General features: G+C 74.8%; 91 protein-coding genes, 5 tRNA genes and 3 pseudogenes (1 of these 99 cut by a window edge). 54 read left to right on the forward strand and 45 right to left on the reverse strand.

Annotation, left to right across the window (positions count from 1 at the left end):
• Positions 1-373: 373 nt before the first annotated feature.
• The 4 genes from ACFYUY_RS17235 to ACFYUY_RS17250 form a co-directional block, all read right to left on the reverse strand.
• Complete coding sequence (locus ACFYUY_RS17235; RefSeq protein ID WP_360209239.1) at positions 374-1,054, reverse strand: nucleoside/nucleotide kinase family protein; 681 nt, start codon at positions 1,052-1,054, stop codon at positions 374-376.
• A gap of 51 nt (positions 1,055-1,105) precedes the next feature.
• A complete protein-coding gene (locus tag ACFYUY_RS17240; RefSeq protein ID WP_387901329.1) occupies positions 1,106-2,065 on the reverse strand; it encodes an LD-carboxypeptidase in 960 nt (319 codons plus the stop codon).
• Between the two features lie 98 nt (positions 2,066-2,163).
• The gene (gene trpS / locus ACFYUY_RS17245; protein ID WP_387901331.1) at positions 2,164-3,222 is read right to left on the reverse strand and encodes a tryptophan--tRNA ligase; all 1,059 of its coding nucleotides are present in this window, start codon (positions 3,220-3,222) and stop codon (positions 2,164-2,166) included.
• A 250-nt stretch (positions 3,223-3,472) separates the two neighbouring features.
• The gene (locus tag ACFYUY_RS17250) at positions 3,473-5,044 is read right to left on the reverse strand and encodes an APC family permease (RefSeq protein WP_387901588.1); all 1,572 of its coding nucleotides are present in this window, start codon (positions 5,042-5,044) and stop codon (positions 3,473-3,475) included.
• A 280-nt stretch (positions 5,045-5,324) separates the two neighbouring features.
• Here ACFYUY_RS17250 and ACFYUY_RS17255 point away from each other — a divergent pair, with 280 nt between their 5' ends.
• On the forward strand, positions 5,325-6,380 hold the full coding sequence (locus tag ACFYUY_RS17255) for an ABC transporter substrate-binding protein (RefSeq protein WP_387901591.1): 1,056 nt from the start codon (positions 5,325-5,327) through the stop codon (positions 6,378-6,380).
• 118 nt (positions 6,381-6,498) lie between these two features.
• The gene (locus ACFYUY_RS17260; RefSeq protein WP_387901333.1) at positions 6,499-7,791 is read left to right on the forward strand and encodes a hypothetical protein; all 1,293 of its coding nucleotides are present in this window, start codon (positions 6,499-6,501) and stop codon (positions 7,789-7,791) included.
• 173 nt (positions 7,792-7,964) lie between these two features.
• Here ACFYUY_RS17260 and ACFYUY_RS17265 read toward each other — a convergent pair whose 3' ends face one another.
• Entirely contained in the window at positions 7,965-8,498 is a 534-nt protein-coding gene (locus tag ACFYUY_RS17265) for an NUDIX domain-containing protein (protein WP_360209251.1), read from the reverse strand.
• 97 nt (positions 8,499-8,595) lie between these two features.
• On the opposite strand from ACFYUY_RS17265, the gene ACFYUY_RS17270 reads away from it, so the two are divergent.
• Positions 8,596-9,582 carry an ATP-grasp domain-containing protein gene (locus ACFYUY_RS17270; RefSeq protein WP_387901336.1) on the forward strand — a complete coding sequence of 329 codons (987 nt, stop codon included), beginning with the start codon at positions 8,596-8,598 and terminating at the stop codon, positions 9,580-9,582.
• Between the two features lie 151 nt (positions 9,583-9,733).
• Here ACFYUY_RS17270 and ACFYUY_RS17275 read toward each other — a convergent pair whose 3' ends face one another.
• Both ACFYUY_RS17275 and ACFYUY_RS17280 read right to left on the reverse strand, forming a co-directional pair.
• Positions 9,734-13,840 (reverse strand): ABC transporter transmembrane domain-containing protein, encoded by a 4,107-nt coding sequence (locus tag ACFYUY_RS17275; protein WP_387901339.1) that lies wholly within the window; start codon positions 13,838-13,840, stop codon positions 9,734-9,736.
• Between the two features lie 337 nt (positions 13,841-14,177).
• Positions 14,178-14,843, reverse strand: a complete 666-nt coding sequence (locus ACFYUY_RS17280; RefSeq protein WP_360209258.1) for a TetR/AcrR family transcriptional regulator — start codon at positions 14,841-14,843, stop codon at positions 14,178-14,180.
• Between the two features lie 132 nt (positions 14,844-14,975).
• On the opposite strand from ACFYUY_RS17280, the gene ACFYUY_RS17285 reads away from it, so the two are divergent.
• From ACFYUY_RS17285 to ACFYUY_RS17300, 4 genes are all read left to right on the forward strand, one after another.
• Entirely contained in the window at positions 14,976-16,685 is a 1,710-nt protein-coding gene (locus tag ACFYUY_RS17285; RefSeq protein ID WP_360209261.1) for a carboxyl transferase domain-containing protein, read from the forward strand.
• 155 nt (positions 16,686-16,840) lie between these two features.
• Positions 16,841-19,141 carry a biotin carboxylase N-terminal domain-containing protein gene (locus ACFYUY_RS17290; RefSeq protein ID WP_360209263.1) on the forward strand — a complete coding sequence of 767 codons (2,301 nt, stop codon included), beginning with the start codon at positions 16,841-16,843 and terminating at the stop codon, positions 19,139-19,141.
• A complete protein-coding gene (locus tag ACFYUY_RS17295) occupies positions 19,138-20,124 on the forward strand; it encodes a hydroxymethylglutaryl-CoA lyase (RefSeq protein ID WP_360209266.1) in 987 nt (328 codons plus the stop codon). The genes ACFYUY_RS17290 and ACFYUY_RS17295 overlap by 4 nt, the downstream gene beginning before the upstream one ends.
• A gap of 164 nt (positions 20,125-20,288) precedes the next feature.
• A complete protein-coding gene (locus ACFYUY_RS17300) occupies positions 20,289-21,479 on the forward strand; it encodes an acyl-CoA dehydrogenase family protein (RefSeq protein ID WP_360209269.1) in 1,191 nt (396 codons plus the stop codon).
• Positions 21,480-21,604: 125 nt separating this feature from the next.
• Here ACFYUY_RS17300 and ACFYUY_RS17305 read toward each other — a convergent pair.
• Positions 21,605-22,066, reverse strand: a pseudogene (locus tag ACFYUY_RS17305) (universal stress protein); the annotation flags it as partial.
• Between the two features lie 946 nt (positions 22,067-23,012).
• Here ACFYUY_RS17305 and ACFYUY_RS17310 point away from each other — a divergent pair.
• Positions 23,013-24,083 (forward strand): HAD family hydrolase, encoded by a 1,071-nt coding sequence (locus tag ACFYUY_RS17310; protein ID WP_360209274.1) that lies wholly within the window; start codon positions 23,013-23,015, stop codon positions 24,081-24,083.
• 132 nt (positions 24,084-24,215) lie between these two features.
• On the opposite strand, the gene ACFYUY_RS17315 is transcribed toward ACFYUY_RS17310, so the two are convergent.
• The gene (locus ACFYUY_RS17315; RefSeq protein ID WP_387901346.1) at positions 24,216-25,016 is read right to left on the reverse strand and encodes a GNAT family N-acetyltransferase; all 801 of its coding nucleotides are present in this window, start codon (positions 25,014-25,016) and stop codon (positions 24,216-24,218) included.
• A 925-nt stretch (positions 25,017-25,941) separates the two neighbouring features.
• Here ACFYUY_RS17315 and ACFYUY_RS17320 point away from each other — a divergent pair.
• From ACFYUY_RS17320 to ACFYUY_RS17340, 5 genes and pseudogenes are all read left to right on the forward strand, one after another.
• A pseudogene (locus tag ACFYUY_RS17320) lies at positions 25,942-26,944 on the forward strand (helix-turn-helix domain-containing protein); the annotation flags it as partial.
• 898 nt (positions 26,945-27,842) lie between these two features.
• Positions 27,843-28,445: an oligoribonuclease gene (gene orn, locus ACFYUY_RS17325; protein ID WP_360209279.1), complete on the forward strand. Its 603-nt coding sequence runs from the start codon at positions 27,843-27,845 to the stop codon at positions 28,443-28,445.
• Between the two features lie 209 nt (positions 28,446-28,654).
• Positions 28,655-28,730 (forward strand) — tRNA-His (locus tag ACFYUY_RS17330).
• 133 nt (positions 28,731-28,863) lie between these two features.
• Positions 28,864-29,310: a DUF4442 domain-containing protein gene (locus ACFYUY_RS17335; protein ID WP_387901349.1), complete on the forward strand. Its 447-nt coding sequence runs from the start codon at positions 28,864-28,866 to the stop codon at positions 29,308-29,310.
• A 110-nt stretch (positions 29,311-29,420) separates the two neighbouring features.
• Complete coding sequence (locus ACFYUY_RS17340; protein ID WP_387901351.1) at positions 29,421-30,356, forward strand: hypothetical protein; 936 nt, start codon at positions 29,421-29,423, stop codon at positions 30,354-30,356.
• A gap of 187 nt (positions 30,357-30,543) precedes the next feature.
• Here the strand turns inward: ACFYUY_RS17340 and ACFYUY_RS17345 are convergent, their stop codons facing one another.
• Both ACFYUY_RS17345 and ACFYUY_RS17350 read right to left on the reverse strand, forming a co-directional pair.
• Positions 30,544-31,467, reverse strand: a complete 924-nt coding sequence (locus ACFYUY_RS17345) for a spermidine synthase (protein ID WP_387901353.1) — start codon at positions 31,465-31,467, stop codon at positions 30,544-30,546.
• 141 nt (positions 31,468-31,608) lie between these two features.
• Positions 31,609-32,109, reverse strand: a complete 501-nt coding sequence (locus ACFYUY_RS17350; protein WP_360209288.1) for a hypothetical protein — start codon at positions 32,107-32,109, stop codon at positions 31,609-31,611.
• Positions 32,110-32,373: 264 nt separating this feature from the next.
• Between ACFYUY_RS17350 and ACFYUY_RS17355 the strand changes: the two genes are divergently transcribed.
• Positions 32,374-33,972 (forward strand): tetratricopeptide repeat protein, encoded by a 1,599-nt coding sequence (locus ACFYUY_RS17355; protein ID WP_387901355.1) that lies wholly within the window; start codon positions 32,374-32,376, stop codon positions 33,970-33,972.
• A 79-nt stretch (positions 33,973-34,051) separates the two neighbouring features.
• On the opposite strand, the gene ACFYUY_RS17360 is transcribed toward ACFYUY_RS17355, so the two are convergent.
• Positions 34,052-34,708 carry a histidine phosphatase family protein gene (locus tag ACFYUY_RS17360; protein WP_360209294.1) on the reverse strand — a complete coding sequence of 219 codons (657 nt, stop codon included), beginning with the start codon at positions 34,706-34,708 and terminating at the stop codon, positions 34,052-34,054.
• A gap of 188 nt (positions 34,709-34,896) precedes the next feature.
• Here ACFYUY_RS17360 and ACFYUY_RS17365 point away from each other — a divergent pair, with 188 nt between their 5' ends.
• Genes ACFYUY_RS17365 through ACFYUY_RS17375 form a run of 3 tightly spaced genes read left to right on the forward strand, consistent with a single transcriptional unit; the run spans position 34,897 to position 39,144 of the window.
• Positions 34,897-36,105 carry a hypothetical protein gene (locus ACFYUY_RS17365; RefSeq protein ID WP_360209297.1) on the forward strand — a complete coding sequence of 403 codons (1,209 nt, stop codon included), beginning with the start codon at positions 34,897-34,899 and terminating at the stop codon, positions 36,103-36,105.
• A gap of 46 nt (positions 36,106-36,151) precedes the next feature.
• A complete protein-coding gene (locus tag ACFYUY_RS17370; protein WP_387901358.1) occupies positions 36,152-37,783 on the forward strand; it encodes a hypothetical protein in 1,632 nt (543 codons plus the stop codon).
• 8 nt (positions 37,784-37,791) lie between these two features.
• Entirely contained in the window at positions 37,792-39,144 is a 1,353-nt protein-coding gene (locus ACFYUY_RS17375) for an AAA family ATPase (protein ID WP_387901593.1), read from the forward strand.
• A gap of 73 nt (positions 39,145-39,217) precedes the next feature.
• On the opposite strand, the gene ACFYUY_RS17380 is transcribed toward ACFYUY_RS17375, so the two are convergent.
• Positions 39,218-39,535, reverse strand: coding sequence for a hypothetical protein (locus ACFYUY_RS17380; RefSeq protein ID WP_360209303.1), 318 nt, complete (start codon positions 39,533-39,535; stop codon positions 39,218-39,220).
• 311 nt (positions 39,536-39,846) lie between these two features.
• Here ACFYUY_RS17380 and ACFYUY_RS17385 point away from each other — a divergent pair, with 311 nt between their 5' ends.
• The 3 genes from ACFYUY_RS17385 to ACFYUY_RS17395 all read left to right on the forward strand — a co-directional run bounded on the left by ACFYUY_RS17385 (position 39,847) and on the right by ACFYUY_RS17395 (position 41,076).
• On the forward strand, positions 39,847-40,221 hold the full coding sequence (locus tag ACFYUY_RS17385; protein ID WP_360209305.1) for a hypothetical protein: 375 nt from the start codon (positions 39,847-39,849) through the stop codon (positions 40,219-40,221).
• A gap of 155 nt (positions 40,222-40,376) precedes the next feature.
• Positions 40,377-40,934, forward strand: a complete 558-nt coding sequence (locus ACFYUY_RS17390) for a bifunctional DNA primase/polymerase (protein WP_387901361.1) — start codon at positions 40,377-40,379, stop codon at positions 40,932-40,934.
• 68 nt (positions 40,935-41,002) lie between these two features.
• A tRNA-Lys gene (locus tag ACFYUY_RS17395) sits at positions 41,003-41,076 on the forward strand.
• A 115-nt stretch (positions 41,077-41,191) separates the two neighbouring features.
• Here the strand turns inward: ACFYUY_RS17395 and pgi are convergent.
• Positions 41,192-42,853, reverse strand: a complete 1,662-nt coding sequence (gene pgi / locus ACFYUY_RS17400) for a glucose-6-phosphate isomerase (protein ID WP_360209310.1) — start codon at positions 42,851-42,853, stop codon at positions 41,192-41,194.
• A 224-nt stretch (positions 42,854-43,077) separates the two neighbouring features.
• Positions 43,078-44,661, reverse strand: coding sequence for a Na+/H+ antiporter (locus ACFYUY_RS17405; RefSeq protein WP_387901364.1), 1,584 nt, complete (start codon positions 44,659-44,661; stop codon positions 43,078-43,080).
• A 217-nt stretch (positions 44,662-44,878) separates the two neighbouring features.
• On the opposite strand from ACFYUY_RS17405, the gene ACFYUY_RS17410 reads away from it, so the two are divergent.
• From ACFYUY_RS17410 to ACFYUY_RS17425, 4 genes are all read left to right on the forward strand, one after another.
• Positions 44,879-45,787 carry an NADP-dependent oxidoreductase gene (locus tag ACFYUY_RS17410; RefSeq protein ID WP_360209315.1) on the forward strand — a complete coding sequence of 303 codons (909 nt, stop codon included), beginning with the start codon at positions 44,879-44,881 and terminating at the stop codon, positions 45,785-45,787.
• 107 nt (positions 45,788-45,894) lie between these two features.
• Positions 45,895-45,968 (forward strand) — tRNA-Lys (locus tag ACFYUY_RS17415).
• A 205-nt stretch (positions 45,969-46,173) separates the two neighbouring features.
• A complete protein-coding gene (locus ACFYUY_RS17420; RefSeq protein WP_387901367.1) occupies positions 46,174-47,160 on the forward strand; it encodes a GlxA family transcriptional regulator in 987 nt (328 codons plus the stop codon).
• Positions 47,160-47,792 (forward strand): DJ-1/PfpI family protein, encoded by a 633-nt coding sequence (locus ACFYUY_RS17425; protein ID WP_387901370.1) that lies wholly within the window; start codon positions 47,160-47,162, stop codon positions 47,790-47,792. Before ACFYUY_RS17420 ends, ACFYUY_RS17425 begins: the two co-directional genes overlap by 1 nt.
• Positions 47,793-47,839: 47 nt before the next feature.
• Here the strand turns inward: ACFYUY_RS17425 and ACFYUY_RS17430 are convergent, their stop codons facing one another.
• Together ACFYUY_RS17430 and ACFYUY_RS17435 are read right to left on the reverse strand one after the other, a co-directional pair.
• The gene (locus ACFYUY_RS17430) at positions 47,840-49,036 is read right to left on the reverse strand and encodes an MFS transporter (RefSeq protein ID WP_387901373.1); all 1,197 of its coding nucleotides are present in this window, start codon (positions 49,034-49,036) and stop codon (positions 47,840-47,842) included.
• A 173-nt stretch (positions 49,037-49,209) separates the two neighbouring features.
• Positions 49,210-50,907: a chitinase gene (locus ACFYUY_RS17435; protein WP_387901376.1), complete on the reverse strand. Its 1,698-nt coding sequence runs from the start codon at positions 50,905-50,907 to the stop codon at positions 49,210-49,212.
• A 232-nt stretch (positions 50,908-51,139) separates the two neighbouring features.
• Between ACFYUY_RS17435 and ACFYUY_RS17440 the strand changes: the two genes are divergently transcribed.
• Positions 51,140-54,394: a S41 family peptidase gene (locus ACFYUY_RS17440; RefSeq protein ID WP_387901378.1), complete on the forward strand. Its 3,255-nt coding sequence runs from the start codon at positions 51,140-51,142 to the stop codon at positions 54,392-54,394.
• A 45-nt stretch (positions 54,395-54,439) separates the two neighbouring features.
• On the opposite strand, the gene ACFYUY_RS17445 is transcribed toward ACFYUY_RS17440, so the two are convergent.
• The gene (locus ACFYUY_RS17445; protein ID WP_387901380.1) at positions 54,440-54,667 is read right to left on the reverse strand and encodes a hypothetical protein; all 228 of its coding nucleotides are present in this window, start codon (positions 54,665-54,667) and stop codon (positions 54,440-54,442) included.
• Between the two features lie 174 nt (positions 54,668-54,841).
• Between ACFYUY_RS17445 and ACFYUY_RS17450 the strand changes: the two genes are divergently transcribed.
• Positions 54,842-55,645, forward strand: a complete 804-nt coding sequence (locus ACFYUY_RS17450; protein WP_360209331.1) for a phosphoribosyl-dephospho-CoA transferase MdcG domain-containing protein — start codon at positions 54,842-54,844, stop codon at positions 55,643-55,645.
• A gap of 9 nt (positions 55,646-55,654) precedes the next feature.
• Here the strand turns inward: ACFYUY_RS17450 and ACFYUY_RS17455 are convergent, their stop codons facing one another.
• The 4 genes from ACFYUY_RS17455 to snpA (ACFYUY_RS17470) form a co-directional block, all read right to left on the reverse strand.
• Complete coding sequence (locus ACFYUY_RS17455; protein WP_387901382.1) at positions 55,655-57,760, reverse strand: phosphocholine-specific phospholipase C; 2,106 nt, start codon at positions 57,758-57,760, stop codon at positions 55,655-55,657.
• Between the two features lie 221 nt (positions 57,761-57,981).
• Entirely contained in the window at positions 57,982-58,641 is a 660-nt protein-coding gene (locus ACFYUY_RS17460) for a pentapeptide repeat-containing protein (RefSeq protein ID WP_360209337.1), read from the reverse strand.
• Between the two features lie 270 nt (positions 58,642-58,911).
• On the reverse strand, positions 58,912-59,535 hold the full coding sequence (gene snpA, locus ACFYUY_RS17465) for a snapalysin (RefSeq protein ID WP_360209339.1): 624 nt from the start codon (positions 59,533-59,535) through the stop codon (positions 58,912-58,914).
• Between the two features lie 343 nt (positions 59,536-59,878).
• Positions 59,879-60,529, reverse strand: coding sequence for a snapalysin (gene snpA / locus ACFYUY_RS17470; RefSeq protein ID WP_360209342.1), 651 nt, complete (start codon positions 60,527-60,529; stop codon positions 59,879-59,881).
• Between the two features lie 245 nt (positions 60,530-60,774).
• Here snpA (ACFYUY_RS17470) and ACFYUY_RS17475 point away from each other — a divergent pair, with 245 nt between their 5' ends.
• A complete protein-coding gene (locus ACFYUY_RS17475; protein ID WP_360209345.1) occupies positions 60,775-61,749 on the forward strand; it encodes a LysR family transcriptional regulator in 975 nt (324 codons plus the stop codon).
• A gap of 92 nt (positions 61,750-61,841) precedes the next feature.
• Here the strand turns inward: ACFYUY_RS17475 and ACFYUY_RS17480 are convergent, their stop codons facing one another.
• Entirely contained in the window at positions 61,842-63,032 is a 1,191-nt protein-coding gene (locus ACFYUY_RS17480; RefSeq protein ID WP_387901386.1) for a low temperature requirement protein A, read from the reverse strand.
• A 449-nt stretch (positions 63,033-63,481) separates the two neighbouring features.
• Entirely contained in the window at positions 63,482-65,185 is a 1,704-nt protein-coding gene (locus ACFYUY_RS17485; RefSeq protein WP_387901388.1) for an ABC transporter family substrate-binding protein, read from the reverse strand.
• Between the two features lie 325 nt (positions 65,186-65,510).
• Between ACFYUY_RS17485 and ACFYUY_RS17490 the strand changes: the two genes are divergently transcribed.
• The 4 genes from ACFYUY_RS17490 to ACFYUY_RS17505 all read left to right on the forward strand — a co-directional run bounded on the left by ACFYUY_RS17490 (position 65,511) and on the right by ACFYUY_RS17505 (position 69,741).
• Positions 65,511-66,491, forward strand: a complete 981-nt coding sequence (locus tag ACFYUY_RS17490) for an ABC transporter permease (protein ID WP_387901391.1) — start codon at positions 65,511-65,513, stop codon at positions 66,489-66,491.
• Positions 66,492-66,507: 16 nt separating this feature from the next.
• Positions 66,508-67,443, forward strand: coding sequence for an ABC transporter permease (locus ACFYUY_RS17495; protein WP_387901394.1), 936 nt, complete (start codon positions 66,508-66,510; stop codon positions 67,441-67,443).
• Positions 67,440-69,569: a dipeptide ABC transporter ATP-binding protein gene (locus tag ACFYUY_RS17500; protein WP_387901397.1), complete on the forward strand. Its 2,130-nt coding sequence runs from the start codon at positions 67,440-67,442 to the stop codon at positions 69,567-69,569. The genes ACFYUY_RS17495 and ACFYUY_RS17500 overlap by 4 nt, the downstream gene beginning before the upstream one ends.
• 98 nt (positions 69,570-69,667) lie before the next feature.
• Positions 69,668-69,741, forward strand: a tRNA-Lys gene (locus tag ACFYUY_RS17505).
• A 90-nt stretch (positions 69,742-69,831) separates the two neighbouring features.
• On the opposite strand, the gene ACFYUY_RS17510 is transcribed toward ACFYUY_RS17505, so the two are convergent.
• Together ACFYUY_RS17510 and ACFYUY_RS17515 are read right to left on the reverse strand one after the other, a co-directional pair.
• Entirely contained in the window at positions 69,832-70,713 is an 882-nt protein-coding gene (locus tag ACFYUY_RS17510; RefSeq protein ID WP_387901399.1) for an alpha/beta fold hydrolase, read from the reverse strand.
• Complete coding sequence (locus ACFYUY_RS17515; protein WP_387901402.1) at positions 70,710-71,558, reverse strand: DUF998 domain-containing protein; 849 nt, start codon at positions 71,556-71,558, stop codon at positions 70,710-70,712. The genes ACFYUY_RS17510 and ACFYUY_RS17515 overlap by 4 nt, the downstream gene beginning before the upstream one ends.
• A 145-nt stretch (positions 71,559-71,703) precedes the next feature.
• Here ACFYUY_RS17515 and ACFYUY_RS17520 point away from each other — a divergent pair.
• From ACFYUY_RS17520 to ACFYUY_RS17530, 3 genes are all read left to right on the forward strand, one after another.
• A tRNA-Lys gene (locus ACFYUY_RS17520) sits at positions 71,704-71,777 on the forward strand.
• A 222-nt stretch (positions 71,778-71,999) separates the two neighbouring features.
• On the forward strand, positions 72,000-74,444 hold the full coding sequence (locus tag ACFYUY_RS17525) for a transglycosylase domain-containing protein (RefSeq protein WP_387901404.1): 2,445 nt from the start codon (positions 72,000-72,002) through the stop codon (positions 74,442-74,444).
• Positions 74,445-74,719: 275 nt separating this feature from the next.
• Complete coding sequence (locus tag ACFYUY_RS17530; protein WP_387901596.1) at positions 74,720-75,823, forward strand: DMT family transporter; 1,104 nt, start codon at positions 74,720-74,722, stop codon at positions 75,821-75,823.
• On the opposite strand, the gene lepB is transcribed toward ACFYUY_RS17530, so the two are convergent.
• Both lepB and ACFYUY_RS17540 read right to left on the reverse strand, forming a co-directional pair.
• Positions 75,786-76,586 carry a signal peptidase I gene (gene lepB, locus ACFYUY_RS17535; RefSeq protein ID WP_387901406.1) on the reverse strand — a complete coding sequence of 267 codons (801 nt, stop codon included), beginning with the start codon at positions 76,584-76,586 and terminating at the stop codon, positions 75,786-75,788. The genes ACFYUY_RS17530 and lepB overlap by 38 nt on opposite strands.
• A gap of 162 nt (positions 76,587-76,748) precedes the next feature.
• Positions 76,749-77,084 carry a chorismate mutase gene (locus ACFYUY_RS17540; protein WP_360209370.1) on the reverse strand — a complete coding sequence of 112 codons (336 nt, stop codon included), beginning with the start codon at positions 77,082-77,084 and terminating at the stop codon, positions 76,749-76,751.
• Positions 77,085-77,426: 342 nt separating this feature from the next.
• Here ACFYUY_RS17540 and ACFYUY_RS17545 point away from each other — a divergent pair, with 342 nt between their 5' ends.
• Positions 77,427-77,852, forward strand: a complete 426-nt coding sequence (locus ACFYUY_RS17545; protein ID WP_360209373.1) for an OsmC family protein — start codon at positions 77,427-77,429, stop codon at positions 77,850-77,852.
• 375 nt (positions 77,853-78,227) lie between these two features.
• Positions 78,228-80,405 (forward strand): putative bifunctional diguanylate cyclase/phosphodiesterase, encoded by a 2,178-nt coding sequence (locus ACFYUY_RS17550; RefSeq protein WP_387901409.1) that lies wholly within the window; start codon positions 78,228-78,230, stop codon positions 80,403-80,405.
• A 75-nt stretch (positions 80,406-80,480) separates the two neighbouring features.
• Here ACFYUY_RS17550 and ACFYUY_RS17555 read toward each other — a convergent pair whose 3' ends face one another.
• Positions 80,481-81,572, reverse strand: coding sequence for an LLM class flavin-dependent oxidoreductase (locus ACFYUY_RS17555; protein WP_387901412.1), 1,092 nt, complete (start codon positions 81,570-81,572; stop codon positions 80,481-80,483).
• A 546-nt stretch (positions 81,573-82,118) separates the two neighbouring features.
• Here ACFYUY_RS17555 and ACFYUY_RS17560 point away from each other — a divergent pair.
• Both ACFYUY_RS17560 and ACFYUY_RS17565 read left to right on the forward strand, forming a co-directional pair.
• Complete coding sequence (locus tag ACFYUY_RS17560) at positions 82,119-82,706, forward strand: VTT domain-containing protein (protein WP_360209521.1); 588 nt, start codon at positions 82,119-82,121, stop codon at positions 82,704-82,706.
• Positions 82,707-83,084: 378 nt separating this feature from the next.
• Positions 83,085-84,368 (forward strand): hypothetical protein, encoded by a 1,284-nt coding sequence (locus ACFYUY_RS17565; RefSeq protein WP_360209382.1) that lies wholly within the window; start codon positions 83,085-83,087, stop codon positions 84,366-84,368.
• An 85-nt stretch (positions 84,369-84,453) separates the two neighbouring features.
• Here the strand turns inward: ACFYUY_RS17565 and ACFYUY_RS17570 are convergent, their stop codons facing one another.
• Positions 84,454-85,356, reverse strand: a complete 903-nt coding sequence (locus ACFYUY_RS17570) for an alpha/beta fold hydrolase (RefSeq protein WP_387901415.1) — start codon at positions 85,354-85,356, stop codon at positions 84,454-84,456.
• A gap of 498 nt (positions 85,357-85,854) precedes the next feature.
• On the opposite strand from ACFYUY_RS17570, the pseudogene ACFYUY_RS17575 reads away from it, so the two are divergent.
• The 4 genes and pseudogenes from ACFYUY_RS17575 to ACFYUY_RS17590 form a co-directional block, all read left to right on the forward strand.
• Positions 85,855-86,610, forward strand: a pseudogene (locus tag ACFYUY_RS17575) (CoA transferase subunit A); the annotation flags it as partial.
• A gap of 69 nt (positions 86,611-86,679) precedes the next feature.
• Entirely contained in the window at positions 86,680-87,294 is a 615-nt protein-coding gene (locus tag ACFYUY_RS17580; protein ID WP_360209523.1) for a 3-oxoacid CoA-transferase subunit B, read from the forward strand.
• A 719-nt stretch (positions 87,295-88,013) separates the two neighbouring features.
• The gene (locus ACFYUY_RS17585) at positions 88,014-90,161 is read left to right on the forward strand and encodes a glycosyltransferase family 2 protein (RefSeq protein WP_387901418.1); all 2,148 of its coding nucleotides are present in this window, start codon (positions 88,014-88,016) and stop codon (positions 90,159-90,161) included.
• Between the two features lie 139 nt (positions 90,162-90,300).
• On the forward strand, positions 90,301-92,232 hold the full coding sequence (locus tag ACFYUY_RS17590; protein WP_387901421.1) for a galactose oxidase-like domain-containing protein: 1,932 nt from the start codon (positions 90,301-90,303) through the stop codon (positions 92,230-92,232).
• Positions 92,233-92,370: 138 nt separating this feature from the next.
• Here the strand turns inward: ACFYUY_RS17590 and ACFYUY_RS17595 are convergent, their stop codons facing one another.
• From ACFYUY_RS17595 to ACFYUY_RS17610, 4 genes are all read right to left on the reverse strand, one after another.
• Positions 92,371-93,228: a glycoside hydrolase family 6 protein gene (locus ACFYUY_RS17595; protein WP_360209391.1), complete on the reverse strand. Its 858-nt coding sequence runs from the start codon at positions 93,226-93,228 to the stop codon at positions 92,371-92,373.
• 506 nt (positions 93,229-93,734) lie between these two features.
• Positions 93,735-94,463, reverse strand: coding sequence for a uracil-DNA glycosylase (locus tag ACFYUY_RS17600; RefSeq protein WP_387901423.1), 729 nt, complete (start codon positions 94,461-94,463; stop codon positions 93,735-93,737).
• A gap of 78 nt (positions 94,464-94,541) precedes the next feature.
• A complete protein-coding gene (locus ACFYUY_RS17605; RefSeq protein ID WP_387901426.1) occupies positions 94,542-95,759 on the reverse strand; it encodes a low temperature requirement protein A in 1,218 nt (405 codons plus the stop codon).
• Positions 95,760-95,893: 134 nt separating this feature from the next.
• Entirely contained in the window at positions 95,894-96,673 is a 780-nt protein-coding gene (locus ACFYUY_RS17610) for an HAD-IIA family hydrolase (protein ID WP_360209399.1), read from the reverse strand.
• Positions 96,674-96,889: 216 nt separating this feature from the next.
• On the opposite strand from ACFYUY_RS17610, the gene ACFYUY_RS17615 reads away from it, so the two are divergent.
• On the forward strand, positions 96,890-97,963 hold the full coding sequence (locus ACFYUY_RS17615; protein ID WP_360209402.1) for a Gfo/Idh/MocA family oxidoreductase: 1,074 nt from the start codon (positions 96,890-96,892) through the stop codon (positions 97,961-97,963).
• A gap of 75 nt (positions 97,964-98,038) precedes the next feature.
• Positions 98,039-98,635, forward strand: a complete 597-nt coding sequence (locus ACFYUY_RS17620) for a hypothetical protein (RefSeq protein WP_387901430.1) — start codon at positions 98,039-98,041, stop codon at positions 98,633-98,635.
• Here the strand turns inward: ACFYUY_RS17620 and ACFYUY_RS17625 are convergent.
• Together ACFYUY_RS17625 and ACFYUY_RS17630 are read right to left on the reverse strand one after the other, a co-directional pair.
• Positions 98,622-99,044: a type II toxin-antitoxin system VapC family toxin gene (locus ACFYUY_RS17625; RefSeq protein ID WP_033333624.1), complete on the reverse strand. Its 423-nt coding sequence runs from the start codon at positions 99,042-99,044 to the stop codon at positions 98,622-98,624. The two genes, ACFYUY_RS17620 and ACFYUY_RS17625, sit on opposite strands and share 14 nt — an antisense overlap.
• Complete coding sequence (locus tag ACFYUY_RS17630) at positions 99,037-99,321, reverse strand: type II toxin-antitoxin system Phd/YefM family antitoxin (protein ID WP_387901433.1); 285 nt, start codon at positions 99,319-99,321, stop codon at positions 99,037-99,039. The genes ACFYUY_RS17625 and ACFYUY_RS17630 overlap by 8 nt, the downstream gene beginning before the upstream one ends.
• Positions 99,322-99,521: 200 nt before the next feature.
• On the opposite strand from ACFYUY_RS17630, the gene ACFYUY_RS17635 reads away from it, so the two are divergent.
• Positions 99,522-99,815 (forward strand): DUF6412 domain-containing protein, encoded by a 294-nt coding sequence (locus ACFYUY_RS17635; protein WP_360209408.1) that lies wholly within the window; start codon positions 99,522-99,524, stop codon positions 99,813-99,815.
• A 78-nt stretch (positions 99,816-99,893) separates the two neighbouring features.
• Positions 99,894-100,586: a YidC/Oxa1 family membrane protein insertase gene (locus ACFYUY_RS17640; protein WP_387901436.1), complete on the forward strand. Its 693-nt coding sequence runs from the start codon at positions 99,894-99,896 to the stop codon at positions 100,584-100,586.
• 181 nt (positions 100,587-100,767) lie between these two features.
• Here the strand turns inward: ACFYUY_RS17640 and ACFYUY_RS17645 are convergent, their stop codons facing one another.
• Together ACFYUY_RS17645 and ACFYUY_RS17650 are read right to left on the reverse strand one after the other, a co-directional pair.
• Positions 100,768-101,454, reverse strand: a complete 687-nt coding sequence (locus tag ACFYUY_RS17645; protein WP_387901439.1) for an HAD family hydrolase — start codon at positions 101,452-101,454, stop codon at positions 100,768-100,770.
• Positions 101,455-101,578: 124 nt separating this feature from the next.
• Positions 101,579-102,229 carry an NUDIX hydrolase gene (locus ACFYUY_RS17650; protein WP_387901442.1) on the reverse strand — a complete coding sequence of 217 codons (651 nt, stop codon included), beginning with the start codon at positions 102,227-102,229 and terminating at the stop codon, positions 101,579-101,581.
• Between the two features lie 240 nt (positions 102,230-102,469).
• On the opposite strand from ACFYUY_RS17650, the gene ACFYUY_RS17655 reads away from it, so the two are divergent.
• On the forward strand, positions 102,470-103,237 hold the full coding sequence (locus ACFYUY_RS17655) for a CDP-alcohol phosphatidyltransferase family protein (RefSeq protein WP_360209418.1): 768 nt from the start codon (positions 102,470-102,472) through the stop codon (positions 103,235-103,237).
• Positions 103,238-103,607: 370 nt separating this feature from the next.
• On the opposite strand, the gene ACFYUY_RS17660 is transcribed toward ACFYUY_RS17655, so the two are convergent.
• Both ACFYUY_RS17660 and ACFYUY_RS17665 read right to left on the reverse strand, forming a co-directional pair.
• A complete protein-coding gene (locus ACFYUY_RS17660) occupies positions 103,608-103,862 on the reverse strand; it encodes a hypothetical protein (RefSeq protein ID WP_387901444.1) in 255 nt (84 codons plus the stop codon).
• A gap of 296 nt (positions 103,863-104,158) precedes the next feature.
• Positions 104,159-104,500: a metalloregulator ArsR/SmtB family transcription factor gene (locus tag ACFYUY_RS17665; RefSeq protein WP_360209423.1), complete on the reverse strand. Its 342-nt coding sequence runs from the start codon at positions 104,498-104,500 to the stop codon at positions 104,159-104,161.
• Between the two features lie 109 nt (positions 104,501-104,609).
• On the opposite strand from ACFYUY_RS17665, the gene ACFYUY_RS17670 reads away from it, so the two are divergent.
• The 3 genes from ACFYUY_RS17670 to ACFYUY_RS17680 all read left to right on the forward strand — a co-directional run bounded on the left by ACFYUY_RS17670 (position 104,610) and on the right by ACFYUY_RS17680 (position 107,223).
• Complete coding sequence (locus tag ACFYUY_RS17670) at positions 104,610-105,596, forward strand: zinc-binding alcohol dehydrogenase family protein (RefSeq protein ID WP_387901447.1); 987 nt, start codon at positions 104,610-104,612, stop codon at positions 105,594-105,596.
• 111 nt (positions 105,597-105,707) lie between these two features.
• Positions 105,708-106,220, forward strand: a complete 513-nt coding sequence (locus tag ACFYUY_RS17675; protein ID WP_387901449.1) for a hypothetical protein — start codon at positions 105,708-105,710, stop codon at positions 106,218-106,220.
• Positions 106,221-106,389: 169 nt separating this feature from the next.
• Positions 106,390-107,223: an NAD(P)H-binding protein gene (locus ACFYUY_RS17680; protein WP_387901451.1), complete on the forward strand. Its 834-nt coding sequence runs from the start codon at positions 106,390-106,392 to the stop codon at positions 107,221-107,223.
• Positions 107,224-107,317: 94 nt separating this feature from the next.
• Here ACFYUY_RS17680 and ACFYUY_RS17685 read toward each other — a convergent pair whose 3' ends face one another.
• Positions 107,318-107,572, reverse strand: coding sequence for a hypothetical protein (locus ACFYUY_RS17685; protein WP_360209435.1), 255 nt, complete (start codon positions 107,570-107,572; stop codon positions 107,318-107,320).
• Positions 107,569-107,931: an ATP-binding protein gene (locus tag ACFYUY_RS17690; protein WP_387901454.1), complete on the reverse strand. Its 363-nt coding sequence runs from the start codon at positions 107,929-107,931 to the stop codon at positions 107,569-107,571. The genes ACFYUY_RS17685 and ACFYUY_RS17690 overlap by 4 nt, the downstream gene beginning before the upstream one ends.
• A gap of 209 nt (positions 107,932-108,140) precedes the next feature.
• Between ACFYUY_RS17690 and ACFYUY_RS17695 the strand changes: the two genes are divergently transcribed.
• From ACFYUY_RS17695 to ACFYUY_RS17710, 4 genes are all read left to right on the forward strand, one after another.
• Positions 108,141-109,013: a DUF5753 domain-containing protein gene (locus ACFYUY_RS17695; RefSeq protein ID WP_387901457.1), complete on the forward strand. Its 873-nt coding sequence runs from the start codon at positions 108,141-108,143 to the stop codon at positions 109,011-109,013.
• A gap of 4 nt (positions 109,014-109,017) precedes the next feature.
• Positions 109,018-109,203 (forward strand): DUF397 domain-containing protein, encoded by a 186-nt coding sequence (locus ACFYUY_RS17700; RefSeq protein ID WP_387901459.1) that lies wholly within the window; start codon positions 109,018-109,020, stop codon positions 109,201-109,203.
• A gap of 121 nt (positions 109,204-109,324) precedes the next feature.
• Positions 109,325-110,341 (forward strand): hypothetical protein, encoded by a 1,017-nt coding sequence (locus tag ACFYUY_RS17705; protein ID WP_360209446.1) that lies wholly within the window; start codon positions 109,325-109,327, stop codon positions 110,339-110,341.
• A 10-nt stretch (positions 110,342-110,351) separates the two neighbouring features.
• Positions 110,352-110,921, forward strand: coding sequence for a hypothetical protein (locus ACFYUY_RS17710; RefSeq protein ID WP_387901462.1), 570 nt, complete (start codon positions 110,352-110,354; stop codon positions 110,919-110,921).
• A 139-nt stretch (positions 110,922-111,060) separates the two neighbouring features.
• On the opposite strand, the gene ACFYUY_RS17715 is transcribed toward ACFYUY_RS17710, so the two are convergent.
• The 3 genes in view from ACFYUY_RS17715 to ACFYUY_RS17725 are tightly spaced (each overlapping or abutting the next) and all read right to left on the reverse strand, a layout consistent with a single transcriptional unit that may run on beyond the window.
• Entirely contained in the window at positions 111,061-111,831 is a 771-nt protein-coding gene (locus tag ACFYUY_RS17715; RefSeq protein WP_387901465.1) for an ABC transporter permease, read from the reverse strand.
• Complete coding sequence (locus ACFYUY_RS17720; RefSeq protein WP_387901468.1) at positions 111,828-112,754, reverse strand: ATP-binding cassette domain-containing protein; 927 nt, start codon at positions 112,752-112,754, stop codon at positions 111,828-111,830. Before ACFYUY_RS17720 ends, ACFYUY_RS17715 begins: the two co-directional genes overlap by 4 nt.
• On the reverse strand, positions 112,754-113,230 hold the 3' portion of the coding sequence (locus ACFYUY_RS17725) for a DUF4097 family beta strand repeat-containing protein (RefSeq protein ID WP_360209458.1). The gene runs 363 nt beyond the window's last position; 477 of the gene's 840 nt are visible here — the last part of the coding sequence; its start codon lies beyond the right edge, outside the window; its stop codon occupies positions 112,754-112,756. The genes ACFYUY_RS17720 and ACFYUY_RS17725 overlap by 1 nt, the downstream gene beginning before the upstream one ends.

A 113,230-nucleotide genomic window follows, 5' to 3' on the forward strand; every position in this document is an offset into this window, starting at 1 on the left:
GTTGACTTTTGGCACGCTGTTGAGTTCTCAAGGAACGGACACTTCCTTCGGTCTGCCTTCCAGCAGGCCCTCCGGGCGCTTCGTTCTTTCGTGTTTCCAGCTTATCAGATGTTTTCCGCTCCGTTTTCCGGGGCTTCGTCATCCAACTCGCCGGTGTCTTCCGGGGTTTGACGCCCCGTCCGACGTTTCAAACTCTAGCCGATCCCCGCTCCGAAAAGCGAATCCGACCGCAATCCGATAAAACGAGCACGCCGAATACGCACCGAGCCGCGACAAAGCGCGACCCAGCCCGAGCCGGGAAGTGGTGTTTCGAAGGATTGGCCGCCCCGGGACCGTCCGCGCCGATGCGTGTCCGGTGCTCCCTGCCGAGCGACTAGAGAACACTACCCCTGTTCGGCGCCGCGGGCAAACCACTGCCGGTGACCGTCCGGGTGCAGCGCGGGCGCCCCGTCTTCACGTACTCGCCGTTGGGGTGGTCGTTGCCGGTGACCCAGTCGCGGGCGGTGGCCTCGTCGCGCCCGATGTCCCGGTGGCGGCGGAGCAGACGTTCCTCGCGCAGGGCGTCGTCGGTGTCGACGTACCAGAGCTCGCGCAGCAGGCGGCGGGCCTCCGGCCACGGGTTGTCGGTGGAGGCGAGGTAGTTGCCCTCGGTGATGACGAGGCGGGTGTGCGGGCGGACGACGTGCCGGGCGGCGACGGGTTCGTCGAGGGTGCGGTCGAAGTCGGGGACGTAGACGTCCCGGAAGCGGTCCCCGGCGATGCGGTGCAGCAGGGCGACGTAGCCGTGGGCGTCGAAGGTCTCCGGCGCGCCCTTGCGGTGCGTCAGGCCGAGGCGCCGCAGTTGGGCGCCGGAGAGGTGGAAGCCGTCGAGCGGGACGTACGCGGCGCTGCCGGGGCCTTCGACGCGTTCGACCTCGGCGACCAGGTGCCGGGCCAGCGTGGACTTGCCGGCCGCGGGCGGGCCGACGAGCCCGAGGATCGTCCGGGCGTTGCTGCCCGGGCCCCGCAGGAGGCCGAGGGCGAGGGCGGTGAGGCTGTCCCCGTTCACACTCATGCGCGCACCCTACTCACCCCGGCTCACCGGGTCACCGCCTCGCGGTCCGCCTCAGGCCCGGCCGGCGAGCGCGGGAACGGCCATGGTCAGCGTGCCGGCGTCGGCGTCCAGGACGGCGGGGACTCCGAGCGGCACGGTCAGCGAGGACGGGCAGTGGCCGAATCCGAGTTCCCACAGGACGGGGACGCCGAGCGGGCCGAGCCGGTCGAGCATGACGGAGCGGACCCGGTCCGGTCGGCCGCAGCCCTCCCAGGAGCCGAGCGCGATGCCGGCGACGCCGTCGAGCGCGCCGGAGCGCAGGAACTGGGTGAGGATCCGGTCGAGCTGGTAGGGGTGCTCGTTGACGTCCTCCAGGATCAGGATGGTGCCGGCGAAGGACGGCCGCGCTCCCGGGGTGCCGCGTTCCGCCGCCAGCACGTGCGTGCAGCCGCCGGCGGTGACGCCCCGGGCCACGCCCGGGACGAGGGCGGTGGCGGTGGCGGAGGTGAGCAGCGTGGTCGAGTCGGGTTCGAAGAGGGTGCGGCGCAGGTGTTCGGCGGTCGGTCCGTCGGTCACGAAGGCGGAGCCGGAGGCCAGCGGACCGTAGAGGGTGGCGAGCCCGAGGCGCTGGGCGAAGGCCTCGTGCAGCGAGGAGACGTCGCTGAAGCCGATGAACGCCTTGGGCGGGACGCGGCGCATGGCGTCCCAGTCGAGCAGGTCGACCATGCGGTGGACGCCGTAGCCGCCGCGGGCGCACATGACGGCGTCGACGGTGGGGTCGAGCCAGGCCTGCTGGAGGTCGGCGGCGCGGTCGGCGTCGGCGCCGGCGAGGTACCCGAGGGAGGGGTGGGTGTCGAGGACGTGCGGGGCGACCGTCACCCGCAGCCCCCAGGAGCGCAGGATCCCGGCCCCGGCGGCGAGCCGCTCGGGGTCGATCGGCCCGCTGGGGGCGACCACGGCGACGTGGTCCCCGGGGCGCAGGTGGGGCGGTCGGGTCAGCCCTCGTGCGGGCGAGGTCGGCTGCTGGTCCATGACCGGAATCCTTCCAGGGGCGCGGGGCGACGCGGTCGGCGGGGTGATGCGGCCTCAGTTCCGGCCGGGTCCGCCGGAACTGGTATGCCCCGTCCGCGTCACACCGATCCCATCACCGACCTGACCTCGGCGAGGGTGGCGTCGGCGATTGCGTTGGCGCGCTCGGCGCCGTCCCGCAGGACCCGGCGCAGGTGGGCGCGGTCGGCGGCGAGTTCGGCGCGGCGGGCCCGGAGCGGGCGGAGGTACTCGTTGACGGAGTCGGTGACGGTGCCCTTGAGGGCGGCGGCTCCGCCGTCGCCGATCTCGGCGGCGATCTCCTCGGGTGCGCGGTCCTGGCAGAGGGCGGCGAGCAGGACGAGGCCGGAGACCTCGGGGCGTGCGGCCGGGTCGTAGGAGATCCGCCGGTCGGCGTCGGTCCTGGCGGCCCGGACGATGCGGGCGGTCTCGTCCTCGGTGGCGCCGAGGGCGACGGAGTTGCCGCGGCTCTTGCTCATCTTGCCGCCGTCGGTGCCGAGCAGCAGCGGGGCGTCGGAGAGCAGCGCCCGGGGCTGGGGGAAGACGGGTTCGCCGCCGCTGTGCGGGTAGCGCTCGTTGAAGCGCCGGGCGACGGTGCGGGCGACCTCGAGGTGCGGCAGCTGGTCCTGGCCGACCGGCACGAGGTTCGCCTTGCAGAAGAGGATGTCGGCGGCCTGGTGGACCGGGTAGGTGAACATCAGCCCGTTGACGGCGGACTGGCGGGAGTGGGCGATCTCCTCCTTGACGGTGGGGTTGCGGTTGAGTTCGGCGACGCTGACCAGGCTGAGGAAGGGGAGCAGCAGCTGGTTGAGGGCGGGGACGGCGCTGTGCGCGAAGATCGTGGCGCGGTCCGGGTCGAGGCCGGCCGCGAGGTAGTCGAGGACGAGGTCCTCGGTGTGCTCGGCGAGCCGGTCGGCGACGTCCCGGTCGGTGATGACCTGGTAGTCGGCGACCACGACGAACATCTCGACGCCCTGTTCCTGGAGCCGGACGCGGTTGCGCAGGGTGCCGAAGTAGTGGCCGAGGTGGAGCGGGCCGGTGGGGCGGTCGCCGGTGAGGACCCGGTCGGTGCCCGGGTCGGCGGTGAAGGTCGCGGTGGTGGCGGCGCCGGCGGGGCCGGTCGCGGTCGCGGTGGTGGTCATCGGGTTTCTCCTCGGTGCGGCGGTGGTGGCGGCCGTCCGGGGGCGGGAGCCCGTCCCGTGGGGAAACACGACAGGGCCGTCCGATCCGGACGGCCCTGGGTCAGGTGTGAGGGGTGGCCGTCCTAGGACGGCCACCAGCTCAGGCCCGCGTGAAGCTTCATGTGCTCGAGGATAGCGCCGACGGTCCGCCGGCGTGGCCGGTCGGTCGATCCGGCGATCGACCGCCGGCCACCGGCGCCCGGCGCCCGTTTCAGTCCTCGACGACCAGCGCGGGGGTGTCCCGGCGCAGCGTCTCGCCGCGGAAGAACTCCGGCCGGACCAGGCCGTAGCCGGTCATCAGCGCCGCGCCGAGCAGCAGGATGCCGACGCCGATGACGAACACCGAGCCGATGCCGAGGACGGCTCCGCTGCCGTACTCCGGGTCCCAGGCGTCGGTGAGGGTCTGCAGGAAGACCCCGCTCAGCAGCACGCCGCCGAGCAGTGGGGCGACGCCCTTGAGGAAGAGGTCGCGCGGGCCGTTGCGCAGCGAGCGGCGGAAGTACCAGACGCAGGCGAATGCGGTCAGCGCGTAGTAGAAGCAGATCATCAGACCGAGCGCCAGGATGGTGTCCTCGACCACGTCCTCGCTGATCAGGCTCATGCCGACGTAGAAGACGGCGGTGGCGGCGCCGGCCGCGGCGGTGGCGTAGCCGGGGGTGCGGAAGCGCGGGTGGACGGCGCCGAAGCGCGGCGGCACGGCGCGGTAGGCGCTCATCGCGAGCAGCGTGCGGGCCACCGGGATGAAGGTGGTCTGCAGGCTGGCGGCGGCGCTCGCGACCACGGCCAGGAAGAGCAGGACGCTCCAGGGCGACCCGAGCACCGGGCGGGCGAGCGCGGCGAAGACGTTGTCGGAGGTCTCCGGATTGCCCAGGCCCGGGCCGGTGGAGCCGACGCCCGCGAACATCTGGGCGGCGATCGCCACCAGCAGGTAGGAGCCGACCAGGGTGACCATGGAGGTCATCGCCGCACGGCCCGGCGTCCTGGAGCTGCCGAGGGTCTCCTCGTTCATGGTGAGGCAGGTGTCCCAGCCCCAGTACATGAAGATCGACAGGGACAGGCCGGCGGTGAAGGCGCTGAAGGAGCCGACCTCCAGTGGGTTGAGCCAGGAGGCCGAGAAGCCGATCGAGTCGGGGAGCTCGCCCGCGGCGGCCTTGCCGATGGCGATGACCGAGAAGAGCACCAGCACGGCGAGCTGGAGCCCGACCAGGCCGTACTGGAACCACCGGGTGGCCGTCATCCCCCGGTAGCTCATCGCGGTGGCGCCGCCGATCAGCAGGACCACGGTGAGCAGGTGGACGGCCTGGTTCTGGTCGAGGTCGGCGACCCGGCTGCTGCCGGTCATCTCGCCGAGCATCAGGTAGAGGAAGTCGGTGGCGACCCCGGCCAGGTTGGAGAGCACGATGATCGTCGCGACGGTCAGGCCCCAGCCGGCCATCCAGCCGACCCGGGGGCCGAAGGCCTTGACCGTCCAGGTGAAGGACGTGCCGCAGTCCGGGAAGTCCTTGTTCAGCTCCTTGTAGGCGAACGCGACGAGCAGCATCGGCAGGAAACCGGCCAGGAACACCGCGGGCATCTGGACGCCGACCGCGGTGACGGTCGGCCCGAGCGTCGCGGTCAGGCAGTAGACCGGGGCGACCGTCGAGACGCCCAGGACCACGCTGCTCAACAGGCCCACCGAGTTGCCCGACAGGCCCTTGTCCCCCGCTCCCCCCGCCGGCCCCCGGTCGGGGACTCCACCACTGGCACCACTGACCGGGGTGCCCTGCGGAGCGCCGGGCGCCATTGCCCGGCCGCTGCTTCCGTGCTCTGAGAGCTGCTGATCACGCACCAGCGCACTCTAGTGCGGATGCAGAAGGTTGAGCAGACCAACTCTTGGTGATTTTATGCACGTACGTTGAGATTTGGCGCGCGTAGTAGGTTTGCCTAACCTAACCTCGATCTCGAAGGAGCGTCGCGTGGCCCCCACCTCCGGCGACCCCACCTCCGGCGACCCTGCACCCGGCGACCCGGCCCGCGTCGGCCCCGCCCCGGTCGGCCCCCGCACCCCGTCCCGCCGCCGGTTCCTGTCCACCGCCGTCGCCGGCGGAGCGGTGCTCGGCCTCGGCGGACTCCTCACCGCCTGCGGCGGACCCGGCGGCAGCGGCGGCCCCGGCGCCTCCGGGGGGTCGACCCCGGGCACCGGCGGCTCCTCGCCCGACCAGAAGTCGGTGAAGCAGGGCGGCGACGACTACGCCACCGTGATCGAGAAGATGAAGGGCTTCGGCACCGACGCCGCCCCCGGCGTCTACCCGCGCACCGTCCGGCACGCGATGGGCGAGACCGTCGTCCCCGCCCGGCCCACCCGGGTGGTCGTTCTGGACACCGGCGAGCTCGACAACGTCGTCTCGCTCGGCATCCAGCCGGTCGGCGTCGTCCACACCGACGGTTCCAAGTCGCTGCCCTCCTACCTCAGGGACAGGGCCGGCGCCCCCGCCGCGGTCGGCACCATCAACAGCCTCAACCTGGAGGCGATCGCCGCGCTCAAGCCCGACCTGATCCTCGGCAGCCGGCTGCGCGCCCAGGACCAGTACGCGCAGCTGTCCAAGATCGCGCCGACCGTCTTCTCCCTGCGCCCGGGCTACCCCTGGAAGCAGAACTTCCGGCTCAACGCCAGCCCCTTCGGTCTGGAGGCGGAGGCCGGTGCGCAGCTCGACGCCTACCAGGCGGCCGCCACCGCGGTCGGCGCCGGACTCGACGGCAAGCGGCCGACCGTCACCCCGCTGCGCTTCATGCCGGGCCGCACGCGGCTGTACGCCGGGCTGTCCTTCATCGGCACCGTCCTCGCCGACGTGCCGCTGCCGCAGCCCCCGATCGAACAGGTCGAGGAACTCGCGGTGGAGGTCAGCCCGGAGCAGATCGACAAGGCCCACGCCGACTGGATCTTCTACGGCGTCTACGGCACCCCCACCGCCACCAACCAGGACACGGTGCTCGGCGGCGCGCTCTGGAAGACCCTCGGTGCGGTCAAGTCCGGTCAGGCCCGACCGGTTTCGGACGAGACCTGGTTCCTGGGGCTCGGCGTCCTGGCGGCGAACGCGGTGCTCAGCGACCTCAAGGGGTTCGTCGCGCCCGGCACTTGAGCCGACACACCGGGTAGGGGCGGGCCCGGTCCGCGCGCACGACCGCGGAAATGACGCTTGGAGCTGATCGCGCGGTGCGGGAGGATCGTCGGGACCGTCCGCCGAAGGGCCCGTGCCGATGACCTCGCTCCACCCCACCGCAACCGATCCGACGCCGCCCGGCCCGCCCGCGGACGGCGCCGGAACGCCGGCACCGCACGCCGGGCGCTGCGCCGTCACGACGGCCGCCGAGGCCGGCCCGGCCGGCGCCCCGGGGGCCTCCCCCAGCGGCCCGGCCGGCGACCCGCGCCACCCCGGCGGCGCGCGCCCCGACTCGGTGCCCCGGCCCCGCGGCTCGCAGGACGCCCTGCCGGACGGCCGCCCCGCCGACGAGGACGCCGCGACGGACGATCCGACCACGTCACGGCTGCGGGCGGCGCTCGCCGAACGGCTGCGGGCCGCGCACGCGCAGGGGCGCTCGGTCTCCGAACTGGCGGCCGCGTGCCGTCGGCCGGTCGCGGAGGTGCGGGCCCTGCTCGGCGGGGACGGCGCGGGCCGGGCCGCGGAGTCCGACGGCGTCGGCCGGGGGCGCCCCGCGGGCGGCTCGGGCGGCGTGGACGGCGTGGACGGCGTGGACGGTCCGGACGGTCCGGACGGTCTGGTCCGTGCCGCGGGCGGCCCCGGCGGTCGGGACCGGACGGACGGTGTGCACGGCGGCCTCGGCGCGGCCGACCCGGGGAGCGCGGCGGTCCCCGCGGGTCCGGAGCGCGCGAGCGGCACCGGAACCACCGGGTACACCCGGTTCCCCCTCACGACCGGCCCGACGGCGGACGAGACCGACGTGCCCGTCCTACGGGCCGCCCGCGAGGACCTGCGGGGCTTCGGGTCGCGGCGGCCCTCCCCGTCGCGCCGGCTGCGGCGGATGCACCCGGAGAGCGCCCCGGCCGGACCGGCCGCCGTCGGCCCGGCCGAACCGGCGGCCCCGGCCGGCCTCCAGGACGGGGACGGACGGGTGGTCCTGCCCCGTACGGGTGAACCCGCCGACGCCGGCCGGACCGTGGAGCAGTGGCCGGCCGCCGACCCCGGGGCGACGCGCGGCGAGACCCCGCTGGGCATCCTGATCAGTGGCAGCCCCCTCCAACCCGAGGCCGTCGGTCGCCCCGAGGAGCGGGCTCCGGTCCGGGTGGCGGCCGACACCGTCCGGCTCGGCCGCGGCACCAGCCTCGTCGTGCTGCCGTCCTGGCGGCCCGCCATCGCCGTCTCGGTGCCGACCGACCGGCTGCTGGCCGCCACCGGGCTCACCTTCGAGCAACTGGCCGGCGCGCAGCTGACGGTGCTGATGAACCCCGCCGCGCTGCACGACCGGGAGTTGGACCTGCACGGCTGGGAGGCCGGACCGGGCGGGCGGGCCCGGCGCGGCGGGCGGCCGTAGGGCCGAGGAGCCGTCGAGCCGCGGGCCGACGGGCCGACGGGACGCCCGCACGGGAGCCCGGCGGGCGGCGGGTGATGTGCGGCGGGGTCGTGCGTGGCGGATCGCGGCCGGCCCTCGGTGGCTGAGCGTCAGCGGGCGGTCGTCAGCATGCGGCCGTCAGCATCCGGGCGTCGTCAGCGGACGTCCGGGGCGTTCGGCACGTAGCCGAGGTCGACGGGCACCGGGGGCCGACCGTCCACCGCCCAGCCCGAACGGACGGCGTCCAACAGCTCCGGCAGCCGGGGCGGCCAGAGCGCGTCGGCGTTCTCGTCGGCCAGGTCGGCCGGGGTCCACCAGCGCCAGTCCAGGATCCGGTCCTCGGCGTGCACGGCGCTGACGTCGCCGACCGGCCCGCGGTGCGGACCGGTGGTCAGGTAGATGTGCTCGTGCTGGCGGACCGGGGTGCCGTGCCAGGTGAAGTCGTGCTCCCAGGTGCAGAGCAACGGGCCGGGTTCGAGGTCGGTCCAGCCGGTCTCCTCCCAGAGCTCGCGCCGCGCGCCGGTCCACGGGCTCTCGCCGGTGTCCAGTCCGCCGCCGGGCATCGTCCAGTGCACGCCCACCTCGTCGTTGTCCGAACGCAGCAGGAAGACCGAACCTCCCTCGTCCAGGACGACGGTGCGGGCGGCCTGTCGGGGAACGCGCTTGCGGGATCGCAGCAGATTTCGCATCGGATCACTCTGGCAGCGCAGCCCCGGGCCGTCGAGCCGAATTCACCGGAGTGAAAGCCGCCGACACGGGCCCGACTTCGGCCGTACCCTGACGGCCATGCCCGTACCCGCGATCCTCCTCCCCGCCGACCCGCTCAACCCGCGCCGACCCGACCCGCACTTCGCCTGGGAGGCGCGGCTGTTGCGGGAGTCGGGCGGCGAGCACCACCTGGTCGACCACGACGCGCTGCTCGCCGGACGGGCCGAGGAGGCCGTCCTACGGGTGCCGCGCGGCAGCGGCCCGCTCTGGTACCGGGGCTGGATGCTGCCCTCGGCCCGCTACGCCGAGTTCTCCGCCGCGCTCACCGCACGCGGCGGACACCTGCTGACCAGCGCGGCCGGCTACGCGACGGCCCACGAACTGCCCGGCTGGTACGGCGTGTTCGAGGGGGCGACCCCGCCCAGTACGTGGATCCCGACCGCCGGGGCGGCGCCAGCGGCGGAGGAGCTGGCGGCCGCGGCGGCCCGGCTCGGCGGCAGCGGGCCGGCGATCGTCAAGGACTACGTGAAGTCCCGCAAGCACGAGTGGCACGAGGCCTGCTACGTCCCGGAGTTGGCCGACCTGGCGGCCGTCGGCCGGGTGGTGGCCCGGTTCGTCGAGCTGCAGGGCGAGTTCCTGGCCGGCGGGGTGGTGCTGCGGCGGTTCGAGCGGTTCGCCGGCCTCCCGGACGCCGGGCGCGGGGTCGGCGGCCCCGGGGCGGCCGCGCCGGGCGGTGCCGGAACGGGGGCCGACGGAACCGGCGATGGCGCCCACGGCCTGGGCGACGGGGCCGGCCGGGCCGCGGAGGCGCGGGTGTGGTGGCTGGACGGCGAGCCCGTCCTGGTCGGACCGCACCCCGACGGGCCCCGCCACACCGTCGAACCCGACCTCGACGGCGTCCAGGCGCTGGTCCGGACGCTCGGCTGCCGCTTCGTCACCACCGACCTCGCCTACCGGGCCGACGGCTCCGGCTGGCGGGTGGTCGAGGTCGGGGACGGGCAGGTGAGCGAGCTTCCGCACGGCATCGACGCCTCGGGCCTGTTGACCTCGCTGATCGCCGCCTGACGCCGGGGCGGCCGTCGCCCTTCGCAGGCACCGCCGCTCCGAACGCCCCGGCCGGGGGCCGCCCGGTCGGGGAGGGTGGCCGGACGGGGAGGGTGGCCGGAGTCCGGTCGGACTCCGGCCCACGCTGCCCCGGGCGACCCGGCCCGGGGACCTACCCGGCCGGGACGGCCTCGGCCACCGGGTGGCCGTCGGCGATGAAGGCCTCCCACAGCCGGGCGTAGGTGCCGCCCCTGGCCAGCAGTTCGGCGTGGGTCCCGTCCTCGACCACCCGGCCGTGGTCCAGCACGACGACCCGGTCGGCGCGCTCGGCGGCGGTCAGCCGGTGGGCGATCACCAGGGTGGTGCGGCCGCCGCTGAGCCGGTCGGCGGCGTGGTTGACCACCGCCTCGGTGGCCAGGTCCAGGGCCGCGGTCGCCTCGTCCAGCAGGAGGATGTCCGGGTCCACCAGTTCGGCTCTCGCCAGCGCGATCAGCTGGCGCTGGCCCGCCGAGAGGTTGCGCCCGCGGCCCGCGACCTCGTGGTCGTAGCCGCCGGACAGCTTGAGGATCATGTCGTGCGCGCCGACCGCCCGGGCCGCCGTCTCCACCTCGGCCGGCGAGGCCTGCGGCCGGCCGTACGCGATGGCCTCGCGCACCGTGCCGGCGAACAGGTACGCCTCCTGCGGCACCACGCCGAGCCGGTGCCGGTACTGCGCCAGGTCGTAGCGGGTGAGGTCGACCCCGTCGACCCGGACGGTGCCGGCCGTCGCGTCGTAGAACCGGGCGACCAGCTTCACCAGCGTCGACTTCCCGGCGCCGGTCTCACCCACCAGCGCCACCGTCTGCCCGGCCGGGATGTGCAGGTCCACACCGGTCAGCACGTCCGGCGCGCCGTCCGCCCCGCCGTTGTAGGCGAAGCTGACGCCCTCGAAGGAGATCTCCCCGCGCAGCCCCTCGGGGACCGGGACCGGGTCGGCGGACTGCACGGTGGTGGTCGGGGTGCGCAGCAGCTCCCGGATCCGGCCGAGCCCCACCGAGGCCTGCTGGTAGCCGTCGAACACCTGGGACAGCTGGTTGACCGGCGCGAAGAACAGGTCGATGTACAGCAGGTACGCGACCAGCGCGCCGACCGTCAGCGTCCCGGCGTCGACCCGGGCGGCGCCCACGATCAGCACCAGCGCGGCGGCCACGCTGGAGAGGAACTGGACGAACGGGAAGTACAGCGAGATGTAGAGCTGCGCACGGACCCGGGCCTCGCGGTAGGCCTCCCCCCGGGCGACGAAGCGGTCGGTGTTGGCGTCCAGGCGGCGGAAGGCCTGGACGATCCGCATGCCGGCCACGTTCTCCTGCAGGTCGGCGTTGACGGTGCTGATGAGGTCCCGGGAGAGCTCGTACTGGTCCTTGGACTTCTTGCGGAACACCAGCGTGGCGATCACCAGCAGCGGCAGCACCGCGAAGACCACCAGGGCCAGGCCGGCGTCGATGATCAGCAGCGCGGCGAAGATCCCGGCGAAGGTGAGCAGGCTGACCACGGCGGTGACGACGCCGGTCTGCAGGAACGAGGTCAGCGAGTCCAGGTCGGTGGTCATCCGGGTCATGATCCGACCGGACAGCTCGCGCTCGTAGTAGTCCAGGCCGAGCCGGTTCAGGTGGGCGAAGATCTTGAGCCGGAGCGAGTAGAGCACCCGCTCGCCGGTCCGTCCGCTGACCCGGTTCTCGGCGCTCTGCACCAGCCAGTCCAGCAGCACCACGACGAGCGCGGCGAGCGCGGCGACGGCGACCCCGGACATCAGGGCCTTGCTGACGCCCTGGTCGATGCCGTGCCGGATCAGCACCGGCAGCACCAGGGCCGCGCCGGCGTCCAGCGCGACGAGCAGCAGGGCGAGGGCCAGCGGGGCCCGGAAGGGGCGCAGCATCCGGCGGAGGGTGAAGTCCGGGTCGCCGGCCTCGGCCTCGGACCGGGGGATGGCCGGGGTGTCGGTGGCCGGCGGGAGCGCGGCGACCGTGGCCAGCAGGTCGGGGTTGGCGGTGCGGGCCGCCTTGACCAGGGCGGGGGTGGGGAGGGCGGGGACCGCCGGTTCGCGCTCCGGCGCGGCGGTCTGGCCTGCCGTCCGCCCGGGGGACCCGTCGAGGGCCTGGCCGGTGGCCTGGTCAGGGGCGTGGTCGGGGGCCCGGTCCGCGGTCGGGTCCGTCGCGTCGTCGGGAGCCTGCTGCCCGGAATGCTGCTCGGCGTGCTGCCCGGCGTGCTGTTCGGACGGCTGCCCGGGTGCGGGCTCCGCCTGCGGCCGCCGGGAGGCGCGGCCCGCCTCGTGGTCGGTGATCAGCGCCCGGTACTGGGGACATCGGGCGTCGAGCTCCTCGTGCGTGCCGATGTCCAGGAGCCGGCCGTGGTCCAGGACGGCGATCCGGTCGGCGAGCTGGAGCGTCGACCGCCGGTGCGCGATCAGCAGCGTCGTGCGGCCGGTCATCACCGAGCGCAGCGCGTCGTGGATCTCGGCCTCGATCTGCGGGTCCACCGCCGAGGTGGCGTCGTCCAGCAGCAGGATCCGAGGGTCGGTGAGGATCGCCCGGGCCAGTGCGATGCGCTGGCGCTGGCCGCCGGAGAGGGTCAGACCCTGCTCGCCGACCCTGGTCTCGTAACCGTCCGGCAGCGCGCGGACGAACTCGTCGGCCTGGGCGGCGCGCGCGGCCGCGACGACCTGCTCGTCGGTGGCGTCCGGGCGGCCGTAGGCGATGTTGGTGCGGACCGACTCGGAGAAGAGGAAGCTCTCCTCGGGGACGATCCCGACCGCCGCACGGACCGAGTCCAGGGTGAGGTCGCGCAGGTCGTGCCCGTAGATCCGGACGGCGCCGGCCGCCGGGTCGTAGAAGCGGGGCACCAGCTGCGCCACCGTCGACTTGCCGGAGCCCGAGGCGCCGACCAGTGCGAGGGTCTCGCCCGGGGCCAGCCGCAGGCTGAGGCCGTGCAGCACGGGGGCGGGGTGCTCCGGGTCGTAGCGGAACTCGACCTGGTCGAACTCCAGGGCGACGTCCGGCGTGCGGGGGCCGGCGGAGCCGGCCGGGGAACCGGAGGTGACGGCGGCGTCGGGCGAGGCCTCTGCGGCCCCGCCGTCCCGGCCGGAACGGGTGAGGTCGAGGGTCAGCGCGTCCGGGCGCTCCTGCACCAGCGGACGGTCGTCGATCAGCTGCAGCACGCGCTCCACGCCGGCCCTGGCCTGCTGGCCGATCGTGATGACCGCGGTGAGCATCCGCACCGGACCGGTCATCTGCGCGACGTAGGCCGAGAAGGCGACGAAGGTGCCGAGCGAGACCCGGCCGTCGACGGCCAGCCAGCCGCCGAAGGCCAGCACCGCGACCTGCGCGAGCGCCGGGATCGCCTGCATCGCCGGGTTGTAGCGGGCGTTGAGCCGGATCGACCGGAGGCGGGCGGCGAACAGGTTGCGGGACGCCAGCTCCAGTTTGTCGAGCTCCTGGGCCTCCTGGCCGAAGCCCTTGACCACCCGGACGCCGCCGATGGCGCCGTCCACCACGCCCGCCACGGCCGCCGCCTCCTGCTGGGCGGCCCAGGTGGCGGGGAACAGCCGCTTGCGGCTGAGGGAGGAGACCCACCACAGCGCGGGCGCCATCACCAGGGCGATCAGGGTGAGCGGCGGGGAGAGCCAGACCATCACGGCCAGCGACATGACGAACATCAGCAGGTAGCCGGTCATCATCGGCAGCATCGAGAGCAGGCCGTTGATCAGCTGGAGGTCCGAGGTCGCGCGCCCGATGACCTGGCCGGTGTCCAGGCGGTCCTGGCGGTGGCCGTCGAGTCGGCCGAGCGAGCGGAAGAGGTCGCTGCGCATGTCGTGCTGGACGTCGAGGGCGAGCTGACCGCCGTAGTAGCGACGGACCTGGGTGCAGCCGAAGACCACGACCGCGGCGAGCAGCAGCACCAGGGCCCAGGGGGCCAGCGAGCGGGTGTGCGTGGTGATGACGTCGTCGATGATCAGCTTGGTGACCAGCGGCACCAGCGAGGTGACGGCCATGCCCACCAGCGAGGCGCCGAACGCGAGCAGCACGCTCCGGCGGGAGTGCCAGCAGTAGCCGACCAGCCGGCGCAGCCAGCCGGTCGTCTCCGGGCTCCCGCCGCCCTGCGGGGCCGCGGCGTTCTGCGGGGCCTGGGCGTTCTGCGGGCCCCGACCGGTCTGCGGGCCGGCGCCGGTGTCCTGCCGGCCGGCGCCGGGAACCGGTGGGCCGCTCGGGGACTGCTCCACCGTGGATCCGTGAGTCTCAGGCATATTTAGGGATGCTAACCATTTCGTCGGGTGGCCGCCACGGCGTTCTCCCACCGGGGTGGGGTGGGAGTGGGCCGGGACGGCCCGGATCGTCCGGTCCGGCGGTCTGGCAAACAGCCCGCGCCCTGCGGTGATTCCCGATCGGACCCGCACGGCACGCCGCCCCCGCCTGCCTCCAGGGTCGCGGACGGCCCGGCGGACGCCCAGCGGCCGCGGGCCGGTGGGCGCCGTCCTTTGGACCTAGGACCCGGGCCGGGGGTGCCGGGCGGGGCCGGGGCACGGATCAGGGGCGCGGACCAGGGGTGCGGGTCGGGGTCCGCGGGGCGTGCCGGTGCCGGCCTCAGGCGTCCGGAGCCGCGTCCGGAGCCGCGTCGGCCGCGACGGAGCCGGCCGCCGCGGCGAAGGCGCCGTGGGCCAGGGCGTGCAGCAGGGCGGCCATGCCGTCGCGCTGGAGGCCGACCCGCTCGCCCTGGGCCGGGTTCGGGGCGAGGCTGTGCGGGGTCGAGTTGATCAGTCCGAAGACGGCGTGGACGGCGGCCCGGGCCACCGGCTCGGCGCTCGGGCCCGCCAGCTGCGGATACGCCTGCCGGACCACGTCCACCCAGAGCTCGACGTAGCCGCGCTGGAGGCGGCGGACGCTGCGCCGGTCCTCCTCCTTGAGGTTCAGCAGCTCGCGGTCGTGCAGGGTGATCAGGTCGCGGTCGTCGAGGGCGAACTCGACGTGGCCGCCGATCAGGGCGTCGAGTGCGGCGGCCGGACCGTCACCGCCCCCGGCCCGGCGGCGCCCCTCCTCCAGCAGGCGCTCACTGATGCCGATCAGCAGGTCGGCCAGCATCGCGTCCTTCCCGGCGAAGTGGCGGTAGAGCCCGGGGCCGCTGATGCCGACCGCCTTGCCGATCTCGTCCACGCCCACTCCGAGGAAGCCCCGGGCGGCGAACAGCCGCGCGGCCTCCCGGCGGATCTGGTCGCGGCGTGGGAGCGCGGAGGCTGCGGGGACGTTCGGCATGCTGCCCATCGTAGACAGTCGGGTTATCGGCCGTTAACCTGGGCGCGTAAGTTAACGTTAATTAACGTGTGACTCATGGGCGTACCGCACCCGGCCGCCCACCAGGCGCCGAGGGCAAGGGAGCTCTTGGGAATGGTCATCTCCACCGCCGGCACACCCGCCGGAGTCCAGCTCAGCGCGGCGAACGGCACCGCGGCGCCGTCCGCCGCACCGCCGGGGGCCGCGGCCCCCGCACCCCGGCTCGGCACCTCCGCCGACCCGGGCTCCGCGGCCTACCTGGCCAACACCGAGGCGCACCGGGCCCTCGTCGCCGAGCTGCGCGACAAGCTCGACACGGCCGCCCTCGGCGGCGGCGCCAAGGCCCGCGCCCGGCACACCTCCCGGGGCAAGCTCCTCCCCCGCGACCGGGTGGACACCCTGCTCGACCCGGCCTCGCCCTTCCTGGAGCTGGCCCCGCTGGCCGCCGACGGCATGTACGACGGGGCGGCGCCCGCGGCCGGGGTGATCGCCGGCATCGGCCGGGTCGCCGGACGCGAGGTGGTGGTGGTCGCCAACGACGCCACGGTCAAGGGCGGCACCTACTACCCGATGACGGTGAAGAAGCACCTGCGCGCCCAGGAGGTCGCGCTGGAGAACCGGCTGCCCTGCGTCTACCTGGTGGACTCGGGCGGCGCCTTCCTCCCCATGCAGGACGAGGTCTTCCCGGACCGCGACCACTTCGGCCGGATCTTCTACAACCAGGCCCGGCTCTCCGCCGCGGGCATCCCGCAGATCGCCGCCGTGCTCGGCTCCTGCACGGCCGGCGGCGCGTACGTCCCGGCGATGAGCGACCAGGCCGTGATCGTCCGCAACCAGGGCACCATCTTCCTGGGCGGGCCCCCGCTGGTGAAGGCCGCCACCGGCGAGGTGGTCACCGCCGAGGAGCTGGGCGGCGGCGAGCTCCACTCCCGCACCTCCGGCGTCACGGACCACCTCGCCGAGGACGACGCCCACGCGCTCTCCATCGTCCGCACGATCGTGGCCGGGCTCGGCCCGCGCTCGGCCGCGCCGTGGCCGCTCGCCCCCGTCGAGCCGCCGACCGTCGACCCGGCCGGGCTGTACGGGGCCGTCCCGGTCGACCCGCGCACCCCCTACGACGTGCGCGAGGTGATCGCCCGCCTGGTCGACGGCAGCCGGTTCGCCGAGTTCAAGGCCGAGTACGGATCGACCCTGGTCACCGGCTTCGCCCGGATCCACGGCCACCCCGTCGGCATCGTCGCCAACAACGGCGTGCTGTTCTCCGAGTCGGCCGTCAAGGGCGCCCACTTCATCGAGCTGTGCGACCAGCGCGGCATCCCCCTCCTCTTCCTGCAGAACATCACCGGGTTCATGGTCGGCCGGCAGTACGAGGCGGGCGGCATCGCCAAGCACGGCGCCAAGATGGTCAACGCCGTCGCCTGCACCCGCGTCCCGAAGCTGACGGTGGTGATCGGCGGCTCGTACGGAGCCGGCAACTACTCGATGTGCGGACGGGCCTACTCACCCCGCTTCCTGTGGATGTGGCCGGGCGCCAAGATCTCCGTGATGGGCGGCGAGCAGGCGGCGTCCGTCCTCGCCACCGTCCGCCGCGACCAGCTGGAGGCGCACGGCGAGCAGTGGCCGACCGAGGCGGAGGAGGAGTTCAAGCGCCCCGTCCGCGAGCAGTACGAGCGCCAGGGCAGCGCCTACTACGCCACCGCCCGGCTCTGGGACGACGGCGTGATCGACCCGATGGACACCCGCACCGTCGTCGGCCTCGCGCTCACCGCCTGCGCCAACGCCCCGCTCCCGCAGCCCGGCCCGTACGGCGTCTTCCGGATGTGACCCCGCCCCCGCGGGCTCCGACCCCTCCCGTCCGACCGTGACCCCGCTTCCGCGGGCGTGACCGGGCGGTGCCGACGCACCGCCCGGGCCGGGGCGCCCGCCCCGCCCGCCACCCCCTCTTCGTACGGCCCCCTCGACCCGGAGGAACGCCTCCCATGTTCGACACAGTTCTGGTCGCCAACCGCGGTGAGATCGCCCTCCGGGTGATCCGCACCCTGCGGCGGCTCGGCGTGCGCTCGGTCGCCGTGTTCAGCGACGCCGACGCCGACGCCCCGCACGTCCGCGAGGCGGACGTCGCGGTGCGGCTCGGCCCCGCCGACCGCAGCGACAGCTCCGCGGCCGAGACCTACCTGCGCACCGACCAGATCCTCGCCGCCGCCCGCCGCACCGGCGCCCAGGCCGTCCACCCCGGCTACGGCTTCCTCGCCGAGAACGCCGGCTTCGCCCGCGCCTGCGCCGACGCCGGCCTCGTCTTCATCGGACCTCCTCCCGGTGCGGTGGAACTGATGGGCGACAAGATCAACGCCAAGGAGGCCGTCCGCGCCGCCGGCGTCCCGGTGGTCCCCGGCAGCGAGGCCACCGCGCCCACCGACGACGAGCTCGTCGCCGCCGCCGACGGGATCGGCTACCCCGTCCTGCTCAAGCCGTCCGCCGGCGGCGGCGGCAAGGGCATGCGCCTGGTGCGGGACCCCGCCGACCTGCCCACCGAGATCGCCGCCGCCCGCCGCGTCGCCCGGACGGCCTTCGGTGACGACACCCTGCTGCTGGAGCGCTGGGTCGACCGGCCGCGCCACATCGAGGTGCAGGTGCTGGCCGACGCCCACGGCACCACCGTCCACCTCGGCGAGCGCGAGTGCAGCCTCCAGCGCCGCCACCAGAAGCTGATCGAAGAGGCTCCCTCCGTCCTGCTCAACGCCGAGACGCGTGCCGCGATGGGCGCTGCGGCCGTCCGCGCCGCGGAGTCCTGCGGCTACACCGGGGCCGGCACCGTGGAGTTCATCGTCCCCGGCATCGACCCGGCCGACCCCGCCTCCGCCGCCACCGACGGGGTGCGGGACTTCTTCTTCATGGAGATGAACACCCGTCTCCAGGTGGAACACCCCGTCACCGAGCTCGCCGTCGCCGTCGGCGAGGACGCGGCCCGACTCGACCTGGTCGAGTGGCAGCTGCGGATCGCCGCCGGAGAGCGGCTCTCCTTCGGTCAGTCCGACGTCTCCTTCCTGGGCCACGCCATCGAGGCCCGGATCTGCGCCGAGGACCCGGAGCGGGACTTCCTGCCCACCGGCGGCCGCATCCTCGTCCTGGACGAGCCCCGCGGCGAGGGCGTCCGCGTCGACTCCGGGGTCGCCCCCGGATCCGTCGTCACCAGCGCCTACGACCCCATGCTCGCCAAGGTCATCGCGTACGGGCCCGACCGCCCGACCGCGCTGCGCCGGCTGCGCGCCGCGCTGGCCGACACCCGGATCCTGGGCGTCACCACCAACACGGGCTTCCTGCGCCGACTGCTCGCCCACCCCGACGTCGCCGCCGGCCGACTGGACACCGGACTGGTGGAGCAGACGGCCCGGCAGCAGCCCGGACTGCTCGCCTCGCCGTACTCGCCGGCGAACGCGGCCGACCCCGGGCACCCGGCCGAGGAGGCCGGCACCGGCGACGGCACGGGGGCGACCGGCCCGCTCCCCTCCGGCGCTCCGACATCCGCCCACCTCCTCTACTACGCGGCCGCGCTGGCGCGGCACCTCGACCTCACCCCCGCCGCCGACCCCGGCGGCTGGACCGACCCGTTCTCCCTCCCCTCCGGCTGGCGCCTGGGCGGCACCCCCGCCTGGACCACCCACCGACTCCGCACCCCCGGCCAGGACCCGGTGTCGGTGTGCATCCGTCCGATCACTGCGGGCAACGTAGCCGATGCCACTGACAATCCCGCCGAGGTCACCCGCGAGGTGGAGCTCCGGCTCGACGCCGGCCCCGTCCACCGCGCCCGCGCGACCCTGACCGGCGACCGGCTGCACCTGACCGTCGACGGCCTGCGGACCGCGTTCGCGCTGGCCGTCGACGCCTCCCCCGGCCTCGCCGCCGGTCCGGTGACCTGGCTCGGTGCGGAGGGCGACGCCTGGCCGCTGCACCCGCACGACCCGGTCGCCGAGAACGCCGCCGGGGCCGCCGCCCACCACGGCGCCCTGACCGCCCCGATGCCCGGGACCGTCACCGTCGTCAAGACCACGGCGGGCGAGACGGTCCGCAAGGGCCAGCCCCTGCTCGTGCTGGAGGCCATGAAGATGGAACACGTGATCGCCGCCCCGCACGACGGCGTGGTGGCCGACCTTCGGGTCGCCGCCGGCGCCACCGTCGCGATGGAGGACCTGCTGGTCGTGGTCGCCCCGGCCGAGGACCACGCCGACGGCCGGGACGCCGGCGGGCAGGCCGCCCCCGCGCCCGCCGGGGTGCGGTCGTGACCGCCCCCGGCCGCGAGCCCGACGCGCTCGACCTGGGGCTGCCCGACCCCGTCCGCGCCCCCGGCCTGCCCGAGGAGGTCCGGATCCACGAGGTCGGACCGCGCGACGGACTGCAGAACGAGGGCACCCTGGTGCCCGTCGAGGTCAAGGCGGAGTTCATCGCCCGGCTCGCGGCCGCCGGGCTGCGCACCGTCGAGGCCACCAGCTTCGTGCACCCGAAGTGGGTGCCGCAGCTGGCCGACGCCGAGGAGCTGGTGCCCCGGCTGGCCGGCCTGCCCGGGCGCCACCCCGGCCTGCGGCTGCCCGTCCTGGTGCCCAACGAGCGCGGGCTGGACCGCGCGCTCGCCCACCACGCCGCCGACATCGCCGTGTTCGCCAGCGCCACCGAGACCTTCGCCCGCCGCAACCTCAACCGCTCGGCGGACGAGGCCATGGCGATGTTCCGCCCCGTCGTGGCACGGGCCGCCGAGGCCGGCGTGGCCGTCCGCGGCTACCTCTCGATGTGCTTCGGCGACCCGTGGGAGGGCCCCGTCCCGGTCGACCAGGTGGTCCGCTTCGGGGTGCAGCTGCTGGAGATGGGCTGCGCCGAGCTGAGCCTCGGCGACACCATCGGCGTGGCCACCCCGGGGCAGGTCGGCGCCCTGCTGGCCGGCTTCGCCCGCGCCGGGGTGCCGGTCGGGCGGCTCGCCGTGCACTTCCACGACACCTACGGCCAGGCCCTCAGCAACACCCTGGCGGCACTGCGCGAGGGCGTCACCACGGTGGACGCCTCGGCCGGCGGACTGGGCGGCTGCCCGTACGCCAAGAGCGCCACCGGCAACCTGGCCACCGAGGACCTGGTGTGGATGCTGCACGGGCTCGGCGTCCGGACCGGCGTCGACCTGCGCGCGCTGGTCGCCACCAGCGGCTGGATGGCCGAGCGGCTCGGCCGGCCCAGCCCCTCCCGCACCGTCCAGGCGCTGCTCGGCGCCGCCCGGGGCTGACCCGCCCCCCGCCCGGGGCCGGCCACGCGGCCACCCGACCGCCGGCCGGCCCCGGTTCCCCGCTCGTCACCCAATCCCACCGTGCGACCGTCACACCGTCCGACGGACGCCGGTCGTCCCGCTCACGCCCGCGGCCACCCCGGCCGGGCCCCAGGAGGATCACCGTGTTCGACCACCGACTCAGCAGCGAGTACGAGGAACTGCGGCGCACCGTCGCCGAGTTCGCCCAGGACGTGGTGGCGCCGAAGATCGGCGAGTTCTACGAGCGGGAGGAGTTCCCCTACGAGATCGTCCGCGAGATGGGGCGGATGGGCCTGTTCGGCCTGCCGTTCCCCGAGGAGCACGGCGGCATGGGCGGCGACTACTTCGCGCTCGGCATCGCCCTGGAGGAGCTCGCCCGGGTCGACTCCTCGGTGGCGATCACCCTGGAGGCGGCCGTCTCGCTCGGCGCGATGCCGATCCACCGCTTCGGGACGGAGGAGCAGAAGCGCGAGTGGCTGCCCCGCCTGACCTCGGGCGAACTCCTCGGCGCCTTCGGCCTGACCGAGCCCGAGGGCGGCTCGGACGCCGGCGCGACCCGCACCACGGCGCGCTACGACGAGACCACCGACGAGTGGGTCATCAACGGCACCAAGTGCTTCATCACCAACTCCGGGACGGACATCACCGGTCTGGTCACCGTCACCGCGCTCACCGAACCGATCGCTCGTTCGAGTGAAGAAGGCGAATTCGGCTCGCCCACCCGCGAGATCTCCTCCATCATCGTGCCCACCGGGACCCCGGGGTTCCAGGTGTCCAAGAAGTACTCGAAGGTCGGGTGGAACGCATCCGACACCCGCGAACTGTCCTTCACCGACTGCCGCGTCCCCGCGGCCAACCTGCTGGGCGAGCGTGGCCGAGGCTACGCCCAGTTCCTGCGGATCCTCGACGAGGGCCGCATCGCGATCGCCGCCCTGGCCACCGGCCTGGCCCAGGGATGCGTCGACGAGTCCGTCAAGTACGCCGGCACCCGCCGGGCCTTCGGTCGCCCGATCGGTGCCAACCAGGCCATCCAGTTCAAGCTCGCCGACATGGAGCTGCGCGCCCACACCTCCCGCCTGGCCTGGCGGGACGCCGCCTCCCGGCTGCTGCACGGCGAACCCTTCAAGAAGGAGGCCGCGATCGCGAAGCTGTACTCGTCCGAGGCCGCCGTCGACAACGCCCGCGAGGCGACCCAGATCCACGGCGGGTACGGCTTCATGAACGAGTTCCCGGTCGCCCGGTTCTGGCGCGACTGCAAGATCCTGGAGATCGGGGAGGGCACGTCGGAGGTCCAGCGGATGCTCATCGCGCGGGAGATCGGCGCCACGTTCTGAGCCGGTCCCACCGGAACGACACCCCCCTCCTCACACGGCGTTGAGGAGCGGCCGGCACCACGAAGCCGGCGGCATCGCGAGGCCGCCGGCGCGGGGAGCGCCGGGCCGGGCGCCGTGAGAGGGCGTCAGGGGATCACGATCACCGGACGGTTGGCCCGCCGGGCCAGCCGTCCGGAGACGGAGCCGAAGAGCTTGCCGAGCAGGCCGTGCGTCGTGCCGACGACGATCGCGTCGGCGGCGTACTCACGGCCGACCTCCTCGATCTCGTGGCAGATGTCGCCGCCCCGCTCGATCAGGATCCACGGCACGCCGGCGAGGAAGTCCGCACAGGCGAGCTCCAAGCCCAGGACCTCGGTCCGGTGGTCGGGGAGGTCGACGAAGACGGGAGGTTCACACCCCGCCCACACCGTGGCGGGCAGGCGGTTGGCGACGTGCACGATCACCAGGCCGCACTGCGAGCGACGTGCCATGCCCACCGCGTAGGCGAGCGCGCGCTCGCTCGACAGGGAGCCGTCGAAGCCGACGACCACGCCGTGCTGGAAGACCGGGTCGAGGGGGCGCGCGGGCGCGTCCTGGGCCGTGGGCTCGACGTACGCACCGGACGGATCGGACGCCTTCGGACGCTCGGCGCCCGGGCCGAGGCGGCCCGTCACCGGGGGCTCCGGAGAGCCTGCCGGACGCTCGCCACGGCGCTGCCGCGGGCCGGACCGGCCGCGGCGGACGATGCCGCCCCGCCGGGCGGCGTCGCGCAGTGCGCGTACGAGGCCCGGGCCGCCGGTACGACCGTCGGCGGACGCGTCGGCGTGCCCGTTGCCGCGGGCTTCGGCGTGCCCGTCGGCCGGATCGTGGCCGACAGCGGGCGGAATGCGGCCCCCGGGCGCAGGAACGCGCTCTGCCGGGGCCGGAACGCGGTCCGCGGGGCCCGGGCCGTCGGCTGCGGGGCCGTGGCCGTCCCCGGTCGCTGCGCCCGCGCTGCGGGGCGCGTCCGGTTCCAGCGGTCGGGAGGACTCAAAACCAGCCATGGCTCACGGCTCTTCGAGGGAGAGGGGCCGACAGGAGAGGACAACGCTGCCCGGGCAGCAGGCCCGCCCACGGCATGACGTCGGTCTGCGCCGCGCAGCACCGTATGTGACCTGTTCCTTTCAGAGTACGACGGGCGGGAGTCCCAGCCCAGCGGTGAAGCCTCGGAGCGCCTTTGTTCCCGCAAAAGGAGGATGCGCCCGCCGACGGCAGTGCGCCCCGCCCGCCGGCGACGCGCCCCTCCGGAAAGGAGGTTCCCTGGAGCTTGACTGAGCGGACCGGGTGACGCAACAGGCCCACCGGACACCGTGACCGGACTGTCATGGATCGGCGACGATCCGTTGCGACATGTCGCCAACCGTCACGCCCCACCGGTCCCACCAGCCCCGACGGGCCCGCCCCGCCCCGTCCGCCACCCGGGCCGGGATGCCGATTCAGCCAGTGTGCACGGCTTCACGACGCGCTCTGGCATTTGCCAGGTGCATAGGCACGGCCGCTGGCACCATGCGACACATGCCCCTGCTCCTGTTCGACCTCGACAACACGCTGCTCCCCAGGGACGCCGCTTTCCGGGCCTGGGCTCAGGATTTTCTGTCCGAACGAGACCTACCGCCCGGAGACGTCGACTGGTTCGTCACCCTGGACGGTGGCGGCTACGTACCGCGCAGCACCGTACTGTCCGCCGTCCGGCGCCGCTACGGCCTGGACGTCTCCGCCGAGTTCCTGCTCGCCCACTACCGACGCGGCATCAACTCGCACATCCACTGCCCGTCCGGTCACATCGACGCGCTGCGGACGGCGCGGGCGGCCGGGTGGACGCTGGGCATCGTGAGCAACGGCGGCACGCGGCCGCAGCTGGAGAAGATCCGGCGGACCGGACTGGGGCCGATGGTCGACGGCTGGGTCATCTCCGAGGAGGCGGACTGCGTCAAGCCCGATCCGCTGATCTTCGAGATCGCCGCCCAGCGGTGCGGTGTCGCGCCGACCGGCGACTGGGCGTCGCACTCCTGGATGGTCGGGGACCACGCCCCCGCGGACATCGCCGGTGCCGAACTGACCGGCCTGCGCAGCGTCTGGCTGCACCACGGCCGCCCCTGGGCCGAGACCGGCTACCGGCCGACGCTGAAGGCGGCCGGTCTGCCGGAGGCGGTCGGCCAGGTGCTCGCGGCGCGCAACGCGCCCTCGCCGCGGCCGGGCATCCGGGCGGGCGGTCCGGTGCGGCGCCGGGCGGCCGGAGCGGCGGTGCGCACGACGGCGCTCCTCGGCGCTCGGCCCGGCGCACACCCGGCGACGACCGCCCCGGCGAGCCCGTTTGCGCCTGTTGCCGTGGGTGGCGGGACGGCCGGTGCTTCCGGTGCGCCAGTGGGGCCGTCGGATGTCCGAAACCGCACCGGCGAGCTTGCCCTGCTCACCGAGAGCCCTTCGGAGGGCCTCGCCGGCTCAGCCCAGGGCACTGCTCCGGGGGCGGACGGCCGCCGCGCGACCACCGGCGCCCGCCCAACACCCCTGCGCGGGAGGCCCGATGGGGTGGCCGGGCCCGGACCGACCGCCTTCGTCGCGGCCCCGGCCGCGGCCGCCCCGTAGCGCCTCCGCGCGCCCACCGCCGGCAGCCCACCCACCCGCTGCCGGCCGGCCGCCCGTCCGCGCACCGCCAGCCGTCCGTCCGGTCACCCGTCGAGGGCCTGCAACCGGCCGGCGGCCCGTCCACCCCGGCCCTCAGGAGTCGGCCGGGGTGCGGATCCACCAGCTGGTCCGGGCCTGTTCGGTGAACCCGAGCCGGCGGTAGAGCGGTTCGCCGAGCGACGTCGCCACGAGGCTCGCCGGGCGGTCGGGGTGCGCGTGGGCGAGGGCGGTCCGCAGCACGGCGCCGGCCACGCCCCGACCGCGGTGCGCGGGCAGCGTGGCCACCCAGTAGACGCCCGTGACCCGCCCGTCGTCGTAGGTCAGGCAGGCTCCCGCCACGGCGGCGTCGACCCGGCCCAGCCAGGCCCGGCACCCCGCTTCGCCCAGGAGGTTCTCCGGGAGGGCCCCGCCACGGGTCCAGGGCTGCCGGGCCGGCAGCGGGAAGCCGTCCACGACGGCGCGCTCGACCAGCGCGAACGTGTCGCCGTCCAGTGCCTCATCGACCGTCAGGACGCCACCGCCGCGCGCCTCCGCGCGGGCGGGGAGGGCGGCGGAGGCGCCCTCGACCGGGCCCGGCTCACGGGTCATCACCGGCATGGCGGGCATCCTGGCGGCCCCGAGGCCGGTCAGGTCGAGCCCGCCGTACGGGTCCTCCACGGTGAACCGGACGGCCTCCCACTCCTCGATGAGCTCGGCCAACTCCGCTTCCAGGGGCTTCGGTTCGGCGTACCGGCGGGTCACCAGGAGGCGGGGCGGGTCATCGGGGGTGCGGGCGCAGCGGACCGCCGTCCAGTCGGGGCGGATCCGGTACCGCCAGCCGTGCGCGCGGGCTTGGGCGAGCCAGAAGGCGGCGGCGTTGTCGTTGGCCTGTTCGAGCCGGCTGAGGGTGTTCACAGCAGGACGGTAACCCGGCGTCCCGGCCCCGGCCGGGCCGTCGCCGCCTTGGCCGGATGAGGCCTGGGAGGCGCACGGAGGAGTTGCGTGCGCCCTCTTGTGCACCGGCTATTTTCGGTCAATTTCGGGCCGGTCCCTCCCGCTTGGGCAAATCCGCAGCCCAGACCCGCCGGCCGGGTGCGCGGAACCCGGGCACCCCGGGAGCGGCCCCTCGACAACCAGCCACCGTTGCACGGGCCCTCTTCCCAGAAGGGTCGACGGGTGCCACGCTTCGTGATCGAATGCATCACGCCAAATTGCCATGTCGACATAGCGTCGGATGGTGAACTTGTCACAACGGCAACGGTCCACCCGATAGATTTCGATCTTGGCGAGCAGTGCCGCACCACCCACACCACACCACCGAGGGGGCTTGAGCGCCTTGAGCAGGGTGAGCAGGAGCGACGCGGGTCCTGACAGCGGCCAGGCGGTGGCCGGTATCGCGGCCAGGTCCGCGAGAAGCACTGGCACCTCCGCGATCGCCGCCGGCACCCGCATCTCCGGCGCCCCGGGCGCAGCCCACCACCTCTCGTACTCCTCGGCGCCGGGGCCCGGCACCGCGACCGGCCCCTCCTCGGCGCCCGCGGAGCACGGCGGCCTCCACGCGGGCACCCCGCACGCGGGACTCCTGCACGGCGGAGCACCGCACGGCGGGCCGCTCGCGAGCCGAGGGGCCGTCAACCCCGCCCAGGCCTACGGCGCCGACCACTCCGGCCACCCCGCCCAGGTCGGCTACCCCGCGCAGGCCGGCTACCCAGGGCTGAACGGCGGGCCCGGCGCGAACGGCTCCCCCGCCGGCCCGCTCGGGACCCTCGCCCTCGGAGCCGCACCGGGCCACGGCCAGACCGGCCACGGCGGTCCCGGCCCGAACGGCTCCCCCACTCCGATGACCGGCTCCGCCCCACGCAAGCTCTCCGGCCGGCGCCGCCGGGAGACCGTCGCGGTGCTGATCTTCGGCGGGGCCCCGATCTTCGAGAGCTCGATCCCGCTCTCCGTCTTCGGCGTCGACCGCCAGGACGCCGGGGTGCCGCGCTACCGCCTGCTGGTCTGCGCCGGCGAGGAGGGCCCGCTCGCCACCACCGGCGGTCTCACCCTCTCCGCGCCCTACGGACTGGAGGCGCTCGCCCGCGCCGGCACCATCGTCGTGCCGGCCTGGCGTTCGATCTCGCAGCCCCCGCCCGTCGAGGCGATCACCGCCCTGCGCAAGGCCCACCACGAGGGCGCGCGGATCATCGGACTCTGCACCGGCGCCTTCGTGCTCGCCGCCGCCGGCCTGCTCGACGGCCGCCCGGCGACCACCCACTGGATGTACGCGCCGACGCTGGCCAAGCGCTACCCGCGGGTCCACGTCGACCCGCGCGAGCTGTTCGTCGACGACGGCGACGTGCTCACCTCGGCCGGTACCGCCGCCGGCATCGACCTGTGCCTGCACGTGGTCCGCAGCGACCACGGCGCCGAGGCCGCCAACGCGCTGGCCCGCCGCCTGGTGGTGCCGAGCCGCCGCAGCGGTGGCGGACAGGCCCAGTACATCGACCAGTCATTACCGGAGGAGATCGGCAACGACCCCCTGGCCGAGGTGGTCACCTGGGCGCTCGAGAACCTCAACCAGCAGTTCGACGTCGAGGTCCTGGCGGCGCGCGCCTACATGAGCCGACGCACCTTCGACCGCCGGTTCCGCACGCTCACCGGCAGTGCGCCGCTGCAGTGGCTGATCACCCAGCGGGTGCTCCAGGCGCAGCGGCTGCTGGAGACCTCGGAGCTGTCGGTGGACGACGTCGCGCGCCGGTGCGGGTTCCGTTCGCCGGTGGCGCTGCGCGGGCACTTCCGCCGCCAGCTCGGGGTCTCCCCTGCCGCGTACCGGACCAGCTACCGGGCCCGCCGCCCCGGTCCGGCGTCCGCCCTGCCGGGTGGAGCGCAGGGCGGCGACCTCCGGCTGCCCGGCGCCCTGCCGCACGCGGCCGCGGCCGCCGCGGCGGGCGGGGCCCTGTTCGGCGGCGCGCACGGCGGGCAACCGGGGCAGCCGTTCCCGGGCGGCCCCGGGTCGCCGGTGCCGGTCGGCCCGCACGGCCAGCCCGTGCCGCACGGCGCGCAGCCGGTCGGCCCCGGTCAGCTGGGCCCGCACGGCCAGCCCGGTCCGTTCGGTCCGGGGCAGGCCGGGACGCCGACCGCCCAGGCCTTCCACGCCCGGGCCGGACAGCCGTACCCGTACCAGCAGGCCGCACAGCCCCCGCACCCCGGGCAGCAGGGTGCGGGGCGCGGTCCGGCGCGGCCGCCGATGGTGCCGCCGCAGGCCGGGCCCGGGGCCGGGGCGGGGCGTCCGCCGCGCACCGCCGAGCACGCGGCCGCGGAGGACGGACTCCCCCAGCCGGGGGCACGCGGTCAGGGCCAGGGGCACCGGAGCGCGGTCGAGCGGCCCGCGGACGACGCAGGCGCGACCGGGGCGGGCCAGGCCGGCCGCGGTCACGCCACCGGCGGCGGCCGGGTGCCTGCGCCCGCCCCCGCCGGGCAGCCGGCGGCCGGGGCGGGCGAGCTCCGGGGCCGGCAGGCGCGGGCGCCGCAGGTCCGTCCGCAGGCCGGCCGGACGGGTGCCGAGGGCGCCCGGACGGCTCGTGAGGCGCGCCCGGCCCGGGAGGGCCACGCGGTCCGCACCGGCCGGGACGGCGAGCGCCCGGAGGGCCACGGCCCGCACGCCGGCGCGGAGGAGCACCAGGCCGAGGGCTGCGCCCCGGAGCCCCGGTCGGCGCCACCGGTCCCCGCGGCGCGTGATCGCGCCGTAGGGTGAGCTGCGTGAATGACCGTTTGGTATGGATCGACTGTGAGATGACCGGCCTCGACCTCGACCAGGACGCCCTGGTCGAGGTCGCGGCGCTGGTGACGGACTCCGAGCTGAACATCCTCGGCGAGGGCGTGGACGTCGTCATCCGCCCGCCGGCGGAGGCGCTGGCGAACATGCCCGAGGTGGTGCGCGCCATGCACACCTCCTCCGGCCTGCTGGAGGAGCTGGAGCACGGCGTGACGCTGGCCGAGGCCGAGGAGCGGGTGCTCGCGTACATCCGCGAGCACGTGCCGGAGGCCGGCCGGACGCCGCTGTGCGGGAACTCGGTGGCCACCGACCGCGGCTTCCTGGCCCGGGACATGCCGGCGCTGGAGAAGCACCTGCACTACCGGATCGTGGACGTCTCCTCGATCAAGGAGCTGGCCCGCCGCTGGTACCCGAAGGCCTACTACAACAGCCCGCAGAAGGGCGGGAACCACCGGGCGCTCGCCGACATCCGCGAGAGCATCGACGAACTGCGCTACTACCGCGAGGCGGTGTTCGTCCCGCAGCCCGGCCCGGACACCGACACCGCGCGCGCCATCGCCGAGAAGTACCAGGCTCCGACGGCCTGACCGGCGGACCGTCCCCGGTGGCGGGGCCCCGGCCGACCCGGACCCCGCCACCGACGGCCGCCACCCGACCCCGCCGCCGCGGGCCCGCAGGGGTGCGCGGAGTGCCCGCGTCCGCCCGAACGAAACCCTGGCGCGAGCACCCTCTCGGATCCTGTAGAGTTCTTCCTGTCGGAACGGGAACGCGAGAGCGGGAACGGACCGGACAGATGGTGGGTGTAGCTCAGTTGGTAGAGCACCTGGTTGTGGTCCAGGTGGCCGCGGGTTCGAGTCCCGTCACTCACCCCAGAGCCCGAGGGGCCGATCTCTTCAAGAGGTCGGCCCCTCGGGCGTTTTCGCGCTCCCTCAGTTCTCCCCGGCGGTTCGGGTTTTCCCGGCGCAGACCTGCCGCCAGAAGCTACCGACAAGTAACATTGCCGCCATGACGACTCCTTCGATCGGCCAGCTGCTCGACTCCACCGTGCCGATGGCGCACACCCTCAAGCTCGAGTACCTGGAGACCACCCCGGAGCGCGCGGTGCTCCGGCTGCCCGACCAGCCCGCGTACCACAACCACGTCGGCGGCCCGCACGCCGGCGCGATGTTCACCCTCGCCGAGTCCGCCAGCGGCTGCATCGTGCTCGCCGCCTTCGGCGACCAGCTCTCCCGGGCCGTGCCGCTCGCCGTGAACGCCGAGATCGCCTACAAGAAGCTCGCCATGGGCGAGGTCACCGCCACCGCCCTGCTCGGCCGCCCGGCCGCCGAGGTCGTCGCCGAGCTGGACGCCGGTGGCCGCCCCGAGTTCCCGGTCACCGTCGAGATCACCCGCGCCGACGGCGCCGTCACCGGTGTGATGACGGTCACCTGGACCCTGCGCCCCAACTCCTGACGACCCCGCGGCCGGTGGCCCCGGGGGTCCGACCCCCCGGGCCACTCGCGCGATGACCGTCCGTGACGGCCGGCGTGACCTCACGCCCCGTCCGCTCGTTCTCGACTCACGTGCGAGCCAATCACGCGACCAGGCCCCAGGAGCCCGCCCCCCGCGGCGTCACCGGAGCGCGGCGCTCGATCCGACGGTGGCTGCCGCACCCCCGCGCGGTCGCGGCCGGCGGCGCCCTCCTCGCCCAGCTCTGGGGGATCGGCGCACCCGGAGCGTACGCGGCCTCCGCCGAACCCCCGCCGGAGGGGACCCGGCCCGCCGTCCGACGGACCGCGCCGCACGACGGCGGCGCGCACGGCGGACCGGCCCCGCGCGGGGCGCCCCGGAGCCGCCCCGCGACCGGCGGATCCCCGCCCGACGGGACATCAGCCGGACCGCCCCCCGAGGCCGGGCACCAACCGGGCGGGGAGACCGCCCGGCCCTCCGGGCCCGTCGGCGAACCGCCCGGCACCGGACTCGCCGGGACCACCGGTGCCGTCGGCGGCCTCCTCCAGGACCGGATCCGGGCCGGCGGGCTCCCCCTCCCCGGCCAACGGGCCGCCGTCCCCGACGCTTTCGCGATCGCCTCCGGCCTGCTCGACACCGCCCCCGCGCAGGGCCGCCGCGTCGAGGCCCGCGCGCCCCGCGAGGGCGAACCGTCCGCACCGCCCACCGCCGCCCGGCCCGGCAGCGGCCCCGGCCGCACCGCGGCCACCGCCCACGCGCCCCACCAGCCCCGGGCGGCCGCCACGCCCCCGCCCGCCCGGGAGACCGTCGCCCCGGACCCGCGGAGCACGGCCGACCGGGGCGTCGCCGGCACCGCCACCGCCGCGCCGGTGAGCACCGTCACGCCTGACGGTCCGGCCGCGCCGATCGCCCTCGCCGACACCGCCCCGGTCACGGCCGTCGGCGACGACTCCGCCACGGTGACTGCCGTCCTCGCCCCGATCGCCGCCGGACTGCTGCTGACCGGCGCGGCCATGTGCAAGCACCGCGGCCTGCCGCGCGGACACTGACGGGCCCGGCCCGGGAGGACGGCAACGGAGCCCACCCGCCGGAGGCGCGGCGGGAGTTCGCACGCGAGCCGGACCGGACGGCGGCCGGACGGCAGGCCGGTCAGGCCCGGTCAGGTCGGGTCGGGGCGGGCCAGGTCAGGTCGGGCCCGTCAGGGTGGCGCCCAGGCGGACGGGACGGCCGGACCTGTCAGCGGAAGACGCCCGGCGGCGGGGCCGGCGAAGGGGCGGCGGTGGCGTCGGTGGCCGGGACGGCGCCGGCCGTGAAGTCGGTGAGCCCGGGCCCGTGTTCGACCCGGCCGAGCGCCGCGTCGGAGGCGACCCGGCGGGTGAGGTCGGCCAGCGGCAGCGGGTCGTGGCCGGCCGCGAGGACGAGGTTGCCGAAGCGCTTGCCGCGCAGCACGGCCGGGTCGGCGATCAGGCACAGCTCGGGGAAGACGGCACCGAGGGTGGCCACCTGGGAGCGGGCGAAGCGCAGGGCCGAGCCGTCGGCGATGTTCGCCGCGTACCGCCCGCCGGGGGCGAGGGCGCGGGCGGCGAGGGCGGTGAACTCGACGGTCGTGCAGTGGGCCGGGGTGCGGGCGCCGGAGAAGACGTCCGTGATGACCAGGTCGACGCTGCCCTCGGGGGTGCGCTCCAGCACGCTGCGGGCGTCGGCGCCGCGCACCTTGATCTGCCAGCCGCGCTCCAACGGGAGTTCCGTGCGGACGAGTTCGGTGAGCGCGGTGTCGATCTCGGCGACCTGCTGGCGGGAGCGGGGCCGGGTGGCGGCGACGTAGCGGGCCAGGGTGAGGGCGCCGCCGCCGAGGTGCAGGACGGTGAGCGGTCGGCCCGGCGGGGCGGCCAGGTCGATCAGGTGGCCGAGCCGGCGCTGGTACTCGAAGCCCAGGTGGGTGGGGTCGGCGAGGTCGACCAGGGACTGCGGGGCGCCGTCGATCAGCAGCGACCAGGCGTCGGGCCGGTCGCGGTCGGGGCGCAGCTCGGCGAGGCCGGAGCCGACGGGGCGGGTGAGCGGGCCCTGGGCGTGGGTGCGGCCGCCGGGGCCGGTGGCGGCCGGTCCGGTGTCGCGCTCGGTGTCGCGGCCCGTGCCGCGGGCGGCTCTGCTTCGTCCCATGCCGGCCATTATCGCCGCCGGACGGGGCGGCGTCACAGGCCGGTCGTCACAGGTCAGGGGCGTCGAGGGGCGTACCGGGTGGATCCGGCCGGAGGGGCGGATCGGGCTCGCGGGCCCGGCGGGATCCGCACGGCACGCACGCTAGAACGGGCCGAGTCCGCCGGCGGTGAGCGTGCAGGCGGCCTCGCACAGGGCGGAACGGAGCACCCAGGCGTCGGTGGGGCGCGCGACGCCGGCCGGGGGGATCACCCAGCGCGGGTCGGTGGCGCCGGGCAGCAGGGCGCCGGCCGTGCAGGAGCTGCCGGGCAGGTGCCAGGTGTCGCAGGTGCCGGCGGGGACGAGGAAGACGACGGTGCTGCCGTTGCGGCTCTGCAGGACGGCGCCGCAGGCACGGCGCAGGCGCAGGATGTCGACCGCCTCCAGGCCGTGCCGCAGCGCGACGGTCACGGTGTCGTAGGAGGTGGCGGGGGTGTCCTCGGCGGCTCCGGTGCGGTTCCGCGCGCCGCAGGGGGCCCGGCCGCCCTCGACCGGCCCGCGACCGGGGATCCGTTCGTCGGCGGGTTCGGGGAGCAGGGCGGGGGCGGCGCCGGCGAGCGCCCCTCCGACGACGGGTCGGTACTGCGGCAGTCCGGTGGCCATCATGGGCCCTCCTGTACCTCGTCGGGTCGGAAGCCGCCGCCGTCCGGGAGGTGGGGGCCGCGGGGCGGGCGACGGGCCGGGGCGGGGCCCGGGCTTCCACGTATCAGGACAACGCGGTGGACGCCCGGCAGGCCACGGGGCGCCTTACAGCAAGCCATGGCATTTCATGGCGGATACCCGCAACAAAGCCCGGTATGTACCGGATTGACAGCACATCTCCCGTGAACCCGCCGTGGTCGACCGGTCACGCCCGGTACTGTCGGCGGCATGGCAGCCACCCCACCGGCCGAGCCGAACCGCCCGTCCCCCAACTCCGTGATGCGCGCGCTGCGCGGCGATCGCTCTCCCGGCGAGTTCGCCACGGCGGTGCGCCGGGCCGCCCGCGAGATCGGCGAGCACGTGTCCTGCGACGCGCGCTACGTCGGGCGGGTCGAGTCCGGTGAGATCCGCTGTCCCAACTACGCCTACGAGCGGGTGTTCCGGCACATGTGGCCGGACCGCACGCTCACCGACCTCGGCTTCTCCCCCCGCACCGCCGTCCGGGGCCGCACGGCGACCCCCGGCGGCCTGCGGGCCGAACCCCCCACGTGCCACCCCCCGTTCCCGCCCCTGCCCGCCCCGCGCTCACCGCTCTCCACCCAACTCCCGTACGCTGCCTCGCCGTACGCGGATCCAACCGCTCCGGACGGGCCCCCGTGGCCGGGGGCCGGCGCGGTGCCCCGGGGGTCCGACGGATCGCCCTATCTCGACGAGGAGAACGACGACGTGCGTCGCCGTACGTTCCTGGCCGGCGGCTCGACCGCGCTGGCCGCCGTGATCGGCATCGAGCGGTCGGCCGCGGCCGCCGCCGGCCGCGCCACCGCTGCCGGCGGCCCCGCCACCGACCCCGCCGTGCCGCGACTGTTCGACCCCGGACCCGGCCCCCTGGTGCCGGGCCGCCCGGGACCGGTGCCGCCGCTGCGCAAGGTCGGCGTCGCCGAGGTGCTCGGCGTCGAACAGGCCGTCCGGGACATCCGGCTGGCCGACGACGCGCACGGCGGCGACACCCTGTTCGAACGCGCCGGGCAGTCGCTGCGCACCGCCTACGTGCTGCTCAACGAGGGTGAGTACAGCGCGGAGACCGAACGCAGGCTCCAGGCCGGGGCCGGCGAACTCGCCATCTCGGTGGGCTGGTTGGCCCACGACTCGAACCGGCTCGCGGACGCCCGCTCGCTCTACGCGGAAGCGCTCGCCACCGCCCGGATGGCCGGCGACGCCGCCCTGGAGGCGCACGTCTTCTGCAACAGCGCCTTCCTCGCCCGCGACGCCGGCCGGCCCCGCGAGGCGCTGCGCGCCGCCCAGGCCGGCCAGGTCGCCGCCCGCCGGCTCGGCTCCGACCGGCTGCTCGCCCTGCTGGCCATGCGCGAGGCCGGCGGCTGGGCCGTGCTGCAGGACCGCACCGCCTGCGAACGCGCCCTCACCCGGGCCCGCACGCTCTTCGACCACGGCCCCGTCGACGCCGACCCGGAGTGGATGTCCTTCTTCGGCGAGGCGGAGCTCGCCGGTCTGCAGTCGCAGTGCTGGTCGGCGCTCGGCGACTGGGACCGCGCCAGCGAGCAGGCCGCGCTGGCCATAGCGCTTCAGGAGCCGCACTTCGTGCGCAACCGGGTCCTCTACACCGCCGAACTCGCCCACGACCGGCTCGGCCGGGGCGACCTGGTGGGCGCGGCGCACCACGGCTCGGCCGCCGTGGCGCTGTTCGGCGAGGTCCGTTCGGCGCGGATCCGCGGCATGCTGGCGGACACCGCCGGACGGCTGCGCGGCCACGCCGCCGTGCCCGAGGTGCGCCGCTTCCTGGTCCGGTACGACCGGGCGGCGGCCGCCTGAGGCACGGCGGTCAACGGCGCGCCGTGAGCGAAGCGTCGGTGGGCGGTGCGCCAGTGGGCGGCGCGCCGTGAACGACGCGTCAGTGGGCGGCGCCCGTCCCCTCCAGGTGGGAGAGGTCGTTCCAGACCTCGACGGCCGGGGCGCCGTACTCCCAGGACAGCACGCAGAGCGCGGCGGTGCCGAGCTTGAACCGCTGGGCGAACTCGGGCGGCAGGCCCAGCCAGCGGGCGGTCAGGATGCGCAGCAGGTGGCCGTGCGCGAAGAGCACGACGTCGCGGTCCGCGCAGTGCATGACGGTGGTGTCCTCGTCGGGGACGCCGTGTTCCTCGTTGAGGTCGGCGAGCAGGGCGTCCACCCGGGCGGCCACCTCGGAGAGCTTCTCGCCGCCGGGCACGCCGTCGCGCCAGATCAGCCAGCCGGGGTGGTCGGCGGCGCGGATGTCCGCACCGGTGCGGCCCTCGTACTGGCCGTAGTCCCACTCCAGGAGCTCCGGGCGGTCGACCGCGCGGTCGCCGAGGCCGGCCAGCTCGCAGGTCTCCCTGGCGCGGCCGAGCGGGCTGGTGTAGACGAGCGCGTCCGAGAGCCCGTTCCAGGGGGCCCTGGCGAGGCGGGCGCCGAGCGCCCGGGCCATCGCGCGGCCCTCCTCGGTCAACGGGATGTCGGTGCGGCCGGTGTGGCGGCCGGTGGCCGACCATTCGGTCTCGCCGTGGCGGACCAGCACGATTCGGGCGGGCATGGGGGGCTCCTCGCAGCGGGGCGGTGGCAACGTTCGGTCTCACCGTTGAGCACCGGGTTCCATGATCCCTCACCCGGACGGCGGACACGATCCCGGGCGGGGGGAGTTGGCGGGGGCGGGCGGCCGCAGGCCGGAACGGGCCGGGCCGCACCGCGTTGTCGGACCCGGATGCGACACTGGGCCGCACCATGAACGTCTCGACGAACGTCCCGTCCAGCGGGCACGCTGAGCCGCTCGCCCAGCGGCTCGCCGAGCTGCGCGGACCGGCACCGCAGCGCAGTCTGAACGCCCGCTCCCTCGCCGCGCTCGCCGCCAATCCGGGCTGCCACCGCCGCGCCGTGCTCGACGCGGCCGGGGTGGACAAGTCGGCACTGGCCGCCCGGCTCGGCCGCCCCGCCCCCTTCGGGCAGTCCCCGTTCGCGATCTCCCGCGGCGTGATCTTCGAGGCCCGGCTGAAGGCGGACGACTACGCCGCGCTGCTGGAGCCGCTGCGGGCCCGCCTCGGCGTCCCGGTGGACGGCGGCGGCGCCCCGCTGCTGGTCCCGGACCTGCTGCACCGCTCCGGCCCCGCCGTCCGGGCCGACCGGACGGCCGAGGCGCTCGCCCGGGCCGCCGCCGAGCCGGAGGCCTGGACGCTGCTGGACCACCCGATGCTGCGGCTGGACGTGGCCGGCGGCACCGCCTACCTGGAGCCGGACGCCGTCGTGGTGCACGGCGGGCGGTGCACCGTGGTCGAGATCAAGTCCTTCCCGGTGCTGGACGGCGGTGCCGACCCGGCCAAGGTCGGTGCCGCCGCCCGCCAGGCCGCGGTCTACGTGCTGGCGCTCCAGCACGCCGCCGCCGCACGGGCCGGCCGGCCGCTCGCCGAGGACCCGTACACCGAGCAGGCGCTGCCGGGCAGCCCCCGGTCGAGCGTGCTGCTGGTCTGCCCGAAGGACTTCGGCAACCGGCCGACGGCCGTCGCCGTCGACGTCCGCCGGGAGCTCGCCACCACCCGCCGCCAGCTGAGCCGGCTGACCGGCATCGGCCGGCTGCTCGCGGAGCTGCCCGCCGGGGCCGACTTCGACCTGGCCACCCGCGAGGACGGCGACCCCGCCCGCTCCGCCGAGGAGCTGACCGCCTCGGTGGAGGCGGTGCCGGCCGCGTACAGCCCGGACTGCCTCTCCACCTGCGAGCTCGGCTTCCACTGCCGTGCCCGGGCCCGCTGCGACGACCGGGTCGAGCAGCTGGGCCGCGGCGTGCGCGGCGAGCTGGGCAGCATCCGGACGGTGGCGCAGGCGCTGGCCGCCGCCGAGGAGACGGGTGCCGACACCGACGAGGCCGCCGAACGGCTGGCCTACGCGGCCGCCCTGCGCGCCGAGGCGCTGGGCCGGGCACTGGTCGGAGCCGCACGGTGAGCGGGCGCGGCGACGGGCCGGTGCCCGGCCGCGGCGGGGCGGGCGCATGAGCCTGCTGACCACCCTCGCCCGGCTGGAGGCCGTCCGCAGCGGCCGGGCCGAGCCGCTGGCCACCGTCCGGCACCGGCACCTGTCGGACCGCCCGATGGTGCTGGTGCCGCTGACCGCGGCCGGCGAGTCCGGCGCGCCGCTGGCGGTGATGCTGGGCACCGACCGGGAACGGCCCCGGGTGCACCTGGTGCCGCAGCCGCTCAACCGGACCCTGCGCTTCGACTTCCTGGCCGGCCTGGCCGCCGACCTGCTGCCCTACCTGGAGTCCTTCGCCGAGGACGTGGAGCAGATCGAGGGCTCCGAGAAGGACCCGGAGACGGGCGAGAAGACCCAGGTGTTCCGGGAGCTGTGCTCCGACGCGCCGCAGCTGATCGTGCCGAACGGCGCCGGCGTGCAGCACCTCGCCCTGCTCGGACGCTCGACCCGGTTCCGCCGCACGGCCGAGGACGCCGAACCGGGCCCCTACCCGGCGCCGGTGCGGGTGCCGCTGCTCGGCCGCTGGCTGACCCACCTCACCGACCGCGCCCAGGTGCCCGGCACCTGCCTGCTGCTGTCGATGACCGGCCTGCTGGCCCGGCACTGGGCCACCGGCCAGAGCCACCTCGAGGACCAGCACCTGGCCGCCCGGCTGGCCTGGCACGCACCGCCGGACGGGCTGACCGGCGCCGAGGCCGCCGAGCGCGCCGAGTCGGCCCGGGACGACCGCGGGCAGCTGCTGCACCCGCCGGCCGGTCCGGCCACGGACCCGCAGTTCGACGAGGCCGTGCTCGCCCCGGCGATCGCCCGCTACGACGCCGCCGCGGCCGCCCTGCGGCACGCCGCCGAGCAGGGGGACGAGCCCGCCGCCGAACGGGCCCGGGACGCCGTCCGGGCGGCCGTCGGGCAGCTGCGCGAGGCGCTGACGGCAGTACTGCTGCCCACCTGGCGGGACGTCTGGCACGGCCTGGACCTGCTGCGGGCGCTGCCGCCGGCCGGGCACCTGGCGGAGCGCTGGACGGGCGACCGCTGGTCCTACACCGGCCACCGGGACCGGCTGGCCGCCGGCGAGCCGCCGCAGCCCCGGCAGGACGACGCGGTGACGGCCGCCCGCAAGCTCGCCCAGCGCGAGCGCGAGCAGGCCCGGCTGGACGTCCAGGAGGCGCTGGACGATCCGTTGGCGATGGCCGAACACCGTCTGGCGGGAGAGGCGTTCACCGGCGTGGTGACGGAGGTGGTGCCGGACTACGACACCTCCGGCCGCTCCCCCAAGCCGCGCCCGCTGGTCACCCTGCGGACGACCGACCGCCCGCACGCCGACCTCGGGCGGGAGGCGCACCGGGTCCGGGAGTTCCCCCGGCAGGAGGGCGGCGCAGGGCCGTCCGCACAGAAGGCCGAGATCGCCGCGGTCGACCAGGCCGCGGGGACGATCACCCTGCGCGTGCTGTCCGGCATGGGCCGCAGGAAGGAGCCGGAGCCGGGCAGCCTGCCGGAGCCCGGCGAACCGGTGACCTTCACGCTCTTCGAGCTGACGGTCCGCCAGTCCGCCCCGCTGCCCGATCCGGACGAGACCCCGTGGACGCACGGCGGCCCGCCCGGCGCCGCGCCCGCGGCCGGGCCGTCCGCCGCCGCCGCCGAGGAGTGGGAGTGATGGGCGGGATGAGCACCGAGCAGGCGCCCGGCGAGGCCGCCGACGCCGCCGTGGCCCGGATCCTGGCGGCGACGGTCCACCCGCCGGCCGGCGCCCCGCGCGGGGTGGTCGTGGACTCCCCGCCCGGGGCCGGGAAGTCGACGCTGGTGGTGCGCGCCGCCCGCGAACTGGTCGGGGCCGGCGAGCGGTTGATGATCGTCGCCCAGACCAACGGCCAGGTGGACGACCTCGTCGGCCGACTGGCCGAGAAGGCGCCGGAGCTGACGATCGGCCGGCTGCACGCCGCGGACGCCCGGCCCGGCCCGGAGGTGCTGCGGCACGCCAACGTCACGCCCTCCGACAAGGTGGCCGACCTGGTCGAGCAGGACGTGGTGATCTCCACCTCGGCGAAGTGGCAGTGGGTGCGGGCCGAGGCGCCGTGGCGGCACGCGATCGTCGACGAGGCGTACCAGATGCGCTCGGACGCGCTGCTCGCGGTGGCCCGGCTGTTCGAGCGGGCGCTGTTCGTCGGCGACCCCGGCCAGCTGGACCCGTTCACCGTGGTCGGCACCGAGCAGTGGGCGGGCCTGTCCTACGACCCGTCGAGCAGCGCCGTGGTCACCATGCTGGCGCACAACCCGCAGATCGAGCCGCACCGGCTGCCGGTCTCCTGGCGGCTGCCGGCCAGCGCGGCGCCGCTGATCTCGCGGGCCTTCTACCCGTACACGCCGTTCCGCTCCGGCACCGGGCCGGACGACCGCCGGCTCACGGCCGCGGTACGGCCGGACGGCTCGGCGCTGGACGCCGCGATCGACCGGGCCGCCGAGCACGGCTGGGCCCTGCTGGAGCTGCCCGCCCGGCACACCGTGCGCACCGACCCGCAGGCGGTGGCGGCCGTCGCGGCCACCGTCCGCCGACTGCTGGACCGTGGGCTGACCGCCCACTCCGAGCAGGGCTCCGCCCCGCTCACCGCGGGCCGGATCGCGGTCGGGACCGCCCACCGGGACCAGGCCGCGGCCGTCCGGGCGGCCCTGCTCAGGGCGGGCGTCCCGGTGGACGTGGCGGCCGGCCCGGCCGTCACGGTGGACACCGCCAACCGGCTGCAGGGCCGCGAGTACGACGCCACCGTGGTGCTGCACCCGCTCTCCGGGCGGCCGGACGCGACGGCCTTCCACCTGGAGACGGGCCGGCTGTGCGTGCTCGCCTCCCGGCACCGGCACGCCTGCATCGTGGTGGCCCGGGCCGGGATCGGCGAGCTGCTGGACGAGCACCCGTCGACCGAGCCGGTGCAGCTGGGCGCCCCGGTGAGCTTCCCGGACGGCTGGGAGGCCAATCACGAGGTGCTGCACCACCTCGGCGGCCACCGGGTCCGGCTGCGCTGACCGCCGGGGCGGCCGTGGGCGGCCCGGCGGTCGCTCCCGGGCCGGTCCGGCGTCGGTCCTCGGCCGGTGCCGGTCAGTCCTCGGTCTCGCAGAGCGCGTAGGCCCGGACGACGCCGCGGGCCGCCCGGGCCGCCCAGGTGGCCGGGGCGTCCGGGACGGGGGCGCTGACCAGGACGGCGTCGGCGGGATCGGCCGGCGTGAGGGTGTAGCCGCCGCCGGTGAGGTGGCTGCGGGCCGGGCAGGTCGCCGTCGACCAGCCGCCGGGTGCGCTCTGCCCGCCGGTCACCACGACGGTGGTCTCGGCGGCGACGGCGTCGGGGGCCGTGGCGGCGATCGGCAGGGCGAGCGGCAGGGCGAGGGACAGGGTCGCGAGGGTCTTCCCGGTGCGCATGGTCCTCCTTGGACGGCGGTCGGACGGCGGTCGGTCGGCACGTCGGCCGGCGTCGGCACGTCGGCCGGTGCCGGTTCACCCGGGACAACGCCGCAGGCCGGGCCGCGATGACGGCACGGCGCCGGGACCACCCGAAGGGGTACCCGGGCCGCGGGGGCGCGCCCCCGGCGCGTGCGGGGGAATAGCGCCCGCACGCGCACCGTTCCGTTACCGGCCGCCGCCGCGCGACAATGGACGACGGCCACAACCGGGCGGCGCGGCCCGGAGCAGCCGCCGCCCACCCCCTCATCGAGCCCCGGAGGTGTCCGTCCATGCCCGACTCCCACACGAAGGCGTCCGACCACGGTGGTCCGTCCGACCCCGCGCGACGCCAGCGTCCGGCGCAGCTGCTGTTCGAGCCGCAGTCCGCCGAGCCGGAGCCGGAACGGTTCTTCGACCTGGAGTCCATCGACGACCCCGCGGAGCTGCTGCGCCGCTCCACCGAGCTGGCCCTGGCCTTCCGGGCCGCCGCGGAGCGGGCCACCGACTTCCAGGCCGTCGCCGCCGCGCAGCTGGCCGACCCGCGCCGGTTCGACGCGCTGCCGGACACCGAGATCGCCCGACGCGCGGACTGGACCCCGGACTACGCGGCCAAGATGATCGAGTACGGCCGCGGGCTGCTCCAGCCCCGCCGCCACGAGGACTGAGCCCCGGCGCCGCATCCGCCCCGTCCGCCACACGGGCCCCGGACACGCGCCGCTGGCATATGCGCGGCGGGAAGGGTACGCCGTGCCGCGCCGCCCTGTCCGACGAACGGCGCTTTCCCTCCCGTCCGGCCCGCCGAGCGCGCAGGCTGCTGTGCGTGGACATCTGGACCTATCAGTCGGTGGAGTACGTCACCGTCGCCGGGGAGGCCTGGCTCGCCTCCGCCAGCGAGTACCCGCGCAGCATGCGCGCCCTCTGGGAGGCCCGCCCGTGGGCGCCCTCGGTGCTGCCCTGCGGTCGCGCCTTCGACGTGATCAGCATGCCGTCGCTGTTCGGCCGCCGGGTGCTGGACGAGCTGTGGGCCTCCGGCCCCGGCTGCGGCCCGGTGGCCTCCTACCGGGGGCGGACCCTGCTGTTCGTGCGGCCCGGCGCGGCGCCCAGGCTGCGCCGGCTGCTGGCCTGGGAGGAGTGGGCCCGGGACGTGCCGCCGCTGCTCTGTCACGGGCGGGGCGACACGGTGACGGTGCCGCCGGTGCAGCGGATGGTGAACGGCCCGGACTCCCCGGGGCTGGGCTCCGGCCGGTGGATCGTCGCGCCGGAGGACCGCGAGCCGTGGCTGCCCGGTGCCTCGGTGGTGCTGTGGGCCTGCGTGCGGGCGGCCCGGGAGCCCGGTGCGGCGGTGCCGGTCGGCGCGGCGGTGGTGACCGGCGGGTGAACCCCGGACGGACGGTATTCGATTTTGGCGCGGCCCGGGGCCGCTGCTAGAGTCTTCTCTGTCAGCAGGCGCCGCTAGCTCAGTTGGTTAGAGCAGCTGACTCTTAATCAGCGGGTCCGGGGTTCGAGTCCCTGGCGGCGCACAGACGGCCGAAGGGCCCCTCGCGAGAGCGAGGGGCCCTTCGGCGTTTCCGCGTGCGGGGCCCGGGAGCGCCCGGGCGGCGGGCCGCCCGCGGGAGCGGACGGCCCGGCCGGGGCTCAGCGGCCGCGCAGTGCGCGGTAGCGGGCCACCAGCTCCGCGGTGGAGCCGTCCAGCTGGTCGGCGCCCTCGCCGGTGAGCAGCACGGGTTCGATCCGCTTGGCCAGCACCTTGCCCAGCTCGACGCCCCACTGGTCGAAGGAGTCGATGTTCCAGATCGCGCCCTGGACGAACACCTTGTGCTCGTAGAGCGCGACCAGCTGGCCGAGCACCGAGGGGGTCAGCTCGGCGGCCAGGATGGTGGTGGTCGGGTGGTTGCCCCGGAACGTCTTGTGCGGGACGAGCTCGGCGGGCACGCCCTCGGCCGCGACCTCCTCCGGGGTCCGGCCGAAGGCCAGCGCCTGGGTCTGCGCGAAGAAGTTGGCCAGCAGCAGGTCGTGCTGGGCGACCAGGCCCGGGAGCAGGTCGGCGACGGGCCGGGCGAAGCCGATGAAGTCGGCCGGGATCACCTTGGTGCCCTGGTGCAGCAGCTGGTAGTAGGCGTGCTGCCCGTTGGTGCCGGGGGTGCCCCAGACCACCGGCCCGGTCTGCCAGTTCACCGGCGTGCCGTCCCTGGTCACCGACTTGCCGTTGGACTCCATGTCCAGCTGCTGCAGGTAGGCGGTGAACTTGGAGAGGTAGTGCGAGTACGGCAGCACGGCGTGCGCCTGGGCGTCGAAGAACGCGCCGTACCAGACGCCCAGCAGGCCGAGCAGCAGCGGGACGTTCTGCTCCGGCGGGGCGGTGCGGAAGTGCTCGTCGACCAGGTGGAAGCCGTCCAGCATCTCGCGGAAGGCGTCCGGGCCGATGGCGATCATCAGCGAGAGGCCGATCGCCGAGTCGTAGGAGTAGCGGCCGCCGACCCAGTCCCAGAACTCGAACATGTTGGCGGTGTCGATGCCGAAGTCGTGCACGCCCTGCGCGTTGGTGGACAGCGCGACGAAGTGCTTGGCCACGGCCTCGGTGCCGGCGCCCAGCCCGGCGAGCAGCCAGTCCCGGGCGGAGACCGCGTTGGTGATGGTCTCGATGGTGGTGAAGGTCTTCGAGGCGACGATGAACAGCGTCTCGGCCGGGTCGAGGTCGCGCACCGCCTCGTGCAGGTCGGCGCCGTCCACGTTGGAGACGAAGCGGACGTCCAGGTCGCGCTCGGCGTAGGAGCGGAGCACCTCGTAGGCCATCGCGGGGCCGAGGTCGGAGCCGCCGATGCCGATGTTGACGACGGTGCGGATCGCCTTGCCGGTGTGGCCGCGCCACTCGCCGCCGCGGACCCGGTCGGCGAAGCCGGCCATCTTGTCCAGGACGGCGTGCACGGCGGGCACGACGTTCTCGCCGTCGACCTCGACCACGGCACCGCGCGGGGCGCGCAGCGCGGTGTGCAGGACGGCGCGCTGCTCGGTGTTGTTGATCTTCTCGCCGCGGAACATCGCGTCCCGCAGCCCGGCGACCCCGGTGGCCGCGGCGAGCTCGCGCAGCAGTTCCAGCGTCTCGTCGGTGACCAGGTGCTTGGCGTAGTCCACGTGCAGGTCGCCGACCTGGAGGGTGTAGCGGCGGCCGCGCTCCGGGTCGGCGGCGAACAGCTCGCGCAGGTGCGTCTCGCCCAGCTCGGCGCGGTGCTTGCCGAGGGCCGCCCACTGCGGGGTCCGGTCGAGCGGGGTGCGGGCGTCGGCGCGGGTCTCCGACATCGGTGGTTCCTCGATTCATCTGGGTGCAGATACCGGCAGGGCCAGGCGGTGAGGGTTTCGCGAGGTCGTGCGGGTACTGGTGGTGCGCCGACTCCGTTGACGGCCTGCCCGGGCTCAGCCTATGCAACGTCCGGCGGGGCCGCGCACATTCCGTTCGGTCACGTCCCGAGGCGGGTCGGCCGCCCGGTGACGGGGAGGTTTCAGCGGGGTGGACCGACGGTGCGTCACTTCCTCTCGGAGCGCAGGTCGAGCCCGCGCAGCACCTGGTCGACCAGCTCCGGATCGGTGCCCGCCTCGCTGCGGGCGACCAGCATCTCGCGCCGGGACGCGGCGATCATCTCCTGCTCGACCTCCCGGGCAGCCCGCCACTGGGAGAGCCGCAGCTTCGCCTCGGCGGCCTCCTCCTCCGCGTAGTTCTCCGGGCAGAGCCGGGCCAGCCGGTCGTGCTGACGGTCCCGCAGGCGGTCGGCGACCTCGGCGGGCAGCCGGTCCTGCTCCTCCAGCTCGCCGAGCCGCAGCAGCCCGGCCTTGGCGGCCCGCCACCAGAGCCGGCGGACGGCCTGCTCGTGGCGGTCCTGGTCGATGTCCAGCTGCAGCCGCTTGGCCAGCCAGGGCAGGGTCAGGCCCTGGACCAGCAGGGTGAAGAGCACCACGCTGAAGGCGATGAAGACCAGTCGGCCGCGCTCGGGGAAGTCCGCGCCGGAGTGCACGGTCAGCGGGATGGCGAGGGCCAGAGCGACGGTGGCCACGCCGCGCATGCCGGACCACCAGAGCACCACGCTCTCCCGCCAGCTGAACGGCGTGTCCTCCTCCTCGCCCGAGCGCAGCCGCCGGGAGACCCAGCCGGCCGGCAGCAGCCAGAGCAGCCGGACCAGGACGACGACGGCGATCACCACCCCGGCGTCGCCGAGCATGCCGGTCCAGCCGGTGCCGGCCTCCTTGAGCACGGTGGCGAGCTCCAGCCCGATCAGGCCGAAGGCGACGCCGGTGATCAGGATCTCGACGACCTCCCAGAAGGCGTTGCCGACGAGCCGGTAGGAGACGGCGTCGGCGTCGGCGGCCCGCTCGGCGAGGTAGAGCGCGCAGATCACCACGGCGAGGACGCCGGAGCCGTGGATCTCCTCGGCGATGGTGTAGGCGGCGAAGGGCACCAGCAGGTTGAGCGCGACCTGCTGGGTCGGGTCGTCCAGCAGTTCGGCGAGCTTGCTGTTCACCCAGCCGAGGACGATCCCGACCACCACGGCGAGCACCGCGGAGAGCACGAAGCGCAGGATCGCGTGGCCGGCCGAGAAGTCGTCGCTCACCACGGCGTCGATGGCCAGCGAGTAGATGACGATCGCGGTGACGTCGTTGAACAGGCCCTCGCTCTCCAGGATCGCCACCAGGCGGCGGGGCAGTCCCACGCTGCCGGCCACCGCGACGGCGGCGACCGGGTCGGGCGGGGAGACCAGCGCGCCGACCGCGATCGCGGCGGCCAGCGGCAGCGCGGGCAGGAGCCAGTGCACGGTGCCGGCCACGGCGACGGTGGTGACCACGACCAGGGCGACGGCGAGCAGCAGGATCGAGCGGACGTTGGCCTTGAAGTAGCGGACCGAGGAGCGCCGGGCGACCGCGAAGATCAGCGGCGGCAGGACCAGCGGCAGGATCAGTTCGGGCTCGATGGTGATGTCCGGGATCTGCGGGACGAGCGCCATGACGATGCCGAGCAGGGTCATCAGCACCGGCTGCGGCACCCCGGTCCGGCGGGCCAGCGGCATGGTCACCACGGAGGCGAGCAGCACCAGGAACAGCAGGGGCAGCTGACCCACGGGGAGGTTCCTCTCGACGGCGGACGGCTGAGCGCCGCCAGGATAAATCTGACAATGCGCCTATCCCGGGGGACACGCCGGGAGGTGCTTGACCTCAAGCGCGCTTCAGGTTCGAGGATCGGCGCGCGGCCCGCGGCGGACACTCCCCCGCGGACGCGGACACGCCGGCGCGGACCCGCCGCGGCACGCGCGCACGACCGAGAGGGCAGGAGCACCCATGAAGGCAGTCACCGTTCCCGGGTTCGGCGGACCGGAGGTCCTGCGGGCGGCCGAGACGCCCGACCCGCTGCCCGGGCCGGGCGAGGTGCGGGTCCGGGTCCGCGCGGCCGGGGTCCAGCCGGTCGACCTCGCCGTCCGCGAGGGCTTCTCCCCGCCCGGGGCGCGGATCGAGCCGCCGTTCGTCCTCGGCAACGAGTTCGCCGGGGTGGTCGACCGGCTCGGCCCCGGCAGCCACGGCTGGCAGGTCGGCGACGAGGTCCTGGGCTTCCGGCTCCTGAACTGCCACGCCGAGTTCGTCACCGTGGACACCGCCCAGCTGGTCGCCAAGCCCGCCGCGATGCCCTGGGAGCAGGCCGGCTCGCTCTCCGCCTCCGGCCAGACCGCGCACATGGCCCTCCGCCTGCTGGGCGTCGGCCCCGGCGACACCGTCCTGGTGCACGGTGCGTCCGGCGGAGTCGGCACCGTCGCCGTCCAGCTCGCCCGGGCCTGGGGCGCCACCGTGATCGGCACGGCCGGCGAGCGCAACCACGCGTACCTGCGCGGGCTGGGCGCCGTTCCCGTCGCCTACGGCGAGGGGCTGGTCGAGCGGGTCCGGGCGGTGGCGCCGCAGGGCGTGGACGCCGCCTTCGACGCCGCCGGGCGGGGCGCGCTGGAGGCCTCGGTCGAGCTGGTCGCGGACCGGGCGCGGATCGGCACCGTGGTCGACTACCCGGGCGCCGAACGGCTCGGGGTGCGCGGGCTGCGGGCGGAGCGGACCGCCGCCCGGCTGGCCGAGCTGGTCGGGCTCTGGGAGGCCGGCGGCCTGCGGCTGGAGGTGGCCGAGGCCTTCCCGCTGGAGCGCGCCGCGGACGCGCACCGGATGGTCGGCACCGGGCACGTCCGGGGCAAGGTCGTCCTGGTCCCCTGACGGCCGCCGGCCGACCCCGGCCCGGGCGCCGGCCGCTCCGACTGCCGCCCGTCCGGGCCGATTGTGTGTTTCTGCTGCTGACCAGGTAATGTTCTCCACGTCAGCAGGCGCCGCTAGCTCAGTTGGTTAGAGCAGCTGACTCTTAATCAGCGGGTCCGGGGTTCGAGTCCCTGGCGGCGCACAGACAGCCGGAAGGCCCTTCGCGAGAGCGAGGGGCCTTCCGGCGTTTCCGGCTCCGCTCCCCCGCCCAGGGGCTTCCGCCGCTCCCCCGTCCAGGGGCCCTTCCGTCTCCGGCACGCCTGCCGCCGCGGCCGGGCGCCCGCGGTGGCAGGAAAGGTGGGAAACAGGTCATTGCCGCCATCGGAGCCCGCTGACAGGCTGGCCGGATGAGAGCACGCAGCGTGCTCGTCGTCCTCTACGACGGCGTGCAGAGCCTGGACGTGACCGGCCCCCTGGAGGTGTTCGCGGGGGCGGGCGCCGCCGCCGGGCGGCCCGGCGCCTACCGGCTGACCACCGCCTCGCCCGGCGGCGCCCCGGTGCGCAGCCGCAGCGGCCTGCGGCTGCTGCCGGACGCGGACCTGGCCGGGGCCGGCCCGGCGGACACCCTGCTGGTCCCCGGCGGGGCGGAGGCCGACGACCCGGGCCGGGCGGCACTGGTGGCGCGGATCCGGGAGCTGGCCGAGGGGGCCGAGCGGGTGGCGTCGGTGTGCACCGGGGCGTTCCTGCTCGCCGAGGCCGGACTGCTGGCCGGCCGCCGGGTCACCACCCACTGGGCGTACTGCGACACGCTGGCCCGGCGCTTCCCGGACGTCCGGGTCGACCCCGAGCCGATCCACGTCCGGGACGGGCCGGTGGCCACCTCCGCCGGGGTGACCGCCGGGATCGACCTGGCCCTCGCCCTGGTCGAGGAGGACCTCGGGCGCGACGCCGCGCTGCTGATCGCCCGTCACCTGGTGGTCTTCCTGCGCCGGCCGGGCAACCAGGCGCAGTTCAGCACCCAGCTGGCCGCCCAGGTCGCGGCCCGCGACCCGCTGCGCGAGGTCCAGCGCTGGATCGCCGAACACCCGGAGGACGACCTCTCGGTCGAGGCACTGGCCCGCCGCTCGGCGCTGTCCCCGCGGCACTTCGCCCGCGCCTTCGCCGCCGAGGTCGGGGTCACCCCCGGCCGGTACGTGGACCGCGTGCGGCTGGAGGCGGCCAGGCGCCGGCTGGAGGACACCGCGGACGGGATCGAGGAGGTCGCCCGCTCCTGCGGCTACGGCACCCCGGAGGCGATGCGGCGCGCCTTCGTCCGGGCCCTGGCCGTCGCCCCCACCGAGTACCGGCGCCGCTTCCACCCCGGCCCCACCACCCACCGAACCGGAGGAACCTGATGCGCATCGCCGTCCTGCTGTACGACCAGTTCACCGCCCTGGACGCCGTCGGCCCCTACGAGGTGCTGTCCCGGATCCCGGGCGCCGAGGTGGTGTTCACCGCCGCCCGGCGCGGGCCGGTGCGCACCGACATGGCGAGCCTGGCGCTCACCGCCGACGCCGCCCTGGACGAGGTGGACGCGGCCGACGTGCTGCTCGTCCCCGGCGGGCCCGGGACGCAGGAGCGGCTCGCGGACGCGGCCCTGCTGGAGTGGGTCCGCGCGGTGGACGCCACCACGCGCTGGACGACCTCGGTCTGCTCGGGCTCCCTGCTGCTCGGCGCCGCCGGACTGCTGACCGGGCGCCGGGCCACCTCGCACTGGTGCTGCCTGGACCAGCTGCCTCGGTACGGCGCCGAGCCGGCGGCCGCCGAGCGGGTCGTGATCGACGGCAAGTACGCCACCGCGGCCGGGGTCTCGGCCGGGATCGACCTGGCGCTGTCGCTGACCGGCCGGCTCGCCGGGGACTCCGTCGCGGAGGCGATCCAGCTGGTCATCGAGTACGACCCGCAGCCGCCCTACTCGACGGGCTCCACCGCGAGCGCGCCGGCCGGGATGGTCGAGGACCTGCTGGCGAAGGGGCTGCTGCTCTAGGACGTGTCCGGGGTCCTCTGTCGGCCCCGGGGCTTCCCGGCCGGGCGTCAGGTGCGCCGGGCCGGGAAGCCGTGGGCCCGGGCGCCGAGCACCACCGCGAGGACCGGTACCAGCAGGAGCAGGACGGTCCACGGCAGCGCCCCGGTGCCGAACCGGCCCAGCACCAGGCCGCCGGCCACGCCGCCGCCCGCCATCGCGACGTTCCACAGGGTGACCAGCGCGGCCTGGGCGGCGTCCGCCTGCGCGCCGCCCGCGTCGCCGGCGGCGGTCTGCAGCAGGGCCGGCGCGCCGCCCCAGCCCAGGCCCCAGAGCAGCGCCGCGAGGTGGACCAGCGGCGAGCCGTCGGGCCACAGGCCCAGCAGGGCCGCCGCCGCCGCGATCAGCAGGACGCCGCCCGCGGTCAGCCACCGCAGCCGGCGGTGGATGTGCACGCCGGTGAACCAGATCGCCACCAGCGAGGCCACCCCGAAGACCAGCAGCACCGAGTCGGTCGCGGTCCCGAGGCCGGCCCGGTCGAGGAACGGTGCGACGTAGGTGAACAGGACGGTGTGGGCGAGGACGAGGAGCACCGTCACGGCGAGCACCGGCCGGACTCCGGGCAGGGCGAGCGCGCGCCGTACCGGGGTCCGGTCGCCGTCCGCCCGGCCGGGCTGGTCCGGCAGGGCCGCCGCGATCCAGCCGATCACGCCGACCGCCAGTGCCGTCATGGCCAGGAACGGCACCCACCAGGCCAGCACCCGGCCGAGGAAGGTGCCGACCGGTACTCCCAGCGAGAGCGCCACCGGCACGCCCGCCATGGCGACGGCCATGGCCCGGCCCTGCTGCCCGGCCGGCACCAGACGGCGGGCGTAGCCGGCCAGCAGCGCCCAGGCGAGGCCGGCCGCGACCCCGGCGAGGAAGCGGGCGGCGATGGTGAGCGGGTAGTTCGTGGAGGCCGCGGTCACCGTGTTGGCCACGGCGAAGCCGGCCATCGCACCGAGCAGCAGCCGCTTGCGGCTCCAGCCGGCGGTGGCCGCGGTCAGCGGGATCGCGGTGGCGGCGGTGCCGAGTGCGTAGACGGTGACGGTCTGCCCGGCCGCCGACTCGCCGACGCCGAGGGCCCCGCCCATTCCTGGCAGGACGCCGGCGGGCAGGGTCTCGGTCAGTGCGGTGACGAAGACGGCGGTGGCCAGTGCGAGCAGGGACGGGAGCGGGAACGGGGACCGCCCGCGCGCCGCGGGGGTCGGGAGCTGTGTGGTCGCCATGGGGACCATGCTCGAACCTCACACCGGTGTCAGGTTCAAGTGCGTTCCGGCGCGGTTCACGTGCGGTCACGTGTGTTCAGGCGCGTTGGCATGCGTTCGCGTGCCGTTCGCGTGCGTTCGCGTGCTCCGGTGCGGTGCCCGGCCCCCGCACGGCGCGGGGGCCGGGCGGCCGGTCAGCGGTGGAAGTACCCGTCGAAGTTCCTGGAGAACTCCCGGCCGCCGAACTGGTCCCAGTTGACGGACCAGGTCATCAGCCCGCGCAGGTTCGGCTGGGCGCCCGAACGCGGCACGTAGGAGCCGCAGTTGGCGAGCCGGGTGAGGCAGTCCAGGGCCTTGTCCACCTCGGCCGGGGAGACGTAGCCGTTGCCGGCGTTGGTGGTGGCGGGCATGCCGACGGCCACCTTGGAGGCGGGCAGCGGCGGGAACACGTTGGCGGTGTTGCCCGCCACCGGGAAGCCGGTGAGCAGCAGGTCGGTCATCGCGACGTGGAAGTCCGCGCCGCCCATCGAGTGGTACTGGTTGTCCAGGCCCATGACGGAGCCGGAGTTGTAGTCCTGGACGTGCAGCAGGGTGAGGTCGTCGCGCAGCGCGTGGATGACCGGGAGGTAGGCGCCGGCCCGCGGGTCCTGACCGCCCCAGGGGCCGGATCCGTAGTACTGGTAGCCGAGTTGGACGAAGAACGTCTCCGGCGCCATGGTCAGCACGAAGCCCTGGCCGTACTTGGCCTTCAGGGTCCTCAGCGCCGAGATCAGGTTGACGATGACCGGGGTGGTCGGGTTCCTGAAGTCGGTGTCGCCGGTGTTGAGGGAGAGCGAGTGGCCCTCGAAGTCGATGTCGAGGCCGTCCAGGCCCCACTTGTCGATGATCGCCGAGACCGAGCTGACGAAGGTGTCCCGGGCCGCGGCGGTGGTCAGCTGGACCTGGCCGTTCTGGCCGCCGATCGAGATCAGCACCTTCTTGCCCTGGGCGCGCTTGGCGGCGATGGCGGCCTTGAAGTCGGCGTCGGACTCCACGCCCGGGCAGTCGGCGGCGGAGCAGCGGTTGAAGCGGATGTCGCCGGAGGTGACGGAGGTGGGCTCGCCGAAGGAGAGGTCGATGAAGTCCCAGGAGTTCGGGACGTCGGCCATCCGGGTGTAGCCGGCGCCGTTGGCGAAGCTGGCGTGCAGGTAGCCGACCAGGGTGTGGCCGCCGGCGGGCGGGGTGGTCGGGGTGCCGGTGGCGGTCGGGCTGCTCGTCGCGGTGGGCGAGCCGGTGGCGGTGGGCGAGGCCGTGGCGGTGGGGCTGGCGGTCGCGGTCGGCGAGGCGGTGGCCGTCGGCGAGGCGGTCGCGGTCGGCGTGGGCGTGGGCGTGGGGGCGCCCGGGCCGTCCAGCGAGACGTCGTCCGCGTAGTAGGTGCCCTGGCCGTACCAGCCGTGGGTGTAGACGGTGGCGCTGGTCTGGTTGGCGCCGGTGGTGAAGCTGAGGCTGAGCTTCTGGTAGCCGCCGCCGGTGCCGGGGGTCCAGGTGCTGGGGCCGCCGCCGTCGACGCCCAGGTAGACGTACGAGCCGTTGACGTACGCGCTGAGCGTGTAGGTGGTGCCGGGGGCGACGGCCACGGTCTGGGCGCACTGCGCGGTGTCGCCCGCGGTGGCGGCGCCGGCCAGCGCACGGGTGCCGCCGTGCACGGGGGCGGTGACGACGCTGCCGGTGCCGCCGCTGCAGCTCCAGGGGCCGAGCGAGCCGGACTCGAAGCCGCCGTTGACCAGGAACTCGCCGGCCGAGGCGGCGGGCGCCAGGCCCAGGGTGAGGCCGACCAGGGTGGCAGCGGCGACGGCGGAGGCGGTGCCGGCGGCGATCAGGGCGCGGGGACGCGGGGGTGAGCTTCTGGGCATGGGGGCTCCTGCGGTGACACGGTCGTGGGGGACGTCCGAGGGCACGCCGGAGCACGCGCCAGTGGGGGGAACGGCCCGGCCTGGCACCCTAGTTGGACTAGACCACTGAAGTGGATCCGACGCTTCGGTGTCAATGGTCCAGACCGGTTGCGGGGCGCCGGGGGCCGGCGGGGGCGTCGGCGGGGGAACCGCCCCGGTTGCCGGGTGTGACACCCCGTCGAAGGATGGAGGGGTGACCCCGCCCGGCTACCTCCGCTACCCGCACCTGCACGGCGACCTGCTCGCCTTCACCGCCGAGGACGACGTGTGGATCGCCCCGCTGGACGGCGCCGGCGGCACCGGCCGGGCCTGGCGGATCGGCTGCGACCGCACCCGGGTCAGCCACCCCCGCCTCTCCCCCGACGGCCGCTCCCTCGCCTGGACCAGCTGGCTCAGCCTCACCCCCGAGGTGTGGACCGCCCCCGTCGAGGGCGGCGGCGCCCGCCGGCTCAGCTACTGGGGCAGCCAGGACACCCGGGTGCGCGGCTGGCTGCCCGACGGCGAGGTCCTGGCCGTCACCTCGTACCACGAACCGTTCGGCCACTACACCTGGGCGCACGCCCTGCCGCCCGACGGCTCCCCCGGCCGCCGGATGCCCTGGGGCCCGGTCGGCGACGCGCAGATGAGCCGCCGGCGCACCGTCCTGCTCACCGGCGCCGCCCCGCACGAACCCGCCGCCTGGAAGCGCTACCGCGGCGGGGCCACCGGCCGGCTCTGGGTCGACGGCGAGCAGGTCCTGGCCGGCCACCCCGGCCACCTCGCCTCGCCGATGCCCGTCGGCGACCGGATCGCCTTCCTCTCCGACCACGAGGGCATCGGCAACCTCTACTCCTGCCGCCCCGACGGCACCGACCTGCGCCGGCACACCGACCACGCCTCCTACTACGCCCGCGAGGCCGCCACCGACGGCACCAGGATCGTCTACCAGCACGCCGGCGACCTCTGGCTGCTGGACGGCCTGGACGCCCCCGCCCCCCGCCGGCTGGCCGTCCCGCTCGGCGGCGCCCGCGCCGGCCGCCGCCCGTACCAGGTCAGCGCCGCCTCCCAGGTCAAGGACCTGGCCTGCGACCAGAGCGGCCGGGCCGGGGTGATCACCGTCCGCGGCAGCCAGTACTGGCTCACCCACAAGGACGGCCCGGCCCGCGCCCTCGCCGACACCCCGGGCGTGCGGACCCGGCTGCCGGTCATGCTCGGGCACACCGGCGAGGCCGCCTGGATCACCGACGCCGAGGGCGCCGACGCCGTCGAGGTGGTGCCGCTGCCCGGCCACGAGGGCGCTCCCGGACACGGCGACCCGGCGACCCCGGACCCCGGGCACGACGGGGGCGGCCGGCACCGGCACCGGGTGCTCGCCGCCGGCCGGCTGGGGCGGGTCCTGGAGCTCACCGCCTCCCCCGACGGCGCGCACCTGGCGGCCACCTCCTCGGACGGGCGGCTGCTGCTGGTCTCCGCCGCGGACGGGGCCGTCCGCGAGATCGCCGCGTCCGGCTACGGGCCGGTCTCCAGCGCCCGGTTCTCCCCCGACTCGCTCTGGCTCGCCTGGTCCCAACCGGTGGCCGGGCGCTCGCTGCGCCGGATCCGGCTCACCCGGACCGACGCCCCCGCGCCGATCACCGAGGTCACCGACGGCCGGTTCGAGGACGAGCAGCCGGTGTTCACCCGGGACGGCCGCTACCTGGCCTTCCTGTCCTGGCGCGGCTTCGACCCGGTGCACGACGTGCACACCGGCGACCTCTCCTTCCCGGTGGGCTGCCGCCCCTACCTCGTGCCGCTCACCGCCGACACGCCGTCCCCGTTCGCCGCCCCCGCCGGGGACGGCGCCCCGCGCGGGGACGGCGGCGGCGACGGCACCGTCCGGGTCGAGCCGCAGGGCATCGGCGAACGGCTGGTGCAGTTCCCGGTGATCGCCTCCAAGTACTCGGCCACCGACGCGGTGCGCGGCGGCCTGGTCTGGCTGCGCTGGCCGATCTCCGGCACCCTCGGCCAGACCTTCGCCAGCCCCGACGACACCTCGGGGCGCCCCTCCCTGGAGTACTTCGACCTGGCCCGCGGCACCCGGAGCACCCTGGTCGACAAGCTGGACGGCTACGCGGTCTCCGGCGACGGCGGCTCGGTCGCGGTGTACTCGGCGGGATCCCTGCGGATCGTCCCGGTCGGGGCCCCCTCCGCCGGCACCACCGTCGACCTGCGCCGGATCACCCACACCGTGCACCCGGCCGCCGAGTGGCACCAGGCCTACCACGAGGCGGCCCGGATCGTCCGGGACCAGTTCTGGGACGAGCGGATGTCCGGCCTGGACTGGCCGGCGCTGGTCGCCCAGTACGAGCCGCTGCTGGAGCGGATCTGCTCCCCGGACGACTTCGCCGACCTGCTGCGCGAACTCCTCGGCGAGCTCGGCACCTCGCACGCCTACGTCACGCCGTCCCGGCGGGGCGAGGGGCCCTCGCTCGCCCAGCAGCCGCTCGGCCTGCTCGGCGCCAACGCGCACCGCTCCCCCGACGGGCGCTGGCTGGTCAGCCGGGTGCTGCCCGGCGAGTCCTCCGACCCGCGCGCCCGGGCCCCGCTGGCCGCCCAGGGCGTGCGGGACGGCGACGAGCTGCTGACCGTCGGCGGCCGCCCGGTCGACCCGGTCCGCGGACCGCTGCCGCTGCTGGCCGGCACCGGCGGGACCACCGTGGAGCTGGCGCTGCGCAGCGCCCCGGACGGGCCGGTGCGGCGGATCACCGTCACCCCGCTGACCGACGAGCGGGCCATCCGCTACCAGGACTGGGTGGCCAGACGCCGTTCCCTGGTCCGGGAGTTCAGCGACGGCCGGTGCGGCTACCTGCACATCCCGGACCTCGGAGGCTCCGGCTGGGCCCAGTTCAACCGCGACCTGCGCCGCGAGCTGGACAAGCCGGCCCTGGTGCTGGACGTGCGCGGCAACGCCGGCGGCAACGTCTCCGAACTGGTGCTGGAGAAACTCACCCGGCACGTCCTCGCCTGGGACTTCAGCCGGGACCGCCAACCGGTCCGCTGGCCCCGGGACGCGCTGCGCGGCCCGATGGTGGCCCTCGCCGACGAGGCGACCAGCTCGGACGGCGACGTGGTCATCGCCGCGATCAAGCTGCTCGGCCTCGGCCCGGTGATCGGCAACCGGACCTGGGGCGGGGTGGTCGGGATGACCGGGCGGCACACCCTCGGCGACGGCACCCAGATCTCGGTGCCGAAGAACGCCTCCTGGTTCGGCGGCGGCCTCGGCTGGTCGATCGAGAACCGCGGCGTCGAACCGGACGTGCACGTGCTGCGCACCCCGCAGGACTGGGCCCGCGGGCGCCACCCCGAACTGGTCGCCGCCGTCCAGCTCGCCCTGGATCTGCTGGAGGACCTGCCCGCGGCGGCGCCCCCGCCGGAGTCCACCCCCCGGCCGGACCTGCGGCGCCCGCCGCTGCCGCCGCGCACGCGCTGATCCCCCCGGGCGCGGGACCCGGGGGGCGCGGGGGTCACGGCCCGGTCAGTCCCAGGGGTCGCCCTCGGCCGTCATGTTCTCGGCGGCGCGCCGGTCGGCCTCCTCCTGCGCGGACTGCGCGGAGAGCCGCTCAGACTCGCGGGTCCCCCTCGCCCGCTCGACCTCGTCGCTGTACGCGTCGGCGGCCTCGTCGTGGGCCAGGGCGGCGCGCTCGGTGGCGTCCTGCCCGGCGGTGTCGTGCGCCTTGTGGCGGAACCTGTCGAAGATGCCCATGACTCCTCCTCCGGACGGATACCGGGCTGCCCCCACTCTCACACCGGTGCCGGACCGCCGCACCTTGAGTCCTTGGTCCCGGTCGGACGCGTCCAAGGGCCGTAGCGGGGCAGCCCGCGGCGGGCGCAGGGTGGAGCCGTCGGCCGATCTGACGTCCACCGTCTGGAGCCCGCTGTGACCGTCGCCCACCCCGAACGCCCCACCCGGCGCCCCGCCGAGGACCTGCACGACGGACCGCGCCGCCGGGTCGGCCCGCTGGCCGCACTGGACGGACGGCTGCCCGGACCGCACGACCTGCTGCTGATGCAGTGCCCGGGCTCGCTGCGGCCGCTCGCCGGTGGCGCACTGCCGCCCTGGGCCCGGGCGGTGCTGCGCGCGCACCCGTGGGTCACCGTCGGGCGGGCGCCCGTGCTGCTCGCGGCGCCGACCGCGCCGGGCCCGCAGCGCTGCGCCCGGGACGACGCCCCGGCGCCCGACCAGTGGATCCCGGTGACGGTGCGCGGCGCGCGGCCCGGTCAGCGCCTGGACGCGCTGGCGCCCTGGGCGGCCGTCGCCCGGACCCTGCGGCCGGAGCAGCTGGTGGCCCGGCGGGCCCGGCTGGCCCCCGGACGGCTCGCCGACGTCCCGGCCCTGGCGCTGCTGCCGGAGGTCGACCGGCTGGTCGCCGACCACCGGCTGGCCTGGGGCCCGATCGGCGCGGTCGGCTACGAGCTGGGCAGCGGGGTGCCGGTCGCCGGGCCGCTGAGCCCGCTGCGGCTGGTGCTGCGGGCCCCGCACCCGGTCAGCCGGCGGGACGCGCTCCAGCTGCGGCGCGCGCTGAGCAAGCTGCCGGTGCCGGTGCAGGCCGAACTGGAGACCCGCTACGGCGCGGTGCTGCTGGCGGAGTACGCGGCGGGGCCGCAGGCGCTCACCCTGCTGACGCCGTACGGGCCCCGGGAGGTCCACGATCCGTGGTTCCCCCGGGGCCCGTTGTACTGAGGGGTGCGGTCAGCCGCTGACGCTGGGCGCGCCGGTCTCCAGGTGCCCGGTGAACCGCTGCGACCAGGTGGCGTCCGCGTCCACCGTGACGGTGAAGTCGTACCAGCCGTTGCCGTAGGCCACCGCGTTGAAGTAGTCGCTCACGCTGCCGCCGGCCGGCACCTGGTACGTCCAGGGGCCGTCGGTGCGGTAGTTGTTCGACGCGATGGTGAAGGTGAGCGGGGTGCTGCCGGAGTTGGCGAGCCGGAAGTAGAGCGCCAGCTTGCCGGTGCCCGGCTCGACCGCGTACGAGGCGGTGACGGCCGCGTTCTTGCCCGCCTTCGTGGCGTCGCCCTTGAAGCGGCGCAGGAAGCGGTTGGGGCCCACCACCGTGAGGTCGTACGGGCCGCCGCCGAAGCCGGTGCCGCAGTTGAAGAAGTCGCTGGTGCTGCCGCCCGGGTCGACGGTGTACTGCCAGGGGCCGCCGCTGCGGTAGGCGTTGGCGTAGGCCGCGAAGTGCGCGGACTTGGTGGCGGCCGCGCCCTGGTTGGCCATCGCGATCCAGACCTTCATCACCCCGCCGGAGCCGAACTCCAGGTGGTCCAGGTTGGCGTTCGGCTGGTACGGCAGGGCGCGGGCCTGCCGGGTGCCGGACTCCTGGAGCGGCAGCTGGTTGTTCACCGGCGCCGGGTTGGGCAGCGGGCCGCAGGCGGACAGGCCGATGGTCTGCGAGGTGTCCGGCAGCGCGGGCAGGCCGTAGACCGGGTTGGCGAAGTCGAAGGCGCTGGTGAGGTCGCCGCAGACGCGGCGGCGCCAGTCGCTGATGTTCGGACAGGTGGCCGGGGTGCCGAGGGCGGTGGTCCAGGCCTCCAGGAAGCGCAGCACCGAGGTGTGGTCGAAGGTCTCGGAGTTGACCCAGCCGCCGCGGGTCCACGGCGAGACCGCGATCAGCGGGACGCGGAAGCCGAGGCCGATGTTGGTGCCGCTGTAGAACTCGCCGGGCGTGCCGGCCGGGGCGACCGGCGGCGGGACGTGGTCGAAGAAGCCGTCGTTCTCGTCGTAGTTGACGAACAGGACGGTGGAGTTGAAGACGTCCGGGTTCGCGTTCAGCGCGTCGACCACGTTGTGGACGAAGTGCGCGCCGTCGGCCGGGGTGGCGTAGGGGTGCTCGGAGGAGGCCTGGTCCGGGACGATCCAGGAGACCTGCGGCAGGGTGCCGTTGAGCACGTCGGCCCTGATCGCGGCGACGATGTCGTCCGGGGTGCGGCCGGTGACCTTGGGCACCGAGCCCATGCCCTTGACGGCCAGCGGGCTGCCGGCCGGGGCGTTCGCGAACTGGGTGAAGTAGGCCAGCGCGTTGTCGCCGTAGTTGTCGGCGGCGTTCTGGTAGACCTTCCAGCTCACGCCGGCGTTCTCCAGCGCCTCGGCGTAGGTCTGCCAGCGCAGGCCCTTCTCGTCGCCGCCGTCGTAGGCCGGACCGCCGGCGGCGCCGGCCGGGTCGATCTGGCCCGACCAGTGGTAGGTGCGGTTGGGGCCGGTCGCGCTCAGCACCGAGCAGTGGTAAGCGTCGCAGATGGTCCAGTTCTCGGCCAGCGCGTAGTGGAACGGGATGTCCTGGCGGGTGAGGAACCCGAGGGTGCGGACGTTGCCCTTGGCGGCGACCCAGGAGTCGAGCTTGCCGCCGTTCCAGGCCTTGTGCTGGTCGCTCCAGCCGTGCGCGAGGTCGCCGTTGCACTGGGCGAGGCGCTCGGGGTCGGCCCCGCCGGCCGGCTTGGTCTGGCTGAACTGCCACGGGTACTGGCGGCCGAGCCCGTTGGGCTGGTTGAAGACGCTGTAGCCGCCGGAGATCTGGATGGCGCTGCGGTCGGCGAAGCCGCGCACGCCGCGCAGGGTGCCGAAGTAGTGGTCGAAGCTGCGGTTCTCCTGCATCAGGATCACCACGTGCTGCGCGTCGGCGATGGTGCCGCTCTGCCGGAGGCCGGCGGTGGCGGCGGTGGCGGCGGTGGCGGTGGCGGTGGTGGCGGTGGTTCCCGCGGTGCTCGGGGCGGCCCCCGCCGCCCCGCTGCCGGCCACGGCGAGGCCCGCCGCCGCGGCTCCGGACAGCGTGACGAACTTCCTACGACTCAGCTCGGCCATCAGTCCGGCCCGTCCCTTCGCTGGCGATGTTGTGTACACAAGTCGGGGCTCATCGATCGCGCAGCATCTTCCACCGCGGCCCGAGCGGCCCACCAGATGCCCGCGGCAGGATTGGTGGACTGTTCGTCCGGCCGTCACCGAACGACGGCGGGCTGAACGGGCGGCGGAAACCCCGGGGAGGGACGGCGGGGGCCTGGCCCGGAGGGACGGCGGGGCCGGGGTCAGCGGTCCCGCACCGTGATCCCCAGGGCGTGGGCGAACTGCGGCGCCAGCTCCAGCAGCTGGGTGGAACTGATGACCGCCCCGCGCAGCCCCTCGTGGCCGTCCGCCAGGCCGAGCCGGGCGGCGTCGCGCAGGTCGGCCCCGCTCAGGGTGGCGCCGCGCAGCCGGACCTCCTCCAGCGTCGAGCCGGGGAAGGAGACCTCCGTCAGCCTGGCCCCGCCGAAGTCCACGTCGCGCAGCAGGCAGTCCTCGAAGACGACGTCCCGCAGGACCGCGGCCCGCAGGTTGACCGCCTCCAGCTTGCAGCCCCGGAACACCACCCGGCGCAGCGCCGAGCCGTGCGCGGCCACCCCGGCGAGCACGCCGCCCAGGACGGCGGTGTCCTGCCACTCGGAGTCGCTCAGGTCGCAGGCCACCCAGCGGCCGGCCTGCACCCAGACCTCGTTGAACCGGGCCTGGCGCAGCTTGACCCCGCTGAGCGCGACCCCGGTGAAGGCGCACTCCAGGAAGGCCGCCCCGGCGGCCGACTCGTCGGTGTGCTCGCCACCGTCGAAGTGCACGGTGTCGTAGTGCTCGTCACTGCGCAGCGCCCCCGTGTGCGGGCTGAGCAGCTCCGCGTAGGGCAGGTCGGCGAGCTGGTCGGGGACGGAGCGCGGCATGGCGGGCACCTCACGGTCGGGCGGCACGGACGACCGGAGCGGTCGGCGCCGGCCGGAGCCGTCGCGGCGGTCGGACGGGTCTCGCCCGCATGCTCGCACGCGGTACCGACAACGCCCCGGAGCACGCCGGGCGCCCGCCCGGGCGACGCGCGGGGCCGCGACACCGGCCGCGTCGTCGGGCAGGAGACGGGCAGGAGACGGCCCGTGACGCGCGGGCGCCCCGGCCCGGCCGCTGCGGACGGCGGCCGGGCCGGGGCGGTCACCGGGGGATCAGCCGCGCGCCCAGAGGGAGTTGACGCGGCTGCGCTCGGTGCTGTTCGGGTAGGGGTTGGTGCAGGAGGTGCCGGGGCCGCCACCGGACATCAGCTCGCTGCACGGGCCCGAGTAGTGGTCCGGCAGGCCGAGCACGTGACCGGTCTCGTGCGCGGTCACCCGCACCGAGTTGTACTGCCGGTTCTGCTGGTAGTCGAGGAAGATGTAGCCGCGCCCGTGGCCGTCGGTGCTGGCGTAGGAGCCGCGGCTGTCGTTGCCCTCGTAGTAGCGGAAGTCGGCGGCCGAGCCGGAGCGCAGCTGGACGTTGCTGACCGAGCTGTTCCAGATCTGTGCGGCCTGGGAGATCTGGTTGCGGAAGCTCGGCGCCGAGCTGGCGTCGTAGGTGACGACCACGGTGGCCAGGTTCGGGTTGGCGGCCTGCTTGGCCTTGGCGGAGGCCATCACGGCCTGGAAGAACGCCTGGTTGTCCGCGGTCTCGGCGGCCGAGCCGGCGTACGTCGAGGCGGTGTAGCCCTGGACGGCCGCGGCGGGGGTGGCGGCGGCCGCGGCGGTGGTGGGCAGCACGGCGAGGCCGGCGGCGAGGGCGAGGCCCAGGGTGGCGGACAGCACGGATCGCTTCATGTGGGGGCTCCGATTCCGGTGGTGTCCGGCCGGGTTGGGGGCCGGCTTGGGGGGACACCTGGTCAGCGGGTGATGTCCCAGAGCTTCGGGCAGCCCGGCGGGCGGGCGGATGATGTCAACCGGTGATAGCCCGACCCAATACCCCTTCGGGCGGCGGGATTTGGAACGTCCTTTTCCTCGCCTTGACCCGCGCGTGCCCCTGGCTTTCGGTTCCGCCGGGGGCTAGGCTCGGCGCGGGGAAGTAACCGAAGCGGCGGGCCGCCCGATTCCGGCCGGGCGGCCCGCTGCTCCCGAGGACGGCACCGACTCGGCTGCCGGGGCGGGTGTTCGCGGGAGGTGGCGGTCAGTTCGCGGGCGCGACACCGTTCGCCCAGAGGGCGTCGACCTGGCCGCGCTCGTTGCCGTCGGGGTAGGGATTGGTGCAGGACGGGCCGGGGCCGCCGCCGGACATCAACTCGCTGCACGGGCCCGAGTAGTCGTCGGGCAGGCCGAGCACGTGACCGGTCTCGTGCGCGGTGACGCGGAGCGAGTCGTACTCCTGGTTCTGCTGGTAGTCGAGGAAGACGTAGCCGTGGCCGTGGCCGTCGGTGCTGGCGTAGGAGCCACGGCTGTCGCTGCCCTCGTAGTAGGAGAAGTCGCCGCCACCGCCGGTCTCCTGGAGCTGGACGTTGCGCACCGAGCTGTTCCAGATCTGCGCGGCCTGGGCTATCTGGCCGGTGAAGGAGGGCGCGTTGGCGGTGTCGTAGGTGACGGTGACGGTCTGCAGCCACGGGTTCGCGGCTCGCTTGGCCCGGACGGAGGCCGTCACGGCCCGGAAGAACGCCTGGTTGTCCGCGGCCTCGGCGGCCGAACCGGCGTACGCCGGGGCGGTGTAGCCCTGGACGGCCGCGGCGGGCGGGGCGGTGGCGGGTGCGGCGACGGCGGTGGCGGGCAGGCCGGCGAGGCCCGCGGCGAGGACCAGGCCGAGGGCGGCGGACAGCACGGATCGATTCATGTGGGGGCTCCGGATTCGCGGTGCGCCGACCGCCGGACCGGTGGGGGCCGGACGCGGCGGCGGCGGACGGTGGGGCGCCCCGACCGGGGGCCGGGGCGGATTCGCTGCACCCGAGCTTCGACCCGTCCGCGCCCGGCGCGGATGATGTCAACCGGCGATAGCGCGGCCGCATACCGGCGGTCCCCGCCGCTTGACCCTCTGTCATGTCCTTGGCGAGAAAGGCCGTCGACGTCTATGCTCCCCGGGTGGAGCTCGACGTGAGACACCTCCGGGTGCTGTGCGCGGTCGCCGACGCCGGCAGCCTCCGCAAGGCCGCGCTCCAACTCGGCATGACCCAGCCCTCCCTCACCACCCAGCTGCACCGCATCGAACGGGCCGTCGGCGGTGCCCTGTTCACCCGCGAGCAGACCGGCAGCCGGCCCACCGCGCTCGGCCACTCGGTGCTGTCCCGGGCCCGGCCGGTGATCGCCGAGATGGCCGCCCTGGTCGCCGCCGCCCGCCAGGAGGCCCGCGACGCGGCCGGCCCCGGTCGGCAGCGGCGGCTGCGCATCGGCAGCGTGGGCAGCCGGGCGGTCGCCGCCTGGCTGCGCCGGGTCCACGAACGGCTTCCGGAGACCGACACCACCATCCACGTCGACGTCTCCGCCAGCGCGCTGCTGCGGCTGGTCGCCGCCGACCAGCTGGACGTGGCCTTCGTGAACGAGAGCGAGGGCTTCCCGCTGCGGGTGCCGCCGGACGCCGAGCACCGGGTGCTGATGGCCCGGGAGCCGCAGTTCGTCGCGCTCGCCACCGGCCACCCGGCCGCCGCCCGGACGGTCGTCCACCTCGCCGACCTCGCCGAGGACACCTGGATGGTCGACCCGACCGCCGACCACGAGTACGCGGCGATGCGCCGGGTGTTCAGCGAGGCCGGGCTCAACCCCCGGGTCGTCCAGGTCCGGGACAACGCGACCGCCGCCGAACTGGTCGCCTCCGGCGAGGCCGTCCGGCCGTGCCAGCCGACGTCCGCCCCCGGGCCGGGCACCGTGGTGCGCCCCGTGCACGGGGACCCGCTGGCCGTCCGGCTGCTGTTCACCTGGCGGGCGCGCTCGCTCAGCCCGCCCGCCCTGGACACGCTGTACGACGAACTGCGCGCCGCCTACCTGGACCTGGCCAGGGTCAACCCGGCGTACCTGGACTGGCTGGCCCGGCACGAGCCGGTCCTGCTGGAGTGCGCCTGACCGGACCGGCCGGGTCCCGCCAGAGCGCCCGACCCGGCCGGTCCCGCCCCGGCCCGGCCCGGCCCGGTGCGGCCGGCCTCCCGGCGGCGCGGTCAGCCCTCGCGGGTGTGCAGCACCACCCCGACCGCCACGGTCAGCGCGCAGACCAGGCCCGCCGCGAGCACCCCGGAGCCGCCGAGCGCGGTGCAGGCCAGCACCAGCACCGCCCCCGCCGGGGCGAGCGCCTGCGCCAGACCGGTCTTGGTGTGCCGGGAGTGCAGCAGCCAGACGGTGAACAGGTAGAGCGCGGTGGGCACGGTGACGGTCGCGGTGGCCGCCGTCGCCGAGATCTCCGCCTTGTGCACGGCCGACTCCACCGCCACCTCCAGCCCGGTGCCGATCGCGGCGGCCGCGCCGAACACCAGGTAGTGGCCGTAGCCCCAGGCGAAGGCCTGCCGGTTGGAGCGCAGGTGCTCGTGCACCGACCGGGCGAAGTAGATCCACCAGGCGGAGAAGCAGATCAGCAGGCCGCCGGCCGCCACCGGCAGCAGCCGGCCCAGCCCCTCGTGCTCGTCCACCGCCGACTGCACCGCGATGGTCGCCGCCGCCACCGTCTCGCCGAGCACGATCAGGGTGAACAGCCCGTACCGCTCGGCGATGTGGTGCGGGTGCCAGGTGGTCTGCATCCGCAGCTCGGCCACCACCGGCACGGCCAGTTCGGCCAGCACGCCGATCGGGATGACGTACGGCCGGGCGGCGTCCGGCAGGAAGAGCAGCACCACCCAGGCGATCTGGCACAGCGTGATCCCCAGCGCGTACCTCAGTGCGACCCGCCTCGCCTCGCCCTGCTCGCTGGCCGCCGCGCGCAGCCACTGGGTGACCATCGCCAGGCGCATCACCACGTACCCGGTGACCGCCAGCGTCAGGTCCTGGGTGGCGAACAGGCGCGGCACCCCGGCCGCGAGGATCAGCACGCCGGCGATCTGCACCAGCGTGGTGATCCGGTACGGCACGTCGTCGCAGTCGTACGCGGAGGCGAACCAGGTGAAGTTCATCCAGGCCCACCAGATCGCGAAGAAGGCGAGGACGTATCCGCGCAGGCCCTCGCCGTAGTGGCCGGCCGCCAGGTCGTGGGCGAGCTCGCGCCCGGCCTGCCCGACCGCGACCACGAAGCAGAGGTCGAAGAAGAGCTCCAGCGGGGTGGCGACCCGGTGCGGCTCGTTGCGGTCGCGCGGGACCATCCGGCGCACCGGGCGCGGATCGGCGGGACGCGGGTGGGGGGCTGCGGCGGAATCGCTGGCCATCGGTGCTGCTCCGGGGTGGGAGGGGCGGGCTCTCCCGCGCATCCTGGCAGCGGCCCGGGCCCGGCGCACGCACCGGCGCGACGGGTCCGGCCGTTCGTACACCCGGGCACGATGTGCCGGTTCGCCCCTTTTTTCCTTGCCGTCAGCCGTAGTTGACGTCCGGGTGCGCGAACCGGGTGACAGCGCGACGGGTTTCCGGGCGCGCCCGCGCGCTGCGCGCGCGACCCGCCGGACCATCCGGCTAGATTCGTCCCCGGTTGGAAGAGCGCGGGCCCTGCGGGGCCCCACGACACGGGCGGCCTGCGGGCAACGCGGAAGGTCAAGGCCGGTGGCAGGACAGCGGGGGCGGCGCAGCCGACCCAGCCGTGTCCGCACCACCGGCCTCGTGATCACCGCGCTGCTCGCCAGCGCCTGCCGTGCGGCCGGTGCCGCCGCACCCGCGACGGGGGCTACTTCTCCCAGCCGACCTTGGCGTAGTCCTCCCCCGCGAGCCCGAAGGCGCCGTAGTTGGCGAGGCCCTTGCGCGTCGCCAGCACCACCGGCCGCTGGTAGAGCTCGACGGTGTGGCCGAGCTCCCAGATCTTCGCGTCCGCCTGGTTGTAGAGCTTCGCGGCCTCCGCCGCGTCGACCGTCCCGGCCGCCTTCTTCAGCAGGTCGTCGATCTCCTGACTGCCCAGCCGGGACGGGTTGTTGAAGGTGTTGTCGCCCACCGGCAGGCGGAAGTTGGGCAGGCTCTTGGAGAGCGGGAAGGAATCGGTGTTGCGCCAGCTCGCGATCTCGAACTTGCCCGGGTTCACGTACTTGGTGAAGAAGTCGTTGGACGGCACCTTGTCCAGGTCGACCTTGACGCCGGCCGCCTGCCACATCGCCGCCGCCGCGGTGGCCAGGTCGATCTGGGCCTGCGGGGTGGCGTCGTTGACCACCCAGTGCAGCTCCAGCGGCTTGCCGTCCCGGGTGCGCGGCTGACCGCTGCCGGCGTCCTTCCAGCCGGCCTCGTCCAGCAGCTTCCTGGCCGCGGCGAGGTCGAACCTGGCCCACTCGCCGGAGTTGTCCTGGTAGCCGGCCTGGTTGGGCATGAGGATGTGGTTGCCGAGCGGCTTGAACTCCACCGGCACCCCGTTGTTGGCGATCTTGATCAACGCGGACCGGTCGAGCGCCTTGCCGAGCGCCTGGCGGACCTTCTGGTCGGCCAGCGCGCCGCCGCCGCCGAAGGATATGTGCACCTCGTCCCACGGGCTCGCGCTGCGGATCACGGTGTCCTTGGCGTCCTTGAGCTGCCCGTACGCGGTCGCGGTGCCAGCCGTGGCGAGGTCGATCTCGTTGTTGAGGTACGCCTGGGTGGTCGCCGACTGGGACATCACCCGGAAGGTGATCCGGTCGAGCTTGGCCCGGGTGCCCCACCAGGCCGGGTCCGGGACGAGGGTGAGGGTCTGCGCGGTCTTGTCCGCCGACCCGACCTTCAGCGCGCCGGCGGTGATCGGGATCCTGTCCACCCAGCCCTTGTTGAAGTCGTCCGGGGTGGCGATGCCGGCCGCCGGGATCAGCGGGCGGAACAGGTTCTGCCAGTCCGCGTACGGCTCCGAGAAGGTCACCTTCACCTCGGACGGGTCCGCGCCCTGCTCGACGGCGGAGATCTGCTCGTAGCCGGAGGGGTCGGAGATGTTGTACGCCGGGTCCTTGCCGTTGCTGGTCTGCCAGTCCGCCTTGAAGTCCAGGTAGCTCAGCGGCTTCCCGTCCGACCACTTGGCCTTGGGGTTGAGCTTGTAGGTGATCACCTGCGGCGAGGTCGAGGTGACCTTGGCCTCCAACAGGTAGTCGGTGTTCGGCAGGAAGCTGCCGGAGGGGTCGGTGTTGAACAGCGACGGCTCCAGCGCGCGCATGATCGAGACCGCGTCGCCGTAGGTGCCGTCCACCTGGAACGGGTTCCACTGGCTGATCCACTGGTAGAGCGGCAGGCGCAGCTCGCCGCCGTCCTTCACCTGGTCCAGCGGCTTGGCGTTGATGTCCTGGGAGTCCTGTCTCGGCGGCTCGCTCTTGGCCACGGTGTCGGCCGACCCGCCCCCGCCCGAGGTGCACGCGGTGACCGCCAGCGCGACGGCGGCCGCGAGGGCGGTGGCCCGGCCGAGTCGGCGGGCCGTGGTGGAAGCGTCCATGGGAGTCCCCCTGGTGAGTTCTTCTGAGTTCTTCAGAGCGGGAGTTGGGCCGCGCGAGGTGTGGCGGGGCTTGAGCGTGGGCAGCCAATTCGGCACCGGGCCAGCAGAACGTAACAGCGGATCAGATCCGCCACCAGGGGGAGGAACGCACACCTGATCCAGACGTCACACGCGGCAACACCACCGCAACACCCCGGCCGTGCGCCGGTGCAAGACTCTGACCTGCTGTTTCCCAGAGGGCCCGGACCGGGCCTCCGACCGAAGGCCACCACCCGATGCCCACCAGACGCGTCGGCCCCGCCCCCGCCACCCCGGGCGGACGCTGATGCCCCGTTACCTGGCGAAGCGGCTGAGCTACTACGCCGTGCTCCTGATCGCCGCCGTGTTCCTGGCGTACGCGATATCCGCGACCGCCCTGCAACCGCGCACCTACTTCGACGCCAAGGTCCCGCGCCCCGCCGCCGAGTCGGTGGAGCGCCAGCTCACCGCGCTCAACCTGAACGACCGCACGCCGGTCGTCGAACGCTTCGGCCACTGGGCCGGCGGCCTGCTCCGGGGCGACCTCGGCCAGACCATCCACGACACCCCGGTCACCGACGACTTCGGTCGCCGGGTCTGGGTCTCGCTGCGCCTGCTGCTGGTCGGCAGCCTGCTCGGCATGCTCCTCGGCGTCGCCGTCGGGGCGTGGGGCGCCGTCCGGCAGTACCGGTTCTCCGACCGGCTGCTCACCGTGACCTCCTTCGTCCTGCTCTCGACCCCCGTCTTCCTGGTCGCCCTGTTCCTCAAGAACGGCGCCATCGCCGCCAAGGACGCGGCCGGCCACGACGTCGTCCCGTTCACCGGCTACGAGACCCCCGGGCTGACCGGCGGACTCGGCGCCCACCTCGCCGACTGGGCGCTGCACCTGCTGCTGCCCACCGTCTCGCTCGCCCTCGGCGGCCTCGCCACCTACAGCCGCTACCAGCGCGGCACCATGCTCGACGTGCTCGGCTCCGACTACCTGCGCACCGCCGAGGCCAAGGGCCTCACCCGGCGCCGGGCGCTGCTCAAGCACGGGCTGCGGACCGCCGTGATCCCGATGTCGACGATGTTCGCCTACAGCTTCCTGGGCGTCTTCACCGGCGCGATCTTCACCGAGACCATCTTCGGCTGGCACGGCATGGGCGAATGGCTGATCCAGTCCATCAACGAACAGGACGTCAACTCCGTGGTGGCGGTCAACCTGTTCACCGCCGTGGTCGTCCTCGCCTCCGGCTTCCTCGCCGACACCCTGCACGCCGCCCTCGACCCGCGCGTGCGGTCCTGACCGGAGGTGACCTGACGTGACCACCATCGCCGCGGAGCCGGCCGCGCCCGCCCCCACCCCCGCGCCGCGGACCGCCGGCCGCGGGCGGCTCGTCCTCGCCCGGCTGCTCGCCGCCCGCGGAGCCCTCGCCGGAGCCGTCGTCGTCCTGCTGCTGTTCGTGCTCGCCTTCGGCGGGCCGTACCTCACGCCCTGGGACTACGCCACCCCCGACTTCACCGCGCTGCACCGACCCCCCTCCGCCGAGCACTGGTTCGGCACCAACGGGATCGGCCAGGACGTGTTCGCGCAGACCGTCCGGGGCCTGCAGAAGTCCCTGGTGATCGGCCTGCTGGTGGCGCTGTTCTCCACCGTGCTGGCCTCCCTGGTCGGCGCCTGCGCCGGCTACTTCGGCGGCTGGACCGACCGGGTGCTGATGTTCCTGGTGGACCTCCTGCTGGTCTTCCCGAGCTTCCTGATCATCACCGTCGTCTCGCCCCGGCTGCGCAGCGCCGGCTGGATCGCCTTCGTGCTGCTGCTCGCCCTGTTCAACTGGATGATCACCGCCCGGGTGGTCCGCTCGATGACCATCTCCCTGCGCGAGCGCGAGTTCGTCCGCGCCGCACGGTTCATGGGCGTCCGGCCGCTGCGGATCATCACCCGGCACGTCCTGCCGAACGTCGCCTCCTTCCTCATCATCGACGCGACCATCGCCGTCGGCGGCGCCGTGATGAGCGAGACCGCGCTCTCCTACTTCGGGTTCGGCGTCAAACCGCCGGACGTCTCGCTCGGCACCCTGCTCGCCGCCGGCACCAGCGAGGCCCCGGTCTTCCCCTGGATGTTCTACTTCGCCGCCGGACTGCTGGTGCTGTTCGTCCTCGCCGTCAACCTGATCGGCGACGGGCTGCGCGACGCCCTCGACCCCACCGCCGGGAGCGCGCCCCGCCGCCGCTCCGCCCGTAGGAAGCGCCCGTGACCACCACCGTCGACACCCCCCTGCTCGCCGTCCGGGACCTCCGGGTGGACTTCGCCGGGCCGCACGGTCCGGTCCCCGCCGTCCGCGGGGTGGACCTCACGCTGCGGCGCGGCGAGACCCTCGGCATCGTCGGCGAGTCCGGCTCCGGCAAGTCCGTCACCGCGCTGTCCGTGCTCGGCCTGCTGCCCGGTACCGCCGAACTCCGCGGCTCGGTGCGCCTGGACGGGCGGGAGCTGGTCGGACTGCCCGGCCGCGAGCTCGCCGCGATCCGCGGCCGCCGGGTCGCGATGGTCTTCCAGGACCCGCTGTCCGCCTTCACCCCGGTCTACCGGATCGGCGACCAGATCGCCGAGGCGGTCCGCATCCACCAGCGGGTCGACCGGGCCGCCGCCCGCCGCCGGGCCGCCGAACTCCTCGAGCTGGTGGGGATCCCCGACCCCGGACGGGCCCTGGACAGCTTCCCGCACGAGTTCTCCGGCGGCATGCGCCAGCGCGCCATGATCGCCATGGCGATCGCCAACGACCCCGACGTCCTGCTCGCCGACGAACCCACCACCGCCCTGGACGTCACCATCCAGGCCCAGGTGCTGGACGTGCTGCGCACCGCGCGGCGGGAGACCGGCGCGGCCCTGGTCCTGGTCAGCCACGACCTCGGGGTGATCGCCGGCATGGCCGACCGGGTCGCGGTGATGTACGCGGGCCGGGTGGTCGAGTCGGCCGGGGTGGACGAGCTGTTCACGGCCCCTCAGCACCCCTACACCCTCGGGCTGATCGGTGCGGTGCCCCGGCTGGACGGGCGCGGCGTCGCCCTCGTGCCGATCCCCGGCACCCCCGCGCCGATGGCCGACCTGCCGCCGGGCTGCCCGTTCGCCGCCCGCTGCCCGATGGCCGAGGAGCGCTGCACGACGGCGGAGCCGCCGCTGACCGGGGGCGGAGCCGGGAACGGGGACGGGAGCGGAGCCGGGGACGGGGAGCACCTGGCGGCCTGCGTGCGCTCGGCGGAGCTGGCCGGGCGCCGGCCCGCACCCGCCGAGGTCTACCCGGTGCCGGCGCTGCCGCCGGCCGCCGCCGCCCCGGCGGACCGCGGCTCGCGGGCCCCGGTGCTCTCGGTCAGCGGCCTCGGAAAGACCTTTCCCCTCCTCAAGGGGACGGTGTTCAAGCGCCGGGTCGGCGAGGTCTACGCGGTCGACGGCGTCGACCTCGACCTGCGGGAGGGCGAGACCCTCGGCCTGGTCGGCGAGTCCGGCTCCGGCAAGTCCACCACCCTGTTCGAACTGCTGAACCTCGCCGCCCCGGAGACCGGCCGGATCGAGGTGCTCGGCCGCGACACGGCCGAGCTCACCCGGGCCGAGGCCCACCGGCTCCGCGCCGAACTGCAGATCGTCTTCCAGGACCCGATGGCCAGCCTCGACCCCCGGATGCCGATCGGCGACATCGTCGCCGAGCCGCTGCGCGCCCAGCACGCCGCCGCCGGCGAGATCGCCCGCCGGGTGCCCGAGCTGCTGCGCCAGGTCGGCCTCGACCCGGCGCACGCCGTCCGCTACCCGCACCAGTTCTCCGGCGGGCAGCGCCAACGCGTCTCCATCGCCCGGGCCCTGGCCGTCCGGCCGAAGCTCCTGGTGCTGGACGAACCGGTCTCCGCACTGGACGTCTCCATCCAGGCCGGGGTGCTCAACCTCCTCCAGTCGCTCAAGGCCGAGCTCGGCCTCTCCTACCTGTTCGTCTCCCACGACCTCTCGGTGATCCGGCACCTCGCCGACCGGGTCAGCGTCATGTACCTCGGACGGACCGTCGAACAGGGCGAGGTCTCCGCCGTCTTCGAACGCCCCCGGCACCCCTACACCCGGGCCCTGCTCTCCGCCGTCCCGCTGCCCGACCCGGCCGCCGAACGCGCCCGGGAGCGCATCCTGCTCGCCGGGGACCCTCCTTCCCCCACCGAGCGCCGCACGGGCTGCGCCTTCCGGACCCGCTGCCCGGTGTACGCCGGGCTCACCGGCTCCGCCGAGCGGGCGCGGTGCGAGCAGGAGCGGCCGGGCCTCGGGGACGGGCCGGGCCTCGGGGAGCGGCCGGGGGCTGCGGCCGGGGCGTCGGACCACCAGGCGGCGTGCCACTTCCCGGCGGCGTAGGCCGGCCGGGCCGACCGGCGGATCGTCACGGTGGGTGACCACTCGAAAGCGATTCGGCGGATCGGCCCGGCGCCGTGTAATGTTCTCCAGGTCAGCAGGCGCCGCTAGCTCAGTTGGTTAGAGCAGCTGACTCTTAATCAGCGGGTCCGGGGTTCGAGTCCCTGGCGGCGCACATGGCAAGGTCTCAGGCCGTCCACTCCGGTGGGCGGCCTGAGGCGTTTCCGGGCTGGGTGCCCGGGTGGCACCGGCGCCCCCGGGGGCGTCAGCCGGTGTCGAGGACGGCCGAGGCCACCGCGTCCGGGCGGTCGAACATCACCAGGTGTCCGGCGGGGGCGGTGGGGCGGTAGTCGGCCCCGAGCAGCGCGGCCAGCTCCCGCTGCCCGGCCAGCCAGGCCTCCGTCCGGCGGGTCCGGCACCCGTCGTCGGCGGCCAGCACCGTGACCGGCAGCCCCTCGGGCAACGGCCGGGCGGCGCGCAGCACGTCCAGTTCGGCGGCCATGTCGAGGTAGCTCGTGTTCTCCCGGAGCAGGGCACGCAGCGACCGGCCCGTGCGGTAGCAGCGCCGGACCAGCGGCGGCGGGGCGAGGTCCTCGCGGCGGACGGTGCAGAGCCGGGCCACCGCCCGGCGGGCGGCCGGACCGAACAGGTACGGCACGGCCACGGCGGTGGCGGCCCCGGCGAGCGCCCTGGCCGCCAGGTCGCGGGCGGCGGGGGCCGGGTACGGCCGGGCCGCCGGCTCGACGCTGCCGTCGACCAGGACCAGCCCGGCGGCCCGGTCCGGGTGCACCCGGGCGAACGCCTCGACGTGGAAGGCGGCCAGCGAGTGGCCCACGGCGGTGCAGGGGCCGGCCAGCCCGAGCCCGTCCAGCACCGCGCGGATCCGCCCGGCCTCGCCGGCCAGCGTCGGCACGGGCCGCCCCGCGGCGGGCTCCGGAGCGCTCAGCCCGTAACCGGGACGGTCGAAGCGGACGACGGTGCGGTACGGCGCGAGGAAGGGCACGACGAGGTCCCAGTCGAACCAGCTGCTGCCGAGGCCGCCGGTGAGCAGGCAGACCGGGCCGCCGCCCTCGACGCGGACGTGCAGCGGGACGCCGTCCACGCGCAGGAAGCGCGCCCGGGTGCGGGGGTCGGCGGGTGCGGTCATGTCGGGCCCCGGCCCCCCGGCCGACCGGCCCGCCGGTCCGCGCCGGGCTCCGGGGTCGCCGCCACCCCGGGTGCCCGGTTCGCCGCCGCGCCGACCGTCACGTCGCCCGTCGCCCCGACCCTCGCGTCCTCCGCCGCACCGTCCGGGCGGGCCAGGCCGCGGGCCAGCACGGCCAGCCAGCACGCGACCAACAGCACCTGGAGCCGCTGCCCGGCCCCGAGCGCCCAGGTGCCGCGACCGGCCTCGAAGGCGGCGATCGCGGCGAGGCTCCAGCCGGTGGCGAGCAGCTCGGCGCCGAGCAGCCACGGCCCGGCCCTGCGCACCGCCGGCCACCACCCGTACCGGCGGGCGGCGAGGGTGAGCACGGCCATTCCGGTGAGCGCGCCGAGCATGGCCAGGCTGCTGGTGACGGCGTGCGCGGTGTGGGTCGCCGGGACGAGCCCGGCGGTCTCCCGGGCGGCGCACATCTCGTCGCTGGTGGGGGCGCAGCTGAGCGGCAACCGGGAGTCGGCGGCCGTCGCCGCACCGAACAGGGCCAGGGCGGACCAGCCGACCAGGGCCTGTCGGCGCCCCGGGCGGGGAGCGCGGGGCCGGGCCCGGCCTCCGGCGAGCGCGGTGACGGCGGCGGCGAGCACGCTGAGCCCGGCGACCAGGTCGGTGGCCCGGAACAGGCCGCCCAGCGGCTGGTCCTCGGCCGCGAGTTCGCTGATGTAGGCCTGCACCGGGTCGAGTCCGGTGCTCAGCACGACCTCCAGCACCCAGGCCGTGTACGCCACGGCACTGAGCAGCAGCAGCGCGGCGGTCGCCGTCCGCGCGTTCGGGTGTCCGGGCTGGGAGCTGGGCACGGTTCCACCCTAACCGGCGGCGAACTGCACCCCAACCGGGCGGAAACGGACACCTCGGCGGCGGCACCGGCGGGGCGCCCTGGCGGCCCCCGGAGGCCGGTTCGAAGCACCCCCCGGAACCGTGTATTGTTTTCCAGGTCAGCAGGCGCCGCTAGCTCAGTTGGTTAGAGCAGCTGACTCTTAATCAGCGGGTCCGGGGTTCGAGTCCCTGGCGGCGCACAGACAGTTGGGGAGCCTCTCGCAACAGCGAGGGGCTCCTCAATTTTTTGGCCCTCGACGTCCGTTTTGCGTGTGATGTCGGTCTCGATTGCCGTTCCGGCGGAGCCATCCGGCCCGCCCGGCTCGTCCTGGGCAGTAAACCGGAATCGGGGCAAAGGTCCCCAACCGCCGATGTCCCCGTCTGTGCAGGCCGGTCCGTCCGCCCGCAGGAAAGGCCGCGCCTTGTCCGAGAACGCCCAGAGCGGCCGTCGCGCGCTGCTGGCCGGCCTCCGGCCGGTCGAGCGCCTCAAGCGCACCGCCCCCGCGCCGGGGGGCAAGAAGCCCCGCCGTCCGAAGCGGACCGGCTGGCGCCGGCTGCTCCCCACCTGGCGGATGAGCCTGCTCGGCCTCGCCGTGGCGCTGCTGCTCGGCGTCGGCCTGTTCGCCCTGGGCGTCGCGCTGGTGAAGGTCCCCGACGCGCACGCCGCCGCCACCGCGCAGAGCAACACCTGGCTCTACGCGGACGGCTCGGTGATCACCCGCACCGGGCAGACCAACCGGCAGAACGTCGGGCTGGACAAGGTGTCCCCCGCCGCGCAGCACGCCGCGCTGGCCGCCGAGGACCGCAACTTCTACCACGAGGGCGCCGTCAACGTGCAGGGCCTGCTCCGGGCCGCGGTCAACACCGCCAAGGGAGAGGGCACCCAGGGCGGCTCCACGATCACCCAGCAGTACGTGAAGAACACGTACCTGAACCAGAAGCAGTCCGTCACCCGCAAGGTGAAGGAGCTGTTCATAGCCATCAAGGTGGACGCCACCGAGAGCAAGGACGAGGTCCTCTCCGGCTACCTGAACACCTCCTACTACGGCCGCGGCGCCTACGGCATCCAGGCCGCCGCCCAGGCGTACTTCGGCGTCGACGCCTCCGCGCTCACCCCCGCCCAGGGCGCCTACCTGGCCACCCTGCTGAACGCGCCGAGTGCCTACGACGTGGCCACCGCGACCCCGGCCGGCAAGCAGAACGCCGTCAACCGCTGGAACTACGTGCTGGACGGCATGGTCAAGGAGGGCTGGCTCTCCGCCGCCGACCGCGCCGCCACCACCTTCCCCGACGTCAGGGACCCGCAGCCCAACCCGGGCCTGTCCGGCCAGTCCGGCTACCTGGTCAACGAAGCCACCCAGTACCTCACCGCCAACCAGATCATCAGCGAGAGCGAGCTGGCCAAGGGCGGCTACACGATCAAGCTGAGCATCGACCCGGGCCGCCAGCAGGCCCTGCAGGACTCCGTCCAGACGCAGCTGCACGACACCCTGAACCCGGACAAGCGGAAGAAGGACGCGGCCGCCCAGGCCGGCGCCGTCTCGGTGGACCCGAAGACCGGGGCGGTCGTCGCCCTCTACGGCGGCGTGGACTACGTCAAGCACTACGTCGACAACGCGACCCGGCGGGACTACCAGGCCGGCTCCACCTTCAAGGCGATCGCCCTGGCCGCCGCGTTCGAGAACGACGCCAAGACCCAGGACGGCCGGACGGTCACCCCGCGCACCGTCTACGACGGCACCAGCGGCCGCAAGGTCCGCGGCGGCAAGGGCACCCCGTACGCGCCGCCGAACGAGGGCGACAGGAGCTACGGCCAGATCTCCCTGCAGCAGGCCACCGACTGGTCGGTCAACTCGGCCTTCGCGCAGTTGGCCCAGGACACCGGATTGCAGAAGGTCAAGGACACCGGTGTCGCGCTGGGCCTGCCCGGCAACACCCCGGGGCTCGACCCGGTCCCGTCCATCCCGCTGGGTGCGGCCACCCCCAGCGTCCTCGACATGGCCGGCGTGTACGCCACGCTGGACAACGGCGGCAAGCAGATCACCCCGTGGCTGGTCCAGTCGGTCGACCGCGAGGGCGAGGCCGTCCCGCTGCCCGCCCACAAGACCACCCAGGCGATCAGCTCGGAAACCGCGAACGAGGTCACCTCGATGCTCCAGGGCGTGGTGAGCGACCCGGGCGGCACCGGCTGGCGGGCCAAGGCGCTCGGGCGCCCGGTGGCCGGCAAGACCGGCACCACCGACGACCAGAAGTCGGTGTGGTTCGTCGGCTACACCCCCGAGCTGGTCACCTCGGTCGCCCTGTTCGGCCAGGAGCCGGGCACCGGCGCGCAGGTCAGCCTGAGCGGCGTCGGCGGGATCGACGGCGCGGCGGGCGGCCAGTACCCGGCGCAGATCTGGACCGGCTACATGAAGGCCGCGCTCAAGGGGCTGCCGGTCTCCGACTTCCCGGACCCGGCCGACGGTGGCGACTCCGCCGACCCCGGCGACCTGCCGACCGCGCCGTTCTCGCCCAGCGCCACGCCGTCGACCGGCACCGGCTCGGGCGCCACCACCGCGCCGGGCGCCCAGCCCGGCGACGGGTCCCGGACCGGCTCCGGGAACGGCAACGGCAACGGCTCCGGTGCGTCGACGCCGGCGGGCGGGCCGAACCCGGGCGGCGGTGCCACCACCGCGCCCACCGACCCCGCCACCGGGCAGCCGACCTCGCCGCCGACCACCCAGCCGACGACGAAGCCCACGACCAAGCCCACCACGAGGCCGACGCCGACCACCGGCCCGCCCACGGCCCCGACCACCCAGCCGACCACCCAGCCCACCGGCGGGACGGACCCGCTGGCCGGGGCGGGGACGTCCTCCGGTCAGTAGCGGGGGCCCCGGGTTCGGGCCCCGAACCCGGGGCGCGGGCGCGGGGCGCCGGCCACCAGGGGGTTCGCGCGGCCTCGGGCGGCCTGCGGGGCGGGTGCGCGGGCGGGTGCGGGACGGCGCAGGTGATTGCGCCGCTGCGCACAGTTCCGTGCAGGACCAAATGCCGGAATGGCGCCTTACCGAAGCTCCGGTATGACTGTCACAATGCGTCGGTGCACGGATCAACAGCCCCATCCACCCGCCCCACCGGCAGGACCCTCGGCCTCAGCCTCGCCCTGGTCTCCGCCTTCGCCTTCGGAGGCTCCGGCACCGCCGCGAAGCCGCTGATCGAGGCCGGCCTCTCACCGCTGCACGTGGTGTGGCTCCGGGTCACCGGCGCGGCCGTGGCCCTGCTCCCGATCGCCTACCGGCACCGGGACGCCGTCCTGCGCCGCCCCGGCCTACTGCTCGGCTTCGGCCTGCTCGCCGTCGCCGGCGTCCAGGCCTGCTACTTCGCGGCGATCTCCCGCATCCCGGTCGGCGTCGCCCTGCTCATCGAGTACCTCGGCCCGCCGCTGCTCATCGGCTACGTCAGGTTCGTCCAGCGCAAGCCGATCAGCCGGGGCGCGGCGATCGGCGCCGGGGTCGCGGTGAGCGGACTGGCCTGCGTGGTGGAGGTCTGGAACGGCCTCGGCTTCGACGCGCTCGGCGTGCTCTTCGCCCTGGGCGCCGCCTGCTGCCAGGTCGGCTACTTCCTGCTCGCCGACGCCGGCCGCCGGGGCGAGCGGCCCGTCGACCCGATGGCGGTCAGCGCCTACGGCCTGCTGATCGGCGCCGTCCTGCTCACCGCCTTCACCCGGCCGTGGCAGGCCGACTGGAGCCCGCTCGGCGGATCCGTGCTGATGAACGGGCACACGGTGCCCGCGCTGCTCCCGGCCGCCTGGATGATCCTGGTCGCGACCGTGCTCGCCTACCTGACCGGCGTGATCTCCGTGGGCTACCTCTCGCCGCCCATCGCCGGGGTGGTGGCCAACCTCGAGGCGGTCGTCGCCACCGTGCTGGCCTGGGTCCTGCTCGGCGAGCACCTCGGCCTGCCGCAGATCGCCGGTGGTCTGCTGGTGCTGGCGGGCGCCTTCGCGGCGCAGGCCAGCAAGCCGCCGGCCGACCCGGAAACGGTGGCCGCAGCCGTCGCCGGCGCCGCCGCCCCGGGTGTCCCGGACGGGCTCGACGAGCTGCACCGGCCGGACGGGCCGGGCGGGCCCGGCGGTCCTGGCGCGCCGAGCGGCGCGCGGGTCGCCGGGGACTCCCCGGTCGACCGGGGTCCTCGGGCCGACCGGGAGCGGGTGGCCGCCGAGCGGGGGGTCAGCGACCGACCCAGCCGAACCAGTCGAGGTGGTTGAGCGGCCACACGACGGCCGCCACCGGCCCGACCACGTTGGCCACCGGCACGGCCCCGCCGCCCGGGCCGCGCTGGTGGTAGCGGGAGTCCGCCGAGTCGCTCCGGTGGTCGCCCTCGACCCAGACGGAGCCCGAGGGCACCGTCACCGGGCCGAAGTTCAGGCCGGCGCAGGAGTCGTCGCCCGGGTGCAGGTACGGCTCGTCGACCTTCTTCCCGTCGACGGTCAGTGTGCTGCCCGCGCACTGCACGGTCTGGCCGCCGGTCGCGACGACCCGCTTGACCAGGTAGTTGTCGTCCTTCGGCGGCACCAGCCCGACGAAGCTCAGCACCGAGGTCACCGCGTTGGTGAGGGGGTTCGAGTCGGTGGGCTGCGGCGGGAGCCAGCCGCCCGGGTCCTTGAACACCACCGGCTGCCCGGGTTCCGGCTTCCAGCCCGTCAGCGGAGCGAACTTGTTCACGCCGACCCGGTCGCCGATCCGCAGCGTGTTCTCCATCGAGCCGGACGGGATGGTGAACACCTGGAACAGACAGGTCTTGATCAGCAGGGCGACCACCAGGCCGACCGCCGCCATCGCGGGCACCTCGATCCACCAGGGCCGCGGTCGGCGCCCCGCCCGGCGGGCCTTGCGGACGCGCGAGCCCCGGGCCCGGCGGCGGGCCTCGGCGCGGCCGCCGGGGGCGTCGGACGCCCCGGGACCGTGGCCGGCAGCAGGGGCCGGGCCGGACCCGGCATCGCTCGGCGTTTCGGGCAGGTTCACCGCCATCGTCGCTGCTCCACCTCTCCGGCTGGGGAAACCTGCACGCTACGCCAACCGTGGAGCCTCACGAAATCGGGCGTTTAGCCGTCCCCGACATCTCCCCGGGCTCCCCCGGACCGGACGGCCCCGGGGAGCCGCCCCGCCGGGGGGCGCTCAGGCGAGGGGCGCTCAGGCGCGGGCGATGGCCTCGTGGTGGCGGATGACCTCGGCGATGATGAAGTTCAGGAACTTCTCGGCGAAGACCGGGTCCAGCTTCGCCCCGGCGGCCAGCTCCCGCAGCCGCTTGATCTGGTCCCGCTCGCGCGCCGGGTCGGCCGGGGGCAGCTTGTGCTCGGCCTTGAGCCGGCCGACCCGCTGGGTCGCCTTGAACCGCTCGGCCAGCATGTGGACCACCGCGGCGTCGATGTTGTCGATGCTCTCGCGCAGGCTGGTCAGCTCCGCCCGCACGGCGTCGTCGACCCCCTGGGGCAGGCCGGCGTCGGGGGTCGTGGGGTGGTCCGTCATCGGGGCGGCTCCCGGTGTCTGGGTTGGGCACCCGGCGCGCGGGGCGGCCGGGCTCGGGCCCGGGCAAATCTAACAGGGCCCCCGTGCCGGAACCGCACGCCGAAGGGGTTCCGTCCACGATCCGGACGTCCCCCGGACCCCCGGCGGCCCCGATGGTCACCCGGCAGTCCCCCCGCGTTCCCCCGCCGGCCCCGGGCGGACCCGGGCGGACCCGCGCCGTCCCACGACCCGCGCCACCCGCCGCCCCGACCCTCCCGGGCCCCGGGGGCGCGGCCCGTAGGCTGGTGCGTGCATGACCGGAAGTGACGACACAGCAGTCCCTCAGTGATGGAGGTACCGATCGTGGCAACCACCCGCACCGCCCGCACCGCCTGGGAAGGCAACCTGGTCGACGGCAAGGGGCAGGTGACCTTCGCCTCCTCCGGGATCGGCGAGTACCCGGTCTCCTGGCCGGCCCGGGCCGAACAGCCCAACGGCAAGACCAGCCCGGAGGAACTGATCGCCGCCGCGCACTCGGCCTGTTTCTCGATGGCCCTCTCGCACGGCCTCGCCGGCGCCGGCACCCCGCCGACCACCCTGGACACCCAGGCCGACGTCACCTTCCAGCCCGGCACCGGGATCACCGGCATCCACCTGACCGTCACCGGACAGGTGCCCGGCCTGGACGAGGCCGGCTTCGTCAAGGCCGCCGAGGACGCCAAGGCCAACTGCCCCGTCAGCAAGGCGCTCACCGGCACCACCATCACCCTGACCGCCACGCTGGCCTGACGCCCCGCCGGATCCGGCGCGGCGTCAGCTCGTTCCCGCTCCCGGCGCGCAACCAGCGCCCGGGGGCGCGGATTCGGCTCACACGCCCCCGGCACACCTCATGTGATGTACACCCGGGGCGTCCACCCGTACCGCCACTCATGGCCACGAAGCGGGCGAATCACCCTGGCGGCGGTCACCGCCCGTTGTCACCGCGGCCTATGATCGGCCGCAGCGCCCTGTCCTTCACGCGGGTCTCCGCGCGACAGCGCCCCACGCCGGGCGCCCCGCACCGGACCGACTCCGAGGACCGCGACAGAGTGCGGAGCCGGCCGCCGGAGTCCCGAGTGGCCGGCCGGACCAGCATCAGGCGTCAGCAGCGGACGGGAGCATGCCGTGCCGGGCCAGAACGAGGGGGCCGACGCACACCACCCGGGCGTGCGGCACGAGGACTCACCGCACCACCGTCACCTCACGGCACCGGCCCGGCGGCCCGCCGTCGGCTCCGCCGGCACGGCGGTCGGCGCGGCGGTCGGCACCGTCGACCCGGTCGGGTCGGTCGCTTCCGTCGGTCCGATCGACCCGTCGGGAACGGCGGGCATCTCCCCGGCCGACCCCGGCGCGCTCCTCTGCCCCACCTGCTCGAAGCCGCTGAACGACGGCGCGCACCGGGGCCCCGCCGGCGGCGCCGACCCGGAGGACGGCGGGACGGACCGTCCGCTCGCCTCCCTGCGGGCCAGCGAGTCCCGGTTCCGGGCCGCCTTCTGCGACGCGGTCATCGGCATGGCCCTGATCGACCCCGAGGACCGGATCATCGAGGTCAACCCCGCCTTCGCGGCCCTCATCGGACGCGGCGTCGGCGAGCTGGTCCGCACCCACCTGCACGAGATCATCGACCCCGAGGGCATGCCGCACCGGCTCTTCCCCGAACTCGTCCACGGCGGCCGCGAGCGGTTCCGCGTGGAGAAGCAGCTCAAGCACCGCGAGGGCCGCACGGTGTGGAGCAAGGTCACCGTCTCGCTGATCCGGGACGGCGCAGGGCGACCGCTCTACACCCTGGCGCTGGTGGAGGACATCACCGAGCAGCGCCGGCTCGGCGACCGCCTCGAGTACCAGGCCCTGCACGACCCGCTGACCCGGCTCCCCAACCGGACCCTCTTCTTCGAGCGGCTCGACGCCGCCTGCCTCACGGCCACCGCCACCGTCGCCCCCTCCGACGCCCTCGCCCTCGACGCCGCCGTACAGGCCGCCGACGTCCTCCAGGCCGCCGAGCCGGCCCTCCCGCCGGCGGACGGGCGCCGGGTGGGCGTCTGCTACCTGGACCTCGACGGCTTCGCGGCGATCAACGAGACGCTCGGCCACCACATCGGGGACCAGCTGCTGATCGCCGTCGCCACCCGGCTGCGCCGCGGGTTCTCCGGTCGCGACGCCCACCTGGTCGCCCGGATGGGCGGCGACGAGTTCGCCGTCCTGGTCACCGACAGCCGGGGCAGCGAGCAGCTGACCGAGCTGGCCGCCCGGATCCTCCGGGAGCTGGAACGCCCCTTCGACGTCGCCGGGCACCGCCTGGTGGTCACCGCCAGCGTGGGCGTCGTCGAACGGTCCGTGCACGAGACCACCCCGACCGACCTGGTCAAGGACGCCGACGCCACCCTCTACTGGTCCAAGGCCGACGGACGCGCCCGCTGGACCCTCTACGACCCGGACCGCGGCGCCCACCAGCTGACCCGCCAGCTGCTCGCCACCGCACTGCGGCCCGCCCTGGAGCGCGGCGAGTTCACCATCGAGTACCAGCCGCTGGTCGGCCTGGCCGACGGCGCCGTGCACGGCGCCGAGGCCCTCGTCCGCTGGCACCACCCGCGGTACGGGAAGCTCTCGCCGGACCGTTTCATCCCGCTCGCCGAGGAGTCCGGCGCGATCGTGCCGCTCGGCACCTGGGTCCTGGAGGAGTCCTGCCGCCAGGCCAAACGGTGGCTCACCGAGTTCCCCGAGACCGAGACCTTCGTGAGCGTCAACCTGGCGGCCCGCCAGATCTGGGACTCCGACGTGGTCGCGGACGTCGCCCGCGCGCTCGAACGCACCGGACTGCCGGCCCGGCTGCTCCAGCTGGAGATCACCGAGAGCGCCCTGCTCGGCCCCGGCGGCCGACCGCTGCAGGCCCTGCAGGCCCTGGCCGACATGGGCGTGCGGATCGCGATCGACGACTTCGGCACCGGCTACTCCAACCTGGCCTACCTCTCCCGGCTGCCGGTGCACGTGCTGAAGCTCGACGGCACCTTCATCGAGGGCTTCCGCGACCCGGCCCCGGCCGGCGGCGGCCGCCCGGAGCGCCCGGAGCTCGGCTCCCGCCGCAGCGACGCCGACGAGCAGATCGTCGGCGCGATGGTGCAGCTGGCCCACACGCTCGGCCTGACCGTCACCGCCGAGGGCATCGAGAGCGCCGCCCAGGCCGAGCGGCTGCGGCTGACCGGCTGTGACACGGCTCAGGGCTGGTACTTCGCCCGCCCCGGGGAGGCCGAGCTGGTCGCGGCCATACTGCGCGAGGGCCGCACCGGCCGGGGCGCCGGCCGCTGACCCGGGGCGGGCTCGGGCGGTGGGCCGGGGCCGTCAGGCCCCGGCGGTCAGGCCCCGGCGGTCAGGCCCCGGCGGTCAGGCTCCGGCGGTCAGGCCGTAGGCCTCGGCGATCAGACCGTAGGAGCGCAGCCGGGCCTCGTGGCCGTGGATGTGCGAGGTCACCATCAGCTCGTCCACCCCGGTCCGCTTGCGCAGGGCCTCCAGGCCGTCCGCGACCTCGCCCGGCGCGCCCAGCACCACGTTCTCCAGCCAGCCGTCGATGAACTCCGCCTCGGCCGGGCTGTACGGGTGGGCCTCGGCCTCCTCCGGGGTGGGGATCGGGCCGGGGTTGCCCCGCCGCAGCCGGAGCATCCCGAGGGCCGCGGAGCGCGCGAGGCGGCGGGCCGAGGCCCGGTCGTCGGCGGCGACCGCGCTCACCCCGATCAGCGCGTACGGCTCGGCGAGCACCTCCGAGGGCCGGAAGGACTCCCGGTAGAGGTCGAGGGCCGGAACGGTGTTGACGCTGCTGAAGTGGTGCGCGAAGGCGAACGGGAGACCGAGCCGACCGGCCAGCCGGGCGCTGAAGCCGGAGGACCCGAGCAGCCAGACCGGCGGGCGGCCGTCCCCGCGGGGGACGGCGGTCAGCCGCGCGTACGGGTGCCCGTCGGGGAAGTCCGCGTCGAGGAAGTGGGTCAGCTCGGCGAGCTGCTGCGGGAAGTCGTCCGCCCCCTCGGAGAGGCCCCGGCGCAGTGCCCGGGCGGTGGCCGGGTCCGTCCCGGGGGCGCGGCCGAGCCCGAGGTCGATCCGGCCCGGGTGCAGCGCCTCCAGCAGGCCGAACTGCTCGGCGACGGCGAGCGGGGCGTGGTTGGGGAGCATGACGCCGCCCGAGCCGAGTCGCAGCGTCGTGGTGTGGGCCCCGAGGTGGGCGAGCAGGACGGCCGGGGTGGAGCTGGCGACGCCGGGCATGCCGTGGTGCTCGGCGACCCAGAAGCGGTGGTACCCCCACTGCTCGGCGCTGCGGGCCAGCGCGGTGGTCGCGGCCAGGGCCTCGGCGGGCGTGTAGCCGACGCCCACGGTCGCGAGGTCGAGGATGGAGAGCGGGGCGGGTGCGGTACCGCGGGCGGTGCCGCGGACCGCCGCGCCGGGCCCCGGTCCGGCCCCGTGCTCCTGCTGGTCCTCGGTGGTCATGCCGTCCGCCCTCCTGGCCTTCCCTGAGCCGGCCCGTCGTGGTCGACCGCCGGTGTCGAACGCCCGGCGATCGCTGTTGCCGACCGGGGTCAACCACGCCGCCGGGCCGGCTGTTCCCGCGCTCCGGCGGGATCCGCCCCGGCGCTGCCGGAGGGGCCGCCCCGGGCCCGCCCCTCCGTTCACCTGACGGAGGGACAGCACCGCTGCCCGGATGGCGACTTCACGCCAGAGCCGGAAGTCGCCAGGCCCAGGGCTCGCGATCGGCGGCGGCCTCCGGCAGGCTGGTGATCAGGAGCGGACGACCCGACGGGATCCGTCCTCCGCGAACAAGATCGGCGGGCTGGACCAGTGCCGACCGATCCCAGCGAGCCCCCGGAGCGGCACACCGCTCCGGGGGCTCGCGCCAATTCCCGGCAAACCGCCCACCTCCTGTGATCCGCGGCATACCGGGGTGCTTCATGGCATGAAAAGTCGAGGCGCTAGCGTTGACCCCAGCAGCCACCTGCTCCCCCGGGCGGCGTGGAGGGAGTACGGGCCTTGAACTTCGTGGCGGCGATCGGATCCTCGTGGATCTGCGCCCTGGCGCTCTTCGCCGTACTCGGAGACGCCCTCCTCCCCTTCATCCCCAGCGGCACGCTGGTCATCCTGGCCGTCCTCAAGACGGCGCGGATCGACGGCGCCCCGATACTGCTCGGCCTGGGCGTGGCCGTCGCCTCGTTCCTGGGCGACCTGCTGCTGCTCCACCTCGCCCGGCGCGGTGCGCCCGTCCTGCAACGGCGGCTCGCCCGGCGGCCGAAGCTGGCCGCCAGCGTGGCGAGGGTCCAGCAGGCCCTGGTCGAACGCCCCCACGGGGCGGCCGCGGCGATGGTGGTGATCGCCCGGTTCGTCCCGGCCGGCCGGACCGTCCTGGACGTGGCCATCGGCCACTCACCCGCCCATCCGCACCGCTTCCTGCACTGGTCGGCGCTGGCCGCACTGGTCTGGGCCGCCTACATCGTGACGCTGGGCTGGCTGAACAGCCACTGGTTCGACACCGCCTGGCTGAGCCTGGCGGTGTCCTGCACCGCCGCCACCTTCGTCAGCACCGCGATCGCCCGAATAGTCCGCCGCAACCGGCGGCTGGCCGCGCTCTGACCGCTCGCCGAAGCCTCCCGGCGAGCACCCCCCTCCGACCCCCGACCCGGCCGGACCGACCCCTCGGCGAGTGCCGTCCGCCCGGACGGGCGACCGGCCGGACCGAGCGCTGACGAACTCTGATCACACGGTCGAACCGGGGGTACCGTACTGCCCCGACGGCGCGAGGTGCGAAGCGTCACAGGACGGCAACAGATGAGAATTTCCTGCAGCCCGGCTCGGTGCGGTCGGCGTGTTGTCCTACGTCGGACATCGGCGGCCTTGGTCGCCGCTGCGACCACATGACATGCTTACAGCGGAAAATACATCAATTGCCCGATTTGGCCGGTTGCGGACCCGACCCGCCCTCACCACCGGCATCGGCACCCAGGGGAGACCATGACCAGCATCTCGCGCAGGACGGTGCTCAGTGCGACCGCTGCGACCGCGGCCCTCGGCGCGGTCGCGGCCTGCTCCAGCGGCGGATCCGGTTCGAGCCACGGCTCCACGTCCTCCCCCGGTGCCGGCGGCAGCCCGGGCACCACCTCGGCCGACACCGCCGACCCGACCAGGACCACCGTCCCCAAGGGCACCCCGATCGGTGACGGCTCCACCGCCGACACCGGTCCGCAGCCGAACCAGCCCAAGCCCGAGAAGCTCAAGCCCGGCGAGCGGCCCCCGCAGTTCGTGGTCTTCTCCTGGGACGGCGCGGGCGGCACCGACGACGGCCAGTTCCCCCGCTTCCTCAAGCTGGCGGAGCAGTACAAGGCCACCATGACCTTCTTCCTCTCCGGTATATACGCCCTGCCCAAGGGCAAGGCCGACCTGTACCACCCGCCGAAGCACTCGGTGGGGGCCTCCGACATCCCGTACCTGTCGGACGGCGCGGTCAAGGCCACGCTCAAGCTCGTCAGCCAGGCGTGGCTGGCCGGGCACGAGATCGGCACCCACTTCAACGGGCACTTCTGCTCCAGCCGCCCCGACAAGAACGGGGTCAACATGTGGACCCCCGACGACTGGCAGAGCGAGATCGACCAGGCGATCGGCTTCGTCACCCAGTGGCGGACCAACACCGGCTTCACCGACGTCGACCCGCTCCCCTTCGACTACAAGAAGGAGCTCATCGGCGGCCGCACCCCCTGCCTGGAGGGCCAGAAGGCACTGCTGCCCACGGCCGCGAAGCTGGGCTGGAAGTACGACGCCAGCTCCTCCGGCGGCCTCCAGATATGGCCGCAGAAGGTGCAGGACGGCAAGGTCTGGGACTTCCCGCTGCAGTCCATCCCGTTCCCGGGGCACACCTTCCAGGTGCTCTCGATGGACTACAACATCCTGGCCAACCAGTCCGCCGGCAGCACCAAGGGCGACCCGGCCAAGTACAACGACTGGCGCACCCAGGCCAAGGACGCCTACCTCGCCGGCTTCGACCGCGCCTACAACAGCAACCGCGCACCCTTCTTCATCGGGAACCACTTCGAGCAGTGGAACGGCGGCATCTACATGGACGCCGTCGAGGAGACCCTCAAGACGATCGCGGGCAAGCCGGACGTCCGGCTGGTCTCCTTCCGGCAGCTCGTCGAATGGCTCGAGGTCCAGGACCAGTCCACCCTGCGCAAGCTGCGCACCCTCAACGTCGGCCAGGCGCCGGCCGGGGGCTGGGAGACGTTCCTCGGCGCGGCGGGCTGAGGCTCGGCCGGACGGCCGACCCGGGCGCCGGCGGCCCCGTCCGCGGGCACCCGTTCCGCCGACCGGGCCGGTGCCGACCGGTCGGTCACCCGACGCCGGCGTCCGCGAGCAGGCCGCGGACGATGCGCTCGGCCCCCCGCTCGCCCCAGAGGATCGAGTAGTGGTTGGTGTCCGGCACCGGCGAGGCGGGCACCCGGGCCGGATCGAGCCCGGCGAGCCCGATCCGCCGGTGGTCGTAGAGCCCCTGCGGCTCGTCGAGCAGACCGCGCTCGGCCCAGATGAGTTCGGCCGGGCAGGACAGCCGGTGCACGGCGGCCGCCGCCTCCCGGTCCAGCAGCACCTGGGCGCCGTCGGCCTGCACGGCCTCCAGCACGCAGGATGAGCGGAGGTCGGGCTCCACCCCGACCAGGTCGCGCCCGGTGTAGGCGTCGAGCTCCGCCGACCAGACCGGCCCGAAGGCCGGGTGGCGCTGCCAGAACTCCCGGTAGGCGGCCCGGTCCGGGAAGGTCATCGACAGCCGGGCCAGGGCCGGGCCGAGCACCGCGGCCAGGGCGTCCTCCTCGCGGACGCCCTCCGGCAGCGGGAAGGTCAGCGCACCGTCCACCAGCAGCACCCGGCGGACGAGGTCCGGATGCCGCACCGCGGCCAGCGCGGTGACCCAGGCCCCCATCGAGTGGCCGACCACGGTGACGGGCCCCGCGCCGAGCGCCGAGATCACCGCGGCCACGTCGTCGGCGTGCCGGGCCAGCCCGTACGGCCCGGCGACCGCCCGGCTTCCACCGCGCCCCCGCAGGTCGGGCGCGAGCAGGGTGACCCGCCCGGCGAGCCGGCGGGCGACCTCGTACCAGGCGAGGCCGTTGGCGGTGATGCCGTGCACCGCCACGACGGTCGGGGCGTCCGGGCGGTCGGCCGGCCAGCGCAGCACCGCCAGCTCACCGCCGGGTACGGGGACGGCCTCCTCCTCCGGGTGCAGGGGGGACTGGCTCATGCGGGGGTACCTCCGAAGGGACGGGCGGGCCGGACACCGGTCGGCGTCCGGACCGGGCGGGCACCGGAGGCGGTCCCGGTGGGTGCTGTCGAGCTGCGCATGGTGGCCGACTCCTGGGGGTGCGGCGGCTGGATGCCGGAACCGTAGGTGTGCGGTGGGACGGGCGACATGTGACCGGGCGACGCATCGGCCCACCGCGATGTGGCTGCGGCCGCCATACCGCCCGGTCCGCGCGGCTCCCCGGGTGCCGGGGTGTGGCCGCGCGCCACGCCCCGGCACCCGGGCATGGCGGCGGCGGCCATGGCTGCGGCGGCCCGCGCCCGGTGACGGTGGAGGCGGCACGGCGGCCGTCCGACAACGGCCGGCCACCCGGCCCGTCGCGGCTGTGCGTCCCTCCCCTCCGGGTGCCGCTCCGTCTCCCCTACCCCCTCCGACGCCGCACCACCACCTCCCGGAGCGACCCCTTCCTCCCTCTCCCACTCCTCACGAGGTGACCCCTTGGACAAGGTCCTGGACTCCCCCGCCGACGCCGTCGGGGACATCCCCGACGGCGCGGTGCTGGCCGTCGGCGGCTTCGGCCTCTGCGGCATCCCGAGCACGCTGATCGGCGCCCTGGTGGACACCGGCACCACCGGCCTGCGCGTGGTCTCCAACAACTGCGGAGTGGACGACTGGGGGCTGGGCCTGCTGCTGCGGGCGGGCCGGATCGCCCGGATGACGTCCTCCTACGTCGGCGAGAACAAGGAGTTCGCCCGGCAGTACCTGGCCGGTGAGCTGGAGGTGGAGCTGACCCCGCAGGGCACCCTGGCCGAACGGCTGAGGGCGGGCGGCGCCGGCGTCCCCGCCTTCTACACGCCCGCCGGTGTGGGCACCCAGGTCGAGGAGGGCGGGCTGCCCTGGCGCTACGCGGCGGACGGCTCGGTGGCCCTGGCCTCCCCGGCCAAGGAGGTCCGGGAGTTCGGCGGCCGCCGGTACCTGCTGGAAGAGGCGATCACGGCCGACTTCGCGCTGATCCGGGCCGAGGTGGCGGACCGGCACGGCAACTGCGTGTTCCACGCGGCCGCCCGCAACTTCAACCCGCTGTGCGCGGCGGCCGGCCGGATCACCGTGGTCGAGGCCGACCGGATCGTCGAACCGGGCGAGCTCGCCCCGGACGCCGTGCACCTGCCCGGGGTCCACGTGGACCGGGTGGTGGCCGCCGACCCCGGGGACCGCCGCATCGAGCGCCGGACCGTCCGCCCCGAACCGGCCGCGCCCTCCCCGGCGAACGCCGGACCGGCCGGCCCCGCCGGGCGGCCGCCCGTCCTCGACGCGCGCAACGCCCTGGCGGCCCGCGCCGCCCGGGAGCTGCGCGACGGACAGTACGTGAACCTGGGCATCGGCCTGCCCACCCTGATCCCCGGTCACCTCCCGCCGGGCGTCCAGGTGGTGCTGCACTCGGAGAACGGCGTCCTGGGCGTGGGGCCGTACCCGGTCGGGGGCGCCGAGCACGCCGACCTGGTCAACGCCGGGAAGGAGACGGTGACGGTCGCCCCCGGTGCCTCGTACTTCGACTCGGCCTTCTCCTTCGGCATGGTCCGGGCCGGCCGGATCGACGTCTCGGTGCTCGGCGCGATGCAGGTGTCGGCCGGCGGCGACCTCGCCAACTGGACGATCCCCGGCCGGATGGTCAAGGGCATGGGCGGCGCGATGGACCTCGTGCACGGCGCCCGCCGACTGATCGTCGTGATGGAGCACACCGCCCGGGACGGGTCTCCGAAGATCGTCGAGGAGCTCTCGCTCCCCGCCACCGGGCGGGCGGTGGTGGACCGCATCGTGACCGATCTGGCCGTGATCGACGTGACCCCGGACGGGCTGCGGCTGGTGGAGACCGCCCCGGGCGTGGAGTTCGCGGCGGTCAGGGCCGCGACGGCCGCGACCCTGCTGCCCCCGCTCTGAGGCTGCCGGGGCACCGGCACGGCGAGCCTGAGCGGAGAAGGGGAACGGAGAAGCGGAACGAGGAACAGGAGAGCCCGACGGAACGGCCGGACGCCTCGCGGTGCGCCGGCCGTTCGCCCGGCCCGTAGCACCACCGGCCGCCCCTCGCGCCGGCACACACGCCGGATTCACCGCATCGGCACCGGCGAGGCCCGGAATGGCCGAGAACCGTGGGATCCTCACGCGGGCACGGCGCTCATCCCCCGGATCGGTTGCGATCACGGTTGCGCTCCGGGAGAGTTGGGGCGCAGTGGATCCCGCACCCGGGAGGGGAAGCCGGGACGCGTCACGGGATCCCCACGTGGACTCCCCTGCAGGCGCTCGACGAATTCCGCTCGCGGACGCATGACCCGCGGACAGATGACCCGGGGACGCTTGGCGCGCGGACGCATGGCGCGAGTGGCGGCCGGAGATCGGCCCGGAACGCCGCAGTTCACCCGGCGGACTTCCACCGGACCGGCTTTCGGGCGCAGCAGGGCGCAGCAGGGCGCAGCAGGGCGTAACCAAGCACAGAGCGAGACACGGAGCGCAGCAAGGCTCCGGGGGGCGCGGACCGGCCCCGCCGAACGCGACCGCCGGCGCACCGGGGCGCAGCACGACGCGGCAGGTCGCATACTCCCGTTCCGGACACGCACCAACAGGCCCGCCGACACGGCCGGCCCCGCTGGGGGGAGCTGACGATGACCACGCCGTTCGCACGGCAGAGGGATGCCGGAACGGCCCGCGGGCGGGGCGCCCGACGGCGGCTCGACGAGGAACTGGCCTCCGTCCCGGCTCCCGAAGCCCCCTACGACTACGGCCACTTCAGCCGACTCGCCGGCCCGGCCCACGACCCGGACGAGGACGACGACCTCGGCGGTGGCGTCTACCGGCCCGAGTCCGTTCCCCACTGGCCCGAGCCCGCCCCCCACGGGCCGGACCACGGCGCTCCCCCCGGGGCGCGGCTCGCGGACCTGCCCGGGGACCTACCCGGGGACCTGTCTCCGGACCGCACGGCGGAGCCGACCGCCCCCGCCCCCTACCGGGTGCAGTACCGCAGCCTGTTGCGCCGCGAGCCGCACCGGGTCCGCGCGGTGCTGCTGCTGGTGGCGGCCCCGTTGGTGGAGGCCGTGCTGCTGGTCTGGCTGCTCCTGCCGGAGCACTGGCCCGAGCGCCCCGGCGAGACGGACACGCTGGTGCTGCTCGGCGACCGGGTGATGATCGGGATCATCGCCGTGGTCGAGCTCTTCCGGCTGGTCAACGTGGTCTCCAACACCCACGCGACCCTGGTCGCCCGCGACCCGGTGCCGGTGACACCGCAACCGGGCACCCGGGTCGCCTTCCTGACCACCTGTGTGCCGGGCAAGGAGCCGCCGGAGATGGTCCGGGCCACGCTCGTCGCGGCGCGCGCCGTGCGGCACGACGGACCGTACGACCTGTGGCTGCTGGACGAGGGGAACGACCCGGCGATGCGGGCCCTCTGCGCCGAGCTGGGCGTGCGCCACTTCAGCCGGTCCGGCCAACCGCACTGGAACCGGCCCGAGGGCCGGTTCCGCGCCCACACCAAGCACGGCAACTACAACGCCTGGCTGCAGGCGCACGGCGACGACTACGACTTCTGGGTCTCGGTCGACACCGACCACGCCCCGCTGCCCGACTTCTGCGAGCGGATGCTCGGCTACTTCCGCGACCCGGACGTGGCGTTCGTGGTCGGCCCCCAGGTGTACGGGAACTACCGGAGCTCGGGATCGGCCGTCACCAGGTTCTCCGAGAGCCAGCAGTACCTCTTCCACGCCCTCGTCCAGCGTGCCGGGAACCGGTACGGCGCGCCCATGTTCGTCGGCACCAACAACGCCGTCCGGATCCGCGCGCTCCAGTCGATCGGCGGACTGTCCGACTCCGTCACGGAGGACATGGCGACCGGCCTGGAGTTCCACCGGAGCCGGAACCCCGGGACCGGTGAACGCTGGAAGTCCGTGTACACGCCGGACGTGCTCGCGGTCGGCGAGGGCCCGTCCTCCTGGACCGACTTCTTCTCCCAGCAACTCCGCTGGAGCCGCGGCACCTACGAGACCCTGCTCACCCGGTACTGGCGGGTGCTCTGGCAGCTGTCGCCCGGCCGTCTGCTCAACTACTCGCTGATGGTGGGCTTCTACCCGATGGCGGCGCTCACCTGGCTGCTCGGCGGTGCGTCCAGCGTCCTCTACCTGGTGTTCGGCGCCTCGGGCGTGCACGTGTCCTCCGAGATCTGGATGATGCTGTACAGCGACGCCGCCGCCCTCCAGCTGCTGCTCTACACCTGGAACCGCAAGCACAACGTGAGCCCGCACGAGCCGGCCGGTTCCTCCGGGGTGGCGGGCATGCTGATGTCGGCGCTCTGCGGCCCGGTCTACGCCGCCTCCCTGGTGCAGGCGCTGCTGCGGCGGCGCAGCCGGTTCGTGGTGACGCCGAAGGGCCGTTCGGCCAGTACGGACCGGGTCGGCACCTTCCGCTTCCACCTCTTCTGGGCACTGGTGTTCGGCGGGGCGATCGCCGCCTCCTTCGTCACCGGGCACGACCACGTCGCGATGCGCACCTGGGCCTGGATCGCCCTGCTCCTGACCCTGCTGCCGGTGCTGGTGCTGGCCGGTGACGCCGTCCGCCGCCGGCGCACCCGCCCCACGGCCACCCTCACCGTCACCGGCGGCCCTGCGGCGGCGCCGAAGGTGCTGCTGGAGAAGCGCCGCCCCCGGCACGCCCGCCGGCCGGGGGGCGCCGGCCCGGAAGGGGGCCCGCCCGCGCCGTTCCCCCCGCCGGCACCGTTCCCCCGGGCCGCGCCGGACCGGACGGGGAGCGCCACCGGGCGCTGAACCCGCCCCGGCAGAACCGGTCGGAACCCGCCGGAACCGACGGAGCCGGCAGCCCGAGCAGCCCGAGACGACCACGAAGACCAGGACGACCGAGCAGACCAGGCAGACCAGGCAGAGCTTCCCGAGGGGACCAACCACCGTGAAGATCCACAAGACCGGCCGGACCAAGCGCTTCGCCCTCGGCAGCACCGTGGCCCTGGCCGTCGCCGGGATGAACGCGCCGGCCGTCCTCGGGTTCGCCACCCACCAGTACCACCAGTACGTGATCAACCGCCCCGAGTACAAGGCGGAGTACGGGCACTGGCAGACCCTCACCCTGCCCGCCGGGTTCCGGGTCAACGCCGTCCACGCCTCCCTGCTGCGCACCGGCAAGGTGCTCATCGTGGCCGGCTCGGGCAACGACGAGAAGCACTTCGACGCGGGCACCTTCCGGAGCCTGCTCTGGAACCCCGCCGACAACACCTACAAGCTGGTGCCCACCCCCGCCGACATGTTCTGCGGCGGCCACGCCTCCCTGCCGGACGGTCGGCTGCTGCTCGCCGGCGGCACCCAGCGGTACGAGAAGCTGGCGGGCGCGGTGAAGCGGGCGGCCGGCGTCATGCGGGTGCGCAACGAGAGCCCGGCCGGCGCCCGGACGTTCCCCAGGGGCACCGTCTTCGTCGGCCCGAACGGACGCGAGTACGCCTCCACCGCCCCGGTGACCGTCCCGGCCGCGGTGAAGAGCGGCTCCGGCCGGCAGACCGTCGTCACCGCCGGCGAGCAGCACGTGTTCGTCGAGGCGGTCGGCGAGGGCGCCGACTGGGTCGCCGGCTCCCCCGCCCAGTACCGGATCAAGGGCCTGGACGGGGCCGACGCGCACGACCTGTACGGGCAGAGCGCCAAGCTGACCCTGGACAAGCAGGAGTACCAGGGCATCCGCTCGGCCTTCGAGTTCAACCCGGACACCGAGCTCTACGAGCAGGTCACCGACATGGCCTCGGCCCGCTGGTACCCGACGCTCACCGGACTCGGCGACGGCCGGGTGCTCACCGTCTCCGGCCTGGACGACACCGGGGAGATCCTCAACGGCAACGACAACGAGATCTACGACCCGGGGAGCAGGACCTGGTCCAAGGGCCCGGACCGCTACTTCCCGACGTACCCGTCGATCTTCCTGACCGCCGCCGGCAAGCTCTTCTACTCCGGCTCCAACGCCGGCTACGGCCCGGCCGACAAGGGCCGCGAGCCCGGCGTCTGGGACCTCGCCACCAACGGCTTCCAGCCCGTCCCCGGCCTGCGCGACCCGGACCTCACCGAGACGTCCTCCTCGGTGCTGCTGCCGCCCGCGCAGGCGCAGAAGGTGATGGTGCTCGGCGGCGGGGGCGTCGGCGAGTCCCCGTCGTCCACCGCGCGCACCGACATCGCCGACCTGTCCGCCGCCACGCCCGCCTTCACCCCGGGCCCGGACCTGCCGGCCGGCGGCACCCGCTACCTCAGCAGCGTGATCCTCCCGGACGACACCGTCCTCACCACCGGCGGCTCCAGCGGGTACCGCGGCCGGGGCGGCAGCGACCTGCTCAGGGCGCAGGTGTACCACCCGGACAGCAACACCTTCACGGCCGCGGCCGAGCCCACCGTCGGCCGCGACTACCACTCCGAGGCGCTGCTGCTGCCGGACGGCCGGGTGGCCGTGCTCGGCTCGAACCCCCTGTTCGCGGACAAGGCCGAGACCACCCCGGGCGGTTTCGAGCAGCGCATCGAGGTGTACACGCCGCCGTACCTGTTCCACGGTGAGCGTCCGCAGGTCGGCGCCGCACCGGAGCGGGCGAAGCTCGGCGGCACCGTCCGGATCGGCAGCACCCGGCCGGAGGCGGTCACCACCGCCAAGCTGATCCGGCCCAGCTCCGTCACCCACGTGACCGACGTCGAGCAGCGGTCGGTGGCCCTGGACATCGGCGCGCGCACGGCCGACGGCGTCGCCCTCACCCTCCCCGCCAACCCCGACCTGCTGCCGCCCGGCTGGTACATGCTCTTCGTGACGGACGCCGCCGGCACGCCGTCGGTCGCCCGCTGGATCCAGGTGACGCGCTGACCGGGGCCCGCGGCGGCCAGGGCCTCGCCGGTTCGCCCCCCGGAGGGCCCGAACCCGAACCGGCTAGCCCTGGGCGGTCCCTCGCCGCCCGGCCCGTCGGCAGCCGCCCTCAGCGGGAGGCCGCCACCGCCCGGCCCGTCAGGGCGCGGCCTGCGCCAGACCCAGCGCGTAGGGCAGCCAGAACTCGCCCGCCCGGGGCTCGCCGCGCCCGCACTCGCCGTCGGACTCCCCAGGGTTCTTGATCCACAGGTAGGCGTCGACCCCGGGCCGGCCGGTGTCGGCGGACGGCCGTTCGCCGAGCGCGCGGCCCGGCGGGTTGCACCAGGCGTCGCCGCCCAACGGGCCGTTGCCGTTGCGGCTGGTGTCGATCACGAAGGGCTTTCCGCCGAGGGCGGCGGAGAGCTGGGCGCCGTACGCCGCGTTCCGGTCGGTGGCGTAGAAGTTGGCGACGTTCACGGCGAACCCGTCGGCTGCTGCGATCCCGGACTTGCGCAGGGCGGTGGACAGTTCGGCCGGGTCCTGTGACCAGCCGGGGTTGCCCGCGTCCAGGTAGACCCGCACCTGCGGGCGCTTCTTCAACTCCTGGACGGCGAAGGCCAGCAGACCGTAGCGCTCGGCCGCGACGTCGCCCTTGATCCCACAGGTGTCGAGGGTGTGCGCGACGGCGTCCGGCTCCAGCACCACCCAGGCCCTGCGGTCGCCGAGGGCCTCCGCGACGCCGCTGATCCAGGCCCGGTAGGCCGCGGCGTCGGTGGCGCCGCCGGCCGAGTAGAGGCCGCAGTCGCGGTGCGGGATGTTGTAGGCGACGAAGACGGCCGTCCGGTCGGCTTCGGCGGCACGCTTGCTGACCTGTTCGGCGATCTCCCTGGCGCCCTGCTCGCCGAGCCACTGCGCGGAGGGCTGGGCGGCGATCCGCAGCAGGGTGTCGGCCTCCGCCGTCCGGCCCTGGCCGCGCAGGGCGGTCACCTGGCGGGCGGCGTTGGTCCGGTCGGACACGTAGAAGGCCTGGCCGGGGAGTTGGGCGAGCCCGCCGGGGCCGACGCCTCCCGCACCTCCCGCACCTCCCGTACCTCCCGTACCGGCACCCCCGCTCGCGGCACCCGGGCTCGGGGCGGTGGGCACGGCGGTCGGCGCGGCGCCCGGCGTCCGGCCGGTCGATCCCCCCGACCCCCCGGTCGAACCGCCGCAGCCTGCCGCAGCCCCCACCAACAGTCCCACCAGGGCCGCCCCCGCGACCCGTCGGAATGCCCCTACCCGTCCCACCCGGCGCACGTTCCGCCCCTCCCCAGAGCCGGTCCGGCGACCGGTCGGCACCAGCTAAGCACACCGGGTACCGACCGCCCGCCACGCCCGGTGAACGGAGGGTGGCCGTGGGGCGGCCGGCGGGCGACCGCCCGCCCGGACCGTCCGCCGTGCCACCCCGACGCAGCCGGGGAGCCCGCCCCCGGGCGCCCCCGGGCGTTCGAGCCCCGAACGCCCCCGGGCGCTCAACCCCCGGGCGCTCAGCCCTGCTTGAGGTCGGGCACCTGCCAGTCGATCGGCTCCCCGCCGAAGCCGTCCAGCGCCGCGTTGATCTGCGAGAACGGCCGGCTCCCGAAGAACAGCTTGGCCGACAGCGGCGACGGGTGCGCGCCCTGCACCACCACGTGCTTGGAGGTGTCGATCAGCGGCAGCTTCTTCTTCGCGTAGTTCCCCCACAGCACGAAGACCACCGGCTCCTCGCGCTCGCTCACCGCCTTGATCACGGCGTCGGTGAACTTCTCCCAGCCCTTGGCCTTGTGCGAGTTGGCCTCGTGCGCGCGCACCGTGAGCACCGCGTTGAGCAGCAGCACGCCCTGCTCGGCCCAGTGCATCAGGTAGCCGTTGTCCGGGGCGGGGATGCCGAGGTCGGCGTCCAGCTCCTTGAAGATGTTGCGCAGCGACGGCGGCGTCCTGGTGCCGGGCAGCACCGAGAAGCTCATGCCGTGCGCCTGGCCGTTGTCGTGGTACGGGTCCTGGCCGAGGACGAGCACCCGGACCTTGTCGTACGGGGTGGCCTCCAGCGCGGCGAACTCCTGGCCGCTCGGCGGGAACACCTCGTGCTCCGCGCGCTGGGCCGCCACGAAGGCCGCCAGCTCGCCGAAGTACGGCTTCTCCGTCTCGGCACCCAGCACCGCGCGCCAGGACTCGGGCAGCTCCAGCCCGCCGCCCGCACCGGCCTCGACGACGCCCGCCTCGACAGTGTCCGTCACGACATCCACCTCCCACACCGCGGCTGTTGCGCCGCACGCCCTCTTTCACCCCGAACGCTACACAGCCCCACCGACAACTCACTCCCCCGGAGCCGGAGCGGCCGCGGCGGCCGCCCGCGCCACCCGCGCCACCCGCACGTGCTCCAGCACGTTGAGCCCCACCAGCAGCACCGCCAGCGTCACCAGCACCGCCAGCGCCGGCAGCCGCACCATCGCGGGCGCCAGCCCCAGCACCAGCACCGCGGCGCCGATCCGGGTGCTCGCCACCTGCCGGAACATCATCCAGCGGGTGTACCCGAAGGTCAGCAGGTAGAGCCCGCATCCGCCGTACAGCAGCGCCACCGCTCCCGGGCCGAGCGCCCGCCACGGGTCCGCGACCGTCTCCCCGAAGCCGACCGCCACCCCGATCACCCCGGCGACCAGCGCCAGGTGCCCGTACTGGAAGATCCGCCGGATGACGTCCCGCCGGGAGTCGGCGACCTCGACGGCGTGCCGCATCGCGTCCGCCGCGTAGACGAAGTACTGCCACCACAGGCCCGCCGAGATGGTGAACGCGGCCGCCACGGCGACCAGTTCGGCCGCGTCCAGCCGCGCACCGGCCGCCGTCCCGCCGATCCCGACGATCGACTCGCCGAGCGCCACCAGCAGGAACAGTGCGAACCGTTCCGGCATGTGCGAGGGGTGGTAGGCCACCGCGGCCAGCCGCCGCCGGAACACCAGCGGGGCCGCGAGGTCGCAGAACGCGGCCGCCGCCCACAGCCCCAGCCGCGGACCGTCCGGCAGCAGCCCGCCCAGCACCAGCAGCGGTCCGCTGACCAGCACGCCCGCGCCGTACGGGCCGCGCCAGACCCCCGGCACCCGGATCAGCAGGAGCAGCAGCACCACCCTGGCCAGCCAGTACCCGAGGCCGAGCAGCACGCCCCGGCCGCCGTACGCGCCCGGGACGGCCAGCGCCATGAACAGGCCGGCCAGCCCCACCGCCAGGATGCCGAGGCGGTCCCGCGGGTTGTCCACGTCCCGGATGTTGGCCTGCACCGTGGTGCCCACCCAGCACCAGTAGACCGGCACGAACACCACGAGCGCCCGGACGAGGCCGGCCCCGTCGTGGTGGTGGTGCAGCAGCCCGGAGACCTGGGTGATCGCGAAGACGAAGACCAGGTCGAAGTAGAGCTCGGCCCAGGTGACCCGCTTCTCCTCGGCCGCCCCGCCGCCTCCCGCCGCGCCGCCGTCCGGCGTTCCGACGTCCACCGCCCTGACGTCCACCGCCCTGACGTCCACCGTTCCGACGTCCCCCACCGCGGCATCCACCGCGGCATCCACCGCTCCGACGTCCCCCGTCGCACTCATCCCGCCGTTGCCTCTCCCCAGGTACGAAGCGGGCCCCGCCCCGGCGACCGGCCGGAACGGGGCCCACGACAGCACCGCAGAGGCTAGACCAGGTCGACCAGGTCCGCGATCGACTTGACCACCCGGGTCGGCCGGTACGGGAAGCGCTCCACGTCGGCGGCGGCGGTGAGACCGGTGAGGACCAGGATGGTCTCCATGCCCGCCTCCATGCCCGCGACGATGTCGGTGTCCATCCGGTCGCCGATCATCACGGCCGTCTCGGAGTGGGCGCCCGCGGTGTTCAGCGCCTCCCGCATCATCAGCGGGTTGGGCTTGCCGACGAAGTACGGCTCGACGCCGGTCGCCTTGGTGATCAGGGCCGCGACCGAACCGGTGGCCGGCAGCACGCCCTCGGTGGAGGGGCCGGTCTCGTCCGGGTTGGTGCAGATGAACCGGGCGCCCTGGTTGATCAGGCGGATCGCCTTGGTGAGCGCCTCGAAGCTGTAGGTGCGGGTCTCGCCGAGGACGACGTAGTCCGGGTTGTTGTCGGTCAGCACGTAGCCGGCCTGGTACAGCGCGGTGGTCAGGCCCGCCTCGCCGATCACGTACGCGGTGCCGCCGGGGCGCTGGCCCTTGAGGAACTTGGCGGTGGCCAGGGCGGAGGTCCAGATGCACTCCTCGGGCACCTCCAGGCCCATGCCGGCCAGGCGGGCGCTGAGGTCGCGCGGGGTGTAGATGGAGTTGTTGGTGAGCACCAGGAACGGCTTGCCGGACTCCCGCAGCCTGCGCAGGAACTCCTCCGCCCCGGGGATCGGCGTGCCCTCGTGGATGAGGACACCGTCCATGTCGGTCAGCCAGGACTCGATGGGCTTGCGGTCTGCCACGTGCGTGTCTCCCGAGTGTTGCAACGTCGTGCGGTGGGCCCTGACGCGGCACAGCCTAATCCGCACGCCTGCCCGACGGCAGCACGTCCCGCGCAGCGGAACTCCGCCCCAGCCCCCGTCCCCGCTGCCGTCCCCTCCGGCGTGACCCACCGGCCCGGGCGGGTGGCCCCGCAGCAAACCGGGAGCAACCGGGCGCCTCATGATTGAGTGGGCCCCATGAGCCCCGAGACCTCCCGCCCGTTCCGCGTCGGCCTGATCGGCTACGGCCTGGCCGGTTCCGCCTTCCACGCCCCGCTCATCGCCACCACCCCGGGGCTGCGCCTGGACGCCGTGGTCACCGCCAACCCCGAGCGCCGCGAGCAGCTGCAGCGCGAACACCCCGGCGCCCGCGCCGTGGACACCCCGGAACAACTGCTCGCCGACCCGGACGCGCTCGACCTCGTCGTCATCGCCTCCCCCAACCGCACCCACGCCCCGCTCGCCCGCGCCGCCCTGCGCGCCGGGCTCGCCACCGTCGTCGACAAGCCGCTGGCCGGCACCGCCGCCGAGGCGCTGGAGCTCTGCCGCCTCGCCGAGTCCCGCGGCACCCTGCTCTCCGTGTTCCAGAACCGGCGCTGGGACGGCGACTTCCTCACCACCGCCCGGCTCGTGCGGGGCGGCGCGCTCGGTCGGGTGCACCGCTTCGAGTCCCGCTTCGAGCGCTTCCGGCCCAAGCCCAAGCCCGGCTGGCGCGAACTCGCCGACCCGGCCGAGGTCGGCGGCACCCTGTACGACCTCGGCAGCCACCTCGTCGACCAGGCGCTCACCCTGTTCGGACCGGTCGAGACCGTGTACGCGGAGATCGACGTCCGCCGGGACGGCGCGGTCGTCGACGACGACGCCTTCCTCGCCCTCACCCACGCCTCCGGCACCCGCTCGCACCTGTGGACCAGCGCCATCGCCCCGCTGATCGGCCCCCGGCTGCGCGTCCTCGGCGACACCGCCGGGTACGTCAAGCCCGGCATGGACCCGCAGGAGGCCGACCTGCGCGCGGGACACCGGCCGGACGGCAGCCGGCCCTGGGGCGCGGACCAGCCCGCGCAGTACGGCACCCTCGGCACCGACGAGTCCGTGATCACCCTGCCCACCGACCCCGGCGACTACCCCGCCTACTACGCCGGCATCGCCGCCTCGCTGGCCTCCCCCGGCACCCCGCCGCCGGTCGACCCGCACGACGCGGTGGCCACCCTGACCGTCCTGGAGGCCGCGCGCACCTCCGCCGCCACCGGCACCACCGTCCGGCTGGACTGAACCCGCACCGGGCCCGTCGCCTCCGCACGTCCCCGGGACTGTCGCCCCCCACCCCGCGAACCCTAGAGTGGCCGGATGGACAGTCGGCGGGGGCGACCGGTCAGCGGCGAGGAACGGCTGCAGCGCGAACGGGCCTGGTCGGCCGGGCAGCAGGAGCGGGAAGCCGCCTGGAACGCCCGGCACGAGGCGCAGCAGAAGGCCTGGCAGGCACAGGAGCGCGAGCGCCAGGCCGCCCGCGCCGCGGAGTCGGAACGGGCCGCCTGGACCCGGGGCAGACGGGCCGGGCAGGTCGGCCACCTCGACGTGACCGGGCCGGACGGCGTCCCGGTGCGGATCGCGGTGGTGTGGCTCGGCCGCTTCCGGGCCACCACCAGGCCGCTGAACGACTACAACCCGCTCCGGCACGTCCAGCCGGACGGCGGGGACGGACTCCTCCTGCTCGTCCCGTTCGCCCTCCTCGTCCTCCTGGACTTCGCGGTCCGCTGGTCGTTCCTGCGGCTGACGGGCCGCCCCTGCTGGGCCGTCGCCGCCGCCGCGGGCCCCGACGTCGGCACCCGCGGGCGCAACCTCGTCCTGCGGCGCACCCCGAGCCGGCGGCCGGCCCTGCTGGCCGCGGCGGCGCTGGCCGACCGCGTCGAACGCGACGGCGTCGCGGCCCTCACACCCCGATGACCTCGACCGCCGAGCCCAGGCCCCGGAAGTCGGCGACGTTGCGGGTGTAGAGCGGCAGGCCGTGCGCGGAGGCGACGGCGGCGATCATCAGATCGATCCGTCGCGGGCGGGGCTGGCGCCCGGCGGCGATCGTCAGGGTCACCAGCGTCCCGTACCGGGCCGCGGCCGCCGCGTCGAACGGCAGCGGGTCGAAGTCGGCCATCGCCGCGCCCAGCACCTCCAGCCGGGCCGCCCGGCTGACCGGGTCGCGCGCCATCGACACGCCCTGCTGCAGCTCGGCGAAGGTGATCGCGGTCAGCTCCGGCACGGCCGGCAGGTCCGCCGGGGAGAGCAGCGCCAGATCGATGTACACGCAGGTGTCCAGCACCCCGGCCGGCCGCCGCCGGGACGCCCGTCGGCGCTCAGCCACGCGGCCGCTCGAACGGGTCGTCGCCGTCGTCCCCCACCAGCTCCTCCGGACCGAAGTACTCCTCGGCCTCCTTGCGCATCTCCTGGTAGTCCACCCGCGGCAGCTTCACGTGCCGCGCCACCAGATCCTCCGCCGTGAGCCGCCGCCGCCCCGCCACCGGCCGCAGCTCCGCGACCTCGACCCCGTTCCTGGTGATGTGGAAGGTCTCCCCCGCCTCCACCGCGTCCATCACCGCGGCGGAGTTGTTCCGGAACTCCCGCTGGGTAATCGTCTTCATGCTCCCCAAGGTAGCCCCGCGTAGCCCCACTCGCTACACCCCGAACGCCCCGGACCCAACCTCCCCGGGCAGGACGGCACGGATCGGGTGCGGGTGTCCGCGAGGGAGATTCCCCGAGCGGCTGTCGGGCGGGTGGGTGCAGGCCGTAGGATCGGGCTCCTGTACGTCCGGTGGGTCCGGAGCATCGAGAGGAGTGGCGCGTGGGCATCGTGGCGATGTTGATCGGGCTGCTCCGGGTGCTGACCGGGGAGCTGGTCACCGAGGGCGGGTCGTTCGCCTCGGTGGCGGCGGTCGCGGCCGTGGTGCTGGTGGCCGGTGCGGTCGCCGGGACGCTGGCCGGGGCGCGGCTGCTCGGGGCGCGGGCGCCCGCCGCGGTGCGCAGCGGGGTGTTGCGGCGTCGTGCGTTCGGCACGGCCTTCCTGCCGCAGCGTGATCCGGATGCCCGGGGCAGGCGACGCCCGAGGGCACCGGGTGCGGCCCCGGCGGCCGCGTAGTCCTTCCGTTCCGCCGTACGACGCGGCCGTCCTCCGCCGATCACTCATGTTCTGAGACCCCGGAGGGCTCGCTTCACCATGTCCGTTCTCGCTGTTCTCGACCCGGCCGTCGCCGTCGCCCACGCCGCCGTCGCCGCACTCGCCGAGGTCCTGCCGACCGCGCTGGCGATCGTCCTGTTCACCGTCGCCGTCCGGCTGGCGCTGCACCCGCTGGCGCGGGCCGCGGCGCGCGGGGAGAAGTCCCGTGCCCGGCTGGCTCCGAAGGTCGCCGCGCTGAACAAGAAGTTCAAGGACCGACCGGAGAAGCTCCGGGAGGCGCTGGCCGAGCTGTACCGGGAGGAGCAGGCCTCGCCGTTCGCCGGGTGCCTGCCGCTGCTGGTGCAGATCCCGTTCTTCTCCGTGATGTACCGGCTCTTCACCACGCCGAACGACCTACTGGACCACACCCTGTTCGGCGTGCCGCTCGGCCTGCACGTGGGGGGCGCGCACGGTGCCGGGCAGCTCGCGGTGTTCGGGCTGCTGTACGCCGGGCTGGCGGCCGTCGGGTACGTCAACTTCCGCCGGGCGCGGCGTGCGGCGGCGGCGCAGACCACCCCGCAGCCGGGGGCGGGCCTGCTGCCGTACCTGTCCTTCGGTTCGGTGCTGTTCGCGATGCTGGTGCCGGTGGCGGCCGCGCTCTACCTGGTGACCACGAGCGTCTGGTCGGCGGCGGAGCGGGCCTGGCTGCACCGGGACGGCACGCCGGTGCCGGCGACGGCGCTGGCGCTCTGACGCCCGGGGGACGCGGGGGTGCGGGGACGCAGCGGTGCGGGGCGCCCGGACGGCCGGGCACCCGGTCGGTCGGTCGGCCACCGGGTGCCCGGCCGGGCACCGTAGCCCCGGGCGCCGCCGGCCGCCGTAGCCCCGGGCGCCGCCGGCCGCCGTAGCCCCGGGCGCCGCCGGCCGCCGCCGGTCAGAAGTGCTCGAGCAGCTCGGGGAAGGTCCTGAGCTGCAGGGTGGCCTCGTCCGGGCCGAGGTCCTGGTGCTCCAGCACCCAGGTGTGCTCGTGCGGGATGAAGACGGTCCGCAGCCCGGCCCCGCGGGCGGGGGCGATGTCGGACTTGGGCGAGTTGCCGATCATCCACGTCCGGTCGGGGTCGAGGCCGAGGTCGGCGACGAGCTGCAGGTAGGTGTCGACGGACTTCTCGGCCACGATGTGGACGCCGCGGAAGTGGTGGTCGATCGTGGAGGCCGCCACCTTCCGCTGCTGCTCGTCGAGGTCGCCCTTGGTGAGCAGCAGCAGGTGGTGGCGGTCGGCGAGGGCGGCGACGGTGGTGGCGACGCCGGCGATGAGTTCGACGTCGCGGGCGGTGAGCGGGGTGAGGAGTTCGGTGATCCGGGCGTCCTCGGCCGCGGTGAGGGCGCGGTCGCCGTTGAGGGCGCGCGCACAGTCGGCGAGGCTCTGCCGGAACACCGTCGCGCCGTAGCCGAGGGCCGCGGAGTTCTCGGCCTCGATACGGTCGAGGACGGCCCTGGCGCCGTCCCGGTCGGCCGGGGCGGCGACCCAGTCCAGGAAGCCGTCGATGACCCGCTCGAAGAGGACGTTGTTCTCCCAGAGGGTGTCGTCGGCGTCGAAGATCAGGGTCTGGTCGGTGTGCATCGGGGTCTGCTCCAACGGGGTCTGAAGACGTGGTCTGAGAACTGGGGCGGGAGGGGCCTGGAGGCGACGGCCGGGCACGGTCCGACGGCCGGGCCCGGTCCGGTGGTCAGGCGCGGGGCGGTGGTCAGGCGCGGGGCGCGGGCGCCGCGTCGAGCAGGCGGGCGGCCCGGTCGAGGGTCTCGCGCAGGTTCTCCTCGCTGGTCCGCTGCCGGGCCTCGGCGAGGGTGAGCCACTCCAGCGGGGAGGCGGGGTTCTCCGGGCGGGCCCGGTCCGGCTCGGCGGTGGCGAGCAGGAACCGCAGGTCGGCGTGCTGGTGGGCCGGTTCGGTGGCGGACGCCGCGACGGGGACGACGACGAGATGGAGGAGGGCTGCGTCGGGCCAGGGCGCGAGGTCGGTGAGCCCGGTCTCCTCGCGGCCCTCGCGCAGGGCGATGTCCAGCGGGACGGTCTCCCCCGGGTCGCCGTGCCCGCCGATCTGCAGCCAGGCCTGCTGGCGGACGTGCCAGCGCAGCAGGACGCGGCGGGTGGGCGGGTGGACGATCAGCGCGGAGGCGGTGAGGTGGAGCGGGGTGCTGCGGTCCCAGAGGCCCGCGGCAGGCGCCGCGCCGGTCGTGCCGGTCGCGCCGGTCCCGACGGCACCGGCGCCCTCTCCGGTGGCCGCGACGAGGCGGCGGACCCGCTCGTGGTCGGCCGTCTCCGCCGCGCCCTGTGGCAGGTGGTCGGCCAGCAGTCGGGGCAGGTCGGGGCTCTGCGGCAGGCCGCCCGTGGTCACCATGATCAGCACTCCTCGTTCTGCTCCGGACCGCCTCAACCGGCTTGCGGGGGAGGGTGATCGGGCCCGGCGCTTCCGGTTCCGGCGAACCCGCGCAGCCTATCCACGGGCTGTTCGCGGGCCCACCGGTTTTCGCCCGTGCCGGCCGGGGGACGGGCCGGTCGGAGCGGTCCGCGGAGGGCCGTTAGCCTGTGGTGATCGATCCTGTGGTGATCGTTCCGGGACAGGTGGAGGGATGTCGTCATGGTGGCTGCTCCGGCACTCGCGGATCTGCGCGAGGTGTGCCAGCCGCAGGCCAAGCTGCAGAGCCGCAACGGTGAGCACTGGGCGGGGCGGATGTACATGCGGCGCCTCTCGCTGCGGACGACCCGGCAGCTGGTGCGGACCTCGGTGTCGCCGAACACCCTGACCTGGGTGATGGTGGTCTGCGGGGTCGGCGGCGGGGCGGCCCTGCTGATCCCGGGCCTGACCGGTGCCGTGCTGGCCGCGGTGCTGTTCCAGCTGTTCCTGCTCTTCGACTGCGTCGACGGCGAGGTGGCGCGCTGGAAGCGCCAGTTCAGCATGGCCGGGGTGTACGTGGACCGGCTGGGCGCCTACCTGGCCGACGCCGCGCTGATGATCGGCGCCGGGGTCCGGGCGGCCCGCGGCGGTTCGGAGCTGTGGATCTCGGTCGGTCTGGCGGCGGCGCTGGGCGTGGTGCTCCTCAAGGCCTCGACGGACCTGGTGGACGTGGCCCGTGCCCGCAGCGGGCAGGCCCCGGCGGACGAGGAGTCCACGCAGCCCCGGTCGCAGGGCATCGCGACCGCGCGCCGGCTCGCCTCCGTGTTCAAGATCCACCGGGTGACGAACGGCATCGAGGCCTCGCTGGTCCTGCTGGCGGCGGCCGTGGTGGACGCGGCGCTCGGCAACCTGGACGCGACGCGGGCGACGGTCGCGGGCATCGCGGTGATCACCTGGGGCATGGTGGTGGCGCACCTCGCGTCGATCCTGTCCTCCTCGCGCCTGCGCTGACGGGCCGACGGACGGGCGGACGGGCTGACGGGCCGACGGACGGGCGTCCGGCGGCCGGACGCCGGGCCGAAGGTCGGGTTGCCGGCCACCGGGCGCATGGCCACCGGGCCGCCGCTCCGCACTCCGGAGCACGCGCCGCTCCCCCGCCCGGGGGAGTCGTCGGCGCCGGGCCCGCCGCCGGGCGGACGCGGCGCCACCGGCCCCGCGGGGAGGGTGGGTACATGACCGCTCCCCGGCCCGCCACCGCCGTTCCCGACCCGCCCCGCTGGGCCGTCCGCGCCGCGCACGCCGCCGCGGTGACCGCACTGCCGTCGGGCCTGTGGCGCCTGGCACTGGTCGCGGGCTGGCACGGCGGGTACACCGGTGCGGGCTACCGGGCGATGGGCTTCGACGGTCCGGGCGCGGTGTGGCCGGTGACCCTGAGCGTGCTGACGGAGGCCCTCACGCTGCTCACGGTCGGGCTGGTGCGCCCCTGGGGCACGGTGGCGCCGCAGTGGGTCCCGTTCATCGGCGGGCGCCGGGTGGACCCGCGGGCGGTGGTGGTCACGGCCTCGCTGGGCGCGGTGGGGCTGGTCTGCCTGTGGACGCCGTTCGCGGCGTGGTGGACGTTCCCGCCCTCGGGCATGAGCCCGGTCGGCCACGCCGTGGTCGGCTTCCTCTACCTGCCGACGGTCGCCTGGGGGCCGCTGCTGGCCGCGGTCACCGTCTCGTACCACCGGCGGCACCGGGCTGCGGCCGTCGTCGAGACGGCCGGGGCGGCCGTCGACGGGACCCCGTCCACCGAGCACCCGCCGACCGGTCCCACCCCGACGCCCGACGCAGCCCCCGACGCCCGGACCAGCGCCGACGACACCGACGCGGACGCCTCCGCCGACACCGACACCGACACCGACACCGACCAAGCGGTGAACCGAGCCCCGGCTACGCCTCGGCGGCGGTGCGCGCGTACGCGGCGAGGACGGTGTCGAGGAGTCCGGGGAAGCGCTGTTCGAGGTCGGTGGCGCGCAGGGCGGAGAACCGGCGGTTGGCCTCCTCGCGCTGGCGGATCACGCCGGACTCGCGCAGCACCTTGAAGTGGTGACTGAGGGTGGAGGGCGCGACGTCCACCGGGAAGGTGCCGCAAGCCCGTTCGGGCTCGGTGCGCAGGACGCGCACGATGGTCATCCGGGTCGGGTCGGCGAGCGCGTGCAGGACGTCGAGGAGGTCGATCTCCCGGGTTTCGGGGTGGGCGAGCGCCGGTCGGCGCCGGGTGCTTCGGGGCACGGTCCAGCCTCTCTGATCTGCGATGTTCGACATCTCTCGAAACGGCGTGGTACCACTGACCCACGACAATTTCGTCGTTCGTCGAACATCGTAGTCGAGGGGGACCGACATGCGCGCACTGGTGATGACCGCACCCGGCGGAGCCGAGCACACGGAGATCCGGGAGGTCGGGGCACCGCTCCCCGGCCCCGGGCAGGTCTCCGTCGACGTGGCCTACACCGGCCTGAACTTCGTGGACGTGATGACCCGGCGCGGCGACAGCGCCTACGCCGCCGACTGGCCGTACCGGCCGGGCAAGGAGGTGTCCGGCACCGTCCGGGCGGTCGGCGAGGGCGTCACCGGACTGGCCGTGGGCGACCGGGTGGCCGCCGCACCGGTCGGTGCCGGGCTGGCCGAGGTGGTGCTCGCCGAGGCGGCGCTCACCGCACCCGTGCCGGACGGGGTCACCCTCGCCGAGGCTGCCGCCGTCCCGCTCGGCCTGGCCACCGCGATGCTGCTGCTGGACGACGCGGGCCGGTTCACCGCCGGGGACACCGTCCTGGTGCACTCCGCCGGCGGCGGCATCGGCAGTGCGATCGCCCGGCTCGTCCCGCTGCTCGGCGGCGGCCGGCTGATCGGCACGGTGGGGCGCCCGGAGAAGGCGGAGGCTGCCGTCGCCGCCGGGTACGACGCCGCCTTCGCCCGCGGCGAGGGCCTGGCCGAGGCCGTCCGGGCCGCCGCCGGCGGCCGGGGTGTCGACCTCGTCCTCGACCCGCTCGGTACCGACGCCCTGGAGCTCGACCTCGACGTGGCCGCGCCCGGCGGCCGGATCGTCCTGTTCGGCAACGCGGGCGGCGGCGCCGTCGCCGACCTGCCGCCGCTCGCCCGCCTGATGGCCGGCAACCTCACCGTCACCGGCTTCAGCCACCGCGGACTGGCCGCCACCGCCCCCGAGCGGCTCGGCCGGGCGATCGGCAAGGTGCTCGGCCTGATGTCCGGCGGAGGCCTCGCCCTGCCCGTCACCGAACTCCCCGGCCTGGACTCCGTCGCGGCCGCCCACGACGCCATGGAACAGGGCCGCGCCCTGGGCAAGTACGTGGTGCGCGTGGTGGGTTGACCACCCCCGCAGGCCGGGGCGGGCCCGGCCTGCCAGGGCCGCCCCGGCCGGCAGCCTCGGGGCCGAGATACCGTGGACTGGTCCACGGAGGCCGGGGACAGGAGCGCACGCATGACGGCCGGACACCGGTGGCCGCTGGACGAGACCCCCTGGCCCGCCGAGGCGGCGCTGGCGTACGGCGAGATGGTGGAGCTGACCACCCCGGAGCCGCCGGTCCCCGAGCTGGGCTTCCTCGGTCCGGACCTGCTGGGCACCCGGGGGGTCGTCGTCGAGTGCCTCGTCGAACGGGACGACCACGACGGCCGACCCGGCCCGGTCTACTCGGTGGAGACCGAGGACGGGAGCCCCTGGCGCCTGCGGCCGGAGTTCCTCTCCTCCCTGGGGCGGCTGCACCCCGGCATGCCGCCCCGCCACCGCAGCGACCTGCCCGAAGGCACCCGGGTGCGGATCCGCGACGAGCCCGAGCGGCCAGGCGGGCCCGCCGAAGCCGTCGAAGCCGTCGGACGGATCGGACGGATCACCGGCCTCTGGTGGACCACCGCCCTCGAACCCCCGAAGGGCTACACCGTCGACGTGGACGGATGCAGCCGCAGCGTGACCCCGCAGGAGATCGAGGTCCTCTGACCTCGCAGCCGGGCCGACGCCCGGACTCCGCGCGTCAAGTCGGCCCGGCCGACTTCACGCGCGGGGTGCGCCGACGGTTCAACCCACCCTCCCCGTAAATGGCGTGACGGACGGTCGGCCCGGGCGATCCGGACGGCATGGTTCGGACGGCAGGGGCGTTGGGTGTGGCATGACCGTGATTCTGGTGATCGGCGCCACCGGCAGTGTGGGGCGGCACGTGGCGTCCGCCCTGGCGGAGGGCGGGTACGGGGTGAGGGCGCTGGTGCGGGATCCCGGGAGGGTCCCGCTGCCCGAGGGGGTCGAGGCCGTCCGGGGTGACCTGTCGGCGCCGGAGACGCTGGCGGCGGCGCTGCGCGGGGTGGACCGGGTCTACCTGATGTGGCCGGGGCTCCCGGTGGAACCGCGGGTGGTCGAGCTGATCGCCGCGCACGCCGAGCGGGTCGTGTACCTCTCGGCGGACGTGGCCGACCTCGCCGACGACGAACCGGCCGTGATCTTCCACCAGGAGATCGAGCGGCTGATCAGGAAGTCAGGCGTCCGCTGGACCTTCGTGCGCGCGATCGACTTCGCCGGCAACACCCTCGGCTGGGCCGACCAGGTCCGGCAGGGAGTCGTCCGCTGGCCCTACGGCCGGGCCCGCCGATCACTCGTCCACGAACGCGACATCGCGGACGTCGCCGTGCGGGCCCTCACCGAGGACGGCCACGACGGTGCCCGGCACGTGGTCACCGGTCCCGAGTCGATCGCCCACGCCGAGCTGGTACGGCTCATCGGCGAGGAACTCGACATCGAGCTGCGCTGGGAGGAGCTCGCCCCCGCGGCGGCCCGCGAGCAGTTGACCGCGGCCTGGGGCGACGCCGCCTTCGTGGACTCCAGACTGCGCGCCTGGGAGTCGTTCACGCACCAACCCGAACGGATCACCGACACCGTGGAGCGGGTGCTCGGCCGGCCCGCACGAACCTTCCGCTCCTGGGTCCGTGACCACGCGGAGGACTTCCGGTAGCGGTAGAGGCGACCGGCCCGGGCCTCGCAGAGAGCACCGAGAAGGGCGGCGAGGAGGTTGAAGGCCACGAGGTCGAACGCCAGGAGTCCGAGCATCAGTGGGGCGCGTCCCGGCTTCGCTTGTACTCGCGGAGGAGTGCGAGGAGGTTGATCAGGGTGCTGGCCGGGATGCTGCCGACGGAGACCAGGCGGCGGCCGCGGAGATCGGCGTCACCGGCCCTGGCGGACGGCCAGAGGAGACCGAACTCGCGCCCCTCGGTCCGGAGTTCGACGACGAGTTCGGTGAGCTCGCGGACGGTGAGGTGGAGGAGCGCCGGATCGGCCGGGTGGATCGGGTGGTGGGCGCTCACGCGGCACCGTCCAGCTCGAACCAGACGGCCTTGCCGAGCGTCTGCGGGTCGACGCCCCAGCGGTGCGTGAGACCGTCGACGAGCTGGAGGCCCCGGCCGGATTCGGCGAGCGCGGAGGCCGTTCGCTGTTCGGGGAGGGCGGAGGAGCGGTCCGCGACGGTGACCCGGAGGGTGTTGTCGAGGAAGAGGATGAGGACGACGGGGGCGGCGGTCCCGCCGTGGCGCCAGGCGTTGACGATGAGTTCGACGAGGGCGAGCTCGGCATCGGCGATGATCGGGGGCGCCCAGCCGGCGCGGGTCATCGCGTCGCGGAGGGCTTCGCGGGAGAGCGTGAGGGAGGGGGAGTTGAGGTTGCGCACAGGGGTCTCCCGAAGGGGGAAGGGTGAGACCGGCGGATGCGTCGCCGTGAACGAGCCCACTGGGCATGGGTGTTCTGCGGTGCCCGAGCGGCGTTACTGACGATCCATTCGGCGATCGGTGCATCACAGACTGTAGGACCGGTGGTACATGTTGGGGTACTTCTACCCCCACCTTCACTCGATCGATGGATTGCTGGACCCTTCACTGGATGGCGATGGATGCTTGGGGCATGCCACCACGAACCACTCCGTCAGCCAGGCAGGAGCGAGTAGGTACCGAGCTGCGGAAGATGCGCGACTGCGCCAGTCGCACGACTGCCGAGTCCGCCGCGCTGTTCGGGTTCGCCCGGACGAAGATCACCCAGATCGAGAAGGGGCAGTACCCGATCACCGCCGAGCGCGTGCGGATGCTCGCGTCCGAGTTCGAAGAGGGCGACGTCGCCTTCATCGAGGCCCTCGCAGCCATGGCCGAGGAACGCCACAGGGGTTGGTGGGAGGACTTCCGGGGCTCTGTACCTGCCGGGTTCCTCAACATCGCCGAGATGGAGTACTTCGCCCAAGGGATGCGCACGTATCAGATCTCGCACGTCCCCGGCGCCATGCAGACGGAGGAGTACGGACGAGCCATCTTCAACGATGTCTACCCGCCACTCTCCGCACGCCACATCGAGGCGCGCGTCGAACACCGGGTTCAGCGCTCCGCGATTTTGATGAGCGAAGGTGCGCAACCCTACTCGGCGCTGGTGCACGAAGCCGCTCTGCGCATGCTGTTCGGTGGTCGTGATGCCGCAAAGAGGCAGATGGACAAGCTGCTTGAGTACTCGGAGCTGCCTCACGTGACGCTTCGGGTGGTCACCTTCAGCACCAATGGCTTCATGGGAGCCGGTCAAGGCATCATCTATGCGAACGGACCAGTGCCCCGTCTCGACACCGTTCAGCTCGACTCGACCAGCGGCCCAGTGTTCCTTCACGAGCAGAAAATGATGGAGAACTACCGCCACATCATCGACAGGATGACCGAGAGGGCGCTCACCGAGAGCCAGTCTCGCGACGCCATCAGGGCCATCAAGAAAGAGATCTAGGGCCATGGAGATACTTCGCTGGAAGCGCCCCGAGGCATGCGGCGAGGGTGCGAGCTGCCCTGAGGTGGCCATCACCTCGGAGGCCGTCTACGTCCGCAGCTCCCTCGTGCCCGACGCCGTCGCCCACCTCACCCCCGGCGAGTGGCGTGACCTCGTCTCCGCCATCCGCAACGGCGAGTACGAACTCTGAACTCTCCACGCCGCCCGGGTCCTTCGCTCCCCGAGGACCCGGGCAGCGCCGCGTCCGCGCCCTCGTCATCGACCGCCCCGGCGCGTACGCTGATCCGCTACACCGTGCCTCGGGGGGAACTGTGCTGCTCGCCATCTCCTTCTTCGTCCTCGGACTCGCCATCGGCGCGCTCATCGCCACTGCCGCCCTGCGCCGCCAGGCCCTCGACGCCGTCCGATCCGCCCGGGCCGCCCGCGACGCGGCCGAATCCGCCCGGAAGGCCGCCGAGGCGGCCAAGGCGCTCCCCGGTCCGGGCCGCCCCAGGAAGGCGGCGGCCCCCACCTCCGACCAGCGGCCCAAGCCGCCGCGGTCCCGCAAGGCACCCGAGCCCGCTCGCGCGCCCGCCACTCCCCTCCCTGCCGGACCCGTCGACGACGGGCTGCCCCGGCTCGGCCCCGCCGGGCCCCGGGACACGCCCGGCACCGTCCCCCGACGAACCGACGACGATCCCTTCCACCACACGGGCGTCTGGGACGAGGACACCGATCACGAGTTCCCGATCGAGCTCCCCGAGCCCGGCGCCGTCGCGGTGGTCGAGGTCACCGCCAAGTCCTCCAAGCGCGTCCGGATCGTCCCGATGACCCGGACCCCGACCCGGGTCGACACCCATCGGACCCTGCTCTACGTCAGCGCCTCCGACGGAACCGAGCGCACCCGCACCGTCCTGTCCCGGGACGTCACCCACCTGAAGGTCGATGCGCAGGGCCGCTCCGAGTGGTCCGTCCGCCTCTACGGCCCCTCCGAGACCGACGAACTGACCGGCACCCGCGAGGGGACCGGCGAGATCGTCGTCGCCCTCCGCCCCGACGCGCCCTCCGAACTCCTGCTGCACGTCGACTCCTCCTCCTGGGGCGCCGAGTTCATCTGCCACTGCTGGCGCTGGGACAAGGACAACCGGGACAAGTGCAGGTGCGCCGCGCCCGAGGGCCTCCCCCGGTGGTTCTCCAGCATGGTCTACCTCCAGGGTGAGGGCATGCGCACCCTCGTCATCCCCCGCCCCGGCCTGCTCAAGCTCCACACCGACAAGCCCACCGACCCCTGGCGCCTCCGGCTCGGCCCCTACCGCGGCACCGCCGAGGACGACGACTCCGACGACTAGCATCGGCCGGGTGCTGCCCGAACAACTCCCCCTCTCCCCCGGCGCCTTCACCACAGCCGCCGCGGTGCGGAACGCCGGCCGCGGCGCGAGCGAGACACGGATCTGCATCGCCCGCGGGCTTCCGTCGATCTTCCTCTTCGCGGATCCGGGCGCCCGGCGGCTCCGGGGCTTCAACCTCTTCGACGGGTGGGCCGAGGAGGACGACCGGGGCCCGGTGTTCCACCTCACGAGCGTCGGCGCCCTCGGCGACCACCGGCTGACCCTCGGGAACAGGGCCCTCCTCGACCACCGGGAGCACGGGCGGGCCCTTCACCTGTTCGCCGCCGGCGGCCCCTCCGGAAGCCCGGTCGACCCCGTCCGCCAGCGATACCTGGGCGAGTTCCTCGTCGACCCGACCGAACCCCACCTGGAACGCCGAGCCCCGGCGCTCGGCCCCGGCAACCGGACCCGCCGGGTCTTCGTCTTCCGGCTGCGGCCCGTGCCGGGCCGGCCGTTCCAGCGCGACGACCGTGACGGGACCGCCACCCCCGAGGAACACGCCGCCGCGGCCGCCAGGACGTGGTTCGTCAGCTACCGGTGACCGCCCGGGCCGGCCGCCGACCGGAGCCCCCGGTGCGTCGACCGGCCGGAACCACCGATGACCCGACCGACCGGATCCGCCGACGGCCCGGGTGACGGTCTCGCCGTCACCCGGGCCGCGGCCACCGGCCGTACCCCCGTCACCGCCGGTGGAAGACGCTCCGCGACCAGAGGTAGCCGAGCAGCGTCAGTCCGGTGCACCAGGCCAGAGCGATCCAGCCGCTGGAGCCGATCCCGGTGCCCATCAGCAGACCGCGCAGGGTCTCGATGATCGGGGTGAAGGGCTGGTACTCGGCGAACCAGCGGAGCACCGTCGGCATCGAGTCCGGCGGGACGATGGCGCTGCCGATGAAGGGCAGGAAGGTCAGCGGCAGCGGCGTGTTGCTGGCGCTCTCCGGGGTCTTCGACACCAGCCCGATCCCCGCCGATATCCAGGTCAGCGCCAGCGTCACGAACAGCAGCAGCCCTGCCGCGGCCAGCCACTCCACCGGCCCGGCGCTCGACCAGAACCCCATGGCGAAGGCCGCACCCGTCACCAGCACCAGCGCGATCACCGTCTGGATGACGCTGCCGATCACGTGCCCCGCCAGGAACGCCGACCGCGATATCGCCATCGTGCGGAAGCGGTTGACGATGCCCTCCGTCATGTCGACGCAGACGCCGACCGCCGTGGCGACCGAGCCCGCCGTCGCCGTCATCAGCACGATCCCCGGCGTCACGTAGTCGATGTAGCTTCCGCCGCCGATCCCCAGCCCCAGCGCCCCGCCGAAGGCGTAGTTGAAGAGCGCCAGCATCATCACCGGCATCACTACGACCGAGAAGGTCATCGCCGGGTACCGCTGCGCGCGCTTGAGGTTGCGCCGCAGCATGGTCAGCGAGTCGCTGACCGCGTAGCTCGTCATCGCGCTCATCGCGCGCCCTCCCCCGTGAGCGTGAGGAACACGTCGTCCAGATCGGCCGTCTCCACGACCAGTGACTCGGCCCGCACCGACGCGTTGTCGAGCGCGTCCAGCACGGCCTTCACGGTGAGCACCGAGTTGTCCCCCGGGATCTCCAGCCGCAGTGCCTCGGCGTCGGCCGTGGCGTACTCGAACAGCCGGGCGGCCGCGTCCAGGTGGCCCGGGTCAGCGAACTGGAGCCGGATCCGGCCGCCGGGGACGATCCGCTTGAGCTCCTCGGCCGTGCCCTCGGCGACGATCCGGCCGCCGTCCAGGACGGCTATCCGGTCGGCGAGTTGGTCGGCCTCCTCCAGGTACTGGGTGGTGAGCAGGACCGTCACCCCCTGCTCGCCGACCAGCCCCCGGATGATCTCCCACATGGTGCGCCGGCTGCGCGGGTCCAGCCCGGTGGTCGGCTCGTCGAGGAAGATCACCTGTGGGTCCCCGACCAGGGTCATCGCCAGGTCGAGCTTGCGCCGCATGCCGCCGGAGAAGGTGGACACCGGCTTGCGGGCGGCCTCCGTCAGGTCGAACCGCCGCAGCAGGCCCTCGGCCCGCCTCCGCCCCTCCCGACGGCGGAGGTGGTGGAGGTCCGCCATGAGCAGCAGGTTCTCCTCGGCGGTGAGCAGGTTGTCCACCGCCGAGAACTGGCCGGTGACGCCGATCGACCGCCGCACCCCGTCGGCCTGCGCGGCCACGTCGTACCCGGCCACCCGGGCCGTTCCGCCGTCCGCCGGGAGCAGCGTGGACAGGATCTGCACGGTGGTGGTCTTGCCGGCGCCGTTGGGCCCGAGCAGGGCGAACACGCTGCCCGCGGGGATCTCCAGGTCGACCCCGTTCAGCACCGCCTTGTCGCCGTAGGACTTGGTCAGCCCGCGCGCGGAGACGGCCGCCATCAGGCCCTCCGGACGACGACGGTGCCGACCTGGGTCTGCGCGCGGACCTCGACCGTCTCCCGGGCGTCGCCCGGGCCCTCCGCCTCGCCGAGGGAGTTGCGGACGCCGCCGAACTTGCTGTGCACGTCGAGCCAGGCCGCGGTGCCTTCCGCGATTCCGATCTCCACGTCCCCGACGCTGGTCTGCAGGGTGACCTTGCCGCGGACCACCCGGCCGAGCCGGATGTGGCCGTTCGCCGACTTGGCGTCCACGCCCGAACCGGCGAGGCCGACGTGGATCCGGCCGTTGGAGGCGTTGGCCACCAGCTCGCCCCGCACCTCGTCGATCTCGGTGTCGCCGTTGCTGTTCTTGACCGTCAGCCGGCCCCCGACGGAGCCGACCTCGATCCGGCCGCCGCCGGACACCTCGGCGTCCCCGGTGACGGTGCCGACCCGGACGTCACCCATGTCGGTCTTGAGCCGCACGGCCTCGGCCCG

This window comes from Kitasatospora sp. NPDC004745 (assembly GCF_042873275.1).
In the GTDB taxonomy this organism is placed as follows: domain Bacteria; phylum Actinomycetota; class Actinomycetes; order Streptomycetales; family Streptomycetaceae; genus Kitasatospora.

Excerpts from the sequence above, each read along its gene's own strand:
- ACFYUY_RS17555 (WP_387901412.1), bottom strand. The coding sequence starts at position 81,572 with ATGACCACCGAGGACCAGCAGGAGCACGGGGCCGGACCGGGGCCCGGC.
- ACFYUY_RS17380 (WP_360209303.1), bottom strand. The coding sequence starts at position 39,535 with ATGCGCACCGGGAAGACCCTCGCGACCCTGTCCCTCGCCCTGCCGCTC.
- ACFYUY_RS17675 (WP_387901449.1), top strand. The coding sequence starts at position 105,708 with ATGACGGCCGGACACCGGTGGCCGCTGGACGAGACCCCCTGGCCCGCC.
- ACFYUY_RS17385 (WP_360209305.1), top strand. The coding sequence starts at position 39,847 with ATGCCCGACTCCCACACGAAGGCGTCCGACCACGGTGGTCCGTCCGAC.
- pgi (WP_360209310.1), bottom strand. The coding sequence starts at position 42,853 with ATGTCGGAGACCCGCGCCGACGCCCGCACCCCGCTCGACCGGACCCCG.
- ACFYUY_RS17355 (WP_387901355.1), top strand. The coding sequence starts at position 32,374 with ATGGCAGCCACCCCACCGGCCGAGCCGAACCGCCCGTCCCCCAACTCC.
- ACFYUY_RS17375 (WP_387901593.1), top strand. The coding sequence starts at position 37,792 with ATGAGCACCGAGCAGGCGCCCGGCGAGGCCGCCGACGCCGCCGTGGCC.
- ACFYUY_RS17540 (WP_360209370.1), bottom strand. The coding sequence starts at position 77,084 with ATGACGGACCACCCCACGACCCCCGACGCCGGCCTGCCCCAGGGGGTC.
- ACFYUY_RS17660 (WP_387901444.1), bottom strand. The coding sequence starts at position 103,862 with ATGCCCGAGGGCGGGAACGTCCACCACGCCGCGAACGGCGTCCACAGG.
- ACFYUY_RS17365 (WP_360209297.1), top strand. The coding sequence starts at position 34,897 with ATGAACGTCTCGACGAACGTCCCGTCCAGCGGGCACGCTGAGCCGCTC.
- ACFYUY_RS17265 (WP_360209251.1), bottom strand. The coding sequence starts at position 8,498 with ATGCGAAATCTGCTGCGATCCCGCAAGCGCGTTCCCCGACAGGCCGCC.
- snpA (WP_360209342.1), bottom strand. The coding sequence starts at position 60,529 with ATGAATCGATCCGTGCTGTCCGCCGCCCTCGGCCTGGTCCTCGCCGCG.
- ACFYUY_RS17480 (WP_387901386.1), bottom strand. The coding sequence starts at position 63,032 with ATGGCCAGCGATTCCGCCGCAGCCCCCCACCCGCGTCCCGCCGATCCG.
- ACFYUY_RS17700 (WP_387901459.1), top strand. The coding sequence starts at position 109,018 with ATGGAGATACTTCGCTGGAAGCGCCCCGAGGCATGCGGCGAGGGTGCG.
- ACFYUY_RS17720 (WP_387901468.1), bottom strand. The coding sequence starts at position 112,754 with ATGGCGGCCGTCTCCGCGCGCGGGCTGACCAAGTCCTACGGCGACAAG.
- ACFYUY_RS17410 (WP_360209315.1), top strand. The coding sequence starts at position 44,879 with ATGAAGGCAGTCACCGTTCCCGGGTTCGGCGGACCGGAGGTCCTGCGG.
- ACFYUY_RS17570 (WP_387901415.1), bottom strand. The coding sequence starts at position 85,356 with ATGAGCCAGTCCCCCCTGCACCCGGAGGAGGAGGCCGTCCCCGTACCC.
- ACFYUY_RS17235 (WP_360209239.1), bottom strand. The coding sequence starts at position 1,054 with ATGAGTGTGAACGGGGACAGCCTCACCGCCCTCGCCCTCGGCCTCCTG.
- ACFYUY_RS17485 (WP_387901388.1), bottom strand. The coding sequence starts at position 65,185 with ATGGACGCTTCCACCACGGCCCGCCGACTCGGCCGGGCCACCGCCCTC.
- ACFYUY_RS17695 (WP_387901457.1), top strand. The coding sequence starts at position 108,141 with ATGGCGATGGATGCTTGGGGCATGCCACCACGAACCACTCCGTCAGCC.
- ACFYUY_RS17430 (WP_387901373.1), bottom strand. The coding sequence starts at position 49,036 with ATGGCGACCACACAGCTCCCGACCCCCGCGGCGCGCGGGCGGTCCCCG.
- ACFYUY_RS17275 (WP_387901339.1), bottom strand. The coding sequence starts at position 13,840 with ATGCCTGAGACTCACGGATCCACGGTGGAGCAGTCCCCGAGCGGCCCA.
- ACFYUY_RS17565 (WP_360209382.1), top strand. The coding sequence starts at position 83,085 with ATGACCAGCATCTCGCGCAGGACGGTGCTCAGTGCGACCGCTGCGACC.
- ACFYUY_RS17640 (WP_387901436.1), top strand. The coding sequence starts at position 99,894 with ATGTCCGTTCTCGCTGTTCTCGACCCGGCCGTCGCCGTCGCCCACGCC.
- ACFYUY_RS17670 (WP_387901447.1), top strand. The coding sequence starts at position 104,610 with ATGCGCGCACTGGTGATGACCGCACCCGGCGGAGCCGAGCACACGGAG.
- ACFYUY_RS17310 (WP_360209274.1), top strand. The coding sequence starts at position 23,013 with ATGCCCCTGCTCCTGTTCGACCTCGACAACACGCTGCTCCCCAGGGAC.
- ACFYUY_RS17445 (WP_387901380.1), bottom strand. The coding sequence starts at position 54,667 with ATGGGCATCTTCGACAGGTTCCGCCACAAGGCGCACGACACCGCCGGG.
- ACFYUY_RS17585 (WP_387901418.1), top strand. The coding sequence starts at position 88,014 with ATGACCACGCCGTTCGCACGGCAGAGGGATGCCGGAACGGCCCGCGGG.
- ACFYUY_RS17490 (WP_387901391.1), top strand. The coding sequence starts at position 65,511 with ATGCCCCGTTACCTGGCGAAGCGGCTGAGCTACTACGCCGTGCTCCTG.
- ACFYUY_RS17345 (WP_387901353.1), bottom strand. The coding sequence starts at position 31,467 with ATGGGACGAAGCAGAGCCGCCCGCGGCACGGGCCGCGACACCGAGCGC.
- ACFYUY_RS17335 (WP_387901349.1), top strand. The coding sequence starts at position 28,864 with ATGACGACTCCTTCGATCGGCCAGCTGCTCGACTCCACCGTGCCGATG.
- ACFYUY_RS17620 (WP_387901430.1), top strand. The coding sequence starts at position 98,039 with ATGGACAGTCGGCGGGGGCGACCGGTCAGCGGCGAGGAACGGCTGCAG.
- ACFYUY_RS17260 (WP_387901333.1), top strand. The coding sequence starts at position 6,499 with ATGACCTCGCTCCACCCCACCGCAACCGATCCGACGCCGCCCGGCCCG.
- ACFYUY_RS17425 (WP_387901370.1), top strand. The coding sequence starts at position 47,160 with ATGCGCATCGCCGTCCTGCTGTACGACCAGTTCACCGCCCTGGACGCC.
- lepB (WP_387901406.1), bottom strand. The coding sequence starts at position 76,586 with ATGGCGGTGAACCTGCCCGAAACGCCGAGCGATGCCGGGTCCGGCCCG.
- ACFYUY_RS17455 (WP_387901382.1), bottom strand. The coding sequence starts at position 57,760 with ATGGCCGAGCTGAGTCGTAGGAAGTTCGTCACGCTGTCCGGAGCCGCG.
- ACFYUY_RS17655 (WP_360209418.1), top strand. The coding sequence starts at position 102,470 with ATGGTGGCTGCTCCGGCACTCGCGGATCTGCGCGAGGTGTGCCAGCCG.
- ACFYUY_RS17285 (WP_360209261.1), top strand. The coding sequence starts at position 14,976 with ATGGTCATCTCCACCGCCGGCACACCCGCCGGAGTCCAGCTCAGCGCG.
- ACFYUY_RS17650 (WP_387901442.1), bottom strand. The coding sequence starts at position 102,229 with ATGGTGACCACGGGCGGCCTGCCGCAGAGCCCCGACCTGCCCCGACTG.
- ACFYUY_RS17460 (WP_360209337.1), bottom strand. The coding sequence starts at position 58,641 with ATGCCGCGCTCCGTCCCCGACCAGCTCGCCGACCTGCCCTACGCGGAG.
- ACFYUY_RS17290 (WP_360209263.1), top strand. The coding sequence starts at position 16,841 with ATGTTCGACACAGTTCTGGTCGCCAACCGCGGTGAGATCGCCCTCCGG.
- ACFYUY_RS17715 (WP_387901465.1), bottom strand. The coding sequence starts at position 111,831 with ATGAGCGCGATGACGAGCTACGCGGTCAGCGACTCGCTGACCATGCTG.
- ACFYUY_RS17370 (WP_387901358.1), top strand. The coding sequence starts at position 36,152 with ATGAGCCTGCTGACCACCCTCGCCCGGCTGGAGGCCGTCCGCAGCGGC.
- ACFYUY_RS17350 (WP_360209288.1), bottom strand. The coding sequence starts at position 32,109 with ATGATGGCCACCGGACTGCCGCAGTACCGACCCGTCGTCGGAGGGGCG.
- ACFYUY_RS17270 (WP_387901336.1), top strand. The coding sequence starts at position 8,596 with ATGCCCGTACCCGCGATCCTCCTCCCCGCCGACCCGCTCAACCCGCGC.
- ACFYUY_RS17615 (WP_360209402.1), top strand. The coding sequence starts at position 96,890 with ATGAGCCCCGAGACCTCCCGCCCGTTCCGCGTCGGCCTGATCGGCTAC.
- ACFYUY_RS17420 (WP_387901367.1), top strand. The coding sequence starts at position 46,174 with ATGAGAGCACGCAGCGTGCTCGTCGTCCTCTACGACGGCGTGCAGAGC.
- ACFYUY_RS17510 (WP_387901399.1), bottom strand. The coding sequence starts at position 70,713 with ATGACCGCACCCGCCGACCCCCGCACCCGGGCGCGCTTCCTGCGCGTG.
- trpS (WP_387901331.1), bottom strand. The coding sequence starts at position 3,222 with ATGACCACCACCGCGACCGCGACCGGCCCCGCCGGCGCCGCCACCACC.
- ACFYUY_RS17680 (WP_387901451.1), top strand. The coding sequence starts at position 106,390 with ATGACCGTGATTCTGGTGATCGGCGCCACCGGCAGTGTGGGGCGGCAC.
- ACFYUY_RS17360 (WP_360209294.1), bottom strand. The coding sequence starts at position 34,708 with ATGCCCGCCCGAATCGTGCTGGTCCGCCACGGCGAGACCGAATGGTCG.
- ACFYUY_RS17645 (WP_387901439.1), bottom strand. The coding sequence starts at position 101,454 with ATGCACACCGACCAGACCCTGATCTTCGACGCCGACGACACCCTCTGG.
- snpA (WP_360209339.1), bottom strand. The coding sequence starts at position 59,535 with ATGAAGCGATCCGTGCTGTCCGCCACCCTGGGCCTCGCCCTCGCCGCC.
- ACFYUY_RS17240 (WP_387901329.1), bottom strand. The coding sequence starts at position 2,065 with ATGGACCAGCAGCCGACCTCGCCCGCACGAGGGCTGACCCGACCGCCC.
- ACFYUY_RS17435 (WP_387901376.1), bottom strand. The coding sequence starts at position 50,907 with ATGCCCAGAAGCTCACCCCCGCGTCCCCGCGCCCTGATCGCCGCCGGC.
- ACFYUY_RS17630 (WP_387901433.1), bottom strand. The coding sequence starts at position 99,321 with ATGAAGACGATTACCCAGCGGGAGTTCCGGAACAACTCCGCCGCGGTG.
- ACFYUY_RS17250 (WP_387901588.1), bottom strand. The coding sequence starts at position 5,044 with ATGGCGCCCGGCGCTCCGCAGGGCACCCCGGTCAGTGGTGCCAGTGGT.
- ACFYUY_RS17280 (WP_360209258.1), bottom strand. The coding sequence starts at position 14,843 with ATGCCGAACGTCCCCGCAGCCTCCGCGCTCCCACGCCGCGACCAGATC.